The following is a 98,561-nucleotide window of genomic DNA, read 5'->3' on the forward strand; positions in this document are numbered from 1 at the left end:
GGACATTCCGGCCTCGCGCATCAAGACCTGGTTCGGTCATCGGCCGAGCATGCCGGATGGCCGCCCCTGCATAGGTTACGCACGGGCCTCGCGCGACATTGTCTATGCCTTCGGCCACGGCCATATTGGCCTGGTCGGCTCGGCCCGCACCGGCCGCCTCGTTGCGCAGCTTCTGAGCGGCAAGCCGCCGGAGATTCCGCTGGCGCTGTTCGCACCCGACCGTTTCCTCTGAGGCCGCAGCATGACCACTCTTCCCAACTCATCTGCCAACTCGTCTTCCCGTATCGCCCGTGGCGGCAAGGCTATTTATGGAGCGCAGCTCGGCATCTTGATGCTCGAAGCGCGCTTCCCCCGCATTCCCGGCGACATGGGCAACGGCACGACCTGGCCGTTTCCGGTGCTCTACCGCGTGGTGAGCGGGGCAACGCCGGAGAAGGTGGTGCTGAAGGGCGCGGCCGGCCTGCTGCCGGATTTCATCGATGCGGCCAAGGACCTGGTGCGGCTAGGGGCCGAGGCGATCACCACCAATTGCGGCTTCCTCTCGCTGTTCCAGAAGGAAATCGCGGCCGCCGTCGGCGTTCCCGTCGCGACCTCGTCGCTGATGCAGGTGCCCTGGGTGCAGGCGACCTTGCCGCCGGGCAAGCGCGTCGGCCTCGTCACGGTGTCGGGCTCGACCTTGACGCCGGCCCATCTCGCAGGTGCCGGCGTGCCGCTCGACACGCCGCTGGTCGGCACCGAGAACGGCAAGGAGTTTTTCCGCGTCCTGATCAAGGCGGAGAAGGACGATATGGACATCGCGCAGGCCGAGCGCGACGTGGTCGAGGCGGGCAAGGAGCTTGTCGCCAGGCATACGGACGTCGGCGCCATCGTGCTCGAATGCACCAACATGCCGCCTTATGCGGCTGCGTTGCAGGCCGAAGTCGGGCTGCCAGTGTACGACATCTATTCCATGATCACCTGGTTTCACGCCGGACTGCGCCCGCGCGTGTTTGGCTGATCGCAACAATCGAAGCGATGTGAGCAACTGGAGGCAGACATGAAGCTGGCACGCGGTATCGGCAAGGCCTGGGCGAAGCGATTTCTCGACGACGGCGTCAAGGTCGTCATCTCGGATGTCGATGCCGATGGCCTCACGCGACGGCCGCCGAGCTCGGCCGGCCGGATGCCCTGCGCGTGGTCCCCGGCAATGTTGCCAAGCGGACGGACGTGGATCAGATCGTTGCGACGGCCGCGAAAGAGTTCGGCCGGCTCGACATCATGGTCAACAATGCCGGCGTTGCGTCGTCGCATTCCTCGCCAGCGACGATGCGTCATACATCACGGGACAGACGATCTATCCGGATGGCGGGCGGCTGATCCTGAACTACACGGTGCCGGTGAAGGAGAAGTAGCGACCGCGTCATTGTAAGCAGGGTGGGTGACGAATTGATTGGCCATATTCGATGTCGTCCTGGCGAAAGCCAGGACCCATTACCCCAGGGAGGCGTTTGGCGAAGACTCGTCGTTCGGTACTACGACCAACCGACTCGATAGATCACGCGGTATGGGTCCTGGCTTTCGCCAGGACGACTCGGAGAACTGTCGTTCACTCCGCTGCGATCGTCATCCCGTGACCCAGCCGCTTCGAGATGCCGCCGGCGCAGTCGCGCAGGGCGTGGGCGATCGGGCTGTCCCAGCGCGCATCGAATGTGCCTTCCGGTCCCATCGCGGTAATGACCAGCGCGACATGGCCGGAGTGGTCGAACACCGGCGCGGAGAACGCGTTGACGCCGGGCAGGGGATCGCCGAGCGCGCGGGCGAGACCGTGCTTGCGGACTTCAGTGAGCATCTCGGCGAGCTTCGCGCCCTTCACCGCCCGCTTCGGATTGTAACCGACGCCATGGCGATCGAGGCCGCTTTCCAGCGCGGCATTGATCGTCTTCTCCGGCAGGAACGCTGCAAACGCCCGGCCCGTCGCGGTCTCCAGCAGCGCCATCACCGAGCCGGCCCGCATCACGATGTGGACGGGCTGGGCGGGCTCTTCCAGCTGCACGACCGTCGGCCCATGCGTGCCCCAGACCGCGAGCGAGACCGCATGCCCGATTTGACTTGCGAGCGCCGCGATCTTCGGTCCCGCGATGCGCACGCCGGAGAGGCGGCGCAGGCTGATCAGCCCGAGTTCCAGCGCCAGCGCCCCGATTTCGTAGCGGCCGGTGATCTCGTCCTGCTCGATCAGCCCGATGCGCGAGAAGCTCGCGAGATAGGGATGCGCCTTGGCCGGCGTCATGCCGGCCTCGCGCGCGAGATCGCGCAGCATCATCGGCTCGCCGCATCTCGCGAGCGCGCGGAGCAATTCTCCGCCGACCTCGATCGACTGGATGCCGCGGCTTTCTCTCTTCATGCGCCTCCTGGCGAGCGCTATGCCGCATCGCGCTTGGCAGCGCTGTCGGCGAGATGACGGCCGGCAATGTAGCCGAAGGTCAGCGCCGGCCCAAGCGTGATGCCGGCGCCGGGATAATTGCCGCCCATGATGCTGGCCATGTCGTTGCCGGCCGCATAAAGCCCCGGAATGACCCGGCCCTCCGCATCGAGCGCCCGCGCGTTCTCGTCGGTGACAATGCCGGCATAGGTGCCGAGATCGCCGACCACCATCTTGATGGCGTAGAAGGGGCCGTTCTCCAGCGGCGCGACGCAAGGGTTCGGGCCGTGCAGCGCATCGCCCTGGTAGCGGTTATAGGCTTTCGAGCCCTTGCCGAAGGCGGCATCAAAGCCTTGCGGTGCCGTGGCGTTGAACTGCGCCACAGTCTCGACGAAGGTTTTGGCATCGATGCCGGCCTTCGCCGCAAGCGCCTCCAGCGTATCGCCGCGCATGAGATAGCCGGTGCGCAAATGATGGCCGAGCGGCATCGGGAAGGGCGGCACGCAGCCCAGGCCATATTTCCGCAGCGTTTTGTGGTCGCAGACGAGGAAGGCCGCGATCTGCTCGCCGGGCTTGGCGGCCTTGACCATGGCCTGGACGAAATCGTGGTAGGAATTGCCTTCGTTGGCGAAGCGCCTGCCGTCGCGCATCACCGCGATCACGCCGGGTTTGGCGCGGTCGATGAAATGCGGCATCACGCCCTTTGATCCGTCTTTGCGCGTGGTCAGCGATACCGGCACCCAGGCCGCCGCATTCGGCAGGCGGTCCTCGATATGGCCGCCGGCGCTTTCCGCAAGGTGCAGCCCGTCGCCGGTATTGCCGGTTGGTCCCGGCGAGTAGTGCTCGTTGCCGGTCGGTGCATGCGGAAACATCTTCTGGCGCCGTGCCACGTCATGCGGGAAACCGCCGCAGGCCAGCACGACGCCGTGCCGCGCGCGGACGCGGACGTCGCGCCCTTCGCGGGTGACGATCGCGCCGGTCACGGCGCCGCTCTCGACCGTCAGCTCGCGCACCGGCGAGGACAGCCACATCGGAATCTTCAAATCCTGCGCTGATTTGGCGAGGCGGCCCGCCAGCGCATTGCCATTGGTCAGCGTCATGCCGCGGCCATAGCGCAGCACGTCCATCAGATGTCGCGACAGTCGTTTCGCGACGTAGGCCGCCGAGGTCACCGACTTGGTCACGCGCATGAAATGGATGATCTCCTTGCCGGAGCCTAACATCATGCCGAACACGGTGAGCTCGGGCAGCGGCATGCCGAGCGTCTTGATGAGGTCGCCGAGCTCGCGGCCGTCGAACGGGCGCGTCACCATCGAGCGGCCGCCCTGGGCGCCGCCCGGTGCTTCGGCGTGATAGTCCGGAAACACCAGCGGCATGTCGAAGCGCAGCGCCGTCTTGGTGGTGAAAAAATCGACCGCCTCGGGGCCGGCGCTCAAGAACGCATCGACGCGCGCGGCATCGAAATTGTTGCCGGCCTCATGCCGCAAATAGGTACGCGCCTGCTCCGGCGTCTCCTCGATGCCGTAGGCCCGCGCCAGCGAGGTGCCGGGGATCCAGAGCCAGCCGCCGGAACGCGCGGTGGTGCCGCCGAAGCGCGGCTCCTTCTCAACGATCAGCACGTCGAGCCCGCGGTAGCGCGCGGTGATCGCGGCCGACATGCCGGATGCGCCCGATCCGGCCACGAGCACATCGCACTCGTAGGTTTCGCCTGCGTTGCGCTCGTTGCCGGTCATGCGGGCCTCACTTCTTCAGCAGCGGACATTTGGACTCGGAGGCCGGGCGGAAGGCATCCTCGCCCTTCACGGTCTTGATGATCTCCAGATAGTCCCAGGGTTCCCTGGACTGCTCGGGTGCCTTCACCTTGGCCAGATACATATCGCGGATCACGCGGCCATCCTCCCGCAACTTGCCGCCATGGACGAACATATCCTCGATCGGCAGCTCGCGCATCTTGGCCATCACCTTGGCGGGATCGTCGGTGCCGGCAGCCTTGATGCCCTTGAGATAATGCAGCACCGCGCCATAGACGCCGGTCTGGATCATGGTGGGCATCACCTTGGTGCGCTCATAGAATTTCTTCGACCAGGCGCGGGTCGCCTCGTCCATGTTCCAGTACGAGGCCGTGGTCATGTAGGTGCCCTGCGCGGCGTTGAGCCCGATTGCGTGCACGTCGGTGTCGAACATCAACAGACCAACGAGCTTCTGGCCGCCCTGCACCAGGCCGAACTCGCCGGATTGCTTGATCGCGTTATCGGTGTCCTGGCCGGCATTGGCGAAGGCGACGACGTCGGCCTTCGAGCTCTGGGCCTGCAGCGCAAAAGACGAGAAGTCCGCCGTGTTGGTCGGATGCTTCACGCCGCCCAGCACTTTGCCGCCCATCTCGTTGATGAAGCGCGTTGCATCCTTCTCGAGCTGCTGGCCGAAGGCGTAGTCAGCGGTGATGAAGTACCATGATTTGCCGCCTTCCTTGACCACGGCAGAGGCCGTCACCTTCGACAGCGCGTAAGTATCGTAGGTAAAGTGCACCGTATTCGGGCTGCACAGTTCGTCGGTCAGCGAGCTCGCGCCGGGGCCGGACAGCAGCGCGATCTTGCCTCGCTCGCGCACCATGTTGTGGACGGCGATCGCGATGCCGGAATTGGGGATATCGACGACGGCGTCGACCTTGCCGTTGTCGAACCAGCCGCGCACGATCTGCACGCCGACGTCGGTCTTCATCTGGTGGTCGGCGCTGATGATCTCGATCGGCTTGCCGAGCACGGTCGGCCCGAACTCTTCGACCGCCATTTTCGCGGCTTCGACCGACCCCGGCCCGCTGTTGTCGCGACCCCAGCTCGACAGATCCGTCAGCACGCCGATCCGTACCGCGTCGTCGGAAACTTGCGCGGTGGCAGCCGTTGTCATGGCAGCCGAAGTCACGGCCGCGAGCATCGCGCAGGCCAAAAGCCCTCTCATCGTTGTTTCCTCTCTTTTATGTCCGCATTTCGCGGATGGTTATGGAGTTGGCGGGGAGGTTAGATATTAGCGAATAGGTTTGTCAATGGCGAAATCAAGGTTAGATTTCCGGTGTCGTCCCGGCGAAGGCCAGGACCCATAGCCACAGCCACCTGTTGTCGGACGCGATGCGGGCCACAGCGTGCTCTGACAACTCCGACCGGGATAATGGGTCCTGGCTTTCGCCAGGACGACGGTCAGGAGACAGTCTGCGCAACCGCTTCAACGTCGTCGTTGCGAGCGCAGCGAAGCAATCCAGTATCGTTCCCGCGGGGACAGTCTGGATTGCTTCGTCGCAAGGGCTCCTCGCAATGACGGTGTTGAAGAGCGGCGCGAAAGACTCGCGCGTGAGCCCGGTCGGACCAACACTCCCGCAGGTTGCAACCAACATCGCGATTAGCCATGATGCTCGCGAACAGTCTGGGGCGTGGCATGACGACAGCAACGGGGGTCTCCGGCGCGGCGGAGAGATCGACGACGGCGCATGTGGTGTGGGCGAGTGCGCTCGGGACCGCGATCGAGTGGTACGACTTTCTGATCTACGGCACGGCCGCAGCCCTGGTGTTCAACAAGCTGTTCTTTCCGAGCTTCGACCCCTTTGTCGGCACGCTGGCGGCGTTTTCGACCTACGCGGTCGGCTTCGTCGCGCGGCCGATCGGCGGCGCCCTCATCGGGCACTATGGCGACCGGCTCGGGCGCAAGAAGATGCTGGTTGCGACCATGATCGCGATGGGGCTCGGCACCTTCCTGATCGGCTGCCTGCCGACCTACAGCCAGATCGGCGTCTGGGCGCCGATTTTCCTCGTCATGCTTCGCTTCATCCAGGGCATCGGGCTCGGGGGCGAATGGAGCGGCGCTGTGGTGATGGTGATCGAGCACGCCGGCAACCGCCGCGGCTTCTACGGCAGCCTGGTGCAGATCGGCTTTCCCGTCGGCGTCGCCGTCTCCACCGGCATCTTCGGCCTGATGACGAAATTGCCGGAGGCGGATTTTCTGAGCTGGGGCTGGCGCGTGCCGTTCCTGATCAGCATTCTGCTCGTCGGCGTCGGCTTCATGGTGCGGCTCAAACTCGCGGAAACGCCGCACTTCAAGGAAGTGGTCGAGCGCAAGGAGGTGCTGGCGCAGCCGGTGTTCGAGGTGCTGCGTCGGGACTGGCGCAGTTTTCTGCTCGCGATCGGCATCACGGTTTCTGAAGTCGGGCTCGCTTATCTTCTCACCGTCTTCACCGTGGTCTACGCCACCACAAAACTCGGCCTTCCGCGCCAGGTAATTCTGGATGCGGTCGTCTGCGCCGCGGTCGTCGAGTTCGCGACCCTGCCGCTGGCCGGCTGGCTGTCGGACATTTTTGGACGCAAGGCGCTGTATCTTGCCGGCGGCGTGTTCTCGGTGGCGCTGGCGTTTCCGTTGTTCTGGTTCCTCGACACCAGGGAGCCGGCGCTGATCACGCTCGCCCTCGTCGTCACGATGACGTTGACGCATGCAATGCTGTTCGGGCCGAAGGCCACCTTCATGCCGGAACTGTTCCGCACCCAGGTGCGCTATAGCGGCGCTTCGCTCGGCGCCAATGTCGCCGCCGCGCTCAGTGGCGGTTTTTCGCCGCTGATCGCCGCGGCGCTGCTTGCATGGGCCGGCTCCTACTGGCCCGTATCGCTCTACATCGTCGGGCTCTCGGTGATCACGCTCATCGCAACGCTGATGGCGCCGGAGACCGCGCGGGATTCGCTCAGATCGTGAGCCCCGTCATCGGCACGCGGGGTTCGCGGCGCCCGGGATGGTGAGGAAAGTGATCGTTGCCGGCGCGAGCCGGATCGGGCCAGCCGCCGTTGCGTGCCCGGAAAGGCGCGGCAGGTCATTCCCGCCGGCGAGTGCGAGTGTGGAGCCATTCAATTGCACTATCGCGCTTTGCAGCTTTGCGGCCCGCAAGGTGTAGCGCTCGGACCGAAGCGGCAGCACGATCGTACGGAATGCGCTCCGCGTGATATTGATCGCGAGAACCGTCACGGCGCCGGGCGTCGACGGATGGCAGTGTGCGTAGACGTGGAGGCCAGGCGCCGTCGCCGCGCTTGCATCGAGCACGGTCGTTCCCATCAGCTGATGCCAGAGCAGCGCGCCCCAGTAATTGGGGCGCGGATGGAACGTGCCCTCGTCGAGCAGGCCGTAATCGCTCGCGGCCAGCGTGTTGTGCATCACGACCTGAACGCCGGATTTTGCCAGCCGTCCGAGCTGGTCGAGATAGCGGAATGTGTCGAGAAAGGTCTTGTCCCAGCGGTTGCCGCCGCAGGCGGCATCGGCGGTTTCGGTCAGCCAGATCGGCTTTCCCGGCGCGAATTGATCGCGCAGGCCGCGATAGACCGAGAGCGTGGCATCGGTGCGGGCGAGCCATTCTTCCGAGAGCGCTTGCGCCGGCTCATCGCTTCCGCCGCAGCGCGGCGAGACCGTGTTGTAATGATGGTAGGAGAAGCGGTCGATGCCTTCGCCTGACGCCGCGAGCAGATCGCGCGTGCGAAGGCCCGGTACGGACGGCGCGGCGGAGTCGCCGACCGAACCGGGGCCAACGATCAGCGTCTCGGGCGCGGCGCGCTGCATCCACTCGCGAAATACTCTGAAATCGCGGCCATAGGCCTTCGCATCATATCCGGGCGGCGCACCATTCGCCGCTGCCAGCGTCGGCTCGTTCATGAATTCGGCTGCGGCGATCCGGCTGCCCTGCGATCGCGTGTCATCGACAAGATGTTGCGCCTGATCCGGCATCCACGCGTTATCCGCAGCGCGGCTGCCGGCACTGACCGCGAAAGAGGTGACGATCCCCGCATCGACCGCGCGCGCAAAGTCGATCACGCCGCGCCACTGCGCACGATTCAGCACCGTGTTGAATCCCGGCGGCGGCGTGGCCGGTGCGTGCTCGGTGTCGGTGAAGAACGTCGCATTGGCCCAGGTCCCGCTCACGCGCAGATACGCCGGCGACAAAGCTGCAGCGAGCTTGCGCAGGCGTGTGTTGGCGAGATCGATCGGAGCTCTGTCGCTATAGCGATCGCGCTCATCGAACGCGCGTGTTGTCCGCAAATATGGTTTCCAGAACCGGCCACCCGTTACCTCGACCATCTCGATGTTGTACGACTGAAAGCGCGGGTCGATCGTGCCGATCGCTTTCAAATCCGCGGGTGCGATCGCCAATTCGCTGGCACGCGCCGCGCACGACGTCGCGGCAACGAGCAGTGCAAGCCATGTCACACGCGCTACGCGAAGCGACCCGCCTCGTTGATTTCGCCGCCTTGTATGCACGTCCTGATGCCTTCTTATGCGCAGTGCCAAATCCAAATGCACCGACCCGAACCATTAGCTCCGTTTATGGCGCGAATTTCTACTTCCAATTTTACTTCGCAACATCCCGCCCATAGCCTCGCCCGCAACTGATCACTTCCGCAGCCGGTCAATGGCGACCGGTGCGCAGCGTTCATCGTAGCCAACGAGGGTCGCCATGTCTGACAATGGTAAGGGGACGTCCACTTCCGATCCGGTGGGGACGGGGGCCAAGGCGGACGTCGGGTCGAGGAAAAAGCTGAGCCGGCGCACGCTGTTGAAGGGGGCTGCGGCAGTTGCGGGCGCAGCCGCAGGATCGGACGCGATCCGCGGATTTCCGACCATCTGGGCGCAGGAGATCAAGGACATCGAGCTGCGCCATGTCGGCGTCTCCTATTCGGTGGTGAAGGCGATCGGCGACCAGGCCGCCAAGGATCTCGGTTTCAAGGTGACGATGCAGAACCTCGACACCTCCGCCGCCATCAACCGCTTCATAAGCCAGCCTAATACGGTCGATATCGCCGATCTCGAGGGCTGGCAGGCCAAGCTCGCCGCCAAGCGCAGCGTGATCCAGGGCATCGAGGTCAAGAAGATCAAGGAGTTCGACAACATCCTGCCGATCTTCACCAAGGGCGAGATCGACGGCCACAAGATCCCGCGCCAGGGCATCTCGCCCTATGAGGCCATGTATATCGCAAAGCCCGACTCGACCGACCTCAACGACGGCGTCACCGAATGGGCGACCTTCCTGCCGCAAGTCTACAACGCCGACTCCATCGGCTATCGCCCCGACCTCGTCGGCCATGAAGTCACGGAATGGAAAGATTTGATTGATCCGAAATTCAAGGGCAAGGCCGCGATCCTCGACGTGCCCGCGATCGGCATCATGGATGCCGCGCTTTGCTTCGAAAGCGCCGGACTGATCAAATACGGCAACAAGGGCAACATGACCAAGGAGGAGATCGACTTCACCTGCAACAAGCTGATCGAGCTGAAGAAGCAGGGCCAGTTCCGCGCGACCTGGACCACTTTCGACCAGTCGGTGCAGCTGATGGCGGCGGGCGAGGTGGTCATCCAGTCGATGTGGTCGCCGGCGGTCGCAGCCGTCCGGGTCAAGGAGATTCCTTGCGTCTATGCGCCGGTCAACATCAAGAACGGCAAGGAAGGCTATCGCGGCTGGTGCAACGGCATGGGGCTGATGAAGCACCTCTCCGGCAAGAAGCTCGACGCTGCCTACGAATATCTCAATTGGTATCTGTCGGGCTGGCAGGGCGGCTTCGTCGCGCGCTACGGCTATTACAGCCCGGTGCCGTCGACCGCGAAGAAATTCCTGACGCCTGCCGAATGGGCGTTCTGGTACGAGGGTCAGCCTGCGCCGGAAGTGGTCAACGATCCCTACGGCGTGGCGATGGAGAAGGCCGGCACCAAGCGCGACGGCGGCTCTTTCCTCGACCGCGTCAAGAACATCTCGTGCTGGAACACGCTGATGGACGAGGCGGCCTACATGAACAAGCGCTGGAACGACTTCAAGGTGGCCTGAAACCTGCTTTCCCTGACGTAACGAGAGCGCCGGCGCGGCGACGCGCCGGTGCAAGAGAAGCTACTTCGAGGCGTTTGCCGATATGCAGCCAGGTCCAAGTTCAGGTCCAAGTCCCGCTCAAACCGCATCACGCGCCAACCTTGCCGGCTGGCTTTACGTGTCGCCGCTTGTGCTGGTGCTGGTGCCGTTCTTCGTGGCGCCGATCCTGGTCGTGGTGGCCGCAAGCTTCTTCGCCACCGACGGCTTCGGCGGGCTGACGCCCGGCTTCACGCTGGCAAGCTATTTCGAGGTGCTGCATTCGGCGCTGACGCTGAAGCTTTATCTTGCGACCATCAAGTTCACGGTGCTGACCTGGGTCTTCACGCTCATCATCGGGTTCTTCGTCGCCTATTTCCTGGTGTTCCACGTTCGCAACCAGCTGCTGGCGATCGGCCTCTTCCTGCTGTGTACGGTGCCGTTCTGGACATCGAACATCATCCGGATGATCTCGTGGATACCACTGCTCGGCAAGGAAGGCCTGATCAACCAGGCGCTGCTCGCAGCTGGCGTCATCCGCCAGCCGCTGGAGGTGCTGCTGTTCTCCGACCTCGCCGTCGTCATCGCCTATGTCCACCAGCTCACGATCTTCATGATCGTGCCGATCTTCAATTCCATGGCGCGGATCGACAAGAAGCTGATCGAGGCCGCGATCGACGCCGGGGCCAGCCGATTCGATATCATGCGGCTGATCGTGGTGCCGATGTCCAAGAGCGGCATCGCGCTCGGGACTATCTTCGTCGTCTCGATCGTGATGGGCGACTTCTTCGTGGTCAAGGTGATGTCCGGCGGCGGCTCGGCCTCGGTGGTCAGCGCGTTCTATGAAGACGTCGGCGTGCTGCAATACCCGACCGCGGCCGCCAGCGCCGTGCTGCTGACGCTGGTGCTGGTCGCGATCGTCTCGCTGATCCTGCGCACCGTCGACATCCGGCAGGAGATCACGCGATGAGCGCGGTGCTGGCGGACATGCCCGAGACAGTCGCGCCCGCGACCACCAAGGCAATCGCGCCGAGCAAGGGTGGGCGGCCCTGGACGTTCTACGTGCTGGCGACGCTGTTCGCGCTCTATGTGCTCGCACTCTACGGCCCGATGTTCTGCATCTACATCCTGTCGTTCCAGGACATCCGCGGCGGCCTCGTGTTTCCGATGAAGGGACAGTCGCTGCATTGGTTCATCGATCTCTTCACCCAGGTACGGACCGGCGACGTCAAGGGCTCGTTCGACCGCTCGATCAAGCTCGCGGTCATTGTCACCGTCATCACGGTGGTGCTGTCGTTTCTCGCCGGGCTCGGTTTCCGCAGGCGCTTTTGCGGCGACACGGTCGTCTTCTACACGATGATCGGCAGCCTGGTCGCGCCCGGCCTCGTGCTCGGTCTCGGCACCGGGCTGCTGTTCCAGGCGCTCGGCCTGAATGCGAGCTGGTACACCTCTGCGCTCGGCGCGCAGCTGTCCTGGACGCTGCCGTTCGGCGTGCTGGTGATGTTCGCAGTGATGTCGCGCTTCAATCACGTCTGGGAGGAGGCGGCCTACGATCTCGGTGCCAGCCGCTGGCAGTCGATTCGGCTGGTGATGATCCCGGTACTGGCGCCCGGCCTCGTTGCTGTCGCGCTGTTCGGCTTCACGCTGTCCTATGACGAATTCGCCCGCAGCCTCCAGACCGCCGGGTCGCTGAACACGCTGCCGCTGGAAATCTGGAGCATGACGTTGAACGTCACCTCGCCCTCGCTCTACGCGCTCGGCACGGTGACGACCATCGTCTCCTTCATTGTCATCGGCGCGAGCCTGGGCAGCATCGTGCTGATCCAGAAGAAGCGCGGCAGCAATGCAAAGGGTTGAGCTGGGAATGAAGAGCGATAGCGGCAATATCGAACTGGCGGGCGTCTGCAAGAGCTTTGACGGCGTCACCAACGTGGTGGACGGCGTCAACCTCAGGATCGCCGACGGCGCCTATTGCTGCTTCATCGGCCCGTCCGGCTGCGGCAAGACCACGATTTTGCGCATGATCGCCGGCCATGAAGATCCGACCGCGGGCGAGATCGTGATCGGCGGCCAGAACGTCGTGGGGCTCGCGCCGGTGCAGCGGCGCACCGCGATGATGTTTCAGTCCTATGCACTGTTTCCGCATCTGACCGTGCGCGAGAATATTGCCTTTGCGCTACGCGTGCGCGGCGTGTCCAAGGCAGATCGCCTGCGGGCGGCGGACGCCATGATCGAAAAAGTGCGGCTGACGCAATTTGCCGACCGGCTGCCGGCGCAGCTCTCCGGCGGTCAGCAGCAGCGCGTCGCATTGGCGCGCGCGGCGATCACGGAGCCGCGCGTGCTGCTGCTCGACGAGCCGCTGTCGGCTCTGGACGAACAGCTCCGTGTGCAGATGCGCCAGGAGCTGCGGCGGATGCAGCAGGAACTCGGCATCACCTTCATCCATGTGACCCACACTCAGCTCGAGGCGATAGCGCTGGCCGATCTCGTGGTGGTGATGGAGCAGGGCAGGATCAAGCAGGCGGGAGCGGCGCGCGACGTCTACGCCCACCCGCACGACCGCTATGTCGCCGAGTTCATGGGCGGCCAGAACGTGCTGTCGGGCCGCGTCGAGAAGGTCAACGGCGCGAGCTTTACGCTCGCACAGGCCGCCCCCTCGGGCATTGAGGTGCCGCTTCAGGCGCGCTCGACGGTCAGCATCGGCGACAAGGTCGATATCGCGGTGCGCCGCGACGATGTCGTGCTGGTCCGGCCCGGCAGGGAGCTGCCGCCCGGCTATACCAATTCGCTGCCGAGCCGGGTGCTTGCGATCGAATACCAGGGCTATTTCGTCAAGGTCATGCTCGACACCGTGCCCGACGATGCGTTCGTTGCCTACGTGCCGGAAAAGACCTTCTTCGCAGATCCCTTCACCGTTGGCGATGTCGTGATGGCCACATGGGCTACCGGCAGCGCGATTCCACTCGCCTAAAGCCCCGTCGCGCACAGGAGTATGATCGTGCAGATATCCTTCACACTCAACGGACGGCCAACCATGGTGGATGTCGAGCCGGCGACGCTCGTTGCCGAGCTCCTGCGCGAGCAGCTCAACCTCACCGGCACCCATATCGGCTGCGACACCAGCCAGTGCGGCGCCTGCGTCGTGCATCTCGACGGACTTCCTGTGAAAAGCTGCACGCTTCTGGCGCCTGCGCTGGACGGCGCGACGCTGCTCACCATCGAAGGCTTGCAAGGCGCGCCGGGTTCGAACCGGCTGCATCCGATGCAGGAAGCGTTCCGCGAGCATCACGGCCTGCAATGCGGCTTCTGCACGCCCGGCATGCTGATGACCGCGGTGGCGCTTGCCACCGAAAAGCCGGCGCTGACGGAAGCCGACGTCCGGCACGGTCTCGAAGGCAACATCTGCCGCTGCACCGGCTACCAGAACATCGTCGTCTCGGTGATATCAGGCGCCGCCGCCATGAACGCCGCCAAGGGAGAGTGACCATGGGCAATGTAATCGGGATCGGCGCGTCACCGAAACGGAAGGAAGATCAGCGCTTTCTCACCGGACGCGGCAACTATGTCTCCGACATCAAGCGCCCCGGCATGGCCGCCGGCGTGTTCGTGCGCTCGCCTCATGGACATGCGAAACTGCGCGGCATCGACAAGAGCGCGGCGCTCGCAGCGCCGGGCGTCATCGCCATCCTCACCGGGGATGACGTCGCCGACGATGGACTCGGTTCGCTGCCCTGCGGTTGGGGCATCACAGACGCCAAGGGCACGCCAATGAAGGAGCCGCCGTTCCCGATGCTGGCGCAGGACAAGGTGCGCTTCGTCGGCGACATGGTGGCCTTTGTCATTGCGGAGACGCCGGAGCAGGCGAATGCGGCAGCCGAGCTGCTGGCGGTCGATTACGAGGTGCTGCCTTCTGTCGTCGGTGTGCTCGAGGCCGTGCGACCTGGCGCACCGCAATTGTTCGACGACGTGCCGAACAACATCTGCTGCGACTGGGAGCTCGGCGACAAAGCCGCGGTCGAAACCGCGTTCCGCAAGGCCGCGCATGTCGCAAAGCTCAGCCTGGTCAACAACCGCCTGATCGGCAATCCGATGGAGCCGCGCGCGGCGATCGCGGAATATGAGCCTGGTACCGATCGGTTCACGCTGTGGACCACCAGCCAGTTCCCGCACGTCGTGCGCTTCCTGATGGGCGCGCTGGTGCTGAACATTCCGCAGCACAAGCTGCGGGTGGTCGCGCCCGATGTCGGCGGCGGCTTTGGCGTCAAGCAATTCCATTACGGCGAGGAAGCCGTGATCACCTGGGCGGCCAAGCGCGTGATGCGGCCGATCAAATGGGTGGCGAGCCGCTCGGAAGGCTACGTCTCCGACCGCCACGGCCGCGACCACGTCACCGAGGCCGAGCTTGCGCTCGATGAGACCGGAAAATTCCTGGCCTTCCGGGTTAAGACGCTGGCCAATATGGGCGGCTATCTCTCGACCTTCGGGCCGAACATCCCGACCAATCTCTATGGCCCCTTGCTCGGTGGCGTCTACACCACGCCGGCGATCTATTGCAATGTAAAGGTGGTGTTCACCAATACCGTTCCTGTCGACGCCTATCGCGGCGCCGGCCGGCCCGAGGCGACCTTCGTCCTGGAGCGCATCGTCGATGTCGCTGCCAGCGAGATGGGGATCGATCGCGTCGAGATCCGCCGCCGCAACATGATCCCGAAGGAGGCCTATCCGTACCAGACGCCGGTGCTAGTGCAGTACGATTCCGGCGATCCGGTTGGGTGCCTCGACGGCGCGTTGGTCGCGGCCGATGTCAAGAACTTTGGCATCCGCAAGTCGGAATCGGCGCGAAAGGGCAAATTCCGCGGGCTCGGCTACTCGACCTATGTCGAGGCCTGCGGTCTCGCACCGTCGCGCTTCGCGGGACGGCTGGGCGCGCGCGGCGGCCTCTACGAAAGCGCCACGGTGCGCGTGCATCCGACCGGCCAGGTGACGGTGATGATCGGTACCCACAATCACGGCCAGGGCCATGAGACGACATTCGCGCAGATCGTCTCGGAAAAGCTCGGCGTGTCGTTCGAGAATGTCGACATCGTGTTCGGCGATACCGATCGCGTGCAGTTCGGCATGGGCACCTATGGCTCGCGCTCCCTGGTGGTCGGCGGCGCGGCGCTGTCGAAGGCGACGGACAAGGTGGTCGCAAAGGGCAAGAAGATCGCGGCGCATCTGTTAGAGGCCGCCGAACTCGATATCCAGTTCGAGGCCGGAAAGTTCTCGGTCGCGGGCACGGACCGCATGAAGACGTTCGAGGAGATCGCGGGAGCGGCCTACGTGCCGCATGACTATCCGCTCGAAGTGCTGGAGCCGGGACTGGAGGAGCAGGCCTATTACGATCCCGTCAACTTCACCTATCCCGGCGGCTGCCATATCGCCGAGGTCGAGGTCGACCCCGAGACCGGCACGGTGACGCTGGTCAATTATACCGCGGTGGACGACGTCGGAACGGTGATCAACCCGATGATCGTCGAGGGGCAGCTGCATGGCGGCATCGTGCAGGGTGTCGGCCAGGCGCTGTTCGAGAACGCGGTCTATGACGAGGGCTCCGGCCAGCTGCTGTCGGGCTCGCTGATGGACTATTGCATGCCGCGCGCCGATCATATGCCGATGATGAAGGTCGCGACCCACTCGACGTTGTGCACGCACACGCCGATGGGCGTGAAAGGCTGCGGCGAGGTCGGCACCATCGGTTCGCCCGCTGCCGTCATCAACGCGGTGGTCGATGCGCTGTCGCATCTCGGCGTCACCCACGTCGACATGCCGGCGACGCCGAACCGGATCTGGCGCTTGCTGCAAAACGCGTCGCTGCCGGTCGCCGCGGAATAGGGAGGACAACCATGAAACCGTTTGCCTATCACCAGCCCAACCAGATTCCCGACGCTGCAAAGCTGCTGACCTCGATCGAGGACAGCAAGCTCGTCGCCGGCGGTATGACGCTGATCCCGACGCTGAAGCAGCGTCTGGCCAGCCCCGTCGCGCTGGTCGATCTTTCAAAGCTGCCAAACCTCAAAGGCATCACCGACGACGGTGCAACGATCACCATTGGCGCGATGACGCCGCACGCAGTGGTCGCCGCCTCCAAGCTCGTGCAAGCGAAAATCCCCGGGCTCGCTGCGCTGGCCTCGATGATCGGCGATCCCGCGGTGCGCAGCCGCGGCACCATCGGCGGTTCCGTCGCGAACAACGACCCGGCGGCCGATTATCCAGCCGGCGTCCTCGGCCTGGGTGCGACCATCGTCACCAGCACGCGCGAGATCGCGGCCGACAAGTTCTTCCTCGGCCTGTTCGAGACCGCGCTCGAGCCGGGCGAAATCATCATCGCAATCCGCTTTCCTTTGCCGCTCAAGGCAGGCTACGCCAAATTCAAGGCGCCGGCGTCGCGCTACGCGTTGGTTGGCGTGTTCGTGGCGAAATTCGCCGACGGCGTCCGGGTGGCGGTGACCGGAGCAGGCTCCGGCGTGTTCCGGGTGCCGCCGATGGAGGCGGCGCTGTCGCAACATTTCGATCCGTCCGCGATCGCGGCGATCAAGATCGACACCGACGGCCTCACCTCCGACATCCACGCCGAAGCCGATTACCGTGCGCATCTCGTCACGGTGATGGCTAAGCGCGCCGTCGACGCGGCGCTCAGCTAGCTCTTTAGGGTTGATGATGACTGATGGTTCCGGCCGAACGGCCTTTCCGCCGGCGCCGACTGGCCTTGGCGCGCTTTCTGCTACCGAGATCATGGCCGGCTACCGGCGCAAGGCGTTCACCCCGCGCGACGTCGTCGACGACACGATCGCTGCGCTTGAGGCGGCCAGCCAGGCCTGCAACGCGGTGGTGACGCCGATGTACGAGCAGGCGAGGGCGGTTGCCGACCGTCTCACCAGGGAGATGCGCGCGGGCGAAGCCAAGGAGCCGCTCGCCGGAGTGCCGGTTACCATCAAGGACCTCGTCTTCGTCGCGGGCGTGCCGGCCTATGGCGGCTCGCCGATGAACAAGGCGTTCGTGCCTGAGGTCGATGCCGCCGTTGTGTCGACGTTGAAAGCGGCCGGCGCGATCATCACTTGCAAGACCACGACCTGCGAGGCCGGTTACAAGCTGACGGCGGACAGTCCGGTCACCGGCACCACCCGAAACCCTTGGAATCCCGGCCGCACAAGTGGCGGGTCGAGCGGCGGCGCAGCGGCGGGCGTGGCGGCCGGTTGCGGACCGATCGCGATCGGCACCGACGGCGTCGGCTCGATCCGCGTGCCTTCGTCGTTCTGCGGCGTGTTCGGGCTCAAGCCGACCTTCGGCCTGGTGCCGCGCTCGCCCGGCTTCTCGCCGCCGTCCTGGGCCTCGCTCGCGCATACGGGACCGATCACGCGGACGGTGGCGGATGCCGCGCTCACGCTCGAAATCATTGCCGGTTACGATTTGCGCGATCCCGCGAGCCTGCCGGGGTCGCCGCGGAGGTTCGACGCCAACGCTGCGTCGTTGAACGACATTCGCATCGGCGCCAGCGTCGATCTCGGTTATACCGCCGTCAGCCCCGACGTCCGCACGGCTTTCAACAAGGCGCTGGCCATTCTCGACTCCTGCGGCGCGCAGGTCACCATCGACGGTCCAGGCCTCGATCCCGGCATCCTCGAGCATACGCTGAAGCCGATCGCCTTCACCGAGCAGGCGGCCGCCGTCGCGGGCAAGACCACGGCCGATCTCGCCGGCTCTGAATCGGATTATCGCGACGTCATCAGCGCCGGCCGCAACTACAGCGGCACCGACTATATCGAGGCCGGCTATCGGCGTGGTCAGGCGCGCAACGCGTTCTTAAAACTGTTCGAGCGCGTCGATGCGCTGGTGACGCCGACGGTTGCGGTGACCGCGTTCGAAGCCGGCCAGATCGGCGTCGACCGAATTGATGGCATCAGGGTCGATCCGCATCTGGGCTGGTCGCCCTTCACCTGGCCGATCAATCTCGCCGGCCTTCCGGCCGCGACGCTGCCCTGCGGCTTTGATCGCAATGGCCTGCCGATCGGCTTGCAGATCGTTGCGCCCTGGCTCGACGAGCCGACGATTTTCCGGATCGCCGCGGCATTCGAAGCGGCCCAGCCCTGGGCAAATTTCTGGCCGTCGCTGGCGTTACGTGAGCCGGACCGTGCCCGCGCCAAGGCGTGAAGGGAATCGGGCCTGGAACTGGCCGGCCGCGGTCCGCCTCGGTCCAAAAAAATTTTTCGACAGCCCTCTTGAAACCGACTTCCGTTCTTCTAAGTCACTTTTCGCCGCGAGAGCGGTGTGCCGGGTGCCCGCGAGGGCCCGGCACGGGCGCCGGGCCGTTGTCTTCGGACCCCGTCTGAAACCCCTGTCCTGCGCTCCTTCGTATCCAACTTGCTCCTTGGAGGACTTGGCTATGAGGACCACCTTAGATTTCGCGCCCCTGTGGCGCTCCACCATCGGCTTCGATCATCTGGCCGATCTCGTCGACAGCACGCTGCGCCAGGCGACCGAGGACAACTATCCCCCTTACAACATCGAACGTTCCGGCGAAGACCATTACCGGATCAGCCTCGCCGTGGCGGGCTTCGGCATCAACGATATCACCGTGACCGCCGAGCAGAACGCGCTCACGATCGAGGGCAGGAAGCCCGACGGCGCCGCGCACGAATATCTCTATCAGGGCATCGCGGCGCGTCCGTTCCGGCGCGTCTTCAACCTCGCCGACTATGTCCAGGTCAAGCAGGCCTCCTTCCAGGACGGTCTCCTGATCGTCGACCTCGTCCGCGAGGTCCCGGAAGCGATGAAGCCGCGCCGGATCGAGATCGCGGGCGGCGCACCTGCGGCATCGCAGATCGAGCAGAAGAAAGCAGCCTAGACGCTTGATCGAGGGATTGGCGGAACGCGGCGCTCAGATGTGCGCGCCGCGTTCCCGGATACATGAAGGAGAGAACCATGGGTTTTCGTGATCTTATTCCCTGGTCAAGGAACCAGGAGCTTGCGCCGGTTCGCGACAGCTTCGATCCGTTCCTGACGCTTCATCGTGAGATGAACCGTCTGTTCGACGACGTGTTTCGCGGCTTTGCCGGGAGCAACCTGTCACCCATGATGGAAGGCCGGTTCGGTTGGCCCAAGGTCGAGCTCAGCGAGACCGACAAGATGCTGACCGTCACGGCCGAACTTCCGGGGCTGACGGAGAAGGACGTCGAGGTCGAAGTCGCCAACGGCATCCTCACGCTCCGCGGCGAGAAGAAAGCCGAGCGCAACGGCGAAGGCAGGTATTTCACCGAGCGCTACTACGGCGCCTTCGAGCGGCAAATTCCGCTCGAGGACGTCGAGGAAGACAAGGCCGAGGCGTCGTTCAAGAACGGCGTTCTGACCGTGTCGCTGCCGAAGTCCGACAAGCCGCGGGAGGGTGTCAGGCGCATCGCGATCAACACGCACTAGCGCCAACATGGATGGCGGCGAGGCTCGCCGCCATCCGATCATCAACATACCTATCCCTTTGAAAGGAGCGTCAGGGGAGGCACAACCGATGACAAACGTGAATACGAACTTCGGCAATCTCAATCCGCTATTTCATCCCGCGGCCCACTACGACTCGCCCGCTGATGTCCTGAACGCAGACGAGCTCTCCACGCCGGAGAAGCGGATCATCCTGTCGTCCTGGGCGTCCGACATGTACGCGGTCGAATCCTGTCCCGCCTTGCGCGAAATTCCCGGCATGAGCCATACGGTCCGGCTCGCGGATATTCTCGCCGCCCTGCGCCAGCTCGACGGCGACAATGACGACGACGATCCGCCGCACGGCGGTGGTGTCCCGATGCGGCTGCGGCGGCCTTGGGCCGCCGCAGAACGCCGAGGGGCATGATGCTCAGGCAGACCGGTTCTGGCTCTGGTGCTGCTCGGCCAGGTCTCAGCGGCCTGGGCCGTTCCGCTTCTGGCCTTGCAAGGCTGGACGGAGCGCCGCGCGATAGCGCGTGAGGCGGCTCTCTAATTTCAATCTCAGGCGACGCGATAGGTTATGATGAAGACGTATGCTGTGCGTTTGTTCTCGTTGGCGTTGCTGGTGCTGACGCTGACGGCGTCGCATCCTGCCGCAGGCCAGCTCCCCGATCTGAAGACGGGCGGCTCGGTCCCGACGCTGGCGCCTTTGGTCCGCCAGGTGACGCCGGCGGTGGTCAATATCTCCGTGCACGGCCGGGTACGCGAAGACAATCCGCTCTATCGCGACCCGCTGTTCCGCGAGTTCTTCGATGTTCCGAAGCAGATCGAGAAGGAAGTCAGCGCGACGGGCTCCGGCGTGATCGTCGATGCCCGCAGCGGCTATGTGCTGACCAACAACCACGTGGTCGAAGGCACTTCCGCCGTCCAGATCACGAAGGACGGCCGGCAGTTTTCCGCAAAGGTCGTCGGTCGCGATCCGCCGACCGACGTCGCGGTGCTCCAGATCCAGAACCCGGCCAGGCTCAAGGCGCTTCCCATCGGCGACAGCGACGCGCTCGAAGTCGGCGACTTCGTGCTCGCGATCGGCAATCCCTTCGGACTCGGACAGACCGTGACGTCAGGCCTCGTCAGCGCACTTGACCGAACCGGCCTCGGCAAGCAGGGCTATGAGGATTTCATTCAGACCGACGCGGCGATCAATCCCGGCAATTCCGGCGGCGCGTTGGTCAGCCTGCACGGCGAGCTGGTCGGCATCAATTCGGCCATCATCTCGCCCGCCGGCGGCAATGTCGGCATCGGCTTTGCTATTCCGGTCAACATGGCGCGCAAGGTGATGGAGCAGATCATCGCTACCGGCCGGGTCGAACGCGGCCGCATCGGCGTGTCGCTGAAAGATCTGCATCCATCCATCAGCAACGGACGCAATGAAGGCGCTGCCATCGCGGAAATTGCCGCCGATTCCCCCGCCTAAAAGGCAGGCCTGCGCAAGGGCGATGTCGTGGTGCGCCTCTTACGGCTGTCGTGAGAATAGCGCCGGCGCTTGAATCGAACAATGCGCTTGCAGGGCGCAATCGCCTCGTCCGCTAGGTGGGCCGCAGGAGACCTGAACCGCAGCCGAGCCCGGCGGTTCGGTCCCCTGCGACCGCGCGATCCGGCAAATGCCGGGCGGTCAAGCCGCGCGGTGACCCGGCTCGCCCTGGAGGTCCCTGATCAGCCGCCACTCGCGTTCTATCCGCTGCCGATTGGGCGCGCGCTCGTGCTCGGTCTTCGCGTTTCCAAGAAGGAGTTCGTAATGGTCGATCACCTTCTCGCTGCCCCGAATGAGCAACTCTCGCTAGCCGGTCATCACACTGCCCCCGCCGCATCGATCGGCGCCTTCAAGGCGAAGGAAATCGGGAATGTCGCTGCGGTTAGGCTATCGAGGGCCGATTGCTCTTCTGCGAGACGCCGCTCGATGAACTGACGCTCCAGCTCCGACAGCCTGGTTTTCAGCAGTCGCCGGTAGCGGTGGATGTTGTTGCGGTGCGCACGAAGGCGGGCAAAATTATCATCAAGCATCGTCGTCTCTCCAGACGGTCGCGTTGAGTCCTTTGAAATCTAGAGGGTGAGAAAGAGATTTCTCGGCGCGAAAAATATGCTGCCGGAAATCGGTGTCAAGATGTTTGAGACGATCGCCGCACCTGCGAATGCCAGGTCCCGTCAAGACAGCTCGATCGGAACGCCCCTGCCGCTGAGCTCTTCGTCGAGGCGCAGATAGTGCGCGAGATAGTCGTGCAACGCGGTCGCCGCTTTCGAGGTGGCGCCGCTCGACTTGTAAAGCAGGAGCTCGATCTTCGGCAGCGGCGGCAGGCCTTCATTCGGCCCGATCTCGCGCATCGCAGGCACCAGTGCGCTGCGGCCGAGCACGGTGACCGCCATGCCGGCGAAGGCTGCAGCCTGCAGGCCGCCAACGCTTTCGCTGACGCAGGCGATGCGCCAGCGCAAATTGGCGCGCTCGAGCGTGTCTATCGCGTAGTCGCGATAGATGTTGCCTGGCGGCAGCAGCGCCAGCGGGATCGGCCGCTCCTGATGCGCGGCGGATTGCTCGCCTGTCATCCAGACCAGTTGCTCGCGCCGCACCACCTGGCCGCCGGTAAAGTCGTTCATGCGGGTGACGAGCGCGATGTCGACGTCGCCGCGCTTGACGAGGCCGACCAGCGGCGTCGACAGCGCGCAATTGAGCTGCACCTGGACACGCGGAAAGGATTTTCGGAATACGCTGAGGATCGAGGGCAGCATGAAGGCGGCGTAGAGATCGGGCGTGCCGAGCACGACCTGGCCCTCGATCTCCTGCGAGGCCAGCTGCGAAATCAGCTCGTCATGCAACCGCAGGATGGATTTGGCGTAGGTGAGGACCGTGGTGCCGTCCTCCGTCAGCGTCAGCCTGCGGCCAGCATGCTCGAACAATTGCTTGCCGGTGAGCTCCTCCAGGCGCTGCAGCTGCAAGGTGATTGCCGGCTGGGTACGGCCCAGCCGTCGCGCGGTCTCGGTGATGCTGCTGGTCTCGACCACCGAGATCAGCGACCGGAGCATGCGGATGTCGAGGCTGATGAGGTTCATGCGGCGTCCATCTCGCCCAGAATTGATGCAAGTTCCATGCTAGGGACGGCTAGGAAAGGCTTGAAAGACTCAGTGGCAGGCGGCCCGCTCTCATCCATAAGACGATGCCGTGTCGCGCCCGTCCAGCGTTGCCGGCATACGGAATATCGATTATCAGCCGAACCGGCGCGCATAAGGCTGCCCAAGGAACAGAAAAAGGGAGCACAAGACATGAAAAAGATCTCATCAACGCGGCGCGAGGTGCTCGCAATTGCCGCGGCGGCAAGCGCAGCTTCGATCGCGGACGTTGCGCCTGCCGCGGCGCAGGCGGCACCCAAGCCGATCTTCTCGGTGCCGATGGTGACGATCCCGATCGTCGGCGAGACCCAAGTGTTTCAGGTCCGCCGCATCTACTGCATCGGCCGCAACTACGCGGCGCACGCGATCGAGCGCGGCTCGGACCCGAACCGCGAGCCGCCGTTCTTCTTCCAGAAGCCGACCGACGCGATCCAGAACGTCGCGGTCGGCGAGGTCGCCGACCATCCCTATCCGTCGCTGACCAAGAACTATCACCACGAAGTCGAGCTGGTCGCCGCGCTGAAATCCGGCGGCACCAACATTCCGGCCGAGAAGGCGCTCGACCATGTCTATGGCTACGCGCTCGGCCTCGACATGACCCGCCGCGATCTCCAGAACGGCATGGCCGCGGAGAAGAAGCCCTGGGAGATCGGCAAGAGCTTTGACCACGCCGCGGTGATCGGCCCGATCCATCCGGCGAGCAAGACCGGCCATTTCGACAAGGGCGCGATCTCACTCTCGATCAACGGGACTATGAAACAGAGTTCGGATCTCAGCAAGATGATCTGGAGCGTGGCCGAGCAGATCGCAAGATTATCGGAAGCGTTCGAGCTGAAGGCCGGCGACATCATCTATTCCGGCACGCCGGAGAATGTCGGACCTGTGGTGAAGGGCGACGTGCTGCTGTGCAAGCTCGAGGGCTTGCCAGACATGTCGATCAAGATCGTGTAGCGGCCGCAGCTCTCTTCGCCTCTCCCCCCTTGCGGCAGGGCGATCGCATATGGGTCGATCTTGTTGTGGCCGATCCTTCGAGACGCCCGCCTTGGGGCGGGCCCTCAGGATGAGGATGGAGTGCGCGGCAGCGGTTTCAACGAGCGCCGATGCCGCTCAGCCTCATCCTGAGGAGACCGCGGAGCGGTCGTCTCGAAGGACGAGGCGCGCGCTCAGGCCGCCCAAAAGGGCATATGCGATTGCCCTGCCGCTCGCGGGGAGAGGCCGGATTGCATCGAAGATGCGATCCGGGTGAGGGGGACTCTCCGCGAATCCAGCTCTCACCGTGATCGTGGAGACAGCTCCCTCACCCCAGCCCTCTCCCCGTAAGAACGGGGCAAGGGAGCGCACCGCCAGCGTGGCGGCAGCTTACGCCGCCGTCTTCGGCCGCAACCGTTGGACAGTCCGCGCGACGTGTTGTCCTTGATCTACAGTTGGCCGAGAATTTTCTTGGCGGCGCGAAGATGTGGCTTGTCGATCATCATGCCGTCGAGGCGCAGCGTGCCGGAGTTGGGATTGCTCGCGAACGCGGCAATGACCTTCTCCGCCCATGTGCGCTCGGCATCGGTTGGTTCGAACGCTGCGTTGACAACGTCAACGTGCTTGGGGTGGATCAGCGCCTTGGCCGAAAAGCCGTCACGGCGCGCAGCGCGCGTTTCCTGTTCCAGCCCCGCCAGATTGTCGATATCGGTATAGACGGTGTCGATCGGTGCGACGTCGGCCGCGGCCGCTGCCATCAGGCAGAGATCGCGCGCGAGACGATAGGGGCTGTGGAACACGCCGCCCGAGGCTTTCTCGGTTGCGCCGAGCGAGGCGGAGAGATCTTCGGCGCCCCACATCAGGCCGGCGAGGCGAGGGGAGCAATCCTTATAGGTGCCGAGCCCGAAGATCGAACCGGCGGTTTCCGTGGCAACGCAGACGATGCGGGTCGAGCCGACCGTGCTGCCGGCCGCCGCCTCGAAGGCTTCGAGCCAGGTTGCCACTTGGCGCACATCGTCGCCGCTCCGCGACTTCGGCAGCACGATGCCGTCCGGCGCGCCGGGCATCACCGCGGCGAGATCGGCGAGCGTCATGCCGGTGTCGAGTGCGTTGACGCGAACATAGAGAAGGTGCGGGCCGCGGCGCTCCCTCAGCATCGCCAGCGTCAGCGTGCGCGCTTCTTCCTTTTTCTCGGTGACGACGGAGTCCTCGAGGTCGATGATCAGCGCGTCGGCTTTGCCTTGGCTCGCCTTCTCGAATTTGCGCGGGGAATCGCCCGGGACGAACAGCATCGAACGCATCAGACCGGCCTCTTGTGCATCATCGCCATGCGGCGGAATTTGCGACGATCTCGTTGTTCTGATTTCAGGCCTGGTCTTAAACTCGACGTGCCAGCCGTCCGGCAACAATGCATGGTCGCATGCCAAGTTCATATATATATGGCTTTGAAGTTTTGGATATATGGTGGCGGGAGTATTCCACGGCGTCTTCCTGCATTTCATCGCGCACCTGATCGCTATTGGATCGCGGTGGCCGTTTCCTCGATCATTCTCTGGCCCCCCTCGCAGATGGGGCGCTAAGCTACGGGCCGTCGCGGCTCCAATCAAGGAGATCAAAAACATGGATTTCGCGCTCACCGATCAGCAGGAAGCCATTCGCGATGCCATCGCCAAGATCTGCGAAGGTTTTGACGACGCCTATTGGCTGAAGAAGGACCACGACGGCGGCTTCCCGCACGATTTCCACAAGGCGCTGGCCGTTGCCGGCTGGCTCGGCATCTGCGTGCCGGAAGCCTATGGCGGCTCGGGCCTCGGCATCATCGAAGCTGCGATCATGATGCGCACGATCGCGGAATCCGGCGCGGGCATGTCGGGTGCGTCTGCCGTGCACATCAACGTGTTCGGGCTTAATCCCGTCGTCGTGTTCGGCACCGAGGAGCAGCGCAAGCGCATGCTGCCGCCGATGGTCGAAGGCCGCGAGAAGGCCTGCTTCGCCGTCACCGAGCCCAACACGGGCCTCAACACCACACAGCTCAAGACGCGTGCGGTGGCCAAGAACGACCGCTACATCGTCAATGGCCAGAAAGTATGGATCTCGACCGCGCAGGTCGCGCACAAAATCCTCCTGCTGGCGCGCACCACGCCGCTGGAGGAGGTGCGCTCGCCCACGCATGGGCTGAGCCTGTTCTACACCGATTTCGACCGCAAGAAAATCAAGGTTCACGAGATCGAGAAGATGGGCCGCAAGGTCGTCGATTCCAACGAGCTGTTCTTCGAGGACTTTGAAATCCCGATGGAGGACCGCATCGGCGAAGAGGGCCGCGGCTTCCAATACATCCTCGAAGGCATGAATCCCGAGCGGATCCTGATCGCCGCGGAAGCGGTCGGCCTCGGCAAGCTCGCGCTGTCGCGCGCCACCGAATATGCGAAGACGCGGATCGTGTTCAACCGCCCGATCGGCAAAAATCAGGGCATCCAGCATCCGCTCGCGGTGAACTGGGTCGAGCTCGAGGCGGCCTGGCTGATGGTGATGTCGGCGGCCTGGCAGTACGACAAGGGCTTGCCGTGCGGCGCCGCCGCCAACGCCGCAAAATATCTGGCGGGAGAGGCCGGCTTCAGCGCCTGCGAGCAGGCCGTCATGACCCATGGCGGCTTCGGCTATGCCAAGGAATTCCACGTCGAGCGATATTTGCGCGAAGTGCTGATCCCGCGCATCGCGCCGGTCAGCCCGCAGCTCGCGCTGAGCTTCATCGCGGAAAAGGTGCTCGGGCTGGCCAAGTCGTACTAAACGAGTCGCTAAGCTGATGCGCGACCATTTGGTCGACGACGAACCTTGCGAGCTATCCGGAGTTGGCCGTGCTTATTCGGAAGCGATCCGATCAACTGCCATAGCGCGGAGCCTGGTACGCTGGATCTTGATGCCGTTGGCGCTGTCGGTAACCGGGAAGGCATCCACGAAGTAGATCCGCGCCGGCACCTTGTAGCCGGCGAGCCGCTCGCGCAGGCGCGCGACGAGCGCCTCCTGCTGCACTTCTTGCTGTGGTTCTTGGGCCGGGATCACGAAGGCGACGCAGCGCGCCTGTCCTTTCAGATCGACGGCAACCACCTGGGCGTCGGCAACGCCAGGACAGGATTTGAGTTCGTCCTCGATCTCGCCTGGCGCGACCAGGAAGCCGCCGAGCCGCATGGCGTCGCCCGCACGGGTCTCATAGACGAACGAGCCATCGCCGCGGAGACGGCCGATATCGCCGGTGCGGAAGAAGCCATCCGCGGTGATCGCATCACGCGTTGCCTCGGGATTGTTGAAATAGCCGAAAAAGCGTGACGGGGCGTTGATCTCGATCTCGCCGGAAACGCCGTGAGGCGCAAGTTCGCCGGTCTCGGTGTCACGGACACGGACCTTGGCTTCCGGCGACATCGGCCAGCCGCCGCCCTCGATACGGTTGGCAAAGGCGTCGCCGGCGCGGCCGATCGAGAACAGCGCCTGCACCTCGCTCGAACCGTAGAGGCCGACCAGCGGCACGCCGCGCGCCTCGGCCTCCGCGGCCAGCTCGCGCCAGCCGGGCTGAAACGCAGCGAAGCCGAAAACCTCCGCTTTCGGAAGCGGGCGCGGCGCATCGGTCAGCGCCAGGATGCGGCGGAACATCTCGTCGGAGCCGAAGGCGTGCGTGATCCCGTGCTCGCTGAGGATTGTCTGGGCCGGCGCCGCCTCGAAGGCGTCCAGCACATGGATGGTCACGCCGGCGGCGAGGAAGGCAAGCAAGCTGGTCATGCCGAACGTGCCGCAGAACGGCAGCATCGCCAGCAGCGAATGGCGCTGCGGCGAGAGCGTCAGCGCTTCGGCGATCGAGACGGCGTGCGTGGAAAGCGTCCGCTGCGAATGAGCCACCAGCTTCGGCCCCTTGGTCGTGCCCGAGGTCGTATAGAGCAGCACTGGGAGATCGACGTCGCTCTCGGCTGGCGGGCGCGGCGGGCAGGGCTTCTCGAACGCGTCGAAGCGTACGCAAGGCCAGTGCGCGGGGATCACGTCCGCGCCGACCACCGCGAGCTTTTGCAGCGCAGGCACCTCGGCCTTGGCGACATCGGCGAGAATGGCGGCGAAATCGATCGAGCGGAACGCGGCCTCGACCACCATGAGCCTGGCGCTGGAAACCCTCAGCAGATGCGCGAGCTCGGCGCTGCGGTAGCGGGTGTTGACGGCGGCGACGACGGCGCCAAGGCGGGCGGCGGCAAACAGCAGCGCGATCCATTCGATCCGATTGACCAGCCAGACCGCGACCACGTCGCCCTTACCGATGCCCTGCGCCGCGAGCCAGGCCGCGGTCTGCTCGACCTTTTGCGAGAGCTCGGCGCGCGAGACCGGCGTGCCGTCAAACACGAAGGCGGGCGCGGAGGTCCCGGTCCGGATCAGCGATTGCAGTGAAAAATCGTCGGCGTGCATGACGACCGGAGTAACCAGACAAAACTGTCTACCTGGTGCCTGTCTACTTGGTGCCGAACATCCGGTCGCCGGCATCGCCGAGGCCCGGCACGATGTAGCCGTGGTCGTTCAGCCGCTCATCGATCGCGGCGGTCCAGATCGGCACGTCGGCATGCTGCTTTTGGAACTGCGCGATGCCTTCCGGCGCGGCCAGCAGGCACACGAAGCGGATGTCGCGGGCGCCACGCGCCTTGAGCAGGGACGCGCCGGCGCAGGCCGAATTGCCGGTCGCCAGCATCGGATCCATCAGGATCACGGTGCGGTCGGACAGATCCTGCGGCGCCTTGAAGTAATATTCCACAGCCCGCAACGTCTCGGGGTCGCGGTAGAGCCCGATATGGGCGATGCGCGCCGACGGCATCAGCGCCAGCATGCCGTCGAGGAAGCCGACCCCGGCGCGCAGGATCGGCGCCAGCGTGAGCTTCTTGCCGGCGATCTTCGGCGCCTGCATCGGCGCGATTGGCGTCTCGATCTCGACCAGCTCCAGCGGCAGGTCGCGCGTCACCTCGTAGCAGAGCAGCATCCCGATCTCGTTCAGGATCTCGCGAAAGCTCTTGGTCGAGCGGTCCTTCTCCCGCATTAGGGAGAGCTTATGCTGGACCAGGGGATGGGCGACGACATTGACGTTGCTGGTGCTCATAAAGCTGATCTACACGGTTCCCTGAAACCGCGCCAGATCGGTCCGGCATTTTCCGCGGGATAGGCGGCTTACCCCGGGGTCGCGACGGCGCTTCGCGCCCGGCTGCTCGCCCCCTAGGCAACCATGATCAATTCGCGGTCGATCGCGTCGCATGGCCATCAGCACTAGGCTCCCAACCCGCGCGCCAACAGTGTGATAACGATCGTGAGGATCGCGCCCCAGACCAGGCCCAGCGTCATGGTCAGGATAGTCACTGTGATCGCCTGCTCAAGACGTCCCTTGAAGAGCCTCTGCAAGTTCATGATGGTCGGCCGAATTGTAGAGGGAGCGTCATAAGTGCTCCTGCCTATTTGCCGAAATTGTCGCAGGCGACCGGCTCGTAAAGCGAGTCTTGCGCCGGGCGCACCAAGGGAACGCTGTGCCGCGACACGTCCGCAGCCAAGGCTTGGACCTCGACGAGGCCCGACAGCAGCGCCAGTGCAAGATCGGTGTGGCGTGCTTCGACCGCTGCGTCGAGCCATTCCGGCAATTCGCGCTGGCGCGAGAGGGCGCAATGCCACTCGCCCTCGTCATAGACGATGCGGCGGACCTGCCATAGCGGCAGCTCGAGCTTCATCAGCACCAGCGCAACATCGGTCCAGGCCTCGGCATCGATCAGCCGCATGATGCGCGCAGTGCGCTCGCTGTGTCCGAGCGAGGGCAGGCGCCGGCAGGCGTGCTCGATGATGTCGAATATGAGCGGCCGCGTCATCGCATGCGCATTGCGCAGGCGTTTACTCAGCGAAGGCGGATCGTAACGTCGGAGAGCGGCGGTCATGTCAGGCCTCCCGGAATCGGCGTCGGTCAGTCGGGCCGGCCTCTCCAAGATGGCCAAAACAGCATTTGAAAACGAGATGAGGACAGGGCCGGAAATATAGGGATTTCATAAGTGCGCGGGGCATCGGGTAAGGGACGCAATCTGCTGCCGCCTTCTCGACCGTCGTCCCGGCTTTCGCCGGGACGACGGCGGAAACCGCGCCATCAGCTGGGCCCTTTATGAGATTCCTATAACTTCGCCAAAGCCCTCATCTCGAAAACCTATGGTCGTGGTGGCACTTCAGCGCGGTGAGAAATCTGGCGGGCGTCCTGGAAACGCGTTGCGTTTTCCCTAACGCTTGCCGGCCGCCTGAGACACGGTTGCGCCGCACACGAGGGCGCAACGAGGAGTATCGCCATGACGGACATACTGATGCTGGCGCTGGGCTTCGGCTTCTTCGCGCTCGCGATCGGCTACACCTATGCCTGCGAACGGTTGTGAGGGGCGGATCATGATTTTTGATTATGCGCTTGCCGGTGCCGTCTCGTTCGGCCTGCTGTTCTATCTCACCTACGCGCTGCTGCGGCCCGAGCGGTTCTGACCGTGCTGCTTCTCGAATTGCTGCTGGCGGATGCCGCGCTCGCGGCCTGCTGGCGCTGCTTCTGCCGCTTCTGCGCCGAACACCAAGCCTGAAGGGTTAATGCCATGACTGCGATCGGTTGGCTCCAGATCATTCTCTATTGCGCGATCATCGTCGCGCTGACCAAGCCGCTCGGCTGGTACATGACGCGTGTCTTCAATGGCGAGCGGACGTTCTTGTCGCCGGTGCTGCGCCCGATCGAGGCCGGCATCTACTGGTTTTCCGGGGTCGATGAAAAGCGCGAGCAGCACTGGCTGACCTATACCGTCGCCATGCTGCTGTTCCACGTCGGCGGCTTCCTCGTCATCTATGGCGTGATGCGGCTGCAGTCCGTACTGCCCTTCAATCCGGCCGGTCAGGGCGCGGTTGCCGAGGATCTCTCGTTCAACACCGCGATTTCCTTCATCACCAACACCAACTGGCAGAACTACGGCGGGGAGAGCACGGTCTCGTACCTCGTGCAGATGCTGGGCCTGACCCACCAGAACTTCCTGTCGGCGGCAACCGGCATCGCGCTCGCGGTGGCCCTGGTCCGCGGTTTCTCGCGCGCCTCGATGCGTACGGTCGGAAATTTCTGGGTCGATGTGACCCGCTGCACGCTCTATGTGCTGCTGCCGATCTGTGTCGTCTACACGCTGTTCCTGGTCTGGCAGGGCATCCCGCAGACGCTCGGTGATTATGTCGAGGCCACCACGCTGGAAGGCGCCAAGCAGACCATTGCGGTCGGCCCCGTCGCCTCTCAGGTCGCGGTCAAGATGCTCGGTACCAATGGCGGCGGCTTCTTCAACGCCAACGCCTCCCATCCTTTCGAGAACCCGACGGCGCTGTCGAACTTCGTGCAGATGCTCTCGATCTTCACGCTCGGCGCGGCGCTGACCAATGTGTTCGGCCGCATGGTCGGCAATCAGCGCCAGGGCTGGGCGATCCTGGCCGTGATGGGCGTGCTGTTCGTCGCTGGCGTCGCCATCACCTATTGGGCGGAGGCGGGCGGCACTTCGACGCTGCATGCGCTCGGCCTGACCGGCGACAACATGGAAGGCAAGGAGGTTCGCTTCGGCATTGTCGCGTCCTCGCTGTTCGCGGTGATCACGACGGCCGCCTCCTGCGGCGCGGTCAACGCCATGCATGACAGCTTCACCGCGCTCGGCGGCATGATCCCGCTGATCAACATGCAGCTCGGCGAGATCATCGTCGGCGGCGTCGGCGCCGGCCTCTACGGCATGCTGCTGTTCGTCGTGCTCGCGATCTTCGTCGCTGGGCTCATGGTCGGCCGCACGCCGGAATATGTCGGCAAGAAGATCGAGGCGCGCGAGGTCAAGATGGCGATGCTCGCAATCCTGGTGCTGCCACTGATGTATCTGGGCTGGACCGCTGTCGGCGTGGTCTATCCGGCGGCGGCCGCCTCGATGGCGAATGCCGGGCCGCACGGCTTCACCGAGGTGCTCTACGCCTTCACGTCGGCAACCGGCAACAACGGCTCGGCCTTCGCGGGCCTCACCGGCAACACCCTGTTCTACAACCTCACGCTCGCAAGCGCGATGTTCGTCGGCCGGTTCTTCATGATCATTCCGGCGATGGCGATCGCAGGCTCGCTGGCCGCCAAGAAATCCATTCCGCCGTCAGCCGGCACCTTTCCGACCACGGGCGGGCTGTTCGTCGGCCTCGTCGTCGGCGTGATCCTGATCATCGGCGGCCTGACCTTCTTCCCGGCCCTCGCGCTCGGCCCGATCATCGAGCATCTCGCGATGAATGCCGGACAAGTGTTCTGATCGACAGCCTTCTGATTGTTTGGAGTGACCTTCATGGACACCATGAAACTGCAAAAACGCGCGTCCGTCTCGGCGATGCTCGACCCAAAGATTGTCTTGCCCGCGATCCGCGCGTCCGTCGTCAAGCTTGATCCGCGGCTGATGATCAAGAACCCCGTGATGTTCGTGGTCGAGATCGTAGCCGCGCTCACCACCGTGATCTTCCTGCGCGATCTCGTCACCGGCGGTGCCAATCTCGGCTTCACCTTTCAGATCATCCTCTGGCTCTGGTTCACCGTGCTGTTTGCCAACTTTGCCGAGGCCGTCGCCGAAGGCCGCGGCAAGGCGCAGGCCGAATCGCTGCGCAAGACCCGCACCGAGAGCCAGGCTAAGCTGCTGACCGGGGCCGGCCAGGCTTTCAAGCTCGTGCCGGGCACGAGCCTCAAGGTCGGCGACATCGTGCTGGTCGAGGCCGGCGACACCATCCCCTCGGACGGCGAGGTGATAGAGGGCGTGGCATCGGTCAACGAAGCCGCGATCACCGGCGAATCCGCGCCCGTCATTCGCGAATCCGGCGGCGACCGCTCGGCGGTGACCGGCGGCACGCAGGTGCTGTCCGACTGGATCCGCGTCCGCATCACGGCGGCGCAAGGCTCGACCTTCATCGACCGCATGATCAAGCTGGTCGAGGGCGCCGAACGGGCGAAGACTCCGAACGAGATCGCGCTCAATATCCTGCTTGCAGGATTGACCATCATCTTCGTGTTCGCGACCGTCACCATTCCGAGCTATGCGGCCTATGCCGGCGGCTCGATCTCGGTGGTGGTGCTGGTCGCACTGTTCGTGACGCTGATCCCGACCACCATCGGCGCGCTGCTCTCGGCGATCGGCATTGCCGGCATGGACCGCTTGGTGCGCTTCAACGTGCTGGCGATGTCCGGACGCGCGGTCGAGGCCGCCGGCGACGTCGACACGCTGCTGCTCGACAAGACCGGAACGATCACGCTCGGCAACCGCCAGGCAACCTCCTTCCGCCCGGTTCGCGGCGTCACCGAGCAGGAACTCGCCGATGCGGCCCAGCTTGCCTCGCTCGCCGACGAGACGCCGGAAGGCCGCTCCATCGTCGTGCTGGCGAAGGAGAAGTACGGCATCCGCGGTCGCGACATGGCCGAGCTTGGCGCCACTTTCATCCCGTTCACGGCGCAGACCCGCATGAGCGGCGTCGACGCCGGCGGCTCGTCGGTGCGCAAGGGCGCGGTCGATGCCATGCTCAGCTATGTCGGTGGCGGTACGCCGCTGGCGGTAGCCTCAGGCAACACGGCCCGCGCGATCCAGCCTGCGCTGCTTTCGGATATCGGCCGGGAGGTGCAGACGATCGCCGATGAGATCGCCAAGGCCGGCGGCACACCGCTGGCGGTGGCCAGGGACGGCAAGCTGCTCGGCGTCATCCAGCTCAAGGACATCGTCAAGGGCGGCATCCGCGAGCGCTTCGCCGAGCTTCGCCGCATGGGCATCCGCACCATCATGATCACCGGCGACAACCCGATGACGGCCGCCGCAATCGCCGCGGAAGCCGGCGTCGACGACTTCCTGGCGCAGGCAACGCCTGAAGACAAGCTCAAGCTGATCCGCGACGAGCAAGCCAAGGGCAAGCTGGTCGCCATGTGCGGTGACGGCACCAACGACGCGCCGGCGCTCGCGCAGGCCGATGTCGGTGTCGCCATGAACACCGGCACCCAGGCCGCGCGCGAGGCCGGCAACATGGTCGACCTCGATTCCAACCCGACCAAGCTGATCGAGGTGGTCGAGATCGGCAAGCAGCTCCTGATGACGCGCGGCGCGCTGACGACGTTCTCGATCGCCAACGACGTTGCGAAGTATTTTGCGATCATTCCGGCGATGTTTCTGGCGTTTTACCCGCAGCTCAACGTGCTCAACGTCATGAACCTGTCGAGCCCGCAGAGCGCCATCCTGTCGGCCATCATCTTCAACGCGCTGATCATCATCGCGCTGATCCCGCTCGCGCTGAAGGGCGTCGCCTACCGCGCGGTCGGTGCCGGCGCGCTGCTTCGGCGCAACCTGCTGATCTACGGCCTCGGTGGGATCGTCATTCCCTTCATCGGCATCAAGGCGATCGACCTCGTCGTTGTTGCCTTCCACCTGGCTTAACGCCGTCATTGCGAGCGAAGCGAAGCAATCCAGAACTGCCTCCATGGCCGAGAGCTTGGATTGCTTCGTCGCTTCGCTCCTCGCAATGACGATAGAAACAGGAGACGTATTATGCTCAGAGAAATCCGCCCCGCCATCGTCCTGCTGCTGCTGCTCACCGCCATCACCGGCCTTGCCTATCCGCTAGCGATGACTGCTATCGCCGGCGCGATCTTCCCCGTGCAGGCGCAGGGCAGCTTGATCGAGCGGGACGGCAAGGTGGTCGGCTCCGCCCTGATCGGGCAGGAATTCAAGGACGACAAATATTTCCACGGCCGCCCCTCGGCGACGCTCGCGCCAGACCCCAATGATTCGACCAAGACGGTCTCGGCGCCCTACAACGCTGCCAATTCGGGTGGCTCCAATCTCGGCCCGACCAGTAAGGCGCTGGCCGACCGGCTGAACGAAGATGTGGACAAGCTCAAGAGCGAGAATCCGAATGCCGCCGTGCCGGTCGATTTGGTGACCACCTCGGCCAGCGGCCTCGATCCGGATATCTCGCCGGACGCGGCGCAATTCCAGGTGCCGCGTGTGGCGAAGGCGCGGAATATGCCGGAGGACCAGGTCAAGCAACTCGTGGCCTCCAGCACCCAGGGCCGTCTGCTCGGCCTGATCGGCGAGCCCCGCGTTAACGTATTGGCGCTAAATCTCGCGCTCGATCGCGCCGCGAAGTAGTCTAGGCTGAGCACGCGCGGATGATTATATTGGTCTGATGGTCCGAGAGCGCCGCGATCCCGAACAACGTCCTTCGCCTGAAGCGCTGCTGGAAGCGGCGCGCCGGGAGGAGAGCGCGAGCGGCAAGCTCAAGATCTTCGTCGGCGCCGCCCCTGGCGTCGGCAAGACCTACGAGATGCTGCAAAGCGCCCAAGCCAAGCGCAAGGCCGGCATCGACGTCGTGGTCGGCTTCGTCGAGACCCACGGCCGGGCCGAGACCGAGGCGCTGGTGCGCGACCTCGAGGTGATCCCGCGCAAGACGCTCGACTACCGTGGTCAGGTCGTCGAGGAGATGGACCTTGACACCGTGATCGCGCGGCGGCCTGGAATCGCGCTGGTCGACGAGCTCGCCCACACCAACGCGGCCGGCAGCCGTCACCCAAAACGCTATCTCGATGTCGAGGAGCTGCTGTCCCACGGCATCGACGTTTATACTGCCGTCAACATCCAGCACATCGAAAGCCTGAACGACGTCGTCGCCCAGATCACCCATGTCCGGGTACGCGAGACCGTGCCGGATTCTGTGTTCGACCGCGCCGATGCGATAGAGCTGATCGACCTCACGCCGGATGACCTGATCCAGCGGCTGAGGGAGGGCAAGGTCTATGTGCCCAGGCAGGCCGAGCGGGCGCTTGAGCATTATTTCTCGCCAGGCAATCTCACCGCGCTGCGCGAGCTGGCGCTGCGGCGCACGGCCGAGCGGGTCGACGAGCAGCTCCTCACCCACATGCAGGCGAACGCCATCGCCGGTCCGTGGGCGGCGGGTGAACGTATCCTCGTCTGCGTCAGCGAGGATCCGCGCGCGGCCGGGCTGGTTCGCTACACCAAGCGGCTGGCCGACCGCCTGCATGCGCCATTTACCGCGATCTCGATCGAGACGCGGCGCTCGCTGCAGCTCTCCGAGGAGGAGCGCGACCGGCTTGCCGATACGCTGCGGCTTGCGGAGTCCCTGGGCGGCGAGGCGCTGACTATTCCTGCCGTCGGCCGCCGCATCGCCGACGACGTCGTAAATTTCGCGCAAGGCAACAACGTCACCCAGATCGTGATCGGCAAGTCGAGCCGCTCGCGATGGTTCGAGATGACGCGCGGTTCCGTCGTGCATGATCTGGTGCGCCGCGCCGGCAATATCAGCGTTCACGTCATCGCCGGCGACGAACTCACGAGCGAGCCGGCGCCGAAGACGGCGGTACAGACCGCGGCACGTTCCGAGCCGTTCGATGCGCTGCCTTATCTGAAGGCGCTCGGGATCACCGCACTCGGCCTTGCCGCAGCGATGATCATCAAGCCGTATTTCGGCGTCGAGAACGTCGACCTGATGTTCCTGACCGCCGTGGTTGCCGTGGCTGTCCGCTATGGCTTGTGGCCGTCCTTGCTTGCGAGCATCGCGGCGTCGCTGGCCTATAACTTCTTCTTCCTGCCGCCGGTCTATACCTTCACCATCACCGATCCCACCAACGTCGCGGCGTTCTTCTTCTTCATGCTGATCGCGTTCGTGGTGTCGAATGTAGCGGGGCGGGTGCGGACCCAGGCTGACACTGCGATCGGCCGCATCAGGACGACCGAGCAGCTCTATGCGTTCAGCCGCAAGCTCGCCGGTACTGGAACGCTGGACGACGTGCTGTGGGCGGCCGCCTATCAGACCGCGCTGATGCTCAGAGTTCGCGTGGTGCTGCTGCTCCCGGAAGAGGGGCTTCTGACCGTTAAATCCGGCTATCCCCCGGAGGACCAGCTCGACCAGGCCGACCTTGCTGCCGCCAACTGGGCCTGGAGCAACGATCGGCCGGCCGGCCGCGGCTCGGATACGCTGCCGGGTGCAAAACGCCTGTTCCTGCCGATGCGCACCGGGCGCGGCCCGATCGGCGTCATCGGTATCGACAACGACCGTACCGGTCCGCTGTTGACGCCGGATCAGCGCCGGCTGCTCGACGCGCTGGTCGACCAGGGGGCGCTTGCGATCGAGCGCGTGCTGCTGGTCGAGGACATGGACCGCGTCAAGCGTACCGTCGAGTCCGAGCGGCTGCGCTCGGCGCTGCTGACTTCGATCTCGCACGATTTGAAGACGCCGCTCGCTTCGGTGCTCGGCGCCGCCTCGACCATGCGCGATCTCGCCGGCGCGCTGTCCGATACCGAGAAGCGCGACCTGCTCGCCACCGTCATCGACGAGTCCGAGCGGCTCAACCGCTTCATCGCCAATCTGCTCGACATGACCAAGCTCGAATCCGGCGCGATCGTACCCAACACAGCGCTGCACGATCTCGGCGAGATCGTCGGCAGCGCGCTCCGGCGCGCAAGCAAGATCCTGACCGCGCACAAGGTGGACCTGGTGCTGGCCGCCGATCTGCCGATGCTTCAGCTCGACGCAGTGCTGTTCGAGCAGGTCCTGTTCAACCTGCTCGATAATGCCGCCAAATATTCGCTGCCTGACACCACGGTCTCGATCAAGAGCCAACGCGACAGCGATCACGTGGTGCTCCAGGTTGCCGACGAAGGCGACGGCATTCCGCCTGAGGAACTCGAGAGCGTGTTCGACAAGTTCTATCGCGCGCAGAAGGGCGACCATGTCCGTCCCGGCACCGGACTCGGGCTCGCTATCTCCCGCGGCTTCGTCGAGGCGATGCGGGGCACGATCTCGGCTGCCAATCGCAGCGACCGGAGCGGCGCGGTTTTGACCATCCGTCTGCCCGTTCCGGCGCAAACCCAGGCATTGGATACCGCCGCATGAGTGCTGCTCCGATCAAGGTTCTGGTCATCGACGACGAGCCACCGATCCGCAAGCTGCTGCGGATGGGGCTGACGACGCAGGGTTATGAGATCCTGGAGGCGTCGAACGGCAAGATCGCGCTGGAAAAGCTCGTTGAAGAGCCGGCGCTGATCATCCTCGATCTCGGTCTGCCCGATATCGGGGGTCATGAGCTGCTTCGCACCATTCGCGCCCACAACGAAGCCGTGCCGATCGTGGTGCTGTCGAGCCGCGGCGACGAAGCCGGCAAGGTACAGGCGCTCGATCTCGGCGCCGACGATTATCTGACCAAACCGTTCGGCATGGACGAGCTCTTGGCGCGCTTGCGCGCCGCGCTGCGGCACCAGCTCCAGGTCCAGGGCGAGCGTCCGGTGTTCCGCAGCGGCGATTTGTCGGTCGATCTGGTGCGCCGGATCGTCAAGGTTGGTGAGCGCGAGGTAAAACTGTCGCCGAAGGAATATGACCTCCTGCGCGTGCTGGTGCAGCACGCCGGCAAGGTGCTGACCCATCGCTTCCTGCTTAGGGAGCTTTGGGACGAGCTGACCGACGCGCAATATCTTCGCGTCTATGTCCGCCAGCTCCGCCAGAAGATCGAAGCCGATCCGGAACGGCCGCAATATGTGCTGACCGAGACGGGGATCGGGTATCGGCTGAAGGCGGGGGACTAGCTACTTTCCGGCGCAAAAATCGCGGTTCTGATGGGCGCGGTCAACCATGCAGACAATAAGAAGCCCCGGCGGGGGGCGGCGGGGCGATGTGAGGCCAAGATTGCGCTGGAAGTAGACTACTTTTGGAGTGACTGCTGTTCCATCACGCGACCGATGCTGATGAGGTTGTCGGCGACAACGCCGAGCCCGACCCAGCGCTTGATTCCGGCGCTGCCTTTGTAGCGGCAGCGATCGAGCCCGTGCCGCCGTTTGGCGACGCTGATGCGCCCCTCGCATCCGGTCCGCCATTTCCGGCCGTTGCGGAACCAACGCTTCTTCTGCTCGCGCTTGCGGGCGACGCTCTTGGTGGAACGATTGGGGATGCAGACGCGCTTGACGCCGCTCGCCTTCGCCGCGGCTTCATTCCTGGCGGAATAGAACCCGGCATCTGCCGCGCACGCTCCGGCGCCGCAGCCAGACCGATGGCATGAGGTGGGAGACGATCAGTCGCCTCGCCTGTGACTGCCTCCCCAGGCCCAACATCCGTCATCCTTGGCCGCGAGCACGCTTCGCCGTCACTCACCCGAGGTGGGAGCCGTATGCGGGAAAGCCGCACGTACGGATCTGTGCGGGGGGCGCTCAGCAATGAGCGTCCCTACCGCGACCGCTTCCCTCGCAATGACGGCGCAAATCAACTCGCCTTGCGGTGCCGCGCCGTCGAACGGTGCGCCTTCTTCGCAGCTCGTTGCCGCCCGGTCGCCCGGCGTGCATGGGACTTGGCGGACTTTCCTCCGCCGCGTCGCTTCAAGCTCTGCTTCAGCGCATCCATCAGGCTGACGACGTTGCTCGGCCGCTCCTCGGGCTCCGGAAGCTGGATCTTCTTGCCGCTGGCCTTCCGCTTCACCAGCGCCTTCAGCGCATCCTCATACTCGTCCTTGAATTTGCCTGGGTCGAAATGCGCGGCCTTGGTGTGGAGGATGTGGCTGGCGAGATCGACCATGTCCTTGGTGATCTTCGGGTTCTTGATGTCGTCGAAGAACTGGTCCTCGTCGCGCAGCTCGTAGGGATAGCGCAGCGTGGTACCGAGCAGGCCCTTGCCGAGCGGTTCGATCGCCATGACATGCTCGCGGTTGGTGAGCACAATCTTGGCGAGTGCGACGCGGTCCTGATCCTTCATGGAGTCGCGGATCACCGCAAAGGCGTCGACCGCGGCCTTGCCGTCGGGCGCGATATAGTAGGGATGGTTGAGGTAACGCTTGTCGATCTCCTCGCGCGGCACGAAGCTCTCGATGTCGATGGTGTGATTGCTTTCGATCTGGACCGCCTCGAGTTCCTCCGGTCCGATCTCGACATATTTGCCCTTGCGCAACTCGTAGCCGCGCCCCTTCTGTTCGCTCTCGACGACGTCGCCGGTCTCGGAATCGATCATCTGCTGCTTCAGCCGGTTCCCGGTTTCGCGGTTGATCAGGTGAAACCGGGTCTTCTCGGCCGCGGTCGCGGCCGGATAGAGCACCACCGGACAGCCCACCAGCGAGAGCTTCAGCGTCCCTTTCCAATAGGCGCGGGGAGCCATTCCATTCTCCAGCGTTTTCAAGGCGTTTCGGAACTCCAACCCAGGTTGGGGGTTTTGGTTCCGGGTCGGACTTTGGCCATGGTAGGCTTGAGTACGCGCGCGCAAGAATGCAGGACCAATCGTGCTGAGAAACCTCTCCACCTATCGCAAGAAGCGGGACTTCGAGATCACGCCCGAGCCCTCCGGGGCGACGGCGGTGGCGCCGTCGAAGCAGCGGCGATTCGTGATTCAAAAGCACGATGCGACGCGGCTCCATTACGATTTTCGTCTGGAGTTCGACGGCGTCTTCAAGTCCTGGGCGGTGACGAAAGGACCGTCGCTCGATCCGCACGACAAGCGGCTGGCCGTAGAGGTCGAAGACCACCCGCTCGACTACGGCGATTTCGAAGGCACCATTCCGGAAGGCCAGTATGGCGGCGGCACGGTGATGCTGTGGGACCGCGGTTATTGGGAGGCGGAGGATCCCGAACGCGGCTTCAAGAAGGGCGACCTGAAGTTCACGCTGCACGGCGACAAGCTGCATGGCAGCTGGGTGCTGGTGCGGATGCGCAACGACCGCAGCGGCGGCAAGCGCACCAACTGGCTGCTGATCAAGCATCGCGACGAGTATGCGCAAGAGGGTAAGGACAACACCATTCTCGATGAAGACAAGTCGGTCGCCTCCGGCCGCGCGATGGAGCAGATCGCCGAGGGCAAGGGGCGTGCGCCAAAGCCCTTCATGGTGGCGACTGGCAGCAAGGGCAAGGCCAATGCGATCTGGCAGTCCGACCGCGCCGAGGAGCCGAAGGGGCGCACCGTCAAGCCGGCACCACGCACGGCGCTGAAGGGCGGCAGGAAAGCAACGGAGGCGGCCAAGAGGGCGGCGACCGCCAAGAAAGTCTCGGAGATGCCGGACTTCGTGGCGCCGCAGCTCTGCACGTCGGTCGAACGCCCGCCACCCGGCGAAGGCTGGTGCCACGAGATCAAGTTCGATGGCTACCGTGTTCAGCTTCGCGTCGAGGACGGCAAGGCGACGCTGAAGACCCGCAAGGGCCTCGATTGGACCGACAAGTTCGCCTCGATTGTGAAGGAAGCGGGCGCGCTGCCGGATATGATGATCGACGGCGAGATCGTCGCGCTCGACCATAACGGCGCGCCAAACTTCTCCTCGCTCCAGGCGGCGTTGTCCGATGGCAGGACCGAAGACCTCATCTTCTTCGCCTTTGACCTTCTCTTTGTCGAAGGTCTCGACTGCCGCCGCCTGCCGCTCGGCGAGCGCAAGGCGCGTCTCAAGGAATTCCTGGAAGCACGCAAGCGGAAATCGAGCCAGACACGCTATGTCGAGCATTTCGAGAGCGGTGGCGATGCGGTGCTGCGATCGGCCTGCAAGCTCGAGCTGGAAGGGGTCGTGTCCAAGAAGCTCGACGCACCCTATCGCTCCGGCCGGACCGAAAGCTGGACCAAGGCAAAATGCCGGGCCGGCCATGAAGTCGTGATCGGCGGCTGGAAAACCACCAACGGCAAATTCCGCTCGTTGATGGCTGGCGTGCATCGCGGCGATCACCTCGCGTTTGTCGGCATGGTCGGTACCGGCTTCGGCGCCGAAAAGGTGAAGCGCATCATGCCGCTGTTGAAGGCGGCAGAAGCCAAGCAAAGCCCATTCGGCGGTAAGAATGCGCCAAAGAAAACCCGCGAGATGCACTGGCTGAAGCCGGAGCTCGTCGCGGAGATCGAGTTCGCCGGCTTCACCGCCGACGGCAACGTTCGCCAAGCTGCCTTCAAGGGGCTGCGGCAGGACAAGCCGGCCGAGGAGGTCGAGGCGGAAACGCCCGTCGATACCGAGCTGGCCGAGCCTTACACCGACACCCGGACGAAGTCGCGCGCGAAGGCGAAGTCCGCAGGGCGCCCGAAACAGAACGGCCAAAATGCCGAGGTGATGGGTGTCGTCATCTCCAAGCCGGACAAGGAGCTCTGGCCCGGCGGCGGTGATGGCGAGCCGGTCACCAAGCTGGATCTGGCGCGCTATCTCGAAGCCGTCGGGGGATGGATGATCGTTCATCTCAAGGGGCGGCCCTGCTCCCTGATCCGCGCGCCTGATGGCATCAAGGGCGAGTGCTTCTTCCAGCGCCACGCGATGCAGGGGACGTCGAATCTTCTGGAGCTCGCAAGGGTCTCCGGCGACCGTAAGCCCTATCTGCAGATCGACCGCGTCGAGGGGCTTGCGGCCGTGGCGCAGATCGGCGGCGTGGAGCTGCACCCCTGGAACTGTGCGCCTTACGCCTATGACACGCCGGGCCGGCTGGTGTTTGACCTCGATCCCGCGCCGGATGTGGAATTTGCCGGCGTGGTCGAAGCGGCTAAGGAGATGCGGCAGCGGCTGACCGATCTTGGGATGGACAGCTTTTGTAAAACCACCGGCGGCAAGGGCTTGCACGTCGTGGTGCCGCTGCTCTACGGCGCGCGCGACAAGGTCAGCTGGAAGGAAGCCAAGGCGTTTGCGCAAGGCGTCTGCCAATGGATGGCCGATGACGATCCCGAGCGCTATCTGCTCAACATGTCGAAGAAGCTGCGCAACGGAAAAATCTTCCTCGACTATTTGCGCAATGATCGGATGTCGACGGCGGTGGCGGCGCTCTCGCCCCGTGCGCGCGACGCGGCGACTGTGTCGATGCCTGTCACGTGGACGCAGGTGAAGGGCGATCTCGATCCGAAACGATACACATTACGGACCGTGCCGGGATTGCTGGCGCGCTCGAAGGCGTGGGAGGGCTATGACGATGCGGCCGCGCCGGTCAAATCGGCGATGAAGAAGCTCGCGGCCAAAGCGAAACAACTGAAGTAGGGTGGCGAAGCGTAACCCACTGCTGTCTGTTTCTGCAGGCAAAAACGAGGTGGGTTACGCCTTGCGGTTGACCCACCGTACGGGTTGGCTAGATCCGTCCGAGCAGAAGCAGGATCAGCAGGATGATGATCACGAGGCCGAGGCCGCCGCCGCCGTAATAGCCGGTGCCGTAGAACGGTCCGCCGCCGATGCCGCTGAAGCCGCCGAGCAGGGCGATGACCAGAATGATCAGAATAATTGTACCAATAGACATGCGAATCTCCTCCAGCCCTTTTGCGGAAAGGGTTGTGTTTGTCCGTTGTGCTCACGGCAACTTGCTGCAGGTTTGAAAGTTCCACAGGGCGAAGCGCATGGAACCTTTGCCTGCGCGGCCGACATAATGAGTTGAGGATCAATCAACACGGGGCAGGATCATGTCCGCACCGCTCGTCGTTTCAATTCCCCATCGTCTCGGCCGCGAAGAAGCGGTGCGCCGGCTCAAGAGCGGCCTGGGCCGTGCCGCAGCCAGTATTCCGGTGATGCAGGTCGAGGAGGAGCGCTGGAGCGGCGACACGATGAATTTCCGCATCCGCGCGCTTGGACAGACCGCGACCGGACAGGTCGACGTCGGCGACGATAGCGTCCGGGTCGAGGTGGTGCTGCCGTGGCTGTTGCAGCGTTTCGCCGAAATGGCGCAGGCCACAATCCGCAAGCGCGGGCAATTGCTGCTGACGAAGGACGGTGGGAAATAGAGCATTATGAAATTAGCTTCGGTGTGCAGTTCACCTCTCCCCAGCGGGGAGAGGTCGGATTGCGCCTGGCGATGCGAAGCATCGTCCAGTGCAATCCGGGTGAGGGGCTGCGGCATCCAGTGAGACTGTAACCCCTCACCCGGATCGCATCTTTCGATGCGCTCCGACTTCTCCCTACGGGAGAGGTGATTCCAGCTCCGCCGCGCGCATCGATTCAACAAAACTCCCCGCAGTAGTGTTCAGTGGCGGGCGCGCTGTCGTGTAGCCTTTGCGGCGCCTGTCGTGCGCGCCGCGATGACAACGGCAGGAAAATCGCGAAGGGCCTGCACAATCGGCAATTCATTGCCGGCGAGCCCTCTCGCCGCATGGCCCGTGATATCGATAGTTGCGTCAAATTGCTCGAGCACCGGCCATTCCCGGCCTGCTTGCGTGAACGGCGCAAACTGGCGCCCCGCCACGACGATCGCCGCGGCGCGGCCGCGCCGGCGGGCGAAGGCGATGACGTGGTCGGCATGCGCGCCGCGCACCTCCAGCGGCTGGTAGTCGCCCTGCGTGAAGATTTCGGCGAGTTCGTTGCGCAGCTTGAGGAGGTGCCGCGTCCAAGCCAGCTTGAGCCGGCCATCCGGCCATGCCTTGATCAGGCCGGACCAGTCCGGAGCTTCCAGCGATGCCAGCGCCGCGCGCCGGGCGGCAAAATCCACCGGGCGGCGATTGTCGGGATCGACCAACGACAGATCCCAGGATTCGGTGCCCTGGTAGAAGTCCGGAACGCCCGGCAGCGTCGCCTTGAGGGTGAGCTGGCTCAGCGAGTTCAACGCACCGAGCAGCGCGACGCGGCGCGCCAAGATTTGCAGCGCCTCCAGGAATTCGCCCGACTGCGCAGGATCGAGGACCTTGGCGACGAAATCCCTTATGCCCGCCTCGTAGGCCTCATGCGGATTGAGCCAACTCGTTTCCTCCTTGCCTTCGCGCGCGGCCTTGAGCCCGTAAGCCTGGATGCGCTCGACGAACCCGGCGTCGGGTCCCTCAAGCGGCCACGCGCCGAGCAGGGTCTGGTAAAGCATGTACTCGAACGTCGCCGATGGTGCGCGCAGATTGCCGCGCAGCGCAAGGTGCGGTGCGTTCAACACCTTCCAGCGAGATACCGCGCTGGTCCATTCGCCGGGAATCTCGCTGAGCGCGGCGATCCGTGCGCGGGCGTCCTCGCCGCGCTTGGTGTCGTGGGTCGCGGTTGCGGTCAGGCCGCGCGGCCATTCCCTGGCGCGGGCCTGCATGGCGTCGTGGAAGGTGGGAATCGCAAGTCCCGCGCTCGCAGGATCGCCGCCGACCTCATTCAGGGCGAGCAGCCGGTGGAACTGATAGAAGGCAGTGTCCTCCAGCGACTTCGCCATCAGCGGTCCGGTGAACTGCTGCACCTTCAGCGCGAAGCGGCGCACGCGCGGGGCGCTGTGCGGGGGACGGCCGGGCTTGAGCAGGTCCATGGTGAGGGCATCGCGCAGGAAGTCGAAAATACCATCGTCCGCAGCGAACCACTCTGCGCGTGCACGCGCGATTGTCTCGTCGATCAGCTTGCGATCGTGCGCCGTCGGTGCGCTGGTGGTGAGATAAGTGCGATAGACCGGGAAATGCAGCACGTAGAGTTCGAGCGCCTGCCGCAGGCTGTCGGCCGAGAAGTCGCGGGTGGAGTAGTGGCCGTTGGCGATGCGCGCGAGCAGCCGCGTCAGCACGGTGAATTCGCTGGTCAGCAGTGTCTCCAGCACGCGCCGCTTGGCGTCCTTGACGTAAGGCGCAAGCCGCGGCGGCCGGTTGCTGACCTGCCGCCAGGTCTCGTCCAGTGCTTCCAGTCCCTTCGGGTCGACTAGCACGTGGGTGATGATGTTCATCCACTCATAGCCGGTGGTGCCATGAACGCCGGCAAAGTGCGGCAGGCGCTCGTGCTCGCAGAGGATCTTCTCGATGATGGTATAGAATGGCTTGGTCGGGCCTTGCGCGTCGCGCACCAGCCGGCGCAGCCGCTGGCAATATTGTGCGGGGTCGCGCAGGCCGTCGATGTGGTCGAGGCGAATGCCCTGCAACTTTCCGTCGGCGACCAATTGCTTCACAAGCCTGTGGGTGGCCGCGAACGTACCGGGATCCTCGACACGCAACCCGGCGAGCCCGTTGACGTCGAAGAAGCGGCGATAATTGATGTCGCTGGAGGCAAGCCGCCAGTGGCCGAGCTTGTAGTGCTGACGCTCCAGCAGATGATGCAGCGCCAGGGTCGGCGCCGGGCGGTCCTTTGCCGCGCGATAGGCGCCAAGGCCGCGGGCGATGATATCGGCACCTCCCGCGATCTCTCTGAGCTCGCTCTTGAAGGCGGGAGCTTCCTTGCGATTGGGACGACGCAGTCCCGTGTAGCGCGCTGCAAGCGCGAGCATGCGCTGGCCGGCTTCCGTCTCGGCGGCGTCAGCGTCCTTCACGATCATCCGCAGCACCTCGCCATAGCGCTCCGGCGCGATCGGCAGGCGATGCTCGTAATACCAGGCGGAAAAACTGCCATCATCGGAATCGTAGCGCAATTCGATCTCACCGCGCTCGAGCGCGTCGCCATAGGACGAGCCGAGGATCGGCAGCAGCACGCCGCCGCGGGCGCGGTGGGGCAGCAGGTCCCAGTCGATATCGAAGGCGACTGCGTGCGGCGAAGTTGGTCCCCATTCCAGCACGTCCAGCCACCACGGATTGTCGGCAAAATGCACGCCGACATGATTGGGCACGAAATCGATGATGAGGCCGAGATCGTGCGTGGCCAGGGTCGCGCTCAGCCGCGCGAAGCCGGCCTCGCCGCCGAGCTCGGGATTGAACTGGCTGTGATCGACGGTGTCGTAACCGTGCGTCGAGCCCTTGCGGGCCTTCATCACCGGCGAGGTATAGAGATGCGTGATCCCCAGCTCCTTCAGGTAAGGCACCACCGCAGCGGCTTTGTCGAAATCGAAATCCGCGGTGAGTTGGAGGCGATAGGTTGCAAGGGGAATGGCGGGAGGCATGCTAACCTCCGAGACGCCAGACCACCGACCAGGGTGGAAGCCGGTCGCCGGCCGCGCCGCCCCAGATCGGCGTGCCCGCGTTATTGCTGGAATGTGCGATCTCCCGATCGGACAAATTGACGGTCAGGCGCAGCATCGTTCCGTCGCCCATGCGCCAATGCGCCGTGAGCAAGCCGTTGTCGGCGGCCTCGGCATCGCCGAAGGTCGCGCCCTTCAGCCGCGGCGCGATTTCCTTGCGACGGAGCGTGAGCAGGTCTCGCACCAGAGCGAGCCGTGCATCCTGCTCTGCCGTGTGGCCGGTCCAGTCGAGTACGGCCGACTGCAGCGTCGCGGAGTCGAGTGGGTCGGGCACCTCGTCGCCGTATTTCTCATAGGCCCAAGCATATTCCTGCCGGCGGCCCTTGCGCACGGCATCGGCGAGCCCGCCCTGGAAGTCGCAGAAGAACGGGAAGGGCGCTGTCGAGCCCCATTCCTCGCCCATGAACAGCATTGGTATCATGGGAGCCAGAAGCGTCACCGCCAGCGCAGCCTCGATCTGCTGCGGCGATGCCAGGCTTTCAAGCCGGTCGCCCAGCGGGCGGTTGCCGATCTGGTCGTGGTTCTGGAGGAAATTGACAAAGGTGGCCGGCGGCAGCTCGCCGCTCGGCTCGCCACGCGGCTTCTTGCCCCAGAATTCCGAGATTTCGCCCTGGTAGACCAAGCCGGACGCCAGCGCACGCGCGAGATCCATGCGCGGCGTCTGGTAATCGGCATAGTAGCCGGCGAGCTCGCCTGTCAGCATCACGTGCCAGACGTGATGGTAGTCGTCGTTCCACTGCGCACGATATTTGCCGTTCGGCGGATCCTGCGCTGCATCGAGCAGGCTTGCGCGATTGTCGCCGTTCTCCAGCACCAGATGGATGTGCCGTCCGGTCGCCTTGACGAGTTCGCCGGTGGCGACGCTCAGATCCTGCAGCATCGACTGCTCGCCGGGGATCGCCATGATATGGTTGGCGGCGTCAAGCCGCAGGCCGTCGAAGCGGTAGTCGGTAAGCCAGGACAGAGCGTTCTCGACCGCAAACGCGCGCACCTGCGGCAGCCGATAGTCGATCGCGCTGCCCCACGGTGTGTGGGCGTCGGTGAAGAAGGTCGGGGCGTAGCGGCCGAGGTAATTTCCTTCGGGGCCGAAATGATTGTACACCACGTCGAGAAACACCATCAGCCCGCGCAGATGCGCTTCGTCGATCAGCGTCTTCAGGTCTTCCGGACGGCCATAGGCGTGGTCGGGAGCATACCACAGCACGCCGTCATAGCCCCAGCCGCGCCCGCCCGCGAAATCCGCAAGCGGCATCAATTCCAGGGCGGTGATGCCGGTCGCAACGAGATGATCGAGCCTGGCGATCATGGCACGGTAAGTGCCCTCCGCCGTAAACGTGCCGACATGAGTCTCGATCAGCACCGTCTCTTCCCAGGGACGGCCGCGCCAATCGCGCGCTCGCCACGCAAACGCGTCATGATCGACCACCTCGCTCGGACCGAACACGTCCTCGGGCTGGAACGCCGAGGCGGGATCGGGCACGTCGATTTCGTCGTCGATTCTGAACTTGTAGGCGCTGCCGGCGGTCAGGCCGGAAATGTCAGCCACGTACCAGCCATCCTGCCGGCGCTGCATCGCGTGCCTTCTGTCGAGCAGAAGATCGACACGTCTTGCGCCCGGGGCCCATAGCCGGAACGATACACCTTCCTTCGTCGGCCTGGCGCCGAAGGATGGCCTCATAGCGCGCCCGCAAAGGCGAGCACGGAGCGCGGCGGCGCCTTGCTGTCGCTCCCGGGCTGAAAGTCGATCGTGTTCAGCTTGGCCTCGGTCGTGTTGAGGATCTGCTGCCAGCTCTTGTATCCAGTCATGTTGGGCAATTTGAATGCGATCTCTTCGGGGGCGGCGTTCAGGATGATAAAGATCGCAGCCCCACCCGGTTCCATCGGCCCCATCACATAGGAGAGGAACCTTCCTTCCGGAAATTTCCAATCGCTTTCCGTCATTTCGTCACCGGCCGGCGTCAGCCACAACACGCCATAGGCGGCGCCATCTGCGGGGCGGCCGTCGAGCCAGCGGTAGCTGCGGAGTTGCGAGAACCGGCGGCGGATGTCGGCAAGATGAGCGACGAAATCGGTCATATCGTCGCCGTCCTTGCCGAGATTGTCCCAGCCCACCCAGCCCACCTCGTTATCCTGGCAATAGGCGTTGTTGTTGCCGGATTGCGAGTTGCCGACCTCGTCGCCTGCGAGGATCAGGGGAATGCCCTGCGCCAGCATCAGGCAGGCCAGCACGTTCTTGCGAAGCTGCCGGCGCAGGCTGAGGATTTCCGGATCGTCGGTCGGGCCCTCGACACCGCAATTGTTGCTGTGGTTGTCGTTGGAGCCGTCGCGGTTGTCCTCGCCATTGGCCTCGTTGTGCTTCTCGTTGTAGCTGAAGAGGTCGGCGAGGGTGAAACCGTCGTGCACGGTGATGTGGTTGATGCTGGCGCGCGGCCGCCGTCCGTCGTGGTTGAACAGATCGGAGGACGCGGTCATGCGGCTGGAGATGTCGCCGATCAGGCTGCCTTCGCCGCTCCAGTAGCGCCGCATGGCGCTGCGATAGCGATCGTTCCATTCCGACCATTGCGAGGGAAACGCGCCGACCTGGTAGCCGCCGAGGCCGAGGTCCCAGGGTTCGGCGACCAGCTTGACTGTGGCGAGCACAGGATCCTGCCGGACCGCGGTCAGGAACGAGCTGCCGCGATCAAAACCGCTCGGCCCGCGCGCAAGCGTGGTGGCGAGGTCGAAACGAAAGCCGTCGACGTGGCAGACCTCGACCCAGTAGCGCAGCGAATCCATCACCACCTGGAGCACGCGCGGATGGGTGAGGTTGACCGACGAGCCGCAGCCGGTGAAATCGTCGTAGTAGCGCGGATTCTCGCGGTTCAGCCAGTAATAGGAGGCGTTGTCGATGCCGCGATAGCACAGCGTCGGACCAAGGTGATTGCCTTCGGCGGTGTGGTTGTAGACGACGTCCAGCATCACCTCGATGCCGGCATCGTGCAGGCGCGCCACGGTGGTGCGGAAGGAATCCAGGGCATTGTCCTGGGCATAGCGCTGCTCCGGCGCGAAGAAGGACAACGTGTTGTAGCCCCAATAATTGGAGAGCTTCTTCTCGACAAGAATGCGATCGTCGACGAAGCTGTGGATCGGCAGGAGCTCGATCGTGGTGACGCCGAGCCTCTTCAGATGTTCGATCATCGCGGGCGACGACAGGCCGCCATAGGTGCCGCGCAGGTTCGGCGGCACGTCTTGGCGCTTCTGCGTCAAGCCCTTGACGTGGGCCTCGTAGATGATGGTGTCCTCCCACGCGATGTGGGGGCGGATCTCGCGGCGGCCCCAGTTGAAGGTCTCGTCGACGACGACCGCTTTGGGCATGCCGCGGGCATTGTCGCGCCGGTCGAACGACAGATCCTCGCGCGCGCTGCCGGTGCGGTAGGCGAAATGCGCATCGCTCCAGACCAGCCGTCCGGCGAGCCGCTTGGCATAGGGATCGAGCAGCAGCTTGTTGGCATTGAAACGGTGGCCGTGCTCGGGCTCGTAGGGGCCGTGCACGCGATAGCCGTAGAGCTGGCCTGGCGAGACGTCGTTGAGATAGCCGTGCCAGACGTCTTCGGTACGCTCCGGCAATTCGACGCGTTCGAGCTCGCGGCGGCCCTGGCTGTCGAACAGGCACAACTCCACCTTCTGCGCATTGGCGGAGAACAGCGCGAAATTGGTGCCGCGTCCGTCCCAGCTTGCGCCGAGGCGTGCGGGCGATCCAGCAGTCAGGCGCATCGGTCAGCTTTCCGGAACGAGGAAGATCGCGGCCAGCGGCGGAATGGTGAGGCGAAGCTCGGGCGCCTTGCCATTGACGGCATGAACTTCGCCGATGTTTCCGACATTGCTGCCGCCATAATGGGCCGAATCGGAGTTGAGCGCCTCTTTCCACTTGCCGGCAAATGGCACGCGAACGCGGTAGTTGCGATAGACGTTGGGTGAGAAGTTGACGATCACCAGGCAGCGCGCGTTCTCGTCAAAACCCTTGCGCAGCCAGGCAAACACGTTGCGGTTGGCATCATCCGTGATCAGCCATTCGAAGCCGGCGTGGTCGCAATCCATCTGGTGCAGCGCCGGCACCGCGCGATAAAGCCGGTTGAGGTCGCGGATCAGCGCCTGAATGCCGGAATGGTACTTGTATTCGAGCAGGTGCCAGTCGAGCGACTGGTCGTGATTCCACTCGCGGCTTTGCGCGATTTCCGCGCCCATGAACAGCAGCTTCTTGCCGGGATGGCCGAACATGAAGCTGTAATAGGCCCGCAGGTTCGCAAAGCGCTGCCACTCGTCGCCGGGCATCCGGCCTAGGATCGAGCGCTTGCCGTGCACGACTTCGTCATGCGACAGCGGCAGGATAAAGTTCTCCGAGAACGCGTAATGCAGACCGAACAGGATTTCGCCGTGATGATGCTTGCGGTGGATCGGATCCTTGCTGATGTAGTTCAGCGTGTCGTGCATCCAGCCCATATTCCACTTGTAGCCGAAGCCAAGCCCGCCGAATTCGACCGGACGGGAGACCTGCGGCCATGCGGTGGATTCTTCGGCAGCGGTGGTTGCTTGCGGGAATCGGGCGAACAGCTCGGTGTTGAAGCGCCGCAGGAACGCGATCGCCTCGATGTTTTCCCGCCCGCCATACTGGTTCGGAATCCACGCGCCCGGCGGGCGGCTGTAATCGAGATACAGCATGGAGGCGACCGCATCGACGCGCAGGCCGTCGATCGCGTAGCGCTCGAGCCAGAACAGCGCGTTCGACACCAGAAAATTCGTCACTTCGGTGCGGCCGTAATTGTAGATCAGCGTACCCCAGTCGAGGTGACGGCCCTGCAGCGGGTTGGCGTGCTCGTAGAGCGATGTGCCGTCGAAGCTGCCGAGCCCGTGCGGATCGTCGGGGAAGTGACCGGGCACCCAGTCGAGCAGCACGCCGACGCCTTCGCGGTGGCAGGCATCGACCAGCGCAGCAAAATCCTCCGGCGTGCCGAAGCGGCTCGTCGGCGCATAAAGGCCGGTCGGCTGATAGCCCCATGAGCCGTCGAAGGGATGCTCGCTTACGGGCAGGAATTCGAGATGGGTGAAGCCCATGTCGCGGGCATAGGCCGGCAGCTGCTCGGCGAGCTCGCGGTAGGTGAGCCATTCGCCGCCGTTCTTGCGCCGCCACGAGCCGAGATGGACCTCGTAGATCGACATCGGCGCCGATAATGCGTTGATGCCGTCCGGCGCCGGACGGGGGCGCGGCAGATGCGCTTCGTCGAAGACGATAGAGGCTGTCTTCGGACGCAACTCGCTCGCAAACGCCATCGGGTCGGATTTCAGCGGCAGTAAATGGCCGTGCGGTCCGACGACCTCGAACTTGTAGTGGTCGCCGGCCTTGGCGTGCGGGATGAACAACTCCCAGTAGCCGGAGCCGCGCACCCGCATCGGGTGGCGCCGTCCGTCCCAGAAGTTGAAATCGCCGACCACGGCGACGCGTCGCGCATTCGGCGCCAGCACGACAAAGCCGATGCCGTCGACGCCTTCGAGCGTCGTCGGATGCGCGCCGAGCTTGTCGTAGAGGCGCTGATGGGTACCTTCGCCGAGCAGATAGAGGTCGAAGTCGGTCAGGATCGGCGGAAAGCGGTAGGCGTCCTCGAACTCGACGACATTGTCGCCGAACTTCGCGCGCAATTGGTAATGCCTGGAGCCGTTGGGCAGGGTGCCGATGAACAGGCCGGCGTCGTGGACGCGGTCAAGCCTTGCCACCTCGCCATGCTCGCCGACCGCCTCGACGTTGGAGGCCTCGGGGAGAAACGCGCGCACCACGCTCTTGCCACCCTCGGGGTGCAGCCCGAGATAGTGGAAGGGATCGGAATGGCGGCCCTCGATGATCGCATAGGCCTCGGCGGGCAGTTTAGGCATGGGCTTCGCTCTCGGTATCGGACAGAATGCGAAGCAGTCCGCTCAGCGGCGCATGGAGCCCTTCGGGCCGGTGGGACAGCTCGTATTCTACTTCGTCGAACGCTTGATCAAGCAGGAAAAACCTTAACAGGCCTTCCGCGGAATGCGGGTCTTCCGGCCACAGCCGCCGATCGGTCACGGCCTCGCGGTACACGGACAGGAACGTCGAGGTGGCGCGCTCGCGCCACTCGCCGAGCGCAGCTGCGATCCGCTCCTGCTCGTCGGAGGGGCCCGAGAATGCACGGTTGAGCGCCGCGGCGGCCGACAGATCGATCGAGCGGATCAGGCCGGCGACGTCGCGCGCGGCCGGCGCCTTGCGCCGCTTCTCGGCCAGGGGCAGACGCGGATCGCCGTCGAAATCGATGATGAAGATATCGTCCTTCACGATCAAAGTTTGCCCAAGGCGGAAGTCGCCATGATGACGGATGTTCAACCCGCGAATGTCGGGTGGCAATAGCGCATTTAGCCGGTCCGACAGACCCGCGCGCGCCGTGGCGAGCTGATCGACCAGCGGCCGGTCGGCTTCTCGCAAGCCCTCGCGGCTTTCGATCAGCCGCTCGAAAACGTGCTCGGCGCGTGTCTTGAGGTTCGACGTCCAGTGCTCGACGTGTGCCGGGCTGATTGGCTCGGCGGCGAGATCGCCGGTGTTTGCGGCGGCGAGCGCGATATGCAACTCGGCGAGCCGTCGGCCGGTCTGCGCCAGATGATGCAGATAGGGCGCCTGGTCCGGGGTTGCGGGCGACGTCTCGCCCGCCGGCAGCAGGCGCTGCTCATCCACGTAGCGGTCGAGAAAGCCCGCGGTCACGGCCCAGCCGTCGCCCTGGTTCTCGACATAGGCATGCAGGACACCGATCGTGCTGCGCTGGTCGCCTTCGACCAATTCGGCCGTGCCGAGCAGCGCCGGCGTGTTGGTGAAGCGCGCAACCTCGGTCAGATAGCGGCCGATCTCGATCTCGGGATTGATGCCGCTTTCGAGCCGGCGATAGATCTTGGCAACGTATTGGTTGTCGACCAGGGCGGTGCTGTTCGACTGTTCGATCGCACGAATACGCTCGGGTTCCTTGACGGTGTATTCGGAGAACAAGCTGGTCGGCTTGAACTCCAGCCGCAGATTGTTCTCCTCCACGACCAAGTGCTGCGACAGGTTGCGCAGGAACAGGCCGATGAAGATCTGGTCGGTCGCGACATCGAGCAGCGTGCCCTCGCGCGCGCCCTGGCGCACGGCGGCGAGCGCTTTCGGATTGAAGCGTTCGCGGTCGAAGCGCACCCATTCGATCTGCATCGGCAGCACGTAGCGCGTCGCAACGCCATATTGTGCCGCTTCGAAGAACGCGATCCACGGCCGGTTGTCGCCGATGTCGCAGAACGGAATCGCCGACGTCAGCGTGGGCCGGATCTGCCGCGGATTGTGCTCGGGATACCACCGCGTCCGCGACAAAAATCCCGGCAGCACGTCGCGCTCGAACACGCCGCGTTCGCGCGCCAGCGAGACCCAGGTCGAGTTGAGCGGCACCACCAGCGTCTCGAATTCCGGCACCGCCCGCGGGATCACCGGCTCGGACTTGTCGCGCTCCAGCAGCTGGAACCAGTAGAAGCCGTAGGGACCCAGCGTGATCATGTAGGGCAGCTCGCCGATCGCCGGGAAGCGGGTGCGGCCGAGCATCTCTTGCGGAATGCGGTCCTTCCACGGCGACAGGTCGAGCTCGGTCGCCTGCGCGGCGCGCGAGAGGTTCGCGACGCAGAGGATCACCTCGTCGCGATACTGCCGGACATAGGCGAGCACGGCGCGATTGGACGGGCGGATGAAGGTCATGGTGCCGCGGCCGAAGGCCAGCGTCGACTTGCGTACCGAAATCAGCCGCTTGGTCGCGCTGAGCAGCGAGGACAGGCTGCGCGATTGCGCCTCGACGTTCACCGATTCGTAGCCGTAGACCGGGTCCATGATCGGCGGCGCATAGAGGCGGGCCGGATCGGCGCGGGAGAAGCCGCCATTGCGGTCCGGGCTCCACTGCATCGGCGTGCGCACGCCGTTGCGGTCGCCGAGATAGATGTTGTCGCCCATGCCGATCTCGTCGCCGTAATAGATGATCGGCGTGCCCGGGAACGACAGCAACAGCGAGTTCATCAGCTCGATCTTGCGGCGGTCGTTGTCCATCAGCGGCGCAAGGCGCCGGCGGATGCCGACATTGATGCGGGCCCGCGGGTCGTTGGCATAGGTGGTCCAGAGATAGTCGCGTTCGACGTCTGTAACCATTTCCAGCGTCAGTTCGTCGTGGTTACGCAGGAACAGCGCCCATTGGCAGCTTGCGGGAATGTCCGGGGTCTGGCGCAGGATGTCGGTGATCGGAAAGCGGTCTTCTTGCGCGATCGCCATGTAGATGCGGGGCATCAGCGGGAAGTGATAGGCCATGTGGCACTCGTCGCCGCGGCCGAAATATTCCTGCACGTCCTCGGGCCATTGATTGGCTTCGGCCAGCAGCAGCTTGCCTTTGGAGTAGGCGTCCAGCTCCTGGCGCAGGCGCTTGATGATCGCATGCGTCTCGGGGAGGTTCTCGTTCGACGTCCCCTCGCGCTCGCAGAGGTAGGGGATCGCGTCGAGGCGAAAGCCGTCGACACCGGCATCAAGCCAGCGCTTCATTACCTGGATGAGGGCGCTGACGACGCGCGGATTGTCGAAATTGAGATCCGGCTGGTGCGAGAAGAAACGGTGCCAGTAAAACGCGCCGGCCTCGGTATCCCAGGTCCAGTTCGATTTCTCGGTGTCGGTGAAGATGATACGCGTGCCCTGATATTTCTGGTCGTTGTCGCTCCAGACATACCAGTTGCGGGCGCTCGAGCCTGCCGGGCTGCGCCGTGCGCGCTTGAACCAATTGTGCTGATCGGAGGTGTGGTTGACGACGAGTTCGGTGATCACCCGCAAACCCCGCCGTTGCGCTTCCTGAATGAAGCGCTTGAAATCCTTCATCGTCCCGAAATCGGGATTGACCGCGCCGTAATCGGCGATGTCGTAGCCGTCGTCGCGGCCGGGTGAGGGGTAGAACGGCAACAGCCACAGCACGGTGACGCCGAGATCCTGGAGATAGGCCAGCTTCTCGGTCAGCCCGGCGAAATCGCCGATGCCGTCATTGTTGCTGTCGGCGAAAGCCTTGACGTGAAGCTGGTAGATGATGGCGTCCTTGTACCAGAGCTCATCCACGATCTCCGCAGCGTCAGCCTTCTTGGTGTCGACGGAAGACAAAACATTCATGGCGTGCGCCCTTACGCCAGGCAGCGGAACAAGAGCGCAGGATCGCGGTCGGGATCGATACGCAACCTGATGCCGCCCCATTCGATGCGGGACTGTTCGCCGGTGAGGAGATTTTCGAGTGCAGTGACGTGGCGACGCTCGCCGCCGACGTCGACGGTGAGGTCGCCGAGAGGCAACCAGAATTCGCGCGCATGGCCCGTGAGCGCGACGGCGGCGACGACGGTGTTCGCCGGATCGGCTGCCTCCTTCACGAAGCCGATCGTCTCGCCATCCTCGATGCCGAGAAAGCGCAGATTGGCGGTCTGCCGGAGCGCCGCATTTTCGTTGCGGATTCGGTTCAGCTCGGTGATGTAGGTCTTGATATTGCCCGCCTTGTCCCAGTCGCGCTGCCGGATCTGATACTTCTCGGAATCGAGATACTCTTCGCGGCCGGGGATGGCCTCATGCTCGAGCAGTTCGAAGCCGCTGTAGATTCCGTAATTGCCCGACAGCGTCGCTGCCAGCGCAACGCGCGACTTGAACATCCAGGCTTCGCCGCTCTGGAGGTGATAGGGCAGGAGGTCCGGCGTGTTGACGAACAGGTTCGGTCGATAGAAGTCCCGCTCGGGATAGCGCGTGAGCTCGCCGAGATACTGCTCGAGTTCCCATTTCTCGGTGCGCCAGGGGAAATAGCTGAACGATTGCGTAAAGCCGAGCTTTGCCAGGCCCCTCATCAGCTTCGGCCGCGCGTATGTCTTGGAGAACAGGATCACCTCGGGATGCCGGCGGCGGATGTCGCAGATCAGCCAGTCCCAGAACTGGAATGGCGCGGTGTCGTGATTGTCGATGGCAAAGATGGTTACACCATGGTCGATCCAGAACAGCATGGCGTCGCGGAACGCGTTCCACAGCCCGATCCTGTCGACGGATGTGAAATCGGGGATGACGATATCCGGATAGGGCCCGTCAGCCGTCCGCACCGAGCGGTCCGGCCGCCACTTGAACCATTCCGGATGCTGCGTTAGCCAAGGATGGTCAGGCGAGCATTGCACGGCGAAGTCGAGCGCGAGCTCCAGGCCGTATTCGAGGCAGGTCGCCACCAGCGCGCGGAAATCCTCGATCGTGCCGAGCTCGGGATGCAGCGCATCGTGCCCGCCCTCAGCGGCACCGATCGCATAAGGCGAGCCGGGATCGCCTTCGGCCGCCACCTGTGAATTGTTGCGGCCCTTGCGGCGGGTGCGGCCGACCGGGTGGATCGGCGTGAAGTAGAGCACGTCGAAACCCATCGCGGCGATGTCGGGCACGCGCGCGATGCAGTCTCTCAGCGTGCCGTGCTGGCCCGGTACCTGGCTCTGGCTGCGCGGCATCATCTGATACCAGGCGCTGAAGCGCGCCTTGTCGCGGTCGACGATCAGGGGCAAAGGCGGCGAGCGGGTCAGGTCGGGCCGCGACTGGCTCTCCGCCATGGCCTCGCCAAGCTCGGCTGCAAGCAGCGGCATGACTTCGCCGGTCTGAAGATAGTCCTCGCACTGTCTGACGATGACTGCCGCAGCGTCCTGCCGGGCGCCATGCGCCTTGGTCAGGAGGCCGGCACCTTCGATCGCGTCGAGTGTGATATCCACGCCGGAGAGCTGCTTTCGCGCGAGGGCATGACGCCAGGTTGCGAATTCGTCGGTCCAGGCTTCGATGGCATAAACATATTGACCGGGTTCGACCGGGGTGAACGTGCCGGACCATCGGTCATTGTCGTGATGGACCATCGGCTCGCTCCGCCATTCCCGGTCCTGTTCGCCGCGCCAGACTAGCACGGCGCCGACCACGTCATTGCCGTCGCGATAGATGTCGGCCCAGACCTCGATCCGCTCGCCCGCGATCCGTTTCACGGCGAAGCGGCCGCCATCGATCGACGGATAGATGTCTTCGATGAGGAAAGCACCGCCGGCTGCGGCACTCTCGACAGTTTGAATTGTCTTGTTCACGGTGATGCCATTGACAAGAAAGCAGGCGCCCGTTTTCCCTTGTCGGGAACCTGGCTTTATACCCTATATAGAAAGCCGCTTGTGTGTCATTAGTTCCCGCTGGGAACGGCAGGCGCGGCTTGCGAGTTAACCTTGGCTAACGTCCTCCGCGACCTCATCAAAATCGATGCCCCCGGCCAAAGAGTGGCCTGCAAGCTGCGTGCCGAATGGATCTATTAGCTCAAGCCCAGATCAAGGGCGTTCAGTCCGAATTCGTCGATGCCCTCGGAAAGCTGCGGGTCACCGATCCCGTCGCCCTCAAATCCATCCTCGACGCCCTGCCGGAGAAGCGGCTCTATCGGTTCGTCAGCGGGCCCGTTGTCGTTCGCGCCTTGGGCCATCCGCGCACCGAGCTCGCGGCCACCGGTGCCGCGCCGCTGCAATGGAAAATCACCGCCAACGCCCAGATCCTTGGCAGTGCCAATGTGATCGCGCAAGGTGAGACGCGCGAGCCTGTGATCGCCTGGCCGGCCGGTCTGCCGCTCGGTTACCACCGGTTGACCCTGACCGATTCCGCGGGCGTGACCGAGGAGGTGCCGATGATCGTGGCGCCCGAGCGGGCTTTCGGCGGCGATTTCGACCGCGGCTGGCTGCTCGCCGTGCAACTTTACAGCGTCCGCTCCGATCGCAATTGGGGCATCGGCGATTTCACCGACCTTGCGAATCTCGTCCACCTCGCCAAGCAGCTCGGGGCCGACGGTGTGGGGCTCAACCCGCTGCACGTGTTGTTCGACGACCAGCCCGCCGATTGCAGTCCCTATTCGCCGAACAGCCGGCTGTTTCTCAATCCACTCTACATCGACGTCGAGGCGATCCCGGAATTCTCCGCCGATCTCGTCCCTGACGCCGCCGCGACCGCCGCGCGGCTCCGTGAAGGCGATCGTGTGCCCTATGCGGATATGGCCGCGCTGAAATGGCTGGCCCTACGCGCTGCCTTCAACAGCTTCGTGACAAGCGCGAGGGCGGCCCGCCGCAATCAGTTCGACGCCTTCCGCGCCGCGCGCGCGCCGCTCTTGTCCCGCTTTGCCTGCTTCGAGGTGCTGCGCCATCGCTTCACCGGGCCGTGGTGGGAATGGCCGGTGGAATGGCAGCAGCCGACCGATGCGAAATGCGCCGAGCTGCGCAGCGGTCCCGACAGGCGCGAGGTCGAGTTCGTCGAATTCGTGCAATGGACGGCAGATAGCCAGCTATATGCCGCCAAGGAGCTCGCCGGCCAGCTCGGCATGCGGGTCGGGCTCTATCTCGACGTCGCCGTCGGCGTACAATCCAACGGCTTCGATGCCTGGAACGAGCAGATGGCGATTTCCCGCCATCTCGCCGTCGGCGCGCCGCCCGACGTGCTCAACACCATCGGCCAGGACTGGGGCCTGGCCGGCTTCAACGCAGGCGGATTAGAGGCCCAATCCTTCGTGCCGTTCGCCGACATGCTGGCGGCCTCGATGCGGCATTCCGGCGCCATCCGCCTCGATCACGTGCTGGGCTTGAAGCGGCTGTATCTCGTGCCGCGCGGCTTCAAGCCCGACAACGGCGCCTATGTGCAGATGCCGTTCGAGGCGCTGCTTGCCGCTGTGGTGCGCGAGAGCGTGGCTCACGAATGCATCGTGATCGGCGAGGACCTTGGCACGGTGCCCGAAGGGTTCCGCGAGACCATGCAGGATTTCGGCATCTGGTCCTACCTCGTCATGATGTTCGAGCGCGACGACGCCGGCCATTTCCGCAACATCGATCATTACCGGCCCAATGCGCTGGTGACGCTGAACACGCATGATCTGTGCACCTACGCCGGTTGGCGCTCCTTCAGCGATCTCGAGATGAAGCGTTCGCTCGGGCTCGATCCCGGCGAAGACGACCAGGCGCGCTGGGATGCGCTTGGCAGGCTCGACGAGATCCTGCATCAGAACGGCATCAACGCCAACGACCTCTACTCGGTGCTCGCCTTCCTGTCGCGCACGCCGTCGCGGCTGCTGGCGGTGTCGCTGGAGGATCTGCTCGGCGTGATCGACCAGCCCAACATTCCCGGCACCATCGACGAGCATCCGAACTGGCGTCAGCGTCTGCCGGTCACGCTCGACCAGATCGCCTCCAAGGTCGATCTCGCGGCCTTGAAGGCCGCGACACGGGAACGTTCATTGACCGGCGGGAGTTGAAGCACGGGGATTTCCGAGCTCGATTTCCAAAGGCTCGTTCCGAGGCTCGCAGGACATTGTCTCAGAAGATCGAGGACTACGCACTGATTGGCGACTGCGAGACCGCAGCGCTGGTCGGGCGCAACGGCTCGATCGACTGGCTCTGCTGGCCGGCCTTCGATTCCGATGCCTGCTTCGCCGCAATCCTCGGCACGCGCAAGAATGGCCGCTGGCTGATCGCGCCCACCGCGGACGTCATCGGTACGTCGCGCCGCTATCTCGGCACCACGCTCATCCTCGAGACGCGTTTTGAGACGAAGGGCGGCACCGTTGCGCTGATCGATTTCATGCCGCCGCGCGGCAAGGCGTCCGACATCGTGCGGCTGGTCCGCGGCGTGAGCGGTTCGGTGAAACTGCGCATGGAACTCGTGATCCGATTCGGCTTCGGCGTCAGCATTCCCTGGGTGCGCCGCTCCGAGGACGGATCGCTGCTGGCGATCGCCGGTCAGGATATGACGGTGCTGCACACGCCGGCCCAAACCCACGGCGAGGATCTGACGACGGTTGCCAAATTCGAGGTGAAGGCCGGAGAGACCGTGCCGTTCGTGCTGAGCTATGGCCCCTCGCATCTGGCTCCGCCCGAGCCGATCGACCCGGAGATCGCGCTTCAGGAGACCGAAAGATTTTGGAAGGACTGGTGCAGCCGCTCCACTCATGACGGGGCGTACCGCGACCTTGTCATGCGCTCGCTGATCACGTTGAAGGCGCTGACCTTCGCCCCGACCGGCGGCATCGTTGCCGCACCGACGACGTCGTTGCCGGAAAAGCTCGGCGGGATGCGGAACTGGGACTACCGCTTCTGCTGGTTGCGCGATGCCACCTTCACGCTGCTGGCACTGATGAACTCGGGCTACACCGAGGAAGCCTCGGCCTGGCACAATTGGCTGCTGCGCGCGGCAGCCGGCTCGCCGTCGAACATGCAGATCATGTACGGCATCTGGGGCCAACGGCGGCTGCTGGAATGGGAGGCGGGCTGGCTCGACGGCTATGAGGGTGCACGGCCGGTGCGCGTCGGCAATGCCGCACATGCGCAGCTCCAGCTCGACGTCTACGGCGAGCTGATCGATGCGTTCCACCAGTCGCGAATGGCCAAGCTCAAGCTCGACGATGAGACCTGGGCGCTGGAATGCGCCGTGCTCAATCATCTCGCCGAGGTCTGGGACGAGCCCGACCACGGCATCTGGGAGCGGCGCGGCCAGCCGAAACACTACGTCTTGTCCAAAGTGATGACCTGGGTGGCCTTCGACCGCGGCATCAAGAGCGCCGAGACCTTCGGCTTCAAGGCGCCGCTGCTGCACTGGCGCACCCTGCGCGATGCCATCCACCGCGATGTCTGCAACAGAGGTTTTGACGCAAGTCAGAATGCGTTCGTCGAGTCCTATGGCTCGAAATTGCTCGACGCCAGCGTCCTGCTGCTGCCAGCGGTCGGCTTTTTGCCGGCGTCTGATCCGCGCATCCGCGGCACCATCGCGGCCGTCGAAAAATGCCTGATGCGCGACGGTTTCGCGCTGCGGCATGATCCGCGCGAGGTCTCCAAGGAGCAGCAGCCGATCGAGGGCGCGTTCCTGGCGTGTAGCCTGTGGCTGGCCGATGCCTATGTGCTGTCAGGCGATCTCGACAAGGCGCAGGCGCTGTTCGACCGTGTGGCCGGGCTCGCGAACGATGTCGGGTTATTGGCCGAGGAGTACGACTCAGTTGCGCGCCGCCAGACCGGAAATTTCCCCCAGGCGCTGACGCATATCGCACTGATCAACACCGCGCATAACCTGTCGGCGGCAAGGCAGGAGAGCGAGAAGCCGGCTGTGCAGCGGTCGCAATAATGACCGTGGCAGAATTAGTTCCTCACCCGGCGCTTCGCGCCGACCTCTCCCGCAAGCGGGAGAGGTCGCACGAACCTGCGGCCCGCTCACTCCACCCCATTCCGCTTCAAAATCATCTCGATCGCCTCGGCGAAGCCATCCTGCTCGTTGGTGGCGGTGACGTGGGTCGCCTGCTCCTTGACGTTGCCGGCGGCATTGCCCATGGCGATCGAGACGCCACTGACGCGGAACATTGCGAGATCATTCTGCATGTCGCCGATGGTGGCGACCGCGTCGGTCGCAATTCCGAGGCGCTTGGCCATAGCCTCGACGAAAGTGCCCTTGTTGAAGCTGGGCGGGGTGATGTCGAGATAATAGGTCTGCGAGCGCACCGCGGTCGCCTCGCTGCCTAGCGCCTCCTGCATCACCTTCTCGCAACGCTCCAGCCCGGCTGCATCGGCGCTGGCGCCGACGATCTTGCAGGCGCTGGTGAGGTACGGCGAAAAATCGGCTATGACGGTCGGATCGGACCGGATCGTGCGCTGCTCGTGGGCGACGTAGCTGCCGCGCGGGTTGTCGATCAGCCATTTGTCGTAGGTGAAGAGCCAGATGTCGGCGCCGAACGCGCGGAGGATCTGCAAGCTTCGCTCGGCCGCGCTCGCGGGAATGAGGTGCTGCTCGACCGGCTTCATCTCGGGGTCGACGATCGAGGAGCCGTTGAACGGGCCGACCGGCAGCCAGATCGCGAGCGGCTCGATCAGGAAGCGCATGCCGATCGCGGGGCGGCTCGACGTGATGGTGAAACCGATGCCGGCCTTGTGCAGCCGCTGCACCGCCGCCTTGGCGCGGTCGGTCAGCATCTTGTCCTTGGTCAGCAGCGTGCCATCGACATCCGAAACCACGAGTGAGATTTGCGTCATGGCAGAACCTTGGGTTTCATGGCCTTGGATGTCACGGCCCTGGGCTTGTCGCCGCCCAATTTCAACTGCCGCACGACGCCGTCCACGATCGCCTCGACGGTCTCGTCGATCGAGACGCTGATCACGTGCTCGCCCGCTTCCGGCGGCTCCAGCGTATTGAACTGGCTGGTCAAGAGCTCGGGCGGCATGAAATGGCCCTTGCGGCGCGCGAGCCGATCGGCGATCAGCTCCTTGCTGCCCTTCAGGAAGACGAAGCGGACGTCGCTCCGTCCACGCAAGAGTAGGTCACGATAGCTGTGCTTCAGAGCCGAGCAGGCAATGATGACGTGCTCGCCGCGTCCGCAGACCCGTGCGATCTCGTCGGCGATGGCGTTGAGCCACGGCCAGCGATCCTCGTCGGTGAGCGGGTGGCCGGCCCTCATCTTCTCGACGTTGCTGGCGGGGTGAAAGCTGTCGCCGTCCTCGAACCGCCAGCCGAGCCGCTCGCCTAGCGCTTTGGCGATCGTGCTCTTGCCCGAACCCGACACGCCCATCACGATCAATGCACAAGGTGCTTCAGCGCCCGCCACGAATTCCCTCCGGAAGCGCGGCCTGGTCGACCAGCCAGACGGTTTCACCATTCGAGCGCGCGCGCAACGCCGGCAGGTTCTCGCCATTGAAGAGCCTCGTCAAGATCGGCTGCTTGTCGTGCCCGGCAATCTCGAACAGCATTTCGCGGCAGGACGCCAGCGCGGGCAGGGTGAGCGAGACTCGCGGCACGAAGGGCGCGACGTTGGCCTTGGGCACGCCGACGACCCAGCGCTGCGTCTCTTCGAGGGCAGGATAGCCGGGAAACAGCGAAGCGGTGTGGCCGTCCGGGCCTGCGCCCATCAGCACGAGATCGAACAGGGGCCGCGACGGATCCAGCCGCTCCGCACCGTAGAAGGATTGCAGCTCGCGCGCGTAGGCCTCGGCGCTCCGGTCGGGATTTTCGGCGGTGGTCGGGATCGGGTGAATATGGCCGGACGACGCGCTGCGATCGAGGAAGGTTGCGCGCGCGACAGCCATGTTGTTGCGAGGATCGCCTTCGGTCACGAACCGCTCGTCCCCAATGAACCAGTGCACGCGTTCCCAGGGAATTTTATCACGCCAGGAATCGCCGCCGAGTAATTGATAAAGCCTCTTCGGGCTGGAGCCACCGGTGAGGCAGATCGCGATACGCCCGGGATTGGCCGCGATCCGCGCCATCACCCGTTCGGCCGCTGCGCGGGCGAGCGCCTCGGCGTCGGCCTCGACGATCAGCTTGGGCGGGCCGGCGGCTGTCATCACGAAAACTTCCGCCAGCTTCGCCCGTCACGCCGGAGCAATTCATCGGCACAAGCCGGTCCCTCGCTGCCGGCGGGATAGGTCTCGATACCGTTGACGCCCGCCTTCTTCCAGGCATCCAGGAACGGTTGCACCGCCTGCCACCCGGCCTCGACTCCGTCGGCGCGCTGGAACAGGATATTGTCGCCGATCATGCAGTCGTAGATCAGCGTCTCGTAGCCGGTGCTGGGATCGGCCTGGAAATAGTCGCCGTAGCGGAACTTCATTTCGACGCCGTCGATCATGACGCTTGGTCCCGGAATCTTGGCGTTGAACTGAAGCTCGATGGTCTCGGTCGGCGCAATGCCGATGGTCAGGAAGTTCTGCGACAGACGGTCGACCGCCGTGCCCGAAAACATCGACAGCGGCGCCTGCTTGAACTTGATCGCGACTTCCGTGCGCTTGTGCGCCAGCGCCTTGCCGGTGCGCAAATAGAAGGGCACGCCGGCCCAGCGCCAATTGTCGATCATCAGCTTCAGCGCGACATAGGTCTCCGTGGAGCTACCCGGCCTGACGTCCGCGGTGGTGCGATAGTCCGGAATCTCGTCGTCGCCAATCCGGCCCGCAAGATATTGCGCGCGAACTGAATTCCTCAGCGCTTCCTCTTCGCTCGGCTGCTGGATCGCGGTGAGAACCTCGGCCTTCTCGGAACGCACGGAATGGGCATCGAAGCGGCTCGGTGGCTCCATCGCCACCAGCGACATCAGCTGGAACAGATGGTTCGGCACCATGTCGCGCAGCGCACCGGTGGCATCGTAGAATCCGCCGCGATGGCCGACGCCGAGCTTCTCCTCCACCGTGATCTGGATGTGGTCGATATGGTTGCGATTCCAGATCGGCTCGAACATGCCGTTGGCAAAGCGCAGCACCAGGATGTTCTGCACCGTCTCCTTGCCGAGATAGTGATCGATGCGGTAGATCTGATGCTCCTCCATGATCTTCAGGAGTTCGGCATTCAGCGCACGCGCCGAGGCGAGGTCGGTGCCGAACGGCTTTTCGATCACGAGCCGCCGCCAGGCGCCGTTCTCCTTGATCATGCCGGTGCGGCCGAGCTCGCGCGCGGCCGGTGCGAATGCGGCCGGCGGAGTTGCGAGGTAAAACAGCCGGTTGCCGCCGGTGCCTTCCGCGCATTCCAGCGAATCCAGATGCTCGCGCAAGCGGTCGAACGACGGCGGGTCCTTCGGATCGGCCTCGACGAACGTCACGCATTGCAGCAGCTTCTGGGCGATGTCGTCGTCCACGGGCCTCGTCGCGAACTCGCGCAAGCCCTGCATCAGGCTATCGCGCAGCTCGTCATCCGACTGGCCCTTGCGGGCCACGCCGACGACGCAGAACTTTTCCGGTAGCAGGTGCTCGGCGGCGAGATTGTAGAGTGACGGCATCACGAGGCGGTGGGTGAGATCACCGGTGACACCAAAGATGACGAAGGCGCAATTTTCCGGCTTGCGCTTTGCTTGCGGGTCTTTTGTCACGAATGATCGGCCTTCGCTTGTTACTTGCTCTTCTTACTAGGACTTCGCAGCGTCCAGCTGCTTCGGCTCCTTGTGGCCGCCGAAACCCGCGCGCATCGCGGAAAGAATTTTTTCGGCGAAGGTGTGTTCCTGGCGGGAACGGAAACGTGCGTAGAGGGCCGCGGTCAGGACTTCGGCCGGCACAGCCTCGTCGATCGCCGCATTCACGGTCCAGCGTCCTTCGCCGGAATCCTCGACGAAACCAGAATATTCCGACAGCGCCGGGCTGTCGGCGAGCGCTGTCGAGGTCAAATCGAGCAGCCAGGACGGGATCACGCTGCCGCGCCGCCACACCTCGGCGATATCTGCAAGATCGAAATCATAGCGATGATCCGCCGGCAACGCCTCCATGCTGGCGTTCTTGAGAATATCGAAACCTTCCGCATAGGCCTGCATCAGGCCGTATTCGATGCCATTGTGGATCATCTTGACGAAGTGACCGGCACCGACCGGGCCGGCATGGATGTAGCCCTGCTCGATGCGGGGATCGCGGCCGTCGCGTCCCGGCGTTCGCGCAATGTCGCCGGCGCCGGGCGCGAGCGCGGCGAAAATCGGATCGAGCCGGTCGACCACGACCTTCTCGCCGCCGATCATCATGCAATAGCCGCGGTCCAGTCCCCAGACGCCGCCGGAGGTCCCGACGTCGACATAATGGATGCCGCGTTCCCTCAGCGCCTTGCCGCGGCGAACGTCGTCTTGCCAGAAGGTGTTGCCGCCGTCGATGATGACGTCGTCGGCCCCCATCACGTTCGCAAGCGTATCGATCGTCGCTTCGGTGATGCGGCCGGCAGGCAGCATCACCCATGCGGTGCGCGGTCGTTCCAGCTTGGCGACAAATTCTTCGAGCGTCGCCGAGCCCTGCGCGCCGTCTCCGACAAGGCCGGCGACGGCCTTGGCGTCCTTGTCATAGACCACGGTCGAATGGCCGTGACGCATCAGCCGGCGCACGATGTTGCCGCCCATCCGGCCGAGGCCGATCATGCCGAGTTGCATTTGAATTATTCCCTTAGTTCAGCGCGTCCGTGAGGGCGGCGTTGAGTGCCGCGAGACCTTTCTTGAGCCCGCCCTTCAAGTGCACGCGGAGCGCACGTCGGCCGCGCTCGGTGAGCACATCGAAATCGCCGCGCGCCTGTGCCGCCTTGATGACGCCAAAGCTGGCCTTCTGGCCCGGCACAGCCAGGTCCTTGGCGTCATCGGCGGTGATCTGGAGGAATACGCCACTGTCGGGGCCGCCCTTGTAGGCCTGCCCGGTGGAGTGCAGGAAGCGCGGCCCGAACTCGGCGCAGGTCGCAACGTGGTGCTTCTCGCGCACTTCGAGCCGCATCGTCTGGAGCGCATCGATGGTGGCCTTGTCGCGCGCGATGTAGCCGAGCAGGGCGACATAGTCGCCGTGATTGGAGCGGGCGAGATGCGCCTTCAGCCATGAGGTGAGATCGCCGTTGGCCCCTGCGGAGCGGAGCGCTGTGGCGTTGGCCTCGTCGGTGTACAGATCGGCCTCGGCGGTGCTGACCACCGGCTGCTCCGCCGGCAGCGCGCCGGTCTTCTCGTACGCGGCAGTGAGCTCGCGAGTCTTGATCTTGGCCGCTTCTACGTCGGGCTGATCGAACGGGTTGATGCCGAGGATGCTGCCTGCAACCGCCGTCGCCATCTCGAAACGGAAGAATTCCTGGCCGAGATGATCGATCGACTTCATGACGATGCGCACGACGGGATGGCCGGCCGCTTCGATCGCGGCAAGCTTCGAGTCGTGTGGGGCGTCCGCCTCGCCTTCGGTGCGGATGTCGATGAAGAACCGATCGTTGCCGTAAAGGGAGGGCTCGCCGAGCGGCTCGTCGGCAATCGGGATCAGGCCCTTGCCTTCCTTGCCGGTCGATTCGGCGATGAGCTGCTCGGCCCAGGCGCCGAAATCGGCGATCTTCTTCGACGTCAGGATCGTCACCTTGTCGCGGCCTTCGAGCCCGGCGAGACCCATGGCAAGCCCGAGCTGCACGCCGGGGTTTTCTTGCGGCGGCACGTCCGGTCCGCAGGAGCGGGCCATCGAGAGCGCATGTTTGACCAGGGTCTTGACGTCGATGCCCGCGGTTGCCGCCGGCACGAGGCCGAACGGCGAGAGCACCGAATAGCGACCGCCGATCGAGGGGTCGCCGTGGAAGATCCGGGCATAGTTCAGTTTCTTGGCCGCCTTCTCCAGCGACGAGCCGGGATCGGTCACCGCGATGAAGCGATGGCCGGTCTTGACCGACGGCCCGACCGCCTGCGCGACACGCTCATGGAAATAATCCTTCATCGCGTTCGGCTCGGCGGTGCCGCCGGACTTGCTGGAGACGATGAACACGGTGTTGGCAATGTCGATCCGGGCTTCCATCGCCCGCACCTGCGCCGGATCGGTGGAATCCAGCACGTGCAGCTTCGGGAAGCCGGACTTCCGCGCGAAGGTCTCCGCCAGTACTTCCGGCCCTAGGCTCGATCCGCCCATGCCGAGCACGACGGCGTCGGAAAATTTCTGACCCTTGACGCGATTCGCGTAGTCCTCATAGTCGGCGACGTCGGCCTTTGCGGCGCTGTCCAGCCAGCCGAGCCATTTGTCCTCGTCCGCGCCGGTCCAGACCGACTTGTCGCGCTGCCACAGCCTGCGGATTTTCGCTGACGCCCGCCAGTCCTCGGTGCTCTTCGCCACGGCCTTGCCGAGCCCGTCACCGAGCGAGAGCAGCTGGCGATCGATCGCGGGCCCAAGCACGGTGGCGCGCTTGTGGGCGACTGCGCCATACAGCTTGTCAGCGGCGTCGGCAAATTGCGTGACGCCGTCCTTGACGAGCTCTGCGGTGATGGCGTCGAGCGAGATGCCGGAGCGCTCCAGCTCCTCCAGGACGCGGCGGGCGTCCTCGACATTCTCTTCGAGACTGTCGCGCGTCTCGCCGTGGTCGCGGAACGCGTCCAGCGTCGCCGGCGGCATGGTGTTGATGGTGTCGGGGCCGATCAGTTCCTCGACATAGAGGACGTCGCTGTAGTCCTTGTTCTTGGTTCCGGTCGACGCCCACAGCATGCGCTGCGGCTTGGCTCCCCTGGCTGCGAGCTTGTCCCAGCGGGGACCTGCAAACAGCCGCCTGTAGTCCTGGTAGGCGACCTTGGCGTTGGCGATCGCGACCTTGCCTTTCAGCGCGGCGAGCCGCTCCTTTTCGGATGGGTCGTTGGCACGGGCGATCTTCTCGTCGAGCTGCTTGTCGACCATCGAGTCGATGCGGCTGACGAAGAAGCTCGCCACGCTCGCGACATGCGAAGGATCGCCGCCGCCTGCGACATATTTCTCCAGACCGGCGAGGTAGGCCTCGGCGACCTCGAGATAGACCGCTTTGGAGAACAGCAGCGTGATGTTGATGCTGACGCCTTCGCCGATGAGTTGTTCGATCGCCGGCAGGCCCTCGGGCGTCGCCGGGACCTTGACCATCAAGTTCCTGCGATTGACGTCCTTCCAGAGCCGCTTCGCCTCGGCGACCGTGCCCGCGGTGTCCAGTGCGAGATAGGGCGAGACCTCCAGGCTGACGAAGCCGTCCTGGCCCTTGAGGCGGTCATAGACCGGGCGGAGCACGTCGGCGGCATTCTGGATGTCCTCGACCGCGACGGCCTCGAACAGGTCGGCCACGGTCCGGTCGCCCCGCTTGAGCGCCTTGCCGATCGAGGCGTCGTATTCGTCCGAGCTGCCGATCGCCTTCTCGAAGATCGAGGGATTTGAGGTGACGCCCTTGACGCCATCAGTCTCGATCAGCCGTTTCAAATCGCCCTTGGCGATGAAGCCACGGGCGAGGAAGTCCAGCCAGACGGCTTGTCCGTGCTTTTCCAGTTCTTTGACGGGATTCATGCTGTTTATTTATCTCCAAGCCTGCGGGCGAGGGGTTTCCGCGCCGGTCCTGACGCGCTATCCTCTAGCTTACATGCGCATCTGAGGGAACCTATCAAGGGTACAGGGGTTCTGCTCTCGGTGTAACTCCGTCGCGATCGTGACGATCCAGGCGGCAGTAGCGGTGTTGCGTAAAATTCTCCGGCCGGGACGGTTCGGCCGGGTCACGTTGCGTAGCGTCAGCCTGCCACGTCTGCTTGTCGCAGCGCGGAGTGCCGTCAGGGCGCTTCCAATCCGCCTGATGCATCGTTGGCCCGGTCGCACATGGCCATGCTGGGGGAGAGCATGCACGCTGAAACTGAGGGTCTGGCACTCGCCGTTCCCGACGGGGCGCAATCGGCCGGCCCGGCCGTGTGTATCGACGCATCCCACGATCTTGAAATCGGTCAATGCGCGACGCGCCTGCGGCTGCTGGTCGCGGCGGGATTTGCGATGATGCTGATCAGTGCGAGCCTCGCCTTTGGCTGGTGGGATGTCATCGGCAACTATGGCACGACGATCGGCTATACCGGCATCGTGGTGTTCGGCCTGGTCACCTGCCGGCTGGTCTGGATGCTGCCGTCCGAACGGGGGCCGGTGGTGATCGTCACCACCTACGGCATCCGCAATGAATTTCTGCTTTGGGAGTCGATTGAGGACGTTTCGGCTGAAGAATGCCGCGGACACAAGGTCATCGTGCTGACGCTGACGCCGGCCTTCCAGCGTCAGCTCGCCTGCATCCACGCCACCTCGCGCACTGCGCCCGCCGATCGCGTCGTCATCCGGCCCGAGGGTCTGACGATTGATTTCGGTACCTTGCTGCGCGCCTGCCGCGACTGTCATGCTGGCAGCGATTCACGCACCGCATTGCGGCGATAGCGCGATCATGGCACGCAAAGCTTGGCCGCACGAACGTCATAAAGCCGCCGCCAGCCGGCGGTTATGCTGCGGTGCCGGATGGGCCTATCCCCGGTAATGCCCGGATGTTGCGGTGAGGCGACATTTGCTGGAAATTAGCGGATACAAGTATAGATTCGCATAAATAACAGGCAGCTGCCTGTTCGTAACTCACCCGATGCCTACGTTGTGCGTTGCGTGGTGAAGGTCCTCGGGTGTCGAATGTCCGTCATGTGCTCACGCTGATTCGAGAGTGGCGCTAAGGAACGGTCCGGTCGCTGCTTTAGTTCAGTTGTGTAGCGGAACTCACGCGGAGAGGGATCATGTACAACGATTCTCTATTCAACGCTTTCGCTCGGTCGTTCGAGGCGAGAAGCCAGCACGACATGTCGATGGCGGAATATCTGGAATCGTGTCGAAGCGATCCCATGAAATATGCAAATGCGGCCGAACGATTGCTAGCCGCGATCGGTGAACCCCAGACGATCGACACGGCCAAGGACCCACGCCTTGGCCGTATTTTTTTGAACCGCACGATCCGCACCTATCCGGCCTTTGCCGGTTTCTACGGCATGGAAGAAACCATCGAGCGCATCGTTGGTTTCTTCCGTCATGCCGCGCAAGGCCTCGAGGAGCGCAAGCAGATCCTCTATTTGCTCGGCCCGGTCGGCGGCGGCAAATCCTCACTCGCCGAACGGCTGAAGTCGCTGATGGAAGTGCATCCGATCTACGTGCTGAAGGCCGGCGACGAACTCTCGCCCGTGTTCGAGAGCCCGCTGAGCCTGTTCGATCCCGATCAGCTCGGCCCGATGCTGGAGGAAAAGTACGGCATTCCGCGCCGGCGTCTCACCGGGTTGATGAGCCCGTGGTGCTACAAGCGCCTGGAGGCCTTCGGCGGCGACATCTCGCAATTCCGCGTCGCCAAGATCCAGCCGTCGCGGCTGCGCCAGATCGGCATCGCCAAGACCGAGCCCGGTGACGAGAACAATCAGGACATCTCCTCGCTGGTCGGCAAGGTCGACATCCGCAAGCTCGAGACCTACGCCCAGAACGACCCCGATGCCTACAGCTATTCCGGCGGCCTCAACCGCGCCAACCAGGGCATCCTCGAATTCGTCGAGATGTTCAAGGCGCCGATCAAGATGCTGCACCCGCTGCTGACCGCGACGCAGGAAGGCAACTATATCGGCACCGAGAATATCGGCGCGATTCCGTTTACCGGCATCATCCTCGCGCACTCCAACGAGGCCGAGTGGTCGAGCTTCAAGTCCAACAAGAACAACGAGGCCTTCATCGACCGCATCTGCGTGATCAAGGTGCCCTATGTCCTGCGCTACACCGAAGAGCAGAAGATCTACGAAAAGCTGATCCAGGGCTCCGAGCTTGCGTCTGCGCCGTGCGCGCCGGCGACGCTGGAAACGATGGCGCGATTCTCGGTGATGTCGCGGCTGCGCAAGCACGAGAATTCCACGCTGTTTGCCAAAATGCGGGTTTACGATGGCGAAAGCCTGAAGGAATCCGATCCTAAAGCGCGCAGCGTCCAGGAATACCGGGATGCCGCCGGCGTCGACGAAGGCATGGATGGTGTCTCCACGCGCTTTGCCTTCAAAATCTTGGCCGCGACCTTCAACCACGATCCGCAGGAGGTTGCCGCCGACGCCGTGCACCTGATGTATGCGCTGGAACAGTCTATCCGCCGCGAGCAGCTTCCTGAGGAAATCGAAAAGCGTTACCTCGAATTCATCAAGGCGGAACTCGCGCCGCGTTATGCCGAGTTCATCGGCAACGAGATCCAGAAGGCTTATCTCGAATCCTACTCGGATTACGGCCAGAATCTGTTCGACCGTTACGTCGATTACGCGGATGCCTGGATCGAGGATCAGGACTTCAAGGATCCCGACACCGGACAATTGCTCGATCGCGAATTGTTGAACCAGGAGCTGACCAAGATCGAGAAGCCGGCCGGCATCGCCAACCCGAAGGATTTCCGCAACGAGGTCGTCAAGTTCTCGTTGAGGGCCAGGGCACAGAATGCCGGCAAGAATCCGACCTGGACCTCCTACGAGAAGATTCGCGATGTGATCGAAAAGCGGATATTCTCCCAGGTCGAGGACCTGCTTCCGGTCATCTCGTTCGGGTCCAAGAAGGACGGCGAGACGGAGAAGAAGCACGGCGAGTTCGTCGCACGCATGGTGGAGCGCGGCTACACCGAGCGTCAGGTTCGCCGGCTCGTCGAGTGGTACATGCGCGTGAAGCAAGCCGGTTGAGGCGGATGGGAAAGTGGCCATTCACATTATTGACAGGCGCCTGAATCCAGGCGGCAAGAGTCTTGAGAACCGGCAGCGGTTCTTGCGTCGGGCCAAGTCCCTGGTGCAGGGCGCCGTCAAGAAAACCTCGCAGGAACGCGACATCAAGGATGTCCTGGAGGGTGGCGAAGTCACGATTCCGCTCGACGGCATGCACGAGCCGCGCTTTCGCCGCGAAGGCGGCACGCGCGACATGGTGCTGCCCGGGAACAAGAAGTTCATCGAGGGCGACTATCTCCCTCGATCCGGCCAGGGCAGCGCCAAGGATTCCGGTCCGGGCGAAGGCGACAGCGAAGATGCCTTCCGCTTCGTGCTGAGCCGCGACGAATTCGTCGATCTCTTCCTCGACGATCTCGAGCTTCCGGATCTCGCCAAGCGCAAGATCGCGCAGACCGAGAGCGAGGGCATCCAGCGCGCCGGCTACACCATGTCCGGCTCGCCATCCAACATCTCGGTCAGCCGGACGGTGCGGCTCGCGCTCGCGCGCCGCATCGCGCTCAAGCGGCCCCGCAAGGAAGAGATCGAGGAGCTGGAAGCTGCGATCGCTGCATGCACCGACGAGGATGAGCGCGCGGAACTCGTCGCCGAGCTCGAGAAGCTCAAGGCGAAATCCAAGCGCATTCCCTTCATCGATCCGCTCGACATCCGCTATCGCCGCTTCGAGACGGTGCCCAAGCCGGTCGCACAGGCGGTGATGTTCTGCCTGATGGACGTCTCCGGCTCGATGTCCGAACACATGAAGGATCTCGCCAAGCGCTTCTACATGCTGCTCTACGTCTTCCTGAAGCGGCGCTACAAGCATGTCGAGATCGTCTTCATCCGCCACACCGACCGCGCCGAGGAGGTCGACGAGCAGACTTTCTTCTATGGCCCGGCGTCCGGCGGCACGCTGGTCTCCAGCGCGCTGCAGGCGATGCACGAGATCGTGCGCGAGCGCTTCAATCCGGCGGACTGGAACATCTACGCGGCCCAGGCCTCCGACGGCGACAACTCTTATTCCGACGGCGAGCTCGCCGGCATGCTGCTGACCGACAAGATCCTCCCGGTCTGCCAGTTCTTCGCCTATCTCGAGGTCGGCGAGTCCGGGGGCAGCGCCTTCGATCTCTCGGACTCCTCGCTCTGGACCCTTTACGAGCGCCTGCGTAGCAGCGGCGCACCGCTCTCGATGCGCAAGGTCAGCGAGCGCAGCGAGATATTTCCGGTGTTCCACGACCTGTTCCAGCGCCGCGAAACTACTCAGGAGAAGGTCGCTCCATGACGGAACGCTTGTTCGAAGGCGCGGATTGGGATTTCCACACCTTGCAGCGCATTAGCGATGCCTGCGAGGAGGTGGCGTTGAAAGATCTCGGGCTCGACGTCTATCCGAACCAGATCGAGGTCATTACCGCCGAGCAGATGCTGGACGCCTATTCGTCGGTCGGCATGCCCCTGTTCTACAAGCACTGGTCGTTCGGCAAGCACTTCGCCTATCATGAGGCGTCCTACCGCAAGGGCCTGATGGGCCTCGCTTATGAGATCGTGATCAACTCCTCGCCCTGCATCTCCTACTTGATGGAGGAGAATACGGCGACGATGCAGACGCTGGTGATCGCGCACGCCGCGTTCGGTCACAACCACTTCTTCAAGAACAACTATCTGTTCAAGCAGTGGACCGACGCCGACGGCATTCTGGACTATCTCGATTTCGCCAAGAAGTATGTGATGAGTTGCGAGGCGCGCCACGGCCGCGTCGAGGTCGAACGCACTCTGGATGCCGCGCATGCGCTGATGTCGCATGGCATCGACCGCTACCCCGGCAAGAAGAAGCTGGATTTGCGCGCCGAGGAGAAGCGGGCAGGGCGCCGCCGCCAGCATGAAGAGGAAGTCTTCAACGACCTCTGGCGCACCGTGCCGGCAGGAAAGAGCAAGAGCCGCTCCGCGATCAGCGTCGAGCGCCGCCGCAAGCTGCTCGGCCTGCCGCAGGAGAACCTGCTATATTTTCTGGAGAAGAGTGCGCCGCGGCTGGCGCCTTGGCAGCGCGAGCTTTTGCGGATCGTCCGCCACATCGCGCAATATTTCTATCCGCAGAGCCAGACCAAGGTGATGAACGAGGGAACGGCAACCTACGTCCACTACCGCATCATGACCAAGCTGCACGAGCAGGGTCGGCTCACCGACGGCAACTTCCTCGAATTCCTGCAATCCCACACCAACGTGGTGTTCCAGCCCGAATTCGACGATCGGCGCTTCTCGGGCTTCAATCCCTATGCGCTTGGCTTTTCCATGATGCAGGACATCGAGCGGATCGTCACCCGGCCGGAAGACGAGGATCGCGAATGGTTCCCGGACATCGCCGGAAAGAACGATGTGATGGGCGTGCTGCGCGACGTCTGGGCCAACTACCGCGACGAGAGTTTTATCGCGCAGTACCTGAGCCCGAAGCTGATGCGGCACTTCCGCATGTTCCACCTGCACGACGATCCCGAGGAGCGCGCCGGCATCCGGGTCGATGCCATTCACGACGAGCGTGGTTTCCGCCGGGTGCGGCGCGAGCTCGCGCGGCAGCATGATGTCGGCTACATCGATGCCAATATCGAAGTGGTCGACGTCGACCTGTCCGGCGACCGCCGGCTGATCGTGCATCACCGCGTCATCAAGGGCTCGCAGCTCAACGAGACCGATGCCAAGCGGGTGCTGCAGCATCTCGCCGATCTCTGGACCTATGATGTCGCGCTGATCGAGGTCGATGGCAACGACAAGGTCTTGCGGGAATATGTCGTGAGCCCGCGCCCAATCACAGCGGCGGCCTGACGCCGCCGCGTGCTCCTAAGCCGAGCGTCTTGCGGATTTGCCTTTGGCCTTGGACGTGTTCAGGGCCACGGCGGCGTGAATGAGCGCCTTCAGCGCCTTCTCGTTGATCTTCGCGCCCTCCTGAAAATCGATCGCGCGCCTCACGTTTCCCTCCAGGCTCGAGTTGAACAGCCCCGCGGGGTCGTCGAGCGCAGCGCCCTTGGCGAAGGTCAGCTTCACGACAGTCTTGTAGGTCTCGCCGGTGCAGATGATCCCGTCGTGTGACCACACCGGCACGCCCCGCCACTTCCATTCCTCGACCAGGTCGGGATCGGCGTCCTTGATCAGGCCGCGAAGCCGACTTAGCATCTCGCCGCGCCAGTCGCCAAGCTCCTTAATCCTGCCGTCGATCAACCTGGAGGCTGAAGCTCCGTCCGCTTCCTTCGCGCTGCTGGTCTTCGCCGTCACAGCTTTCTTCATGATCTTGCCTCGTTCACGCGCCGCTGGCTGACGTATGGCAGCGCGAACAGATATAGCCCGGTCGCGAGCAACGGAATCAGCGGGACGAACGCCAACAGCCCGATCCACACCGCCTGCATCTGCAGGGCGATGGCGACGATATTCGCGGTGACGGCAAGCGTGAAGGCGATGGACAGCCAGCGATGGATCTGCCGAATCCGAATGTTCGAGCTCAATGGGACCTCCTCTGACGATGGTTGGAATGGACATCGATGGCCGGGCTAGTCGCCCCGCGCCAGCAGCTCGTCCAGCTTTGCAAAAAACTGGTTCCAGCCGGCGCGCGCGCCGCCATAGGCCTGCTTCTGGGTCGGACGGAAGCCCGCCTGCTCCACACGCAGATGCGTGCCCGCGCCGGTCGGCGTCAGCGTGAAGGTCACGACGCTCTTCAAGTCAAAGGCCGCGTCCTCATGCGTGAAATTCCAGCTGTAGGCGAGCGATCGCTGCGGCTCAATGGAGAGGACCTCGCAATCCAGCACGCCGCCCCACTCGCCGCGAAGATTGAAACGATGGCCGACGGTGGGCTTGAAGTCGTTCTTCATCAGCCACTCCTCGATCAGATGCGGCTGCGTCAGCGCGCGCCAGATCCGCTCCGGCGGAAAGGCAAATTCGCGCTCGATGGTCACGGAACGGGTTTCAGTCTCAGCTTCGCTCATTGGTCCATCCTCTTCAGGAGATCATCGAGGGCGTCGAGCCGGTTCTGCCAGAACCCGGCCATCTGGCTGGTCCAGTCGATCAGCGGATTCAGGGCGCCGGGCTGCGCGCTGTAGTGGGTCTGCCGCCCCTCGTGACGGTCGCGCACCAGCCCGGCCAGCTTCAGCGCGCCGAGATGTTTCGAGACCGCGGGTTGGGAAACGCCTGATCGCACCGTCAGGGCTCCGACCGTCTGCTCGCCCTCGCGGCACAGCCGCTCGAAGATCGCCCGCCGGGTGGGATCGGCGAGTGTCCTGAACAGAAGGTCGGGGGCGGCGGACATGTGGAATCCATAACCAGAAGGTTATGGGTTAAACTAATAACTGTAGAGTTATGGGTGAGTCAAGTGCGATGCGGATCAGTTGGGGGAGCGGGCCCCCGCGGGCTCCGCTTACCTCTCCCGCTTGCGGGAGAGGTCGGCGCGAAGCGCCGGGTGAGGGCTTTCTCCTCTTGGGGGCTCTCGATTGTGGAGACAGCCCTCTCCCCGACCCTCCCCCGCAAGCGGGGGAGGGAGCGCACCGAATTCGCGGAAGCGTTAGTGGCCCTCAGGGCCGCAGATAGAGATAGCCCTGCGACTGCAGCTCGGCCAGGCGGACGACGCCGCCCTGCTCCGCGCTGACGAAGCCCGGCAGCAGATCCGTCAGCGTGACGTTCTGCGCTTTCATCGTGTTGCCGCAGGCGGCGAGCTCGACGCCGTCCTTGGAGAAATCGCCGACACGCTTGCTGACATCGGGATTGGCCTGCGTCGAGTGGAACGCCTTCAGCGCCGGACCGTGTATCACCAGCGCGATCGTCACGTGCTCGGGGCCGCCGACGCCGTCGATGTGGTTCTGGATATTGCCGAGCACGAAATTGACCTTCTCGGCGTCGCTGAGATGGTAGACGACCTTGAGCTTGTTGCCGGCGCCGGCCTCCGTCGCGGCCTCGGCGCGGGATATTGCAAGCGCCGCCCCGAAAGCCGAGACTGCGCTCCAAAGGATATTTCGGCGGTTCATGGCGATCTCCCTGGACTGGCCTGACTTTGCCGCACGCATATCACTTGTGGCGCAGTGCGGCGAGTTCCTTGCGGTCGGTCACGAGCGAAGCGCACTCGCTGTTGTCGGTGCGGTCGAGGCGGAAAATCTTGTCGTCGGCGCCGGCCACCAACGATTCTTCGGCGTCGTCATCCGGCTTGTTGTTCTGCCAGACCCTGACCCGTGCAAGCCGGACGATCGCTGACTTGCTCTCCTTCGACAGCGCAACCCCGATGCCGCCGCCCTCGCAGTCGACGCCGCAGCCGAGGCGGACGTCGTTGCCGTCCTTGGCGAACACCACGTGACTGCACGAGCCGCTGGAATCGAAATCGCCTGAGCGGTGGCGGTATTTGAAGCCAATCCGGAAGGAGTTGTGGAGCTGCTTGTCCTCCTTGTCGTATTCCGCCGAGACCAGCAGCTTCATCGAAGCGACCCTCTGCTTCGGGTGCTGCGCCAGATGTTCGGCATCGTAGCGGCGGACGAAACAGGCATAGGCCTTGTCGCCGGGCGGCCCTGCGTACATCCGCGCGTTGAAGGTTTCGGCTTCGGCCTTGCTGGTCTCGCGGATGTCGTCGGCCTCCGCGGCATGGCCGGGGCCGCTGAGCGCGGCAAGGATGACGGCGCCGAAAAGAAAGTGCTTCATGATCGCACCGAATGCGGGAGCGGCAATTGGCCTGACCGCGAGGGACGGGCCGGTTTACCGTTGGTCGCAGGCTGAACGCGGCGCGTTCACGCTCGCAAGTCCGCGAGGCGTCGCCGTGGCACAGGGATGAGATAGATGGCGCCGTGCGCCGCGTTAGTCGCAGGTCGGGTCAGGAAGGTTCAATCCACGTGGGAGCCGTCAATCCTTGGAACTCGATATCGGCGATCTCTTCGACGTTGTCCGGGTTCGTTAATGTGATAGCCTTCACAAAACGATTGCTTCTCGAAATTGTAGGCTGGGGCAGCCTCTTGGCAAGTTTGTGGAGTGCCCCGCAATGGGCGAAATTCGCAACTTCAGATCCGGAAGCCACGATGAGCCGCCGCAAAACGGCAGGATGTCTCGTCGTCTTGCCGCGATCATTGTCGGTGACATTGCCTCCTACAGCCGCTTGATGCAGGCCGACGAGGAAGGCACGCATGTTCGCGTCAAGCGGATCGAGCGGGATCTCATCCAGCCCAGTATCGTCGAGCACCATGGAAGCCTGGTGAAGACGACTGGCGACGGCTTCATCGCTGTTTTCGACAGTCCAGTTGAGGCGGTTCGCTGCAGCATCGTCATCCAGCAAAATCTCATTGGCCGCAACGCTTCGCTTCCGAAGGAGTCCCGGATCGAGTACCGGATCGGAGTCAATCTCGGTGATGTCATCGTAGAGCCGGACGACGTCTATGGCGATGGCGTCAACATCGCCACGCGTATCGAGGGTATTGCCGAGCCCGGTCAGGTCTACATCTCAGGTGCGATCTACGAGCAGATCAAGCACAAGGTGGTGTGCGGCTACGAGTCGCTTGGCGACCGCAAAGTGAAGAACATCACCGACCCCGTGCGCATCTATCGTGTGCTGCCGGACGCGGATGCCGTGGGCAGGACGCGCGGCCGGCGCGAGAATACGTTGCTATTCCTTCTGGCTCTGACACTGCTCGTTATTGCGAGCGGCGTCCTTTGGTATCTGCTCGTACAGCCGCGCCTCGGCGAACAGGCTGCGGCGCCCCCGACGCCGGCACCGGCAGCATCCCCGACGTCGCAATCCGTTCAAGCCGAACCCGGTTCGTCGACGCAGGTGCCGCAGACAGCACCCGCGGCTTCTCCCTCGACGGCCGCAACGCCTGCAAGCGCGCCTTCGCCGGCCCCATCGCAATCCACGGTGGCGGTCCAGGAGCCGGACATGGTTGCGGTCCGCGGCGGCAGTTTCGCGATGGGCAGCAACGATGACCCGACGGAAAGACCCGTCCACCAGGTCGCGATCAAGCCGTTCGCGATCGGAAAATATCCTGTGACCGTTCGTGAATGGAATGAATGCGCGGCAGCGAAGGCATGCAGCTTTACAGCGATCGGGAAGGAAGATGCCCCCGTCACGAACGTGAGCTGGGCAGACGCACAGCAATATGCGGGCTGGCTCGCGCAGGCGACGAAGAAGCCCTACCGCCTTCCGACTGAAGCGGAATGGGAATATGCGGCGCGTGCCGGCACGCAGACGAAATATTGGTGGGGCGACAAGCTCCAGCCGGGCATGGCCGGATGCAAGGATTGCGGTGACGTCGCGGGCGCGCAGCTGGCGAAAGTCGGCAGCTTCAAGCCCAATCCATTCGGGCTCTACGACATGGGCGGCGGAGTCGATCAGTGGGTCGAGGACTGTTGGCACAGGACCTATCAGGGTGCGCCCGGCGATGGCTCGGCATGGACCGGCGGGGACTGCACCTCGCACGTGCTGCGCTCGGGCTCCTGGAAGAACGATTCGAGATATGTTCGGCCGTCCAACCGCGACGGTTACGATACAAATGTTCGCTACCCGACGCATGGATTCCGCATTGCGCTCAGTCCTTAAGCGCTGGAGGAGGTTTGATGAAAATCCTTCGCTGCGTTGCGCTGTCGGCGGCGCTCGCGTTGCTTCCGGGCATCGCCTATTCGCAGGGCAAGGCAGCGCCCAAGGACGCGAAGGTTTACTTCATCACTCCGCGTGACGGGCAGAAGATCCGGGGCGGATTCTGGGCCCGGTTCGGTTTGCGGAACATGGGCGTGACGCATGCCGGCGACGACTACCATAACGCCGGTCATCATCATCTGTTGATCGACGTGAACGAGCCGATCGATCCCAAGGAGCCCATTCCGCAGGACAAGTCGCATCTGCATTTCGGGGCAGGGCAGACCGAAACTCTTCTCGAGCTTCCGCCGGGGACGCACACGCTCCAGCTGGTGCTGGGCGATGCGAAGCACTATCCGTTCGAGCCGCCAATCGTGTCAGAGAAGATCACCATCCGTGTCAGGCAGCCCGTTTCAGCCGCTAAGTGATCACCGCAGGCTGGCGTTGAACTTGTCCAGCGCTGCCGAGCCCGGACAGAGCGTATCGGCCTCCAGCGTATTGAGCGGCGTCTCCACCGTGTTGAGATGCTCGTGCAAATCTTCCGCGTCGGGATCGACATAGAGCAGGCCGGTGACGATCTGGCCCTTGGCGGCGTGCTTCTGCAGGAAGGTCATGGCGCCGAGCCGGTCGTGGGGATCGTAGTCCGCATCGATCTTGCGCAGCGCGATCCTGCTGCCGTCGTGCTGCTCGACCATCTGCACCGTGCCGGGCGCGTAATCGACCGCGATCGGATCGCGGCCCACCAGCACGTCGAGCCGGTTCACCGCGTCATTGTGCTCGCGGACATAGTCGAAACTCTTGGTCGAACCGGCGTGGTTGTTGAAAGCGATGCAGGGGCTGATGACGTCGATGAAGGACGCGCCCTTGTGGCCGATTGCGGCCGCGATCAGCGGCACAAGCTGGTTCTTGTCGCCGGAGAAGCTGCGCGCGACGAAGGTCGCACCCAGCTGCAGCGCAATCGCGACGAGGTCGATCGCGTTGTCGGTGTTGGTGACGCCCTTCTTGGACTTAGAGCCGCGGTCGGCGGTTGCCGAGAATTGGCCCTTGGTCAGGCCGTAGACGCCGTTGTTCTCGACGATGTAGGTCATGTTGACGCCGCGCCGGATCGAATGCGCGAACTGGCCGAAGCCAATCGAGGCGGAATCGCCGTCGCCGGAGACGCCGAGATAGATCAGGTCGCGATTGGCGAGATTGGCGCCGGTCAGCACCGACGGCATGCGGCCGTGCACGGAGTTGAAGCCGTGCGAATTGCCGAGGAAATAGTCCGGCGTCTTCGACGAGCAGCCGATGCCGGAGATCTTCGCCACCCGGTGCGGCTCGATCGACAGCTCATAGCAGGCCTCGATGATCGAGGCCGTGATCGAGTCATGGCCGCAGCCGGCGCACAGCGTCGAGATCTTGCCCTCGTAGTCGCGATGGGTGTAGCCGAGCTCGTTCTTCTTCAGCCCCGGATGATGGAATTTCGGTTTTGCGATGTAGGTCATGCGAGCACCTGCGGTCCCGAGCCCGTCATGGCCGGGCTTGTCCCGGCCATCCACGTCTTGGCCAGGAAGAAGAAAGGTGTGAATGCCCGGGCATAGGCGAGCGGAAGCGACGCCGTCCTTCGGACGGCTATGCCCGGGCATGACGACGGAGAGAGTGACGCGTAGGTCATGACACGGCCTTGCGGAGCGGGGTCACCTTGAGGTGATCCTGGTGGTCGCCAATGGCTTTGGCGATGAAACGGGCGGTGATCGGCGAGCCGTCGTAATGCACGATCGGCACGAGCCGCACCGGGTCGATGCCGTTCTCGTTGACAATGAGCTGGCGGAGCTGGCTGTCGCGGTTCTGCTCGACCACGTAGACGAAGTCGTGCTCGGCGAGGAAGCTGGCGACACTCGAGTGGAATGGGAAGGCACGGATGCGCAAGCGGTCGAGCTGATGCCCGCGCGCTTCCAACAGTTCGATCGCTTCGTCCATCGCCGGCGAGGTCGAGCCGAAATAGATCACGCCATATTTGGTCGGCCGTTCCGCATTGGCCTGGAGCGGTCGCGGCACCAGGTCCTGTGCGGTCTCGAACTTGCGCATGAGACGCTGCATGTTGTCGGCATAGACCGAGCCTTCCTCGGAGTAACGCGCATAGCGGTCGCGCGAGGTGCCGCGGGTGAAGTAGGAGCCCTTGGTCGGATGCGTACCGGGATAGGTGCGGTAGGGAATGCCGTCGCCATCGACATCGAGGTAGCGGCCGAAGTCGCGGCCTTCCTCCAGCATCTCGGCGGTCATCACCTTGCCACGGTCATACTGCTTGGCGTCGTCCCACTTCAGGGGACGGCAGAGGCGGTGGTTCATGCCGATATCAAGGTCGAGCATCAGGAAGATCGTGGTCTGAAGCCGCTCGGCGAGATCGAAGGCGGCTGCCGCGAACTCAAATGCTTCCGCCGGATCCTCGGGGAATAGCAGCACATGCTTGGTATCTCCATGCGAGGCATAGGCGCAGGCGATGATGTCGCATTGCTGAGTGCGGGTCGGCATGCCCGTCGAAGGTCCGGCGCGCTGGATGTTCATGATCACGGCCGGAATCTCGGCGAAATATGACAGGCCGATGAACTCGGTCATCAAGGAGATGCCGGGACCGGAGGTCGCGGTGAAGGCGCGGGCGCCGTTCCAGGAGGCGCCGATCACGATACCGATCGAAGCCAGCTCGTCCTCGCCCTGCACGATGGCGTATTTCGCCTTGCCGGTCACAGGATCGTGCCGGTACTTCTTGCAGTGGCTGGTGAAGGCCTCCGCCACCGAGGAGGACGGCGTAATCGGATACCAGGCGCACACGGTGGCACCGCCATAGACGGCGCCGAGTGCGGCTGCGCTATTGCCCTCGATGAAGATGCGGTCGCCGACCTTGTCGGACTTCTTGACGCGCAAGCCGATCGGGCATTTCAGGTTTTGCAGCGCCCAGTCGCGGCCGAGATGCAACGCGTGAACGTTGGAGGAGAGCAGCTTCTCCTTGCCCTTATACTGCTCGCCGATCAGCTGCTCGATCAGCTTCGGATCCATGTCGAGCAGCGCCGAGAGGCTGCCTAGATAGATGATGTTCTTGAACAGCTGACGCTGGCGCGGATCGGTGTAGGTCGAGTTGGTGATCGCGGTTAAGGGAACACCGATCACGGTGATGTCGTTGCGGAATTTGGTCGACGGCATCGGCTTGGTCGAATCGTAGAACAGATAGCCGCCGGGCTCGATGCCGGCGACGTCCTTGTCCCAGGTCTGCGGATTCATCGCCACCATCATGTCGACGCCGCCGCGGGCACCGAGATGGCCATCTTTCGTCACCCGCACCTCGTACCAGGTCGGCAGGCCCTGGATGTTGGAGGGGAAGATGTTGCGTGGACTCACCGGCACGCCATGACGCAGAATCGCACGCGCGAACATCTCGTTGGCGCTGGCCGAGCCCGATCCGTTGACGTTGGCGAAACGGACGACGAAGTCGTTTACGCTGCTGATCGGCTTTTTGTCGGACATGATGATCCTGCGTACGTCATTTCGATGAAATACTTCTGCATGTCCCAGGCGCCGGTGGGGCATCGCTCGGCGCAAAGGCCGCAATGCAGGCAGACGTCCTCGTCCTTCACCATCACGCGCCCGGTCTTGAGATCGCTGGAGACGTAGAGGTCCTGGTCGGGACGGGGCGAGGGCGCCTTCAGGCGCTGGCGCAGATCGGCTTCCTCGCCATTCTCTGTGAAGGTGATGCAATCCATCGGGCAGATGTCGACGCAGGCGTCGCATTCGATGCAGAGCGACGTCGAGAATACGGTCTCCACGTCGCAGTTCAGGCAGCGTTCGGCCTCGCCCAGCGCCAGCTTGACGTCGTAGCCGAGCTCGACCTCGGTGCGGATGTCCTTCAGCGCGACGACCTTGTCGCGATGCGGCACCTTGTAGCGCTTGTCGTTGGAGATGTCGTTGTCATAGCTCCATTCGTGAATGCCCATCTTCTGCGAGGAGATGTGCACCTCCGGCAGCGGCCGTTCGTTGATGTCCTCGCCCGAGAGCATCCTGTGGATCGACAGCGCGGCATCATGGCCGTGCGCGACCGCCCAGATGATGTTCTTCGGCCCGAACGCAGCGTCGCCGCCGAAGAACACCTTTGGATTGCTCGAGACGAACGTCTTCGGATCGACCTTCGGCATGTGCCATTTGTCAAATTCGATGCCGCAGTCCTGCTCGATCCAGGGAAAGGCGTTCTCCTGGCCGACCGCGACCAGCACGTCGTCGCATGCGAGCGTCTGGTCGGGCTCGCCCGAGGGCACCAGGTTGCGGCGGCCCTTGGCGTCGTATTCGGCTTTCACCCTCTGGAAGGTGATGCCGGTGAGCTTGCCATTGTCATGGATCAAGGCGACGGGGACGAGGAAGTTGAGGATCGGGATGTCCTCATGGATCGCGTCCTCCTTCTCCCAGGGCGAAGCCTTCATCTCCTCGAAGCCGGAGCGCACGATCACCTTGACATCTTCGCCGCCGAGCCTGCGCGCGGTGCGGCAGCAGTCCATCGCGGTGTTGCCGCCGCCGAGCACGATCACGCGCTTGCCGATCTTGTCGGTGTGGCCGAACGACACCGAGGACAGCCAGTCGATGCCGATATGGATGTTGGCCGCGGCTTCCTTCCGGCCGGGAATGTCGAGCTCGCGGCCACGCGGCGCGCCCGAGCCGACGAAGATGGCGTCGTACTTCTCCGCGAGCAGCGCCTGCATGCTCTCGATGCGATGACCGCCCTTGAACTCAACGCCGAGGTCCAGGATGTAGCCGGTCTCCTCGTCGATCACCGAGTTGGGCAGGCGGAATTTCGGGATCTGCGAGCGCATCATGCCGCCCGCTTCCGGATCGGAATCGAACACGGTGCAGTGATAGCCGAGCGGCGCGAGATCGCGCGCGACCGTCAGCGACGCCGGACCGCCACCGACCAGGGCAATACGCTTGCCGTTCTTGGGCGAGGGCTTCGGCAGGCGCTGCCTGATGTCGTCCTTGAAGTCGGCGGCGACGCGCTTGAGGCGGCAGATCGCGACCGGCGTTTCCTCGACGCGTCCACGGCGGCACGCCGGCTCGCAGGGACGGTCGCAGGTGCGTCCCAGAATTCCGGGAAACACGTTGGATTTCCAATTGATCATGTAGGCGTCGCTGTAGCGGCCTTGGGCGATCAGTCGGATATATTCGGGAACCGGGGTGTGTGCAGGACAAGCCCATTGGCAATCGACCACCTTGTGAAAGTAGTCGGGGGCCGCGATATCGGTCGGTTTCATTCCTACCCTGTCCGCACAGGCTCAAGACCCGGCGGCCTTTTCTTGAGCTTGGCGAACGCCTAACGCGCGTCGATCTGGTTTCTGAATAGCATCATTGGGTTAGCTTATTAGAACCGCTCCGAAGTACAACGGCAAAATTGGGAAATCACCGGCTTTCATGGGAGCTGCGCGCGCACAGCATTAACGGCTGCGCGCGACGTGCGGCAGTGCAGCATCTCGCGATGCGTGTAAGACGGTAGGAGACAGATCTCTATCGCGCGGTCTTCGAAGCAAGGTCCGCAATCGACTTCATGACCGCGTCCCGCACGCCGGCATCATAGAGCGAATGTCCGGCTTCTTCCACGATGCGAATTTCGGAATCGGGCCAAACCTGCGCGAGCGCCTGCGATGTCTCAGGCGGGCACAATAGATCATAGCGGCCCTGAATGATGATGCCGGGAATGCTGGCGAGCCGGCCCACATTCCGCAGCAGCTGGTGTTCGCTCATGAAGCTGTCATTGACGAAATAGTGCGCCTCCATGAACGGCGTTGCGGGCAAAGTCCGCCATACGTTCAGCGAGGCCAGGTCCAGGCGCGTCCGCGCCGGCTTGTGTTCCGACAATGCTCGCTCGGTGTCGTGCCAGGCCCGCGCTGCCGGGCCATGCACGGCCGGATCGGAGTCGAGAATGCGGCGCCAATAGGCATGCACCGGTCGCTCGCGTTCTTCGGGTGGCAGCAAGGTCAGGAAATCCGCGTGAAGCGCGGGATAAAACTGCGCCAGGCGTGCAGCGAAGGCCGCCTCGACCTCGGCCCGCGTGCCCAGGAAGGTCGCGCGCAGTGCGATGCCGGAGACACGATCGGGATGGGCCTCTGCATAAGCCAGCGCCAAGGTCGCGCCCCAGGAGCCGCCGACCACCATCCAGCGTGCAAAGCCGAATTTGTCGCGGATCTTCTCCATGTCCGCGATCAAATGCTGCGTCGTGTTGTGCTCGCGCGACCCCTTGGGCCGGCTGCGGCCGCAGCCGCGCTGGTCGAACAGCACAGCGCAGAAGCGGTCAGGATCAAACAGCCGGCGATGGTCGGGCTGACAGCCGCTGCCGGGTCCACCATGCAGATAGATCGCCGGGATGCCGTCGGCGCGGCCGACGCTTTCGACATAGAGCTCGTGGCCGTCGCCGACGTCGAGCAACTCGGAGGTCAGCGGCGCAAAGGGATCGGCACGCTTGGCCGATGCGGCCGCGTCGGCGTCAGGCATCATTCGGATTCCAGAGTGCCGCCGGCAAAATTGCGGTAGAGGAAGCGGTTGGTCTCGCCTTCGGCCTCGCGCTCGGCCTGCTTGAAGATGGTCTCGTGCAGCGGCGACAGGGCGCAGGCCGGATCGGTGTTGGCAGCATCGCCCGTCAGCGCAAAAGCCTGGCAACGGCAGCCGCCGAAATCGATCTCGCGGAATTCGCAAGATTTGCACGGCTCCTTCATCCACCCCGTGCCGCGATAGCGGTTGAAGGCGTCCGAGTTCTGCCAGATCCAGGCGATCGAATGGTTGGAGCGCACGGATTCGAACTCGAGCCCGGTGATGCTCTCGGCGGCATGGCAGGGCAGCACCTTGCCTGCCGGCGAGATGTTGAAGAACTGCCGGCCCCAGCCGCCCATGCACTTCTTCGGCCTCAGCGCGTAATAATCCGGCACCACGTAGTCGATCGCGAGCGTGCCCTTCAGCCGCTCGCGCGCCTCCTCGACGATGCGGGTGCACTCCTCTAACTGCGCCACCGTCGGCATCAGCGCGGCGCGGTTCTTCAGCGCCCAGCCGTAATATTGCACGTTGGCGACCTCCAACCGGTCGGCGTCGAGATCGACCGCCATCTGGATGATCTCGGGAAGCTGGTGCAGGTTCTGGCGATGCATCACTGCGTTCACGGTGAGCGGCAGATCGAGCTCGCGCGTCCATTTCGCGACTTCGAGCTTCTTGCCGTGCGCGCCCTTGTAGCCGGCAACGCGGTCGGAAAGACCTTGTTCAGTGCCCTGGAAGCTGATCTGCACGTGGCAGAGCCCGGCATCCGCAAGATCGCTCAGTTTCTCGCGCGTCAGCAGCACGGCCGAAGTGATCAGATTGGTGTAGAGGCCGACGTCGCTGGCATGCTTGACCAGCTCGACGAGGTCTTTCCGCGCCGTCGGCTCGCCGCCGGAGAAGTGCACCTGAAGCACGCCGATCTCGGAAAGCTCGCTCAACACCTTCTTCCATTCCTCGGTGGTCAGCTCCTTGCCGGAGCGGTCGAGCTCGACCGGATTGGAGCAGTATGGGCATTGCAGCGGGCAGCGATGAGTGATCTCGAGCAACACCGCAAGCGGAATGCCGAAGGTCTCCGCCGTCGAGCGCTGCTTCTCCAACACTGCGAGGCTGTCGCTGGCGTCGGGCGGGATGGTTGGATTACCGAGCAAATCGCTCATGACGTCTTCTCCCGGGCTTCGGTGAGAAAGCCCTTGTCGGCGAGATCCTGGAGCATGGCGATCACGTCGGTCAGGATCGCCTCGCGCGGCGCGGCGTATTTCGCCGCCAGCTGGTCGGAGATGTCGCCGACGCTGCGCTCGCCGTTGCAGAGCTGCAAGACCTCGACCGCGATCTCGTCCGGCGCCAGCACCCGCTCCGGCGCCAGGATCACCCAGACTTGCCGCGTCTCGTCATATCTGAGCTTGGCATGCCGCGGCAGCACCGGCCGGCTCGGCTCGCTGACGCTGATGTGACGCGGCCCGGCCATCGATTGCTCCTCAGCTCGCCTTGGGCACGAACGCGCCCGGCGGAATGTGCCCCTCGACATAGGCGTGGTAGAGCGCGTCGAGCTGCACCCACAGCACGTTGGTCTTGAAGATCAGCGCGTTGCAGACGGCGGCGCGCTGTTCCGGTGTCGTCGCGTGCTTCCTGACATAGTCGAGTGCAAAGCCGGCATCGCGGGGCGCCTGTGCCAGGCGGCGCTTGAAGTAGCTCATGGTGTCCGGATTGACGAAGTCATAATGCTCCAGCATGCCGGAGATGCGCTCTTCGTGCAGGTTCGGCGCGAACAGTTCAGTCAGCGAGGAGGCGATCGCCTCCAGCGGGCTTTTCTCGCGGCAATAGTGCACGTAGGCCTCCACAGCAAAGCGCGTCGCCGGCAAGATGCCCTCAGTCGATTCAACGTAGGCCGTGTCGAGCCCGAGGCCGTCGGTCAGCTTGAGCCAGCGCTCGATACCGCCTTCGCTGCCGACGTCGCCATCATGGTCCTCGATGCGGTGGCGCCATTCCACGCGCGTGGCGCGGTCGCGGAAGCGCGAGATCACCACCGCGTCCTTGATCGGGATCGTGCTCTGGTAATAGTAGCGGTTCAGCGCCCAGGCCTGGACCTGCCCCTTGTTCAGCTTGCCGCCGTGCAGCAGCTTATGGAACGGATGCAGGTTGTGATAGCGCGTAGCGCCGATGTGGCGCAGCGTCGCCTCGAGTTCCTCGGCCGAGCTGAGCCGGATGTCCTTGCCGATCGAGAGCGCGGTCATTCCTGTCAGTGACGCGGCATTCACAGCACGATCTCCGTTCCGTCGGCGGGTATCTGCCAACCCGCCTGTTCGGCCGCCTTGCGCTCGGGCGAGGAGGGCAAGAGAGCCGGATTCGAGTTATTGATATGCAGAAACATCTTCCTGTCGATAGTAAGATCGGCAAGCCGCGCGATCGCGCCGTCCTCGCCCGACATCGCGACATGTCCCATGCTCTTGCCGGTCTTGTGGCCGAGCCCGATCTTGATCATCTCGTCGTCCTGCCACACCGTGCCGTCGAAGAACACCAGCGCCGCGCCGTCGATCTCGGCCTTGAGCGCGTCGGTCACCTCGGCACATGCGGCGAGGAAATAAAAGCTCTTGCCGGCCGACCTGTCCGTAATCTTCAATCCAAGGGTATCGCCGTCGCCAGTCTCTCCGCCGGGATGCGCCTTGCCTTCGAGATACCAGGCCGACTTGCCGGGCACGGCGAATGGCAGCACCTCGATCCCCGAACGCGCGCCGTCGGGCAGTCGCGGCTCGAATGGCTCGCTGATGTCGATCGGCTGCCGCCGCACGTTCTTTTCGTTCAGCACGTTGAAGATGCTGTTGGCCTTCAGAATCGCCAGCACCTTTTCATGGGCATAGACGGTGAACGGCGAACCCTCGCGCATCGAGAGCAGGCCCGCCACCGCATCCACCTCGCCATTGGTCAGAATCACGCCGGCGATCGGCGTGTGACGTAGCGTGCCCGCCTTGGGATGCAGTTGCGGCGCGGCATTCAGCTGCTGGCGCAGATCGGGCGAGGCGTTGATCAAAAACCAATGCTCGCCGTCGCCGCTGAAGGCGACCGAGGCTTGCGTCCGCACAAGCTCATGGCCGTTGGCACGGGCTGCCCGGCAGCCCTCGCATCCGCAATTCCATTGCGGAACTCCGCCGCCGGCTGCGGCGCCCAGGACGACGACGCGAAGCATGATCCGTCTCCTGGAGGGAACGTTGCGAGGTGGATCTCAGGTCAACACAAATGCCGTCTTTCGGAAACGCATTGTGTCCGAAAGAACCCCACCTGCCCGAAACAAGGCGACCGAACGATCCACCTGCGCTGAACGCAAATGCACCAACCGCTTACTTGCGGGTGGCGCTCACATACATGTTGATTTCCATGCCGCAAGGCACTTCGACGATCTTGGGGGCTTTCCAGGCCATTTCGGCTCTCCATTTTCAGAATTCGGACGTATCCGCCCATGCCTTAAACTAGTGCCGGCGCAAAACTTCGCCAGTTAAATCTTGGCTAAAGGCCTCATGTTGCGCCGCGAAATATGGACTTGGAACACCGCTTTTGGTGAGGCAGTCTTGCGTTCGGCGCATTCGGTCGCGAACCCTGCCCTGATAAAGCAGTTGTGAGTGCAGTGCAGCTTTCAATCCGGTACAGGCGGCCCAATTGGATCTCGGTAATGCCCAAATACTTCTTCAACACCCGCATCGGCGATGAATTGATCGTAGATCCTGAAGGCGAGGATCTGCGCAATCCGGATCGTGCCTGGGAGGTTGCCCGCCAGATGATCCTGGAGGTGCTGAAATCCGAGGGGACCCAGCCGGCCCTGCTCGAGGCGGTGATCGAGGTCACCGACGTCGCCGGCGACATCGTGCTGGAATTCCCCTTCACCGAGGCGCTGCTGGACATGCCGGATCAATCGGCGACGAGGCATTAGCGGCGTGCGAGGTGTGCTCCCTCCCCCGCCTGCGGGGAGGGCTGGGGAGAGGGTGCTTCCACGAGCGAGAACCCCAAGAGGAGCGAGCCCTCACCCGGCGCTTTGCGCCGACCTCTCCCGCAAGCGGGAGAGGTTAGGGAGCCCGTGGCTTCGATCGACCAAGCCAATCACCCGCTGACATCCCACCTTCGCCCCTGCGAAATCCGCATGGCTTTGCCGCTGTCCCGGCGCTAAAAGACGCCGGTCATACGGAGCAAGCCATGCAAGATCTCTGGCGCCTGTCGGCCGCCGACCTCGCCGACCTCGTCAAGTCCAAAAAGGTGTCCGCCAGGGAGGCCGCCAAGGCCGGCCTCGCCCGGCTCGATGCGGTCAACCCCAAGCTCAATGCGGTGATCGACCATCGCCCGGAGGACGTGCTCAAGCAGGCCGACGCCGTCGATGCGGCGATTGCCCGGGGTGGGGATCCCGGCGTGTTGGCCGGCGTGCCCGTCACCATCAAGGCCAATGTCGACCAGGAAGGCTTTGCCACCACCAACGGCCTCAAGCTCCAGCGCGACTTGATCGCCCGGGACGACAATCCGGTGGTCGCCAATTTCCGCAAGGCGGGCGCCGTTCTGCTCGGTCGCACCAATTGCCCGGCCTTTTCCTATCGCTGGTTCACCACCAATCTGGTCCATGGCGACACCAAAAACCCGCGCGATGGCTCGCTGACCCCCGGCGGCTCGTCTGGTGGCGCCGGTTCGGCGGTCGCGGCCGGCATCGGCCATATTGCCCATGGCACCGATATCGCCGGCTCGATCCGCTACCCCGCTTATGCCTGCGGCGTGCATGGCTTACGCCCGACCCTGGGCCGGATTCCGGCCTTCAACGCCGCGCTGCCCGAGCGCCCGATCGGGCCGCAGATCATGGCGGTGTCGGGGCCGCTGGCGCGCACCGTCAACGACATCAGGATTTCGCTCGCCGCCATGGCGGCGCGCGACGTCCGCGATCCCTGGTTTGTGCCGGCGCCGCTCGAAGGTCCGGCGCGGCCGAAGCGCGCCGCGCTCTGCCTCAATCCGGACGGGCTAGTGACCACGCCGGAGGTGAAGGCGGCTGTCATCGATGCCGGCAAGCGGCTGGAGCGCGCCGGCTGGACCGTCGAAGCGATCGAGAACACGCCGCCGATGCGCGAGGCGGTCGAGTGGCAGACAAAGCTCTGGCTCGGCGACGGCTACGAGGCGCAGTTGGAAATGGCCGAACGCGAGGGCGATCCCGGCGCGCTGGCATGCCTGCGCGGCAATCGCGCCAAGGTCACGCCGCTCGACCAGGCGAATTACGCCAAGGCGCTGACCCGCCGCGCCACGCTGACCCGGGACTGGATGCTGTTCTTCGAGCAATACGCGGTGGTGCTGACGCCGGTATCCGGCGAGCTGCCGTTCCCGGATCAGCTCGACCTCAAGGACGACGAATCTTTCAGGCGCGTTTGGGAGGCGCAACTGCCGCAGATCGCGATTCCCTTCATGGGACTGCCGGGCCTGATGGTCTCGACCGGCCTCGTGGGCAAGGCTCCGGTCGGCGTGCACATCGTCTCCGGCCGCTACCGCGAGGACCTTTGTCTGCTCGCAGGCGAAGCGATCGAGGCCGGCGGCGTGCCGCCGTCGCCAATCGACCCCGTGGACTGATGATGTCGACCATCTACGACTTCAAGGCCAACTCGCTTGCCGGCGATGAGGTGCCGATGCGCCGCTTCGAGGGACAGGTGCTGTTGATCGTCAACACCGCGAGCAAATGCGGCTTCACGCCGCAATATCGCGGGCTCGAGGATCTGCACCGCGATCTCAATCCGCGCGGTTTCTCGGTGCTGGGTTTTCCCTGCAACCAGTTCGGCGCGCAGGAGCCGGGGCAGGCCAGCGAGATCCAGGCGTTCTGCTCGACCAACTACGACGTCACCTTTCCGCTGTTCGAGAAGATCGACGTCAACGGCAGCAATGCGCATCCTTTGTATGAGTACCTGAAACGCCAGCAATCCGGCCTGCTTGGCGCCTCCATCAAATGGAATTTCACGAAATTCCTGGTGGACCGCGCCGGCAAGGTGATCGTGCGCTATGCGCCGACAGCACGGCCCGAAGGATTGCGGCAGCAAATCGAGACCCTGTTATGAGCGAGACAATCATGAGCGACGAATTTCCGGACCGCCTGTCGGTCGATCCGAACAGCCCCTATTACAACGCGGAGATCCTGGCGCGCGACGTCGGCATCCGTTTCAAGGGCGTCGAGAAGACCAATGTCGAGGAATACTGCATCAGCGAAGGCTGGGTCCGCGTCACCGCAGGCAACGCCAAGGACCGCCACGGCAACCCGCTGACCATCAAGGTGCACGGCCCGGTCGAGCCGTATTTCCGGGATAAGAAGTAAGCCCGCGCTATCACCCCGTCATTGCGAGGAGCCCCTTGCGACGAAGCAATCCAGAATCTTTCCTCGGGTAGCAGCCTGGATTGCTTCGCTTCGCTCGCAATGACGAAAGTAAAGAGCTGAACAACCATGTCTGTTCGCATCGTCGATGTCCGCGAGATCACAAAGCCGATCTCCTCGCCGATCCGCAACGCCTATATCGACTTCACCAAGATGACGACGAGCCTCGTTGCCGTCGTCACCGACGTCGTCCGCGATGGCAAGCGCGTCGTCGGCTACGGCTTCAACTCCAACGGCCGCTACGGGCAGGGCGGCCTGATCCGCGAGCGCTTTGCTTCGCGCATCCTCGAAGCCGATCCGAAGTCGCTGCTGAACGGGGCGAGCGACAATCTCGATCCCGACAAGGTCTGGGCCGCGATGATGGCCAACGAGAAGCCGGGCGGCCATGGCGAGCGATCGGTTGCGGTCGGCACCATCGACATGGCGGTGTGGGATGCGGTGGCGAAGATCGCGGGCAAGCCGCTATTTCGGCTGCTGGCCGAACGTCACGGCCTCACGGCCAATCCGCGCGTCTTTGTCTACGCCGCCGGCGGTTATTACTATCCCGGCAAGGACCTTTCGATGCTGCGCGGCGAGATGCGCAGCTATCTCGATCGCGGCTACAACGTCGTGAAGATGAAGATTGGCGGCGCGCCGATCGAGGACGACCGCACCCGCATCGAGGCGGTGCTGAAGGAGATCGGCAAGGACGCGCAGCTCGCCGTCGACGCCAACGGCCGCTTCGATCTGGAGACCGGGATCGCCTATGCCAAGATGCTGCGCGACTATCCTTTGTTCTGGTACGAGGAGGTCGGCGATCCCCTCGACTATGCGCTCCAGGCTGCACTCGCCGAAACCTGTTCAGCCACCAGGACGCCCGCAATCTGATCCGCTATGGCGGCATGCGCCCGGACCGCGACTGGCTGCAATTCGATTGCGCGCTGTCCTATGGCCTGTGCGAATATCAGCGCACGCTGGAGGTCCTGGAGACTCATGGCTGGTCGCCAAGCCGCTGCATCCCGCATGGCGGCCACCAGCTGTCGCTCAACATCGCGGCCGGCCTCGGCTTGGGCGGTAACGAGAGCTATCCCGACCTGTTCCAGCCCTATGGCGGCTTCCCCGATGGTGTGCGCGTCGAGAACGGCCACATCACCATGCCGGAGCTTTCAGGCATCGGCTTCGAGGGCAAGTCGGATCTCCACAAGGAGATGAAGGCGCTGGCGGAATAGGGGGCGCGAAGGTCGAGCCCATTGTTCGGTGTCGTCCCGGACAAGCGCGACTTAAGCGCGCTCCGATCCGGGACCCATAACCCCAGCGAGAAGTCGTTGTGCGAGCCGGTAACTCCGAGTCCCGTAACCACACCCTCCTGTGGGTATGGGTCCCAGATCTGCGCTTCGCTTGTCCGGGACGACGATCGAGAGCGGGTAGCTACGACAACCTCATATCCAGCCGCCGCCGCCCTTCGCCTTTCAGCAGCTTCTTTACCGCGCTTGAGGCCACGACCTCGCCGTCGTTGGCGTAAGCCTCGTGGTTCTTCTCGATGTCGTCGAGGCGGTAGAGATAGTTGACCATGACGCCCGCGGACTCCCGCATGCCCTTGGGCGAGAGATCGCCGAGCCAGTTGATGCGCTCGAGCCGGGCGCCGTTGCCGAGATGGAAGCGGGCGACCGAGTCGATCAGCCGGCCCTTCGGCGTGCGTGCCTTCAGGAAATAATGGGCGGCGAGCGGTTCAACCAGGCCGCGCAGCTGCGCGGTCGCATCCGCATCCTCGAACCATTTCGGCTCGTCCAGGCGCTTCAGCAGCTCGCGGTCTTCGTCCGAGAGCGGCAGGTCCTTGTCCTGCTTCATCCACGGCATGAAGCCCGGCACCGGCGACAGCGTCACGAAATTGTCGAGCTTCGGCAGTTCGCGGCGCAATTCCTCCACCACCTGCTTGATCAGGAAGCTGCCGAACGAGATGCCGCCGAGACCGCGCTGGGTGTTGGAGATCGAATAGAACACGGCGGTACGCGCCCGCTCGATCGGGACCGGCTGGCGGTCGACCGCGAGCAGCGGCGCGATCGCGCCGGGAATCGTCTCCGTGAGCGCCACCTCGACGAAGATCAGGGGTTCGTCGACCATGGCGGGATGGAAGAAGGCGTAGCAGCGGCGGTCGACCGGATCGATGCGGCGGCGCAGATCGTCCCAATCGCTGATCTCGTGCACGGCTTCGTAACGGATGATTTTTTCGAGGATGTTGGCCGGGGTCGACCAGTCGATCCTGCGCAGCACGAGAAACCCCCTGTTGAACCACGAAGAGAGCAGATGCGACATGTCGCGATCGAGCGCGGCGAGATCGGTGTGCCCATTCATCATTCCGAGCAGATCGGCGCGCATCTTGACGAGATCGCCGGTGCCGCCGGGCGCACGGTTGAGGCGGCGGATCAACTCCTGCCGCCGCGGCTCGGAGGCGAAATGCAATGAACTTGCGTCGTCGTCGCTGGGCCCGGCGCGCCACGTCTCGACCGCTTTTGCCAGACGTTCCCGATCCGGTCCGAAATCGCGCACCAGCGCCTCGAAGAAGGCACGGCGCCCCGCCGCGTCCAGATCCTGATAGAGGTCGAGCACCTCGCGCGCCATGGCGGTGCCGGAGGCTTCGCCCCGGCCCGAGAGCAGCGCGCCGCAGAGCTCGATCAGGCCGTCGGCATCCTGCTTGGTATCCGCGGAATCGCCGCGCCGAAGCAGCGTGCGACCGCGCTCGGAGATCGTGGCAAGCAGATCGGAGAAGAAGGCATTGGCCATCTGGGCTTTTCGAATCCGGTTTGTGCGGTGCGGGAAGCTTACACAGGATTTAGGCGGAAGCCGATCACAATCAAGCAGGGGAAGCCTGCATCTTCAGCTGTGCCATGCGCCGCAAGAAAGCTGTCATGCCCCGCGAAGGCCGTCATGTCATCCGACGCCGTCATGCCCCGCGAAGGCGGGGCATCCGGTACGCCGCGGCTCCTCCGCCGTCTCTGGAATACTGGATCGCCCGCCTTCGCGGGCGATGACACCGAGGGTGAGGCAGCAGCTACCCCTTCCCCGCAAACTCCGTCGGCGTCCGTCCCGTCACCTGACGGAACGCGGCTGAGAAGGCGGGCACGCTGGCATAGCCGAGCTGGGCCGCGAGCTGCTTGACCGAGACGTTGGCATCCGTCGACAGTCTTTCGATCGCCGCCGCGATGCGAGCGCGCTGGCACCAGCTCTTGAAGCTCAATTGTATCTCGCTCGAGAACAGTCGCGACAGCGTGCGTGCGGAGGTACCGACGTCCCGCGCCAGCGTGTCGATGTCGTGCAGGCCGGTGGGATCGTCGAGCACGATCATCGCGGCACGCCGGCAGCGCGGTTCGCGCGGCAGCGGTACGAAGGTCGCGGAATCCTCGGCCTGGTGCAATTCCAGCATCAGCAGGCGGACCAGCAGCTCGGTGCGCTCGGCCGTGTTGCGGGCATCGAACAGCGCGAGAATCGCCTGATGTAGCAGTGGCGACACCCGCACCACGAACTCCGTGGTCAGGCCCTGATAGCGTTGTTCGCGTTTCAGCCAGGGCAGGTCGAAATACAGCGTGCGCATCTCGATGTCGGCGAGCAGATCGATGGCATGCTCGAGCCCGGCCGGAATCCAGACCGCGCGGTCCGGCGGGACCAGCCAGCGCCCTTTGGGCGTCGTCACCTGCATGGTGCCTTTGGCCGCATAGACCAGCTGCGCCTCGCGATGCAGATGCGGATCGATCCGTAAGCCCTTGGGATAGTCGCGCGCGACCAGGTGCACGCCCGCGGGTGAGCGATGGTTGCCCCGGACCTCCCGGATTGGCGTTTCGACGACAGTCATTGGCAGCATCCCGTCATGCGCCCGACCTATAACCGATTTCGGAGCAGGAGAGGATTCCCCGTATGAACAGTCCCGGCCGGGTGATCGGCTTTGTCAACGCAGGCCATTTCATCGACCATTACGCGATGCTGATCTTCGCCGCCGCCGTGATCATCATGGGGCCGGCGCTCGGCATGGCCTATTCGGAGCTGCTGCCCTATGCGACGCCGGGCTTCGTCGCCTTCGGCGCGGGATCGCTTTTGACCGGTTGGCTCGGCGACCGCTGGAGCCGCCGCCACATGATGCTGATCTTCTTCGTCGGCATTGGCGCGGCCATGATTTCGGTCGGCTTGGCGCAGACCCCGTCGCAGCTCGGCGCGGCGCTGTTTGCGATCGGCATCTTCGCCTCGATCTATCATCCCGTCGGCACCGCGATGATCGTGTCCTATGCCGACAAGCTTGGCCGCGAGATGGGGCTGAACGGCGTCTGGGGCAATCTCGGCGTCGCCTCGTCTGCGCTGGTCACCGGCGTGATCGGCCAGTATCTCGGCTGGCGCTTCGCCTTCATCGTCCCCGGCGTGGTCACGATCCTGATCGCCATCGCTTTTGCAGTGATGGTCGTGCATGAGGACCGCAAAGGGAGCAAACAGGCGGCGGCTCAAGCGCGGGTGGCAAAGCAGGACATGTGGCGGGTGATCCTGGCGCTCTTGATCGTCGTCATCGCGATCTCCACGACCTTCAACGCGGTGACGGTGGCACTGCCAAAACTGTTCGCGGAGCGGCTCGCCGACCTCACCAAAAGTCCGGCGCTGCTCGGCGTCATCGCGGCCTGCGTCTACGTGTTCGGCGCGATGACGCAGTACACGATCGGCCGGCTGCTCGACCGCTATTCGCTGAAGACGGTGGCGCTGCCGCTGTCGTTCATGCTGGCGCCGTTCCTGTATCTCGCCGCGAGCCTGTCCAACCTGCCGCTGATCCTGGTTTCGATCGGCATCGTCATGGGCGCCTTCGGACAGGTCACGGTCAACGACGCCATGGTCGGCAAATACACCACCGAAGAGTGGCGCTCGCGCGCCTATGCCGTACGCTATTTCGTCGGCTTCACCGCTGCCGGCGCCTCCGTCGGCCTGGTTGCCTGGCTCTACGAGCAGGGCGGCTTCGTCACCATGCTGCACGCCTTCGCCGCACTCTGCCTGCTGGCGATTGCAGCCGCGCTCATCCTGCCCCGCGAGATCAGGACGCCGCAGCCGGCGTGAGGGTAGTCCCGGCTATCTCCTGTTCGGCAGGAATTGCGATGAGTCCGCCGGCGCGCGCCACATCGTCATTGCGAGCGAAGCGAAGCAATCCAGAATCCTTCCGCAGAGGCATCCTGGATTGCTTGTGCGCCAGGCAAGCTGGCGCGGTCCAACCGGTGGAAGTCCGGTCCGGGTAAGCCATAGCGGGCGCCCGGTAGTGAGTGTTGCGGTGTCGTCGGCGACGGCGGCAGCGAAGCGTACACAACGATGCTGTGGGGTGGCTATTGAGCCGCGAAAGACAGAAACTCGCAGAGGCCGAGGCGGTAAGCAACGTCGAAGGCAACATGTGCGGTCCCGTTATGCGAGGGGCTGACGCTC

The 98,561-nt window shown here is 64.0% G+C and carries 80 protein-coding genes and 4 pseudogenes (1 of these 84 cut by a window edge); 40 read left to right on the forward strand and 44 right to left on the reverse strand.

Annotated features, from left to right (window positions below; genetic code table 11):
* The 3 genes and pseudogenes from IVA82_RS26090 to IVA82_RS48810 all read left to right on the forward strand — a co-directional run.
* On the forward strand, positions 1–232 hold the final stretch of the coding sequence (locus IVA82_RS26090; protein WP_247389734.1) for an FAD-binding oxidoreductase. The gene continues 1,034 nt to the left of window position 1, outside the view; 232 of the gene's 1,266 nt are visible here — the last part of the coding sequence; its start codon lies beyond the left edge, outside the window; the stop codon is at positions 230–232.
* Positions 233–241: 9 nt separating this feature from the next.
* Positions 242–997, forward strand: a complete 756-nt coding sequence (locus IVA82_RS26095) for an aspartate/glutamate racemase family protein (protein WP_247389735.1) — start codon at positions 242–244, stop codon at positions 995–997.
* Positions 998–1,036: 39 nt separating this feature from the next.
* Positions 1,037–1,391: pseudogene (locus IVA82_RS48810) on the forward strand (SDR family oxidoreductase).
* 194 nt (positions 1,392–1,585) lie between these two features.
* Here IVA82_RS48810 and IVA82_RS26105 read toward each other — a convergent pair.
* The 3 genes from IVA82_RS26105 to IVA82_RS26115 are packed head-to-tail and all read right to left on the reverse strand — an operon-like array spanning position 1,586 to position 5,353.
* Positions 1,586–2,380 carry an IclR family transcriptional regulator gene (locus IVA82_RS26105; RefSeq protein WP_247389736.1) on the reverse strand — a complete coding sequence of 265 codons (795 nt, stop codon included), beginning with the start codon at positions 2,378–2,380 and terminating at the stop codon, positions 1,586–1,588.
* Between the two features lie 17 nt (positions 2,381–2,397).
* Positions 2,398–4,131: an FAD-dependent oxidoreductase gene (locus IVA82_RS26110; RefSeq protein ID WP_247389737.1), complete on the reverse strand. Its 1,734-nt coding sequence runs from the start codon at positions 4,129–4,131 to the stop codon at positions 2,398–2,400.
* Positions 4,132–4,138: 7 nt separating this feature from the next.
* Positions 4,139–5,353, reverse strand: coding sequence for an ABC transporter substrate-binding protein (locus IVA82_RS26115; RefSeq protein ID WP_247389738.1), 1,215 nt, complete (start codon positions 5,351–5,353; stop codon positions 4,139–4,141).
* Between the two features lie 471 nt (positions 5,354–5,824).
* Between IVA82_RS26115 and IVA82_RS26120 the strand changes: the two genes are divergently transcribed.
* Positions 5,825–7,126 carry an MFS transporter gene (locus tag IVA82_RS26120; protein ID WP_247389739.1) on the forward strand — a complete coding sequence of 434 codons (1,302 nt, stop codon included), beginning with the start codon at positions 5,825–5,827 and terminating at the stop codon, positions 7,124–7,126.
* Positions 7,127–7,132: 6 nt separating this feature from the next.
* On the opposite strand, the gene IVA82_RS26125 is transcribed toward IVA82_RS26120, so the two are convergent.
* Complete coding sequence (locus IVA82_RS26125) at positions 7,133–8,623, reverse strand: hypothetical protein (RefSeq protein ID WP_247389740.1); 1,491 nt, start codon at positions 8,621–8,623, stop codon at positions 7,133–7,135.
* 247 nt (positions 8,624–8,870) lie between these two features.
* Here IVA82_RS26125 and IVA82_RS26130 point away from each other — a divergent pair, with 247 nt between their 5' ends.
* From IVA82_RS26130 to IVA82_RS26185, 12 genes and pseudogenes are all read left to right on the forward strand, one after another.
* Complete coding sequence (locus tag IVA82_RS26130; protein WP_247389741.1) at positions 8,871–10,232, forward strand: extracellular solute-binding protein; 1,362 nt, start codon at positions 8,871–8,873, stop codon at positions 10,230–10,232.
* Positions 10,233–10,314: 82 nt separating this feature from the next.
* Positions 10,315–11,217 carry an ABC transporter permease gene (locus tag IVA82_RS26135; protein WP_247389742.1) on the forward strand — a complete coding sequence of 301 codons (903 nt, stop codon included), beginning with the start codon at positions 10,315–10,317 and terminating at the stop codon, positions 11,215–11,217.
* Positions 11,214–12,104 carry an ABC transporter permease subunit gene (locus tag IVA82_RS26140; RefSeq protein WP_247389743.1) on the forward strand — a complete coding sequence of 297 codons (891 nt, stop codon included), beginning with the start codon at positions 11,214–11,216 and terminating at the stop codon, positions 12,102–12,104. Before IVA82_RS26135 ends, IVA82_RS26140 begins: the two co-directional genes overlap by 4 nt.
* A gap of 7 nt (positions 12,105–12,111) precedes the next feature.
* Complete coding sequence (locus IVA82_RS26145) at positions 12,112–13,218, forward strand: ABC transporter ATP-binding protein (RefSeq protein WP_247389744.1); 1,107 nt, start codon at positions 12,112–12,114, stop codon at positions 13,216–13,218.
* A 21-nt stretch (positions 13,219–13,239) separates the two neighbouring features.
* Positions 13,240–13,731: a (2Fe-2S)-binding protein gene (locus IVA82_RS26150; RefSeq protein ID WP_247389745.1), complete on the forward strand. Its 492-nt coding sequence runs from the start codon at positions 13,240–13,242 to the stop codon at positions 13,729–13,731.
* A gap of 2 nt (positions 13,732–13,733) precedes the next feature.
* Positions 13,734–16,121 carry a xanthine dehydrogenase family protein molybdopterin-binding subunit gene (locus tag IVA82_RS26155; protein ID WP_247389746.1) on the forward strand — a complete coding sequence of 796 codons (2,388 nt, stop codon included), beginning with the start codon at positions 13,734–13,736 and terminating at the stop codon, positions 16,119–16,121.
* A gap of 11 nt (positions 16,122–16,132) precedes the next feature.
* Positions 16,133–16,930 carry a xanthine dehydrogenase family protein subunit M gene (locus IVA82_RS26160; protein WP_247389747.1) on the forward strand — a complete coding sequence of 266 codons (798 nt, stop codon included), beginning with the start codon at positions 16,133–16,135 and terminating at the stop codon, positions 16,928–16,930.
* A gap of 16 nt (positions 16,931–16,946) precedes the next feature.
* The gene (locus IVA82_RS26165) at positions 16,947–18,437 is read left to right on the forward strand and encodes an amidase (RefSeq protein WP_247389748.1); all 1,491 of its coding nucleotides are present in this window, start codon (positions 16,947–16,949) and stop codon (positions 18,435–18,437) included.
* 232 nt (positions 18,438–18,669) lie between these two features.
* Complete coding sequence (locus IVA82_RS26170) at positions 18,670–19,131, forward strand: Hsp20 family protein (protein ID WP_247389749.1); 462 nt, start codon at positions 18,670–18,672, stop codon at positions 19,129–19,131.
* A gap of 77 nt (positions 19,132–19,208) precedes the next feature.
* Positions 19,209–19,700, forward strand: a complete 492-nt coding sequence (locus IVA82_RS26175) for an Hsp20/alpha crystallin family protein (protein ID WP_247389750.1) — start codon at positions 19,209–19,211, stop codon at positions 19,698–19,700.
* A gap of 88 nt (positions 19,701–19,788) precedes the next feature.
* Positions 19,789–20,124 (forward strand): hypothetical protein, encoded by a 336-nt coding sequence (locus IVA82_RS26180; protein WP_247389751.1) that lies wholly within the window; start codon positions 19,789–19,791, stop codon positions 20,122–20,124.
* Positions 20,125–20,280: 156 nt separating this feature from the next.
* A pseudogene (locus IVA82_RS26185) lies at positions 20,281–21,168 on the forward strand (trypsin-like peptidase domain-containing protein); the annotation flags it as partial.
* Between the two features lie 377 nt (positions 21,169–21,545).
* On the opposite strand, the gene IVA82_RS26190 reads toward IVA82_RS26185, so the two are convergent.
* Complete coding sequence (locus tag IVA82_RS26190; protein ID WP_247389752.1) at positions 21,546–21,758, reverse strand: hypothetical protein; 213 nt, start codon at positions 21,756–21,758, stop codon at positions 21,546–21,548.
* 141 nt (positions 21,759–21,899) lie between these two features.
* Positions 21,900–22,799, reverse strand: a complete 900-nt coding sequence (locus IVA82_RS26195; RefSeq protein ID WP_148738769.1) for a LysR substrate-binding domain-containing protein — start codon at positions 22,797–22,799, stop codon at positions 21,900–21,902.
* 210 nt (positions 22,800–23,009) lie between these two features.
* Here IVA82_RS26195 and IVA82_RS26200 point away from each other — a divergent pair, with 210 nt between their 5' ends.
* Positions 23,010–23,807, forward strand: a complete 798-nt coding sequence (locus IVA82_RS26200; RefSeq protein WP_247389753.1) for a fumarylacetoacetate hydrolase family protein — start codon at positions 23,010–23,012, stop codon at positions 23,805–23,807.
* Between the two features lie 467 nt (positions 23,808–24,274).
* On the opposite strand, the gene IVA82_RS26205 is transcribed toward IVA82_RS26200, so the two are convergent.
* Positions 24,275–25,126: a CoA ester lyase gene (locus tag IVA82_RS26205; protein WP_247389754.1), complete on the reverse strand. Its 852-nt coding sequence runs from the start codon at positions 25,124–25,126 to the stop codon at positions 24,275–24,277.
* Between the two features lie 319 nt (positions 25,127–25,445).
* Between IVA82_RS26205 and IVA82_RS26210 the strand changes: the two genes are divergently transcribed.
* A complete protein-coding gene (locus tag IVA82_RS26210; RefSeq protein WP_247389755.1) occupies positions 25,446–26,612 on the forward strand; it encodes an acyl-CoA dehydrogenase family protein in 1,167 nt (388 codons plus the stop codon).
* Positions 26,613–26,684: 72 nt separating this feature from the next.
* Here IVA82_RS26210 and IVA82_RS26215 read toward each other — a convergent pair whose 3' ends face one another.
* The 4 genes from IVA82_RS26215 to IVA82_RS26230 all read right to left on the reverse strand — a co-directional run bounded on the left by IVA82_RS26215 (position 26,685) and on the right by IVA82_RS26230 (position 29,761).
* On the reverse strand, positions 26,685–28,265 hold the full coding sequence (locus tag IVA82_RS26215) for an AMP-binding protein (RefSeq protein ID WP_247389756.1): 1,581 nt from the start codon (positions 28,263–28,265) through the stop codon (positions 26,685–26,687).
* Positions 28,266–28,308: 43 nt separating this feature from the next.
* Entirely contained in the window at positions 28,309–28,944 is a 636-nt protein-coding gene (upp, locus tag IVA82_RS26220; protein WP_247389757.1) for a uracil phosphoribosyltransferase, read from the reverse strand.
* A 164-nt stretch (positions 28,945–29,108) separates the two neighbouring features.
* Positions 29,109–29,246, reverse strand: a complete 138-nt coding sequence (locus IVA82_RS26225; RefSeq protein WP_247389758.1) for a hypothetical protein — start codon at positions 29,244–29,246, stop codon at positions 29,109–29,111.
* 44 nt (positions 29,247–29,290) lie between these two features.
* Positions 29,291–29,761 carry a hypothetical protein gene (locus tag IVA82_RS26230; RefSeq protein ID WP_247389759.1) on the reverse strand — a complete coding sequence of 157 codons (471 nt, stop codon included), beginning with the start codon at positions 29,759–29,761 and terminating at the stop codon, positions 29,291–29,293.
* A 490-nt stretch (positions 29,762–30,251) separates the two neighbouring features.
* On the opposite strand from IVA82_RS26230, the gene IVA82_RS26235 reads away from it, so the two are divergent.
* The 6 genes from IVA82_RS26235 to IVA82_RS26260 all read left to right on the forward strand — a co-directional run bounded on the left by IVA82_RS26235 (position 30,252) and on the right by IVA82_RS26260 (position 38,458).
* The gene (locus tag IVA82_RS26235) at positions 30,252–30,341 is read left to right on the forward strand and encodes a K(+)-transporting ATPase subunit F (RefSeq protein WP_038965694.1); all 90 of its coding nucleotides are present in this window, start codon (positions 30,252–30,254) and stop codon (positions 30,339–30,341) included.
* A gap of 104 nt (positions 30,342–30,445) precedes the next feature.
* A complete protein-coding gene (gene kdpA, locus IVA82_RS26240) occupies positions 30,446–32,149 on the forward strand; it encodes a potassium-transporting ATPase subunit KdpA (protein WP_247389760.1) in 1,704 nt (567 codons plus the stop codon).
* Between the two features lie 33 nt (positions 32,150–32,182).
* Positions 32,183–34,297 (forward strand): potassium-transporting ATPase subunit KdpB, encoded by a 2,115-nt coding sequence (gene kdpB, locus IVA82_RS26245; RefSeq protein ID WP_247389761.1) that lies wholly within the window; start codon positions 32,183–32,185, stop codon positions 34,295–34,297.
* 111 nt (positions 34,298–34,408) lie between these two features.
* On the forward strand, positions 34,409–35,011 hold the full coding sequence (locus IVA82_RS26250) for a K(+)-transporting ATPase subunit C (protein WP_247389762.1): 603 nt from the start codon (positions 34,409–34,411) through the stop codon (positions 35,009–35,011).
* A gap of 37 nt (positions 35,012–35,048) precedes the next feature.
* On the forward strand, positions 35,049–37,772 hold the full coding sequence (locus IVA82_RS26255; protein ID WP_247389763.1) for a sensor histidine kinase KdpD: 2,724 nt from the start codon (positions 35,049–35,051) through the stop codon (positions 37,770–37,772).
* A complete protein-coding gene (locus IVA82_RS26260) occupies positions 37,769–38,458 on the forward strand; it encodes a response regulator transcription factor (protein ID WP_247389764.1) in 690 nt (229 codons plus the stop codon). The genes IVA82_RS26255 and IVA82_RS26260 overlap by 4 nt, the downstream gene beginning before the upstream one ends.
* A gap of 116 nt (positions 38,459–38,574) precedes the next feature.
* On the opposite strand, the pseudogene IVA82_RS26265 reads toward IVA82_RS26260, so the two are convergent.
* Both IVA82_RS26265 and IVA82_RS26270 read right to left on the reverse strand, forming a co-directional pair.
* A pseudogene (locus IVA82_RS26265) lies at positions 38,575–38,892 on the reverse strand (transposase); the annotation flags it as partial.
* A 236-nt stretch (positions 38,893–39,128) separates the two neighbouring features.
* A complete protein-coding gene (locus IVA82_RS26270; protein ID WP_247389765.1) occupies positions 39,129–40,010 on the reverse strand; it encodes a Ku protein in 882 nt (293 codons plus the stop codon).
* A gap of 121 nt (positions 40,011–40,131) precedes the next feature.
* Between IVA82_RS26270 and ligD the strand changes: the two genes are divergently transcribed.
* Positions 40,132–42,831 (forward strand): DNA ligase D, encoded by a 2,700-nt coding sequence (gene ligD, locus IVA82_RS26275; RefSeq protein WP_247389766.1) that lies wholly within the window; start codon positions 40,132–40,134, stop codon positions 42,829–42,831.
* Between the two features lie 88 nt (positions 42,832–42,919).
* Here ligD and IVA82_RS26280 read toward each other — a convergent pair whose 3' ends face one another.
* On the reverse strand, positions 42,920–43,084 hold the full coding sequence (locus IVA82_RS26280) for a DUF3309 family protein (protein WP_084292022.1): 165 nt from the start codon (positions 43,082–43,084) through the stop codon (positions 42,920–42,922).
* A gap of 160 nt (positions 43,085–43,244) precedes the next feature.
* Between IVA82_RS26280 and IVA82_RS26285 the strand changes: the two genes are divergently transcribed.
* Positions 43,245–43,562 carry a polyhydroxyalkanoic acid system family protein gene (locus tag IVA82_RS26285; protein ID WP_247389767.1) on the forward strand — a complete coding sequence of 106 codons (318 nt, stop codon included), beginning with the start codon at positions 43,245–43,247 and terminating at the stop codon, positions 43,560–43,562.
* A gap of 239 nt (positions 43,563–43,801) precedes the next feature.
* Here the strand turns inward: IVA82_RS26285 and treY are convergent, their stop codons facing one another.
* From treY to IVA82_RS26315, 6 genes are read right to left on the reverse strand one after another with little or no spacing between them, the layout of a single operon-like run.
* Positions 43,802–46,585: a malto-oligosyltrehalose synthase gene (treY, locus tag IVA82_RS26290; protein WP_247389768.1), complete on the reverse strand. Its 2,784-nt coding sequence runs from the start codon at positions 46,583–46,585 to the stop codon at positions 43,802–43,804.
* A gap of 1 nt (position 46,586) precedes the next feature.
* Complete coding sequence (gene treZ, locus IVA82_RS26295) at positions 46,587–48,341, reverse strand: malto-oligosyltrehalose trehalohydrolase (RefSeq protein WP_247389769.1); 1,755 nt, start codon at positions 48,339–48,341, stop codon at positions 46,587–46,589.
* On the reverse strand, positions 48,338–50,416 hold the full coding sequence (gene glgX / locus IVA82_RS26300) for a glycogen debranching protein GlgX (RefSeq protein ID WP_247389770.1): 2,079 nt from the start codon (positions 50,414–50,416) through the stop codon (positions 48,338–48,340). Before glgX ends, treZ begins: the two co-directional genes overlap by 4 nt.
* A gap of 3 nt (positions 50,417–50,419) precedes the next feature.
* Positions 50,420–52,567, reverse strand: coding sequence for a 1,4-alpha-glucan branching protein GlgB (glgB, locus tag IVA82_RS26305; protein WP_247389771.1), 2,148 nt, complete (start codon positions 52,565–52,567; stop codon positions 50,420–50,422).
* The gene (gene treS / locus IVA82_RS26310; protein ID WP_247389772.1) at positions 52,560–55,853 is read right to left on the reverse strand and encodes a maltose alpha-D-glucosyltransferase; all 3,294 of its coding nucleotides are present in this window, start codon (positions 55,851–55,853) and stop codon (positions 52,560–52,562) included. The genes glgB and treS overlap by 8 nt, the downstream gene beginning before the upstream one ends.
* 11 nt (positions 55,854–55,864) lie before the next feature.
* Positions 55,865–57,811, reverse strand: a complete 1,947-nt coding sequence (locus tag IVA82_RS26315) for a maltotransferase domain-containing protein (RefSeq protein ID WP_247389773.1) — start codon at positions 57,809–57,811, stop codon at positions 55,865–55,867.
* 206 nt (positions 57,812–58,017) lie between these two features.
* Here IVA82_RS26315 and malQ point away from each other — a divergent pair, with 206 nt between their 5' ends.
* The gene (gene malQ / locus IVA82_RS26320; protein WP_247389774.1) at positions 58,018–59,997 is read left to right on the forward strand and encodes a 4-alpha-glucanotransferase; all 1,980 of its coding nucleotides are present in this window, start codon (positions 58,018–58,020) and stop codon (positions 59,995–59,997) included.
* Between the two features lie 56 nt (positions 59,998–60,053).
* The gene (locus IVA82_RS26325) at positions 60,054–61,856 is read left to right on the forward strand and encodes a glycoside hydrolase family 15 protein (protein WP_247389775.1); all 1,803 of its coding nucleotides are present in this window, start codon (positions 60,054–60,056) and stop codon (positions 61,854–61,856) included.
* Between the two features lie 86 nt (positions 61,857–61,942).
* Here the strand turns inward: IVA82_RS26325 and IVA82_RS26330 are convergent, their stop codons facing one another.
* Genes IVA82_RS26330 through IVA82_RS26355 form a run of 6 tightly spaced genes read right to left on the reverse strand, consistent with a single transcriptional unit; the run spans position 61,943 to position 69,466 of the window.
* A complete protein-coding gene (locus tag IVA82_RS26330; protein ID WP_247389776.1) occupies positions 61,943–62,755 on the reverse strand; it encodes an HAD family hydrolase in 813 nt (270 codons plus the stop codon).
* On the reverse strand, positions 62,752–63,324 hold the full coding sequence (locus IVA82_RS26335) for a gluconokinase (protein ID WP_247389777.1): 573 nt from the start codon (positions 63,322–63,324) through the stop codon (positions 62,752–62,754). The genes IVA82_RS26330 and IVA82_RS26335 overlap by 4 nt, the downstream gene beginning before the upstream one ends.
* On the reverse strand, positions 63,311–64,060 hold the full coding sequence (gene pgl, locus IVA82_RS26340) for a 6-phosphogluconolactonase (RefSeq protein WP_247389806.1): 750 nt from the start codon (positions 64,058–64,060) through the stop codon (positions 63,311–63,313). The genes IVA82_RS26335 and pgl overlap by 14 nt, the downstream gene beginning before the upstream one ends.
* Positions 64,060–65,571: a glucose-6-phosphate dehydrogenase gene (gene zwf, locus IVA82_RS26345; RefSeq protein WP_247389778.1), complete on the reverse strand. Its 1,512-nt coding sequence runs from the start codon at positions 65,569–65,571 to the stop codon at positions 64,060–64,062. Before zwf ends, pgl begins: the two co-directional genes overlap by 1 nt.
* Positions 65,572–65,607: 36 nt before the next feature.
* Positions 65,608–66,603 carry a phosphogluconate dehydrogenase (NAD(+)-dependent, decarboxylating) gene (gene gnd / locus IVA82_RS26350; protein ID WP_247389779.1) on the reverse strand — a complete coding sequence of 332 codons (996 nt, stop codon included), beginning with the start codon at positions 66,601–66,603 and terminating at the stop codon, positions 65,608–65,610.
* 13 nt (positions 66,604–66,616) lie between these two features.
* Positions 66,617–69,466 (reverse strand): bifunctional transaldolase/phosoglucose isomerase, encoded by a 2,850-nt coding sequence (locus IVA82_RS26355; RefSeq protein WP_247389780.1) that lies wholly within the window; start codon positions 69,464–69,466, stop codon positions 66,617–66,619.
* A gap of 303 nt (positions 69,467–69,769) precedes the next feature.
* Between IVA82_RS26355 and IVA82_RS26360 the strand changes: the two genes are divergently transcribed.
* The 4 genes from IVA82_RS26360 to IVA82_RS26375 all read left to right on the forward strand — a co-directional run bounded on the left by IVA82_RS26360 (position 69,770) and on the right by IVA82_RS26375 (position 75,477).
* Entirely contained in the window at positions 69,770–70,363 is a 594-nt protein-coding gene (locus IVA82_RS26360; RefSeq protein WP_247389781.1) for a hypothetical protein, read from the forward strand.
* Between the two features lie 341 nt (positions 70,364–70,704).
* A complete protein-coding gene (locus IVA82_RS26365) occupies positions 70,705–72,648 on the forward strand; it encodes a PrkA family serine protein kinase (RefSeq protein ID WP_247389782.1) in 1,944 nt (647 codons plus the stop codon).
* Between the two features lie 19 nt (positions 72,649–72,667).
* On the forward strand, positions 72,668–73,945 hold the full coding sequence (locus IVA82_RS26370) for a YeaH/YhbH family protein (protein ID WP_247389807.1): 1,278 nt from the start codon (positions 72,668–72,670) through the stop codon (positions 73,943–73,945).
* Complete coding sequence (locus tag IVA82_RS26375; protein ID WP_247389783.1) at positions 73,942–75,477, forward strand: SpoVR family protein; 1,536 nt, start codon at positions 73,942–73,944, stop codon at positions 75,475–75,477. Before IVA82_RS26370 ends, IVA82_RS26375 begins: the two co-directional genes overlap by 4 nt.
* Positions 75,478–75,492: 15 nt before the next feature.
* Here the strand turns inward: IVA82_RS26375 and IVA82_RS26380 are convergent, their stop codons facing one another.
* The 7 genes from IVA82_RS26380 to IVA82_RS26410 all read right to left on the reverse strand — a co-directional run bounded on the left by IVA82_RS26380 (position 75,493) and on the right by IVA82_RS26410 (position 78,856).
* Complete coding sequence (locus IVA82_RS26380; protein ID WP_247389784.1) at positions 75,493–75,936, reverse strand: DUF1801 domain-containing protein; 444 nt, start codon at positions 75,934–75,936, stop codon at positions 75,493–75,495.
* The gene (locus tag IVA82_RS26385; RefSeq protein ID WP_247389785.1) at positions 75,933–76,151 is read right to left on the reverse strand and encodes a hypothetical protein; all 219 of its coding nucleotides are present in this window, start codon (positions 76,149–76,151) and stop codon (positions 75,933–75,935) included. The genes IVA82_RS26380 and IVA82_RS26385 overlap by 4 nt, the downstream gene beginning before the upstream one ends.
* A gap of 45 nt (positions 76,152–76,196) precedes the next feature.
* Positions 76,197–76,628, reverse strand: a complete 432-nt coding sequence (locus IVA82_RS26390; RefSeq protein WP_247389786.1) for an SRPBCC domain-containing protein — start codon at positions 76,626–76,628, stop codon at positions 76,197–76,199.
* Positions 76,625–76,948 (reverse strand): metalloregulator ArsR/SmtB family transcription factor, encoded by a 324-nt coding sequence (locus IVA82_RS26395; RefSeq protein ID WP_247389787.1) that lies wholly within the window; start codon positions 76,946–76,948, stop codon positions 76,625–76,627. Before IVA82_RS26395 ends, IVA82_RS26390 begins: the two co-directional genes overlap by 4 nt.
* Before the next feature lie 262 nt (positions 76,949–77,210).
* Positions 77,211–77,660, reverse strand: a complete 450-nt coding sequence (locus IVA82_RS26400) for a DsrE family protein (RefSeq protein WP_247389788.1) — start codon at positions 77,658–77,660, stop codon at positions 77,211–77,213.
* A 40-nt stretch (positions 77,661–77,700) separates the two neighbouring features.
* Positions 77,701–78,321, reverse strand: a complete 621-nt coding sequence (locus tag IVA82_RS26405; RefSeq protein ID WP_247389789.1) for a hypothetical protein — start codon at positions 78,319–78,321, stop codon at positions 77,701–77,703.
* A 169-nt stretch (positions 78,322–78,490) separates the two neighbouring features.
* Positions 78,491–78,856, reverse strand: a complete 366-nt coding sequence (locus tag IVA82_RS26410; RefSeq protein WP_247389809.1) for a hypothetical protein — start codon at positions 78,854–78,856, stop codon at positions 78,491–78,493.
* On the opposite strand from IVA82_RS26410, the gene IVA82_RS26415 reads away from it, so the two are divergent.
* Both IVA82_RS26415 and IVA82_RS26420 read left to right on the forward strand, forming a co-directional pair.
* The gene (locus tag IVA82_RS26415; protein ID WP_247389808.1) at positions 78,773–80,203 is read left to right on the forward strand and encodes an SUMF1/EgtB/PvdO family nonheme iron enzyme; all 1,431 of its coding nucleotides are present in this window, start codon (positions 78,773–78,775) and stop codon (positions 80,201–80,203) included. The genes IVA82_RS26410 and IVA82_RS26415 overlap by 84 nt on opposite strands.
* Before the next feature lie 17 nt (positions 80,204–80,220).
* Entirely contained in the window at positions 80,221–80,667 is a 447-nt protein-coding gene (locus tag IVA82_RS26420; RefSeq protein WP_247389790.1) for a DUF4399 domain-containing protein, read from the forward strand.
* On the opposite strand, the gene IVA82_RS26425 is transcribed toward IVA82_RS26420, so the two are convergent.
* The 9 genes from IVA82_RS26425 to pqqA form a co-directional block, all read right to left on the reverse strand.
* Complete coding sequence (locus IVA82_RS26425) at positions 80,668–81,723, reverse strand: 2-oxoacid:ferredoxin oxidoreductase subunit beta (protein ID WP_247389791.1); 1,056 nt, start codon at positions 81,721–81,723, stop codon at positions 80,668–80,670. It abuts the gene before it with no gap.
* 166 nt (positions 81,724–81,889) lie between these two features.
* Positions 81,890–83,737 carry a 2-oxoacid:acceptor oxidoreductase subunit alpha gene (locus IVA82_RS26430; RefSeq protein WP_247389792.1) on the reverse strand — a complete coding sequence of 616 codons (1,848 nt, stop codon included), beginning with the start codon at positions 83,735–83,737 and terminating at the stop codon, positions 81,890–81,892.
* Positions 83,707–85,506: an FAD-dependent oxidoreductase gene (locus IVA82_RS26435; RefSeq protein WP_247389793.1), complete on the reverse strand. Its 1,800-nt coding sequence runs from the start codon at positions 85,504–85,506 to the stop codon at positions 83,707–83,709. Before IVA82_RS26435 ends, IVA82_RS26430 begins: the two co-directional genes overlap by 31 nt.
* A 250-nt stretch (positions 85,507–85,756) precedes the next feature.
* Complete coding sequence (gene pip, locus IVA82_RS26440) at positions 85,757–86,743, reverse strand: prolyl aminopeptidase (protein ID WP_247389794.1); 987 nt, start codon at positions 86,741–86,743, stop codon at positions 85,757–85,759.
* Entirely contained in the window at positions 86,740–87,930 is a 1,191-nt protein-coding gene (gene pqqE, locus IVA82_RS26445) for a pyrroloquinoline quinone biosynthesis protein PqqE (protein ID WP_247389795.1), read from the reverse strand. The genes pip and pqqE overlap by 4 nt, the downstream gene beginning before the upstream one ends.
* Positions 87,927–88,238: a pyrroloquinoline quinone biosynthesis peptide chaperone PqqD gene (gene pqqD, locus IVA82_RS26450; RefSeq protein ID WP_148743477.1), complete on the reverse strand. Its 312-nt coding sequence runs from the start codon at positions 88,236–88,238 to the stop codon at positions 87,927–87,929. The genes pqqE and pqqD overlap by 4 nt, the downstream gene beginning before the upstream one ends.
* 10 nt (positions 88,239–88,248) lie before the next feature.
* Positions 88,249–89,028, reverse strand: coding sequence for a pyrroloquinoline-quinone synthase PqqC (gene pqqC, locus IVA82_RS26455; RefSeq protein ID WP_247389796.1), 780 nt, complete (start codon positions 89,026–89,028; stop codon positions 88,249–88,251).
* The gene (pqqB, locus tag IVA82_RS26460; RefSeq protein WP_247389797.1) at positions 89,025–89,954 is read right to left on the reverse strand and encodes a pyrroloquinoline quinone biosynthesis protein PqqB; all 930 of its coding nucleotides are present in this window, start codon (positions 89,952–89,954) and stop codon (positions 89,025–89,027) included. The genes pqqC and pqqB overlap by 4 nt, the downstream gene beginning before the upstream one ends.
* A 151-nt stretch (positions 89,955–90,105) precedes the next feature.
* A complete protein-coding gene (gene pqqA, locus IVA82_RS26465) occupies positions 90,106–90,186 on the reverse strand; it encodes a pyrroloquinoline quinone precursor peptide PqqA (protein ID WP_007595659.1) in 81 nt (26 codons plus the stop codon).
* A 248-nt stretch (positions 90,187–90,434) separates the two neighbouring features.
* Between pqqA and IVA82_RS26470 the strand changes: the two genes are divergently transcribed.
* From IVA82_RS26470 to IVA82_RS26490, 5 genes and pseudogenes are all read left to right on the forward strand, one after another.
* Entirely contained in the window at positions 90,435–90,692 is a 258-nt protein-coding gene (locus IVA82_RS26470) for a hypothetical protein (protein WP_148743480.1), read from the forward strand.
* Between the two features lie 260 nt (positions 90,693–90,952).
* A complete protein-coding gene (locus tag IVA82_RS26475; RefSeq protein WP_247389798.1) occupies positions 90,953–92,353 on the forward strand; it encodes an amidase family protein in 1,401 nt (466 codons plus the stop codon).
* 2 nt (positions 92,354–92,355) lie between these two features.
* Entirely contained in the window at positions 92,356–92,832 is a 477-nt protein-coding gene (locus IVA82_RS26480; protein ID WP_247389799.1) for a glutathione peroxidase, read from the forward strand.
* Positions 92,829–93,086: a DUF3297 family protein gene (locus IVA82_RS26485; protein ID WP_247389800.1), complete on the forward strand. Its 258-nt coding sequence runs from the start codon at positions 92,829–92,831 to the stop codon at positions 93,084–93,086. The genes IVA82_RS26480 and IVA82_RS26485 overlap by 4 nt, the downstream gene beginning before the upstream one ends.
* A 126-nt stretch (positions 93,087–93,212) precedes the next feature.
* Positions 93,213–94,351 (forward strand): annotated as a pseudogene (locus IVA82_RS26490) (mandelate racemase/muconate lactonizing enzyme family protein).
* Between the two features lie 199 nt (positions 94,352–94,550).
* Here the strand turns inward: IVA82_RS26490 and IVA82_RS26495 are convergent.
* Complete coding sequence (locus tag IVA82_RS26495; RefSeq protein WP_247389801.1) at positions 94,551–95,903, reverse strand: malonyl-CoA decarboxylase; 1,353 nt, start codon at positions 95,901–95,903, stop codon at positions 94,551–94,553.
* Positions 95,904–96,171: 268 nt separating this feature from the next.
* Complete coding sequence (locus tag IVA82_RS26500; RefSeq protein ID WP_247389802.1) at positions 96,172–96,969, reverse strand: helix-turn-helix transcriptional regulator; 798 nt, start codon at positions 96,967–96,969, stop codon at positions 96,172–96,174.
* A 62-nt stretch (positions 96,970–97,031) separates the two neighbouring features.
* Between IVA82_RS26500 and IVA82_RS26505 the strand changes: the two genes are divergently transcribed.
* Positions 97,032–98,204, forward strand: a complete 1,173-nt coding sequence (locus tag IVA82_RS26505) for an MFS transporter (protein ID WP_247389803.1) — start codon at positions 97,032–97,034, stop codon at positions 98,202–98,204.
* Positions 98,205–98,561: the final 357 nt, after the last annotated feature.

It is taken from the genome of Bradyrhizobium sp. 142, assembly GCF_023074015.1.
Classification (GTDB): Bacteria; Pseudomonadota; Alphaproteobacteria; order Rhizobiales; family Xanthobacteraceae; genus Bradyrhizobium.

Excerpts from the sequence above, each read along its gene's own strand:
- IVA82_RS26095 (WP_247389735.1), top strand. The coding sequence starts at position 242 with ATGACCACTCTTCCCAACTCATCTGCCAACTCGTCTTCCCGTATCGCC.
- IVA82_RS26105 (WP_247389736.1), bottom strand. The coding sequence starts at position 2,380 with ATGAAGAGAGAAAGCCGCGGCATCCAGTCGATCGAGGTCGGCGGAGAA.
- IVA82_RS26110 (WP_247389737.1), bottom strand. The coding sequence starts at position 4,131 with ATGACCGGCAACGAGCGCAACGCAGGCGAAACCTACGAGTGCGATGTG.
- IVA82_RS26115 (WP_247389738.1), bottom strand. The coding sequence starts at position 5,353 with ATGAGAGGGCTTTTGGCCTGCGCGATGCTCGCGGCCGTGACTTCGGCT.
- IVA82_RS26120 (WP_247389739.1), top strand. The coding sequence starts at position 5,825 with ATGACGACAGCAACGGGGGTCTCCGGCGCGGCGGAGAGATCGACGACG.
- IVA82_RS26130 (WP_247389741.1), top strand. The coding sequence starts at position 8,871 with ATGTCTGACAATGGTAAGGGGACGTCCACTTCCGATCCGGTGGGGACG.
- IVA82_RS26135 (WP_247389742.1), top strand. The coding sequence starts at position 10,315 with ATGCAGCCAGGTCCAAGTTCAGGTCCAAGTCCCGCTCAAACCGCATCA.
- IVA82_RS26140 (WP_247389743.1), top strand. The coding sequence starts at position 11,214 with ATGAGCGCGGTGCTGGCGGACATGCCCGAGACAGTCGCGCCCGCGACC.
- IVA82_RS26145 (WP_247389744.1), top strand. The coding sequence starts at position 12,112 with ATGAAGAGCGATAGCGGCAATATCGAACTGGCGGGCGTCTGCAAGAGC.
- IVA82_RS26150 (WP_247389745.1), top strand. The coding sequence starts at position 13,240 with ATGATCGTGCAGATATCCTTCACACTCAACGGACGGCCAACCATGGTG.
- IVA82_RS26155 (WP_247389746.1), top strand. The coding sequence starts at position 13,734 with ATGGGCAATGTAATCGGGATCGGCGCGTCACCGAAACGGAAGGAAGAT.
- IVA82_RS26160 (WP_247389747.1), top strand. The coding sequence starts at position 16,133 with ATGAAACCGTTTGCCTATCACCAGCCCAACCAGATTCCCGACGCTGCA.
- IVA82_RS26165 (WP_247389748.1), top strand. The coding sequence starts at position 16,947 with ATGACTGATGGTTCCGGCCGAACGGCCTTTCCGCCGGCGCCGACTGGC.
- IVA82_RS26170 (WP_247389749.1), top strand. The coding sequence starts at position 18,670 with ATGAGGACCACCTTAGATTTCGCGCCCCTGTGGCGCTCCACCATCGGC.
- IVA82_RS26175 (WP_247389750.1), top strand. The coding sequence starts at position 19,209 with ATGGGTTTTCGTGATCTTATTCCCTGGTCAAGGAACCAGGAGCTTGCG.
- IVA82_RS26180 (WP_247389751.1), top strand. The coding sequence starts at position 19,789 with ATGACAAACGTGAATACGAACTTCGGCAATCTCAATCCGCTATTTCAT.
- IVA82_RS26190 (WP_247389752.1), bottom strand. The coding sequence starts at position 21,758 with ATGCTTGATGATAATTTTGCCCGCCTTCGTGCGCACCGCAACAACATC.
- IVA82_RS26195 (WP_148738769.1), bottom strand. The coding sequence starts at position 22,799 with ATGAACCTCATCAGCCTCGACATCCGCATGCTCCGGTCGCTGATCTCG.
- IVA82_RS26200 (WP_247389753.1), top strand. The coding sequence starts at position 23,010 with ATGAAAAAGATCTCATCAACGCGGCGCGAGGTGCTCGCAATTGCCGCG.
- IVA82_RS26205 (WP_247389754.1), bottom strand. The coding sequence starts at position 25,126 with ATGCGTTCGATGCTGTTCGTCCCGGGCGATTCCCCGCGCAAATTCGAG.
- IVA82_RS26210 (WP_247389755.1), top strand. The coding sequence starts at position 25,446 with ATGGATTTCGCGCTCACCGATCAGCAGGAAGCCATTCGCGATGCCATC.
- IVA82_RS26215 (WP_247389756.1), bottom strand. The coding sequence starts at position 28,265 with ATGCACGCCGACGATTTTTCACTGCAATCGCTGATCCGGACCGGGACC.
- upp (WP_247389757.1), bottom strand. The coding sequence starts at position 28,944 with ATGAGCACCAGCAACGTCAATGTCGTCGCCCATCCCCTGGTCCAGCAT.
- IVA82_RS26225 (WP_247389758.1), bottom strand. The coding sequence starts at position 29,246 with ATGAACTTGCAGAGGCTCTTCAAGGGACGTCTTGAGCAGGCGATCACA.
- IVA82_RS26230 (WP_247389759.1), bottom strand. The coding sequence starts at position 29,761 with ATGACCGCCGCTCTCCGACGTTACGATCCGCCTTCGCTGAGTAAACGC.
- IVA82_RS26235 (WP_038965694.1), top strand. The coding sequence starts at position 30,252 with ATGATTTTTGATTATGCGCTTGCCGGTGCCGTCTCGTTCGGCCTGCTG.
- kdpA (WP_247389760.1), top strand. The coding sequence starts at position 30,446 with ATGACTGCGATCGGTTGGCTCCAGATCATTCTCTATTGCGCGATCATC.
- kdpB (WP_247389761.1), top strand. The coding sequence starts at position 32,183 with ATGGACACCATGAAACTGCAAAAACGCGCGTCCGTCTCGGCGATGCTC.
- IVA82_RS26250 (WP_247389762.1), top strand. The coding sequence starts at position 34,409 with ATGCTCAGAGAAATCCGCCCCGCCATCGTCCTGCTGCTGCTGCTCACC.
- IVA82_RS26255 (WP_247389763.1), top strand. The coding sequence starts at position 35,049 with ATGGTCCGAGAGCGCCGCGATCCCGAACAACGTCCTTCGCCTGAAGCG.
- IVA82_RS26260 (WP_247389764.1), top strand. The coding sequence starts at position 37,769 with ATGAGTGCTGCTCCGATCAAGGTTCTGGTCATCGACGACGAGCCACCG.
- IVA82_RS26270 (WP_247389765.1), bottom strand. The coding sequence starts at position 40,010 with ATGGCTCCCCGCGCCTATTGGAAAGGGACGCTGAAGCTCTCGCTGGTG.
- IVA82_RS26280 (WP_084292022.1), bottom strand. The coding sequence starts at position 43,084 with ATGTCTATTGGTACAATTATTCTGATCATTCTGGTCATCGCCCTGCTC.
- IVA82_RS26285 (WP_247389767.1), top strand. The coding sequence starts at position 43,245 with ATGTCCGCACCGCTCGTCGTTTCAATTCCCCATCGTCTCGGCCGCGAA.
- treY (WP_247389768.1), bottom strand. The coding sequence starts at position 46,585 with ATGCCTCCCGCCATTCCCCTTGCAACCTATCGCCTCCAACTCACCGCG.
- treZ (WP_247389769.1), bottom strand. The coding sequence starts at position 48,341 with ATGAGGCCATCCTTCGGCGCCAGGCCGACGAAGGAAGGTGTATCGTTC.
- glgX (WP_247389770.1), bottom strand. The coding sequence starts at position 50,416 with ATGCGCCTGACTGCTGGATCGCCCGCACGCCTCGGCGCAAGCTGGGAC.
- glgB (WP_247389771.1), bottom strand. The coding sequence starts at position 52,567 with ATGCCTAAACTGCCCGCCGAGGCCTATGCGATCATCGAGGGCCGCCAT.
- treS (WP_247389772.1), bottom strand. The coding sequence starts at position 55,853 with ATGAATGTTTTGTCTTCCGTCGACACCAAGAAGGCTGACGCTGCGGAG.
- malQ (WP_247389774.1), top strand. The coding sequence starts at position 58,018 with ATGGATCTATTAGCTCAAGCCCAGATCAAGGGCGTTCAGTCCGAATTC.
- IVA82_RS26330 (WP_247389776.1), bottom strand. The coding sequence starts at position 62,755 with ATGACGCAAATCTCACTCGTGGTTTCGGATGTCGATGGCACGCTGCTG.
- pgl (WP_247389806.1), bottom strand. The coding sequence starts at position 64,060 with ATGACAGCCGCCGGCCCGCCCAAGCTGATCGTCGAGGCCGACGCCGAG.
- gnd (WP_247389779.1), bottom strand. The coding sequence starts at position 66,603 with ATGCAACTCGGCATGATCGGCCTCGGCCGGATGGGCGGCAACATCGTG.
- IVA82_RS26355 (WP_247389780.1), bottom strand. The coding sequence starts at position 69,466 with ATGAATCCCGTCAAAGAACTGGAAAAGCACGGACAAGCCGTCTGGCTG.
- IVA82_RS26360 (WP_247389781.1), top strand. The coding sequence starts at position 69,770 with ATGGCCATGCTGGGGGAGAGCATGCACGCTGAAACTGAGGGTCTGGCA.
- IVA82_RS26365 (WP_247389782.1), top strand. The coding sequence starts at position 70,705 with ATGTACAACGATTCTCTATTCAACGCTTTCGCTCGGTCGTTCGAGGCG.
- IVA82_RS26375 (WP_247389783.1), top strand. The coding sequence starts at position 73,942 with ATGACGGAACGCTTGTTCGAAGGCGCGGATTGGGATTTCCACACCTTG.
- IVA82_RS26380 (WP_247389784.1), bottom strand. The coding sequence starts at position 75,936 with ATGAAGAAAGCTGTGACGGCGAAGACCAGCAGCGCGAAGGAAGCGGAC.
- IVA82_RS26390 (WP_247389786.1), bottom strand. The coding sequence starts at position 76,628 with ATGAGCGAAGCTGAGACTGAAACCCGTTCCGTGACCATCGAGCGCGAA.
- IVA82_RS26395 (WP_247389787.1), bottom strand. The coding sequence starts at position 76,948 with ATGTCCGCCGCCCCCGACCTTCTGTTCAGGACACTCGCCGATCCCACC.
- IVA82_RS26400 (WP_247389788.1), bottom strand. The coding sequence starts at position 77,660 with ATGAACCGCCGAAATATCCTTTGGAGCGCAGTCTCGGCTTTCGGGGCG.
- IVA82_RS26405 (WP_247389789.1), bottom strand. The coding sequence starts at position 78,321 with ATGAAGCACTTTCTTTTCGGCGCCGTCATCCTTGCCGCGCTCAGCGGC.
- IVA82_RS26415 (WP_247389808.1), top strand. The coding sequence starts at position 78,773 with ATGCAGGCCGACGAGGAAGGCACGCATGTTCGCGTCAAGCGGATCGAG.
- IVA82_RS26410 (WP_247389809.1), bottom strand. The coding sequence starts at position 78,856 with ATGGTGCTCGACGATACTGGGCTGGATGAGATCCCGCTCGATCCGCTT.
- IVA82_RS26420 (WP_247389790.1), top strand. The coding sequence starts at position 80,221 with ATGAAAATCCTTCGCTGCGTTGCGCTGTCGGCGGCGCTCGCGTTGCTT.
- IVA82_RS26425 (WP_247389791.1), bottom strand. The coding sequence starts at position 81,723 with ATGACCTACATCGCAAAACCGAAATTCCATCATCCGGGGCTGAAGAAG.
- IVA82_RS26430 (WP_247389792.1), bottom strand. The coding sequence starts at position 83,737 with ATGTCCGACAAAAAGCCGATCAGCAGCGTAAACGACTTCGTCGTCCGT.
- IVA82_RS26435 (WP_247389793.1), bottom strand. The coding sequence starts at position 85,506 with ATGAAACCGACCGATATCGCGGCCCCCGACTACTTTCACAAGGTGGTC.
- pip (WP_247389794.1), bottom strand. The coding sequence starts at position 86,743 with ATGATGCCTGACGCCGACGCGGCCGCATCGGCCAAGCGTGCCGATCCC.
- pqqE (WP_247389795.1), bottom strand. The coding sequence starts at position 87,930 with ATGAGCGATTTGCTCGGTAATCCAACCATCCCGCCCGACGCCAGCGAC.
- pqqD (WP_148743477.1), bottom strand. The coding sequence starts at position 88,238 with ATGGCCGGGCCGCGTCACATCAGCGTCAGCGAGCCGAGCCGGCCGGTG.
- pqqB (WP_247389797.1), bottom strand. The coding sequence starts at position 89,954 with ATGCTTCGCGTCGTCGTCCTGGGCGCCGCAGCCGGCGGCGGAGTTCCG.
- pqqA (WP_007595659.1), bottom strand. The coding sequence starts at position 90,186 with ATGGCCTGGAAAGCCCCCAAGATCGTCGAAGTGCCTTGCGGCATGGAA.
- IVA82_RS26470 (WP_148743480.1), top strand. The coding sequence starts at position 90,435 with ATGCCCAAATACTTCTTCAACACCCGCATCGGCGATGAATTGATCGTA.
- IVA82_RS26475 (WP_247389798.1), top strand. The coding sequence starts at position 90,953 with ATGCAAGATCTCTGGCGCCTGTCGGCCGCCGACCTCGCCGACCTCGTC.
- IVA82_RS26480 (WP_247389799.1), top strand. The coding sequence starts at position 92,356 with ATGTCGACCATCTACGACTTCAAGGCCAACTCGCTTGCCGGCGATGAG.
- IVA82_RS26485 (WP_247389800.1), top strand. The coding sequence starts at position 92,829 with ATGAGCGAGACAATCATGAGCGACGAATTTCCGGACCGCCTGTCGGTC.
- IVA82_RS26495 (WP_247389801.1), bottom strand. The coding sequence starts at position 95,903 with ATGGCCAATGCCTTCTTCTCCGATCTGCTTGCCACGATCTCCGAGCGC.
- IVA82_RS26500 (WP_247389802.1), bottom strand. The coding sequence starts at position 96,969 with ATGACTGTCGTCGAAACGCCAATCCGGGAGGTCCGGGGCAACCATCGC.
- IVA82_RS26505 (WP_247389803.1), top strand. The coding sequence starts at position 97,032 with ATGAACAGTCCCGGCCGGGTGATCGGCTTTGTCAACGCAGGCCATTTC.